Below are 111,198 nucleotides of genomic sequence, written 5' to 3'. Positions count from 1 at the left end.
CGCCGGATCGACCTCGACGATGCTCTGCCCGTCCTCGCTGCGGCCGTTCGTGGTGATCACCGGGATCGTCGCGAAGGTCAGGTCGCCGGACGCGATGCCCTTGACCTGCTGGGCGAATTCGAGCACGTCGAGGCTGTCGTCGAGGACGAACGACCGGTGCACCGCGTCCATCAGGCTGTTCAGCGTGCCCGGATTGGCGAGCGTGCCCGCGGACAGCACCTTGCGCAGCGCCGAGGACAGGAACGCCTGCTGCCGCTTGATCCGGTCGAGGTCGCCGTTCGGCAGGTTCTTGCGCTGGCGCACGAAGGACAGCGCCTCGCCGCCGCTCACCGTCTGCACGCCGCGGCGGAAGTTCGCGCCGGAGTCCTTGTCCGAGGTCGCGTGGTTGAGGCACACCGGCACGCCGCCGACGGCCTCGGTGATCAGGTAAAACCCGAGCAGGTTGATCTCGGCGTAGTGGTCGATGCGCGCTTGGGTGAGGTCCTGCACGGTCTGGACCAGCGCGCGCCGCCCGGCAGCGTCCGAATCGCGGGCGATCTTCGCCTGGTCGCGCTCGCCCTGCGCGCGTTCCTCCTGTTCGGCGTGCGCCTTGGCGACGCCGTACGCGGAGTTGATCTTCGCCTTGCCGCGGCCGGGCACGTCGACCCAGCTGTCGCGCGGGATCGACACCGCGGACGCCTTGCCGCCGTTCTTCGGGATCCGCAGCAGGATGACTGTGTCGGTATTGATGCCGGCCTTGTCCTCGGTGCGCAACGACTTCAGCATGCTCGGCGGCAGCGGGTTGCCCTGCTGGTCGGTGCGCGCGTCGCTGCCGACGAGCAGGATGTCCGTGCCGCCGTCGTCGGCGGGCGGGGCCGGGGGCTCGCCCGCGCGCGGGGTGAGGACGTCGGCGGTCGCGACGTTGTCCTGCAGTTTGTCCTTGGTGACGTACGCGTAGCCCGTGCCGCTCAGCGCGAGCAGGGAGACCAGGCCGATCGCGACGCGGCGGGTGATCCGGGTGGCCCGGCCCGAGCGGCGCTGCGGTTCCGGCGGCGGGGCCGGGTTCGACGGCTGGGGGAGTTCGACGCGCGGATGCGGCGAGGGTTTCCACTCGGAAGCGGCAGCGGCGCCCTCGGCGACCGGCTCGGTTTCGTCCGCGGCGGTGTCCTCGGCTGCCTCTTCGGCGGGGGGCTCAGACTCTTCGGCAGCGGGCTCAGCGGACGCGGATTCCTCGGCAGCAGGCTCGACGGCCGCGTGCTTCGGCTCCGGCGTTCCGGCGGATCCGCGGTCCGAGGCGTCGGAAACCGCCGGACTGTCGGCGGAATCCGCCGTCCGGTCCGGTTTGTCCTGGTTTTCGCTCACCCCGGCTACCTCCCCGTTCACCAGCGTACGGCCTGCGGCGCACCGGCACGCTGGGTGCTCGACTCTAGTTGACGCAGGGAACATCGCCCGCCGTGATGAGCGGCGCGGGTGAGGTCGACGGGCTGGACGGAGGGGCTCCGGACGGCGAGGACGCGGGCGGTGCCGCAGGAGGAGCCGAGGACGTCGTGGCCGGCGCGCCGGCGGTGTCGCGCGCGTCCTTGCCGAGGATCACCCGGACGTGCCCGGCGGCGACGTCGGCGTCCGGCTCGGCCTGAGCGTTGCTGCCGAGAGCTTGGCGGACCAGGTCGGCGGCGGCCTCGTCCGACGGGTGGTAGCGCAGCACCGTCGTCGCACGGGTGGACAGCTTCGTGCTGGTGCCGAGCTGGAAACCCTTGCCCTGCAACAGAGTCTGCACCTGATCGGCGGCGCCCGAGCCGGAGCCGTCGAACAGCTCGACGGTGGTCTGCGCGGCCCCGGGCAACGGCGCGTTGCTGGGGATCGGGGTGCTGCCGTCGGAGGTCAGCCGGTCGATCTCGGCGCGGACCTTCACCGGGTCGACGCGCAGCACGTCAGCGCCGCCCATGACCGCGTTGCCCTCGGTGGGAATGGTGTGGAATTCGACGTTTCCGCCGGTCAGCCCGCGCATCTGGTCGACGAACTCGGACAGGTCCCAGCCGGCGGACAGCACCACGGACTTCTTCACCGCCTCGATGAGCTGCGCGATCCGCACCGGGTTCGCGAGCACCTCGGACGAGAGCACCTTGCTCGCGAGCCCGGACAGGAACGCCTGCTGGCGCGCGATCCGGTCGAGGTCGCCGTTCTGCAGGCCGTAGCGCTGGCGGACGAACGCGAGCGCCTGGACGCCCTCGATGGTCTGCTTGCCCGCGGGCAGGTCGACGCCCGACTTCTTTTCCTTCACCGGGTTCTTGAGGCACACCTGCACGCCGCCGATGGCCTTCGTGACCTCGTAGAAGCTGGCCAGGTTCACCTCGGCGTAGCGGTCGATCATGCCCGGTTTGCCGATGAACTTCTCGAGCGTCGCGACGAGGTTCTTGCGTCCGGCGAGCTTGGCTTTCTCGTCGACGTCCTTGAGGTCGGCGTTGCCCTTGGCCTGCAGCGTCTTGGCGGTGTCGTTGTAGGCGTAGACGTAGGCGCTGTTCAGCTTGTGCTTGCCGAAGCCGCCGGTGATCTCGACGTAGGAGTCGCGCGGGAAGGAGATGGCGATCGCGTGCTCCCCGTTCTGCGGGATGTGCACGAGGATCATCGTGTCGGTCTGCTTTTCGCCGTCGGACTCGCCCGCGTGCAGCATGTCGAGCACCTCGCGGGGCAGCGGATTGCCCTGCGCGTCGGTGCGGCTGTCCTGACCGACCAGGAGGATGTCGATCGCGCCGTCGAGCGGTTTCGCGTGCGGCTGCTGTTCGCCGAAGATCGCCGTGGTGGAGAAGCCGGACCGCGGGTCGCCGATGAACTGCCAGCCGTACCAGGTCACCGCCAGCACGACCACGGACACGACGGACAGCAGGATCTTCCCGCTTCGCCGCAGCACGACAAGCACGCCGCGACCGCGGTGCGCCGGCAGCGGCGTCCCCGGCCATTCGGCCACTGTTCCTCCCCAGGATGCCCCGCGCTTTTCGCGCTTTGCCGAACTCTACCGAGTCTCAGGTGAGCCACCCGTAGGCTGGTGGCGAGAGTGCCCGGTCGGGCGGAAGGGGTGGATGAGGATGCGGGTCCTGGTCACGGGCGGTGCTGGGTTCATCGGTTCGCATTACGTGCGGCAGGTGCTGTCGGGGGCGTATCCGACACTGTCCGACGCCGAGGTGGTGGTGCTCGACAAGCTCACCTACGCGGGCAGCGAGGCGAACCTCGCCCCGGTCGCCGACAGCCCGCGGCTGCGCTTCGTGCGCGGCGACATCTGCGACACCGCGCAGGTCGCCGAGCTGATGAGCGGCGTCGACCTGGTCGTGCACTTCGCCGCGGAGTCCCATGTGGACCGCTCGATCCTCGGCTCGGCGGACTTCGTGCTCACCAACGTGCTCGGCACGCAGACCTTGTTGCAGGCGGCGCTGGAGGCACAGGTCGGGAAGTTCGTGCACGTCTCGACGGACGAGGTGTACGGGTCCATCCAGGACGGTTCGTGGTCGGAAGACCACGTACTGGAGCCGAATTCGCCGTACTCCGCCTCGAAGGCCTCGTCGGATCTGATCGCCCGCTCGTACTTCCGGACGCACGGTTTGCCGGTGTGCGTCACGCGGTGCTCGAACAACTACGGCCCGTACCAGTTCCCGGAAAAGGTCATCCCGCTGTTCGCGACGAACCTGCTGGACGGCAAGAAGGTCCCGCTGTACGGCGACGGCCTGAACGTCCGCGACTGGCTGCACGTGGACGACCACTGTCACGGAATCCAGCTGGTCGCCGACGGCGGCCGTCCCGGCGAGATCTACAACATCGGCGGCGGCACCGAACTGACCAACCGGGACCTGACCGAACGCCTGCTCGCCGCGGTCGGCGTCGGCTGGGAAATGGTCGAACCGGTGGCCGACCGCAAGGGCCACGACCGGCGGTACTCGGTCGACATCGCGAAGATCAGCGGCGAACTCGGTTACGCTCCGCGGGTGTCGTTCGAGGACGGTTTGGCGGAGACGGTGCGCTGGTATGCCGACAACCGCGCGTGGTGGGAGCCGCTGAAGGCCCGCGCCGCGCTCGGCACGTCCTGAAACCCTTTTCGCAGTAGGAGGTACGCCGGTGCGGCTGGCAGTGCTCGTGCCCGGCGGTTCTGGCCAGCTAGGCCGGGACCTGGTGAATTCCGCGGGCCCGGAAACGGAGGTGCTGGCGCCTTCGTCGGCGGAGCTGGACATCACGGCAACCGGCAAGGTGATCGCCGCCGTGGGAGAACTGGCAGAGCGCGCTTCGGCGGCAGGTGCGGTGCCGGTCGTGATCAACGCCGCGGCTTACACGGCAGTTGACGCAGCGGAGTCGGATGAGGCTAGAGCGTTCGCGGTGAACGTCGACGGACCACGGGTACTGGCAGCGGCTTGCACTTCACGGCGAGTGCCGTTGATTCACATCTCTACGGATTATGTATTTCCTGGGGATGGAGATCGGCCGTACGAGGTCGATGATGCTTTGGGGCCTAAGAATGCCTATGGGCGGACTAAGGCCGCAGGGGAGGACGCGGTACTCGGGTCAGGAGCGTCGGCCTGGGTAGTGCGGACGAGCTGGGTTTATGGGAAGACCGGAGCCAACTTCGTAGAGACAATCCGGCGGCTGGAATCGGAACGTGACCAGTTGTCGGTGGTAGCTGACCAGGTAGGCGCACCGACCTGGTCAGCTGATCTTGCCCAAGGCCTCTGGGAACTGGCAGGAGCGATCGCCGAGGGACGCGGACCTGAAGGAAAGGTCCTGCACTGCACCGGCGGCGGAGAAACGTCGTGGTACGGATTCGCCAGGGCGATCTTCGAAGAAATCGGAGCGAACCCCGAGCGAGTCAAGCCGTGCACCACCGAAGAATTCCCCCGCCCAGCACCCCGCCCCGCTTATTCTTTGCTCTCCAACGCGTCTTGGCGAGACGCAGGACTTACCCCACTGAGGGATTGGCGCGCGGCTTTAAACAGCTACATCCACGCCTAAAGAGGAGAAAGGCCCAGCCCCCACCCTGCGCCCCGATACGAAGCTGCCCTGCGGTTCGGGGGTGCTTGTCAAGGCATCTTTCCCGCCTTGACAAGCACCCCCGAACCGTCAGCACAATTGGGCTTCGGGGCCTTTCTCCGGGCGATTTCTTTTCCGGCTTCGCTGGTTCTTTTCCCCGGCTTCGCCGGCTCTTCCCCGGCTTCGCCGGGCCTTTCGGCTTGTGGCCCCCCACCCCGATCCTTTAATTGTCACTACGGTCTGAGGTGCTTGTCAAGGCTGGAAAGAGTACCTTGACAAGCACCTCAGACCGCGTGCTTGGCGGGGATCGGGGATGCGGGGGTCTGGGTGGTGCCCCTGTTATGCGTTGATGCTGCGGTTTTAAACCGTTTACGCTTCGGTTGCCTGACGATATGCGTTTAGCGTGCGTAGTGCGGTGTTGTGCCAGGTGAAGCTTGCCGCGTGGGTTCTGCGGGCGGTGGAGGTGGCTAGGCCGTGGGGGTCTGTTACGGCTTGGCGCAAGGCTTCTGCGAGGCCGTCTACGTCGTCGTACGGGACTAGGGTTGCGCAGTCTCCTGCTACCTCGCGTAGAGCCGGGATGTCGGTGCAGACGACGGGGACATCTGAAGCCATTGCTTCCAGGACCGGCAAGCCGAAGCCTTCATCCCTCGACGGGAGAACCAATGCTGCGGCGCCAGCCACGACCGTGCGGAGGTCCACATCGGACAGATAGCCGGTCTGTCCTGACCTCGGCAACCTGGGGAATGGGCCGGGGCCAGCGAAAACCAGCGGTGGCAGGTCTGGGGCGGCGGCGTGGGCGGCGGCTAGCCAGTCGAGACCCTTGCGTGGTCCGGCGGCGCCGGCGAACAGCAAATACTTCTCTGGCAACCGCAGCTTCGCTCGCACTCCGTCATCCGGCGGGCGGGCGGTGAACCAGGCTGGGTTCACGCCTAGCGGGGTGGCGATGATCTTCGATCGATCGACATCGAGTTTCTCCGCGACGGAATCCGCGACGGCCTCGGTGGGGGTGCAGATGACATTCGCTCGGTGGGCGCCGCGTCGGACCAATTCTGGGAGGGTTCGGTCGGAGTGGGCGAGTTCCTGGGGGGCGTCGATGAAAGCCAGGTCGTGGATGGTCAGTACCGCGGCGGCACGGAGGCGGCCGGGGAGGACGAAGTTCGTGCCGTGGACTACATCGGTTGGTCCGGCGAAAAGTTCGACGGGGGGTAGCTGGGTGCGCAGCCAGGTGGCTCGCAGCAGCCTTGCGGAGACTGGCATTCCGCGTGCCTGAACGCCGTGTGGCAAGACATGCCGCAGTTTCCGCCAGCCCCGCAGAGTGAACGCGACTGCACGAAGGTCCACTTCGGACATTGAAGCGAGTTCTTCGCTCAACGCGGCGGTGTACCGGCCAATGCCCGTCCGGGAACCGAGCAGAGGGGTGCCGTCTAGCAGGACGCGCAGCGGACGGTCAGCCACGGCGCAACCGCTCCCGTGCTACCTTCGTGACCCGTCCTGCTGCTCGCTTCGCCAGTTCGCCTGGGCCGCCAGCGGCGAGATATTCCCGCATCAGAGCCAAATCGCGCCGCACCATCGCGGTGCCGCGTACCGGGTCGCTGACGGTGAGGTCGGCGCCGCCGGGCAACCGGTCCGCGGCGGGGCGCGGGTTGCGGCAGAACTCCACCAGGGGTTTCAGCGCTTCCGGCCAGGCGTAGCGCTGCGCGACTACTCGGATCCGTTCGACGCACGCGTCGGCGAATTCCCGGTCGTACAACGACTTTTCCAGAGCGTCTGCCAACGCGCCCGCGTCTTCGGCGGGGACGACGACGCCGAGACCCTCCGCGCGGACGAGGTCGGCGAATGCGTCACCGTCGGTCGTCACGATCGGCAAACCGGCCCACAGGTAGTCGAGAACCCGGGTGCGGAAAGCGAAAGTCGTCTCGACGTGTTCGTAATGCGTGGTGACACCGCAATCGGCGTCGAGAAGCCAGTTCTGGCGGTCCGAATACGGGACCCATTGTTCGTTGAAGAAAACGTTCTTGTCCGTGAGGCCCAGCGAATCCGCCAACCGCACGGTCCGCGCGCCGATGTCCATTTCGGCGACCTCGGGGTTCGGGTGCTTCATGCCGAGGAACACCAGACGGGCGTCGTCGCGGCGGTGGCGGAGGAGGCCGAAGGCGCGGATCAGGGTCAGCGGGTCGAACCAGCTGTAGACGCCGCCTGCCCACAAAACGACCCGGTCGGATTCGCCGATGCCGAGAGCGGAACGCAGACCCGGGCCGGTGCGCGTCGGGGCTTGCGGGGAGAGCCCGAACGGGACGACGGCGAGCAGGGACTGGGTGGTCGGGTCGGCGTCGTAGAGGCGCGGGGACAGGCGGCCGAGCGCGGCGAGGTGGCCCAGCCAGAAGTGGCGCTGGCGTTCGGAGGCGCAGAGGAAGAAATCGGCGCGTTCGAGCTGGGCGTCGAGGACGCGGGTGACGCCGGCCAGGTCGAGCGCGCGCTGGTCGTCGGGAGCGTCCTTGCCCTGTTCCAGCAGCTCCAGGTGCATCGGGTCGTACACGTCGGCGACCACGATCTTGTGCTCGTGCTGCTTCTTCAGCGACGGCGCCAGCTCCAGCACGTGCCCCTGAAGGATCACGACGTCCGCCCATTCGATCGGGCCGTCGAGGTCGCGGTGCTTGCCCGAGCTGACCTGGAAGGCCGCCGGCGGGGGCGAGACCAGCGGGTTGGTGGTCATGAGGTGCACGTCGTGCTCGGCGGACAGCGTCGAGGCGATGTTCCACGCCCGGATCGCCGGGCCGGCCATGCGCTCGGTGATCGAATCGCCGGTCAGCACGAGGATCTTGCGGCGCTGGCCGAACACGTCCTTGATGCCGAACGCTTCGACGAGGATTTCGTGTGCGCGAAGGTAATCCGGCAGCGGGTACGCGGGCTCAAGTGCCTTGCGCAGCAACGGAAGCAGGTCCGCGTCGGTACGCACGCGCGCGGCCTGCTCGACTGCGCGGGACTCCGCCAGCGACGGCATCATCTCCACGAATCGGTCCACTGCCAGTACTCCGGCGAGCGTGGTGCGTGGGACCGCGACCTCCGAGGTGTCGACGGGGCCGACGCCCTTTTCCAGATCAAGCTGGTCCGGGTTGATGCCGCCGCGTGCGGTCGCCCGGCGGACGGCCAGCGCGAGGGCCGCGGGAAGAGCGCGAGCCAGGGATTCGTCGGAGAGGTTCTTGTACAGCGCGGCCAGTGCGTTGCGTTCCAGCAGGAACGTCTCGCGGCCGGTGTCGGGCGCGTCGACGGCTGCCATGGTGCCGTGGTGGCGGTGGTAGGTGAGCGATTCCGGCACGTAGCGGACGCGCCAGCCGCGCAGGTTGAGCCGCCAGCCGAGGTCGACATCCTCGTAGAACATGAAGAAGCGCTCGTCGAAACCGCCGAGTTCGGCGAACACCGATGCGCGCACGAACAGCGCCGAGCCGGTGCCGAAGAGGACGTCCTTGGCGACGTCGTGCTCGGCCTCGGGCACGTCCGCGATCGGGCTGCCTGCGTGGCGCTTGTAGCCCATGCCGAACCAAGTCAGACCCGCGTCCACGAAGTCGGTGCCGGTGCCGTCCCAGTCGAGGACCTTGCTCGCCACCGCGGCGACGGTCGGCTGCGCGCGCAGTTCGGCGACGGCCGCGGAGACCCACGCCGGAGCGGGGCGGGCGTCGTTGTTGAGGAAGCCGAGGACGGTGCCGTTCGCGTGCTTCGCGCCCAGATTGCAGCCGCCGGCGAACCCGGTGTTGACCGGCGATTCGATGAGCCGCACGTCGGGCACCTCGGCGCGGATGCGGGCCGCGTCGTCGCCGCCGGAAGCGTTGTCGACGCAGATCAGCTCGACATTCGCGTAATCCAGGTCGGTTCGCAGCGCCCGCAGGCAGGTGATGGTGTCGTCGGCGCCGCGGTAATTCACCACGATCACCGAGACGAGCGGTTGCGGGTCCCCCACTGCCAAGACGAGCTCCTCCGTCGAATTTCCGCCCAGCTTAAAGGCCAGCCCAGGCATCCCAGATCGCGCCTCGGCCCAGCGCCGAGATCCGGCTGACGCGACCGCGTTCCCGCAGCGTGCGGGGGAGCCGGAAGACGATCTCCGCCAGTACCCGCAGCCGCAGCGCGGGGTCGAAGTTCGCCGCGTCCGGACGGCGCCGGCGCAGCGGAAGCAGCGCGGTGATCGCGGCGAAGCGGGCCAATTCCCGGATCGCGACTTTCGTAGGGGCGCAGCGCAGCAGCATGAGCAGGCGGTTGCGTTCGTTCCAGCGGTGAAATTGCGGTGAACCGGGCTTCGTGCTGGCTCCGTGCAGGTGCTGGACCCGCGCTTTCGGCGCAGCGACGACGTGCCATCCGGCCAGCCGCAGCCGCCACGCGGTGTCGGTGTCCTCGTAGTAACAGAAGAAGCTCGCCGGGACGCCGCCGACCGCACGCACGGCGTCGGTGCGCAGCAGCGCGGCGCCGCCGCAGAAGCCGAAGACCTCGTCGCTGGGCTCGGTGAGGTCGGCACCGTGGCCGTCGGCGGTGAGCCGGACGCCGGTCGACTGGGTGCTGCCGTCGGTCAGTTCGAGCCGGGACGTGACGGCGGCGGCGAGCGGCTGGCTGTCGAGGGTGTCTTCGAGGTTGGCGAGCCAGTCCGGTTCAGGGGCGGCGTCGTCGTTGAGCCAGGCGACGCGAGGGGTGCCGATGCGGTCGAGCGCGTGGGCCATCGCACCGGCGTAACCGGTGTTGCGACGCAGCCGGAGGACCTCCGGACGGCTCGGGTGCTCGGCCAGAATCGTTGCGGTGCCGTCGGTTGAGGCGTTGTCCACCACGAGTGTCCGATGTGGACGGTCCTGGGCGGCGAGCGCGTCGAGGCACGCGGCGAGGTGGGCTTCCCCACGCCAGGTCACCACGACGACGGTGGTGCCGGATTCCGCGCTGGTCACCTGGGAGAGAATAGCGGCGTGCCCGAACTGGTCGTGATCGCCGAGCAACTGCTCGCCCCCGTTCCGGGTGGCACCGGCCGGTACACCGCCGAACTGCTGCCCGCGCTCGCCCGCACCGCGCCGCCCGGCTGGACCGTGTCCAGCGTGGTCGCGCGGCACGCGGACGTCTCCGCGGCGCAGGTCGAGGGGGTCGAGGGACCGCGCGTGCTGCCGCTGCCGCCGAGGGCGCTGGTCGCGCTGTGGCAACTGGGCCTGCGCTGGTGGCCGGGCGGTGACGCGGTGCACGCGCCGACCCCGTTCGCGCCGCCCCGTGCCCCGGCTGGGCGAACGCTGACCGTCACCGTGCATGACACGGTGCCGTGGACGCATCCGGAGACCCTGACCGCACGCGGCGTCAGCTGGCACCGGTCGATGATCGCGCGGGCGGCGCGGCGGTCGTCCGGGCTGATCGTGCCGACCCGGGCGGTCGCCGACGAGCTGGCGGTGCTGCTGGACGTGGACGTCCCGGTGCGGGTCGTGCCGCACGGGGTGACCGTGCCGGAGGGGTCCGCTCAGCTCGATCTGCCGTCGCGGTACGTGCTGGCGGTCGGGACGATCGAACCGCGCAAGGGCATGGACGTGCTGGTCGACGCGGTGGCGCAACTCGACGGCACGGACGAGGTCGGCGACGTCGGCCTGGTGCTCGCCGGCCAGCCCGGCTGGGGCGGCATCGACCCGGTGCGACTGGCGGCCGACCGCGGCCTGAAATCGGTGCGGGTCCTGGGGAAGGTGACCGACGCCCAGTTGGCGACCGCGATGCGCGGCGCGAGCGTGCTGGCGATGCCGAGCCTCGCCGAAGGCTTCGGACTGCCGCTGCTGGAAGCGATGGCGATCGGGGTCCCGGTGGTGCACACGGACGTCCCGGCCCTGGTAGAGGTCTCCGGCGGCGCGGGACTGGTGGTGCCGCGCGGGGACGTGGACGCGCTGGCTTGGGCGCTGAAAGAGGTGCTGCTGTCGCCGGACAAGGCGGCGGAGCTTTCGAAACTGGGGCGCGAGCGGGCCCGGACGTTCACTTGGCGAGCGGCTGCTGAGGCAGTGTGGGCGGCTCATCGGCGGGTTAGCTGACGGCTGCTTTGTAGCGGGGTGGCGAGTGCGGCTGCGGCGGGCTGGCTGCGGTCGGCCGTGAGTGGGCTTTGGCGGCTGCGTCGGGGGCGGGCTGGCTGACGGCTGGCGGGCTTGCGGCGGGTCGGCAATTGGGCTTTGGCGACTGCGGCGGCGGGCGGCTGGTTTGTAGCGGGGGCGGCGACTGCGGTTGCGTCGGCGGGCGGGCTGCTGTCGGGCTGCTGTGGGGGCTTTGGTGGGCGGGTTGCGGTTGGGGCTTTGGCGGCTGCACCGGCGGCCGGTTCGGGTTGCGGCTGGGCAATGGCGGCTATAGCGGCGGCTTGGCGGGTTGGGCATCGGCGGCCGGGCGGGTGGGGCGGGTCGGCGGTTGGGCTCAGGGTTGCGGTCGGGCATTGGCGGTTTGGCGGGCCGGGCAGATCGGGCAGGCTGCGGTCGGGTTCGGGTAGCGGCTGGGCATCGGCGGCCGGACTGACCGCGCGCTCGTTAGCGGAGTCGGCTGTCGGGATTTGGCGGCTGCACCGGCGGCCAGGGCTGGCCTCTGGCGGCCGGGCTCAGGGGTTCGGGAGGCGGTCGGCGCTCGCGAAGGTTCCGGTGCTGGTCGAACCGGGGCGGCCGGGCTGGCAGTGCCGCGGCTGCCGAGGGGCGGCGAAGCGGCGGGGCTGTCGAAGCTCGGCAGGGAGCAGGCGCAGGTGTTCGCGGGGCGCTGCGGTGTCGGCAGTCGTCAGGCTGCCACCGGCCTAACACGGTCGAGTGAACCCGGACGGGTGAGTGCAGGTGGGCGAGGGTGGTGGCGCCTGGAGTCGGCGGCAGTTTGCCGGTTCCTGACCTGTGCAGTGGGTGATCGCCGTACGCTGCACTCGTGACCGGTGATCCCCGTGTGCTGATCGACGCGACCGCGGTGCCCGCGGATCGGGGTGGGGTCGGCCGATACGTGGACTCGCTCGTTGGTGCGCTCGATCAGGACGGGGCCCGGCTGACGGTGGTCTGCCAGCCTCGTGACCTGCCGCTTTACAGTCAGCTCGCGCCTGGTTCCCGGATCGTCGCCGCGTCGCCCGCGACCTCCACGCGCACTGCCCGGCTGACCTGGGAGCAAGCCACCTTGCCCCGGCTCGTGCGGCGGCTCGCTGCCGACGTCGTGCACTCTCCGCACTACACGATGCCGCTCGCCAGCGGGGCCGCTTCGGTAGTCACGCTGCATGACGCGACGTTCTTCACCGACGCGGTCCTGCACTCGTCGGTCAAGGCCCGGTTCTTCCGTGCGTGGACCGCCACCGCGCTGCGGCGGGCGACACTCTGCGTAGTTCCCAGTCACGCGACAGCGGTAGAGCTGGCGCGAGTGAGCCCGGTGCGGCACGCGGAGTTGGAGATCATCCATCACGGCGTCGACAGCGAACGCTTCCACCCGCCGTCCCCGGAGGAGATCGCGGCGGCGCGGAAGGCGGTCGGGCTCGGTGCGACGCCGTACATCGCGTTCCTCGGGGCGCTCGAACCGCGGAAAAACGTGCCCGCGCTGATCCGCGGTTACGCCCGCGCGGTCGCCGGGCAGCGGGACGCGCCGGCGCTCGTGCTCGCCGGGCAGCCTGGCTGGGACACCCAGGTGGAGCGCGCGCTGGACGCGGTGCCGCACCGGCTTCGGGTGATTCGCGCGGGGTATCTGCCGTTCGGGACGCTCGCCGGATTCCTCGGCGGTGCGGAGCTCGTGGCGTACCCGAGCCTCGGCGAAGGATTCGGGCTTCCGGTGCTCGAAGCGATGGCCTGCGGTGCCGCGGTGCTGACCACGCGCCGCCTCTCCCTGCCGGAAGTCGGCGGCGACGCGGTCGCGTACTGCGGTGTCGGTGCGGGCGATGTCGCCGCGGCGTTGACGGAATTGCTGGCCGATCCGTCGCGTCGCTCAGTACTCGCTTCCGCGGCGCAGCGGCGCGCCAAGGAATTCTCGTGGACGACAACGGCGGATCGGCACCGCGAGGCTTACGGAAAAGCCTGGCATCAGCATTTGCGCAATCGTTAACGGAGACCGTAAAGGGCTTCCGCGTTGGCGTGCGCGATCTTTTCCCGGTCTTCCTCGTCGGGTAAATTCTGCAGGAATTCCGCGACAGCTGTGGATTGGACCCGGTGGAATGGATAATCGCCGGAAAGCAAGATCCGATCGGTGCCGGTGTATTCGAGAGCATTGCGCAGCATTCGCGGGACGAGCATTCCGCTGGTCGCCAGGTGAATGTTGGTGCGGAAATACTCGGAGACGCGACGTTCGAGATGCGTGGCCGTGTGCGACAGGCTGTCGATGCGGTCCAGTGCGAACAGGACCACCTCGCCCCAGTGGCCGAGGACGACTTGGAGATCCGGGTGGCGGTCGAAGGTTCCGCGCAGGATCAGCCGGATGACGGCGAGCCCGGCCTCGTAGTGCCAGCCGAGGCCGTACGTGGCCAGTCCGAGGTCGAGTTCCGGGCCGAAACCGCTGTAGGAAGCCTGGCGGACGGACTCCACCGGGATCTGCGGGTGGACGAAAACCGGCCTGCCGAGCGCGGCGGCCGCGCCGAGCAGTTCGTCGTACGCGGGATCGTCGAGCGGGCGGTCGCCGCTGCGGCCGTACGACATGATCCCGACGTGCGCCGGATCCTTCGCGGTCCGCTGCAGTTCGGCGAGTGCTGCGTCCGGATCGGACATCGGCAGCGTCGTCATGGCGCGGAAGCGGTCGGGATGCTTCGCGACGGCCTCGCTGACCAGGTCGTTCGCCTCGCGGCTCAGCTCGATGCCCTGCGGGGCCGGGCATCCGTGCGTTCCCGGCGGCGCGATCGAGAGGAGCTGGACGTCGATGCCCGCCTCGTCCATCCACGCGACGCGCTGGTCGCCGATGTCGAGCAGGCGCTCGGCGAGATCGCCGCGGTCGTTGTGCGCGATGCTCGGGTCGCCGGATTCGGTGCGCAGCATCCGGTCGATGCCGGAGGTGGTCCAGTGCTCCTCGATGGCGACGGTTTTCATCGGCCCCCTCTTTACGGCTGGTGGTTTCGAGGTTACCAGTTTCAGTTAACGGCACCGGGGCGTTTGCGGACGTGGTGGGCGATGGCGACCGCGACTCCGCTCGCGACGAAGAATGCCGTGACCGCCGGATTCATCGATTTAGACAAACTCGGCGCGCTTTCCGGACTTAACGCCCAAAGTGCGAGCACTCCGAGATAGACCGCGGCCAATCCGGCGGACCACCAGCGCAGCGCGCGCGGCTGGGAATTGCGCAGGCTGGAGACGAGAAGCGCGATCAACGGAATGCCGGAGAGCAACGCGAACTGCCCGAGGACGAGAGCAGGGACGGACCAGGCGGTGATCAGGACAGGCAGCGAGGCACGGGACGCGGGCATGACGATTCTCCTTCGCGGGTACGGGTTCAGCGGTGACAGTGAGCTTCGGCGGCGGTCTTCAGATCGGCCAGCCAGAGGTCCAGCCCCGGGGCCAGGTACTTGATCGCGGTGGCCGGGTCGGCCTCGATCTGCTGGCCGGTCCAGCTTTCTTCGGTGCGGACGAGGACTCCGCCGCGCACCGGGACGAAGTTCCAGACGTGCGTGCCCTTGTCGATCCGCAGGCCCTGGCCGATCGCCGGGCCGGACCAGCGGATGCACTGGCCGGGTTTGACCTGGTGGACGGTCGACGTGATGACCAGTGTGGTGGCCGGGGTCGACGGCGTGGGCGGAGCGGGCGTGGTCCAGCGGAACCGTGAACCAGGGTGCAGGCGGCCGGGGTCGAGGCGCTTCATGCTCGTGACCGGCTTTTGCCAGCGCGGCCAGCTTTCGACGCTGGTGTGCAGCCGCCACACGGTGCTCAGCGGGGCGTTGATGAAGGTCTCCGCGCGGTGGTGGAGCTGGGCGGTCGGGTCGATGCCTTTTCCTTGGCAAGTCAGGGAACTCGGGTGCGGGGTGGCGGCTTCGGCGGGCGCGGCGCCGAGCAGTCCGGCGGCGATCGGAAGAGCCAGCAGTGCGACGCGCAGGCGCGGCTTGAGGTTCGACATGGTGAACTCCGTTAGTGATAGTTAATAGACTTAACTTCAGTTAAGACCGTACAAGTTCGTGACCGTGAACGTCAATAGCGGGAGTGAAGGGGCTTAACTACACTGAGCGGAGAGGAACGAAGGGGAACAGCCGATGGCCGAACAGGCACCACGGGAGCGCTACCGCGAACAGGTGCGCGAGGAGATCAAGCAGCACGCGCGGCAGCAGATAGCCGAGGCAGGGCTGCCCGCGCTGTCGCTGACCGCGATCGCCAAGCAGATGGGCATGACCGTGCCCGCGTTGTACCGGTACTACCGCGGCCGGGACGAGTTGATCACCGCGCTGATCCGGGACGCGTTCCGGAGCCTCGCCGACACCGTCCGCGCGGCGGCGGATTCCGGGGCGGACCTGCTGGCACTGGCGCACGTCATCCGGGACTGGGCCAAGGCCGATCCGCAGCGCTACTTCCTCATCTACGGCACGCCGGTGCCCGGCTACCACGCGCCGCCGGACACGACGGCGATCTCCAACGAGGTCATGGAAGTCCTGATCGAGGCGAACGCGGCACTGGGCGGACCGGAGTCGGCGACGACGTTCCACGTGCACCTCGAAACCCATCGCGAGTGGGTGGACAGCGACACCGCCGGCACCGGCGCGGTGCGGCGCGCGCTGTCCTTCTGGACCCGGCTGCACGGGGTCCTGTCGCTCGAACTGGCCGGCCACTTCACCGGGATGAAATTCGACCCGGGCCTGCTGATCGACGACGAACTGGCGGAGCTGAAAGGCGGTCCGGGGAATCACTGCGGGTGACCGGGTCGGTGGGCTGACGTAGCCGTCCGTGAGCAGTGGACAATGGCGCCGTGACTGAGCAGCGCACGTATGGTGACCGCGTCGGCGTCGTGACCGTGACCTACTTCCCCGGCGAAACGCTCGAGAAGTTCCTCGACACGCTCGACAAGGCGACGGACCGCGAGGTGCACGTCGTGGTCGCCGACAACGCGTCCACCGACGGCGCTCCGGAGAAGGCCGCCGAGCGCGAGAACGTGACGCTCGTCAGCATCGGCGAGAACGTCGGCTACGGAACGGCCGCCAACCGCGGCGTCGCGGCGCTCGACGACAGCTACGGCTGGGTCGTCGTGGTCAACCCGGACCTCGAATGGGAGCCGGGCTCGCTCGACGCACTGATCGAGGTCGCCGGGCGCTGGCCGCGCGGGGCCGCGTTCGGGCCGCTGATCCACGACCTCGACGGGACCGTCTACCCGTCCGCGCGGCTGCTGCCGTCGTTCGGGCGCGGGATCGGGCACGCGGTGTTCGGCAAGGTCTGGCCGGGCAACCCGTGGACTCGCGAATACCGCCAGGAGAACGCCGCGCCGGTCGAGCGCACGTCCGGCTGGCTGTCCGGCTCCTGCCAGCTCTTCCGGCGCGAGGCGTTCGACTCCGTCGGCGGCTTCGACACCCGCTACTTCATGTACTTCGAGGACGTCGACCTCGGCGACCGGCTCGCGAAGGCGGGCTGGCAGAACGTCTACGCGCCGTCGTCGAGCGTGATGCACATCGGCGGCCATTCGACCGCGCGCGCGTCGGCGAAGATGCTGCGCGCCCACCACGCGAGCGCCTACCGCTACCTCGCCGACCGGCACCAGGGGCTGCTGTGGAAGGCGGTGCTGGCCGCGGTGAAGCTCGGGCTGGCGCTGCGGGTGAAGCTGGAGACCCGCAAGGGCTGACGGTCCGCAAAGGACGCCCGGGCAACCGGCGTGCCCCCGGGATCGTCCAGATGCTCAGCCACCGCAACACTTTGCGGTCGTAAAGATCGCTCGCGGGAGACGCGACCTCCCGCGCGGGAAGTCTCCCCGGGCAACCCGGGCCGGGGAGACCCCGCGAGGATCACAGCCCGTCGAGCCGCCGGGACAGGTTGGACCGCCCGCTGTTCTGCTTGATCGTGGGGACCAGGCCGGTCATTTCCTCCTCGGCCGGATCCTTCAGCGGGCTCGCCACCGGCTTCGCCTGCGGGCGCGGGACCAGCGGCGTCGTGGTCTGCGGAGCGGCCGGGCTCGGCACCGTCGGCTGCGGAGCGGTGCTCTGCGCGCCGGGGATTTCCAGCGGCCGCGTCGGCGTCGGCTGGGCCAGCGGATGCGGCGACGGCTGGGTGCGCGTGCCCGCTGCCAGCGGATGGTCGTTCTCTTCGATCAGCGACGCGGGCAGCTGCGTCGTCGTGTCGGGATCCAGCCCGGAGACCACCGCGGCGGAGATCTGCTGAGTGCTGGAGGAATCCATCGGAGACGTCATGTTGTCCGGCGTCACCACGAAGGCGCCGCGGGATCGTGCGCGTGCGAGCAATGCGTCCGCGCGATCGCGGGGGTCCATTCCCCTCGGCCTCCCGACTGACCCGGGGCCTCTAGGGAAAGGCCCGCCTGTTTCCTGTCTAGGGTAGGCCCTCGGGGCCCGCGCCGCCCACGTTTCCCGCGGCTTGTCGCTCAGCGGTGCGTGATACAAAGGAGATTTCTGTGACGTCCGAGGTCGAGGTCGACGCCGTCGTACTGGTCGGCGGCCAGGGCACGCGGCTGCGCCCGCTCACGCTGTCCGCGCCGAAGCCGATGCTGCCGACGGCGGGCACGCCCTATCTGAGCCACCTGTTCTCCCGCATCCGCGCGGCCGGGATCCGGCATGTGGTGCTCGGCACGTCGTACCGGGCCGAGGTGTTCGAGGAGTACTTCGGCGACGGGTCCGCGCACGGGCTGGAGATCGAGTACGTGGTGGAGGAGGAGCCGCTCGACACCGGGGGTGCCATCCGCAACGTCTACGACCGGCTGCGCGCCGACCACGCGATCGTCTTCAACGGCGACATCCTCTCCGGTGCCGACCTGCACGCCCAGCTGCGCACCCACCTCGACTCCGGCGCGGACGTGACCCTGCACCTCCAGCGCGTCCCGGACCCGAGCCGCTTCGGTTCGGTGCCGACCGACTCCGACGGCCGGGTCACCGCCTTCCTGGAGAAGACGCCGAATCCGCCGACCGACCAGATCAACGCCGGCTGCTACGTCTTCCGCCGTCCGGTGATCGAGACCATCCCGGCCGGGCGGCGGGTGTCGGTCGAACGCGAGACGTTCCCCGGGCTCCTCGAAAATGGCGCGCATCTGCACGGATTTGTTGATTCTTCGTACTGGCTCGACGTCGGCACTCCCGAGGCGTTCGTCCGCGGCAGCGCCGATCTGGTCCGCGGCGTCGCGCCGACTTCCGCGCTGGCCGGGCCGACCGGCGATTTTCTGGCGCTGGACGGGGCTTCTGTCTTTACCGGAGCGAAGCTCACCGACGGCACGACGGTCGGTGCGCGGGCTGTCGTCGGGAAGGGCGCGACGGTGTCCGGTTCGGTCGTGTTCGACGACGCGGTGATCGGCCCGGACGCGATTGTCGAGAATTCGGTGCTGGGCCGCGGAGCGCAGGTCGGCGAGGGCGCGGTGCTGCGCGGTGTGGTGCTCGGCGACGGCGCGTCGGTGGGGGCTCGCTGCGAACTGCTCGACGGCGTGCGGATCTGGCCCGGCGTTTCGGTGCCGGACGGCGGCATCCGGTTTTCGAGCGACGCGTGATGGAGTGGCGTCCGGGGTTTCCGGTGGATCTGGCGCAGGTGCTGGGTCCGCTGAGCCGTGGGCGCGGGTCGCTGAACTTCCGGCGCGACCGCGGCGTCTGGTGGCTGGCCGCGAACACGCCCGGCGGCAAGGGAACGCTCGCGCTGCTGCACCGGCCGGACGGCGTCGTCGAGGCCGAGGCTTGGGGCGAGGGCGCGGATTTCCTGCTCGCCGGCGTGCCCGCGCTGCTCGGCGCGGACGATGACGACACCGGATTCGTCGCGCACCACGACGTGATCGCCGCCGCCCGCCGCGACACGCCTGGGCTGCGACTCGGCTCGACCGGACGGGTGTGGGACGCGCTGGTGCTGGCGATCCTCGAGCAGAAGGTGAGCGGCAAGGAAGCGATCCGGTCGTGGGCGGAGCTGTGCCGGTGGTTCGGCACGCGCGCCCCCGGCCCCGGCCCGGACTTCCTGCGGGTGCCGCCGGACCCGGTCGCCATTCGGTCCATTGTGGACTGGAACTGGCACAAGATCGGGGTGGATGTGAAGCGCCGCTCGGCCTTGATCGAGGCGGCCCGGGTCGCTCCGCGGCTCGAAGAAGCGGTGCAGCTGCGCGGGGTTGAGGGACGTGCGTGGCTGCGGAAGGTGCGGGGCATCGGCGTGTGGACGGCGGCGGAGATCGCCCAGCGCGCGTGGGGTGACCCGGACGCGGTCAGCTTCGGCGACTACAACATCCCGGCCGTGGTCGGGCACACGCTGCTCGGGCGGGAGATCGACGACGAGGAGATGGCGCAGGTGCTCGCGCCGTACGCACCGCAGCGGCAGCGGGCGATCCGGTATCTGGGAGCGGCAGGGGCTCGGCGGCCGCGGTTCGGGCCGCGGATTGAGCTGCGGGATTACCGCGCGATGTGAGAGCCTGACCGGCGTGCCGCGGTCTACTGACCGGGGCCTTGCGGCGGGTACGGATACTGCGGGTTCTGCGGCGGGACACCGGGCTGCGGCGGATACTGCGGGCCGGGCTGCGGGTAGCCGGGGTAGTTCTGGACGGGGTAGCCCTGCTGCGGTCCCGGCGGGGGATAGCCCTGGCCGGGCGGCGGATAGCCCTGCTGCGGCGGGAAGTAGCCCGGCGGCGGGCCTTGCTTCTTTTTGGCCGAAGCGCGCACGATCGCGAATACCACGCCTGCTATCAGCAGCAGGATGATGAGATGCCACGGTTGTACAGCCATGAAGACCCTCCCCTGGTCAAGGCTTTGCCGCAGGACGAAGCGGGTCAGCCCTGCGGATTCTGCGGCGGATATTGCTGCGGCGGGTACTGCTGCGGAGGACCAGGCTGCGGCGGGTACTGGCCCTGCGGCTGCTGACCATACGGAGCACCGGGCCCCTGCTGTCCCGGGTACTGCCCCGGACCGGCCTGCGGCGGCCGCTTAGGCCGTCCCACCGCGAATTTCAAGACCAGGATGAGGATCAGCAGCAGGATCAGCACGACCGGCAGGACGAATTTCAGCATGAGGTTCCCATCGGGTCGGGCAAGGACAAAACCAGATGCTAATTCCTCGCCGTGATCAGCGCAGGGCCGCCGCCGCGATTGCCACGCCTTGTTCGGCCGACAAGCCCAACCCCCGGATCACCTCGGCGTACGTGGCCGCCGCGGCTTGGGCTCGGGACAGCGTCTCGTCGCCGGTCGCGCCGACGAAAGTGCCTGCTCTGCCTCGGGTTTCCAGCAGACCGGCTTCCTCGAGTTCCCGGTACGCACGCGCGACGGTGTTCGGCGCGATGCCCAGTTCCGCGGCCAACCCGCGCACCGTCGGGAGTTTGGTGCCGACCGCCAGGGTGCCGTCGTTGATCTGGTTCGCCAGCGAGGTCCGGACCTGTTCGAACGGCGGGACAGCCGAGGCCGGGTCGTAGCTGATGCTCATCGTTGCCGCCGTTTCCGTCGGATGCTGACCACAATGCCCAGCGCCAGCAGCGCGAACGCTACCGCGAAGCCGATCAGCACCGCCCATCCGCTGATGGCCGCGCCGGTGTCGCCCGGGTGCAGGTGCGGTCGCGCCAGGTCCATGCGTCCAGGTTAACGGGCGGCGGCGATCAATTCGGCCAGATCTTCCGAACCCGCGGGCAGCGCGTCGACCGGCCACCAGCGCAGGTCGTCGGATTCCTCGCTGCGCACGGGTTCCGCGCCGGGCGGGGCGTGCACGACGTACCGGACGTCGAAATGCCGGGTCGGGACGCCAAGCGAGCAGGTGATCGGGTGGACGTCCAGGTGCACCGGCGTTTCCCCGATCACCAGGCCGCTCATGCCGGATTCCTCGGTCGCCTCGCGCAGCGCGGCTTCGGCCAGCGACGCGTCGGACGGTTCGCAATGCCCGCCGAGTTGCAGCCAGCGGCCGACGCGCGGGTGCAGGGTCAGCAGGACCTGCGTGCTGGTCGAGTCGAGGACCACCGCGGACGCGGTCAGGTGCCCAGCTTCGCAGGAGCGCTGGCAAGTGTCCGAACGCGACGCCAGGAAACCGAGAAACGCTTGCCGCAGCGACTCTTGTGCCGGTTCGGAGGGCTTCCATTCGGTCAGCGCGGCGACCGCGGATTCGTGCAGGGTCATCGTTCGATCAGCCAATCGCCGGTGGAAAGCGGTCCGCGCGGGGGAGCGGGTTCGGCCGGGTGCCCGATGGCGACCGCGCCGAGCGGGTGCCACTGGTCGGTCAGGTCCAAAGTGGACCGGACCAGGTCGGCGGCGAAAATGGTCGAGCCGATCCAGCACGAGCCGAGGTCTTCGGCGGCCAGCGCGACCAGCAGGCCCTGCACGGCGGCGCCGGCGGCGACGGTGAACATGGTGCGCTCGTGGCGGTTTCGCCGGTCGTCGCGGTAAGTGTGCGCGCCTTCGGGCAGCAGGAACGGGATGACCAGTTCCGGTGCACGATAAAGAATGTCGCCGCGGGAAAGGCGTTTCGCGATCTGCTCGGGCGTGAAGCCGTCGCTGGTCAGGTCGGCTTCCCAGGACGCACGCATCGCGTCGAGGAGTTTGCGGCGCAGGCCTTCGTCGCGCAGCCAGATGAACCGCACGGGGTGAGTGTGGTGCGGCGCGGGCGCGGTGAGCGCGGACGCGACCGCGCGACGCATGGCTTCGGGGTCGACCGGCTCGTCGCTGAAGTGCCGGACGGAACGCCGGTGCGGTACCGCTTCCCGGCGGCCCTGCGCGATGGATTCGTTGGTGCCCAAGCGAAAGAGGTCGGTTTCGCCCGGGCGGATCAGGTCCCGCGCGGTGGATCCGTCGTCGTGGATCTGCAGGCCGCGCACGACCGCGACCGGCAACCCGCCGAGCTTGCCCTTCACCAGGTCCGCCGCGGCGGCGATCTCGTCCGCGATCGCGATTTCCGTAACGGCCAGCTCGTTTCCCTGCGAATCGACCTGTCCGGCGTACCCGTGCAGCACGCGCAGACCGGACGCGCCGATCGCGGCGTCGGTCTGGCCGACTCGCCAGGCCCGGCCCATCGTGTCGGTGACGACCACGGCCACCTCGACGCCCAGCCGCTCGCGCAAACCGTTGCGCAGAGCCAACGCGGACGCGTCCGGGTCCGCGGGCAGCAACGCCACCTCGTCGCCGCGCACGTTCGACGCGTCGATCCCGGACGCCGCCTGCACGATGCCCAGGTTGTTCTCGGTGATCAGCGTGCGCGCGATCCGGGCGACCACCCGCACCGATTCTTCCTCGATCAGCTTCCGCCGGGCCGCGTCGCGCGCCTCGGGGTCGCTCGGCACGCGCACCAAGCGGCCCTCGATCTTCGAGAACGCCTTGCTGGTCACCACGACCACGTCGCCGGACCGCAGCCACGGCGCGGCGGACACGATCGCGCCGGTCAGGTCGTCGCCGGGACGGAACTCCGGCAGCCCGGGAACCGGCAGGATCTCGATCTTCTGGGAAGCGTGGTCAAGCTGTGTTGCATCAGACACTGGAGACTCCAGCCACGTCGAGCGCCGCGCGGACCATGTCCGCCGTCGCGTCCACATCGGACATCAGCAGCGGCACCGCGCGCACGTCCACGCCGGGCACCGTGACCTCGTGATCCTCCGGCGCGACGAGCCAGCCGTCGAGCACGCCGCCTTCCGAACGCGCTCCGTAGTGGCGGCCGACCGCCTCCGCGGAGGTCTCCACGCCGATCGCGGTGAGGCACGCGTCGGCCATGCCGCGCAACGCTTTCCCGCCGATGATCGGCGACACCCCGACGACCTTGGCGCGAGTTTTCCGCAGTGCGTCGCGCACGCCGGGCACCCCGAGCGTCGTGCCGACCGACACGACCGGGTTCGACGGCGCGAACAGCACGACGTCCGCCTCGGCCAGCGCTTCGAGCACCCCCGGACCGGGCTTCGCCTCGTCATTGCCGACCGCCACGATCGAATGTGCGGGCACGCCGGCCCGGTAACGCACCCACCACTCCTGGAAGTGCACGGCCTTCTGCTGCTCCGGCTGGTCCGGATCGTCGATCACGACGTGCGTTTCGACCCGGTCGTCCGACATCGGCAGCAGGCGCACGCCGGGCTGCCAGCGATCGCACAGCGCCTCGGTGACCTGGGACAGCGGATAGCCCGCGCGCAGCATCCGCGACCGGATGAGGTGGGTCGCGATGTCCTTGTCGCCGAGCCCGAACCAGGTCGGCTCCGCGCCGTAGGCGGCGAGTTCCTCCTTCACCGTCCAGGTCTCGCCCGCGTGGCCCCAGCCGCGTTCGGTGTCGATGCCGCCGCCGAGGGTGTACATGCAGGTGTCGAGATCCGGGCAGATGCGCAGGCCGTGCATCCACACGTCGTCGCCGGTGTTCACCAGCGCGGTGATCTCGTGCGGGGACTCGCCCGCGCCGATCGCGGGAAGTCCGAGTGCGGTTTTGACCCCGAGCAGGAAGCGGGCGCCGCCCACCCCGCCTACCAGTACGACGATCTTCACGACTGGCGATCCTCGCACGTCCGCGGCGCCGGGCCCCAGTACCGGTACCTGTGGTGCTCCGAACAGCCCAGCGCGGAATACAACGCGAGCGCGCCGGCGTTGCCCACCGCCACTTGCAGGACCCACTTGTCGGCGCCGTGCGCGCGGCCCCAGTCGGCGAGCGCGTGCAGCACCGTGGTGGCCAGACCGCGGCGGCGAAACTCCGGAGCGACCGCGAGACGGGCGACGTGGAGCCAGTCGTCGACGACGGCCCCGCGCACCGCCCCGGCGGTGACCCCGTCGGCCAGCACGACGCCGTAACCGACCTTTCCGGTGGTCACGACGTGCCGCTGGGCGGAACCCGGCTCGGTGGTGTTCTCGGCCAATTCCCACCATTCCGGCGTCGCCTGGTCGAGGACCTCAGCGTCGGGCGAAGGACCGGACGGCAGCGGACCGGTGAGCACCGACACCCGGTACCCGGCGGCGTGCTCGACCTGCTCGCGCCAGCCCGCGGCGGCCACCGCGCGCTCCAGTTCGCTGTCTTCCAGCACCTGAACCGCGGGCGGAATGCCGCGAGCGTGGGCGAAGTCACATACGGCCGCGAGCGCGTCCGGGACCGGGCAGCCGGGGTCGCCGACCGCGAGTGTGCTGTTCGCGCGCCCGGTGAAGCCGTCCGCCCAGCGCAGAGTCCATTCTCCGAGCGGCTCCTCGACCACCGCCTGCCACGCTTTCGCACACACGATTTCGAGCTTTTCCCGGGAGTTCACGGTTAGATTGTGACGGAGAGAGCTGTCCCGTTCCGCAGGAGAACCCCATGAGTTACGCGCGCAAGGACGACCGGCACAACGATGAGCTTGTCGACGAGATCGCCGACGGGTTCAAGCGGACTCTCGAGGAGAAACGCGAGGACGGCAAGCCCGCCGGACCCGCGTTCACCATTACCGGCGATGCCCGGAACGCGCCGAAACCGCGCCGCCGGGACCGCTGAGCGGCTCGGATCCGCCCCCTTTCCAGGGGTGGGATAAGGGTCGCCTAACCACCACCGGGGGCCAGGGAAGCGCGTAATGTCCGCACCGACCGGCCCAGCAGGAGAAGCCAGGAGTACGCAGTGACCTACGTGATCGCCGAGCCCTGCGTCGACGTGCTCGACAAGGCGTGTATCGACGAGTGCCCCGTGGACTGCATCTACGAGGGCGAGCGGATGTTGTACATCCACCCGGACGAGTGCGTCGACTGCGGCGCCTGCGAGCCGGTCTGCCCGGTCGAGGCCATTTACTACGAGGACGACGTCCCGGACAACTGGTCCGACTACACCAAGGCGAACGTCGACTTCTTCAACGAGCTGGGCTCGCCCGGCGGCGCCTCCAAGGTCGGCAAGACCGCGCACGACCCGGGGTTCATCAAGGCTCTGCCCCCGCAGGGCGAATGACCCGGCTGCCCGACTTCCCCTGGGATTCGCTCGCCGAGGTCAAGGCCCGCGCGCAGGCGCATCCCGGGGGCATCGTCGACCTGTCCGTCGGCACGCCCGTCGACCCGGTGCCGGACTCGATCCGCGCCGCGCTCGCGTCGGTGTCGGAGATCCCCGGCTATCCGGCGACGCACGGCACGCCTGAGCTGCGGGAAACGGCCGTCGCGGCGCTGGAGCGGCGGTACGGGATCACCGGCGTCGAACCGGACGCGGTGCTGCCGACGATCGGTTCGAAAGAGGCCGTGGCCTGGCTGCCGCGGCTGCTCGGCTTCGGGCCGGGCGACGTGGTGGTCATCCCGGAGCTGGCGTATCCGACGTACGAGGTCGGTGCGCTGCTCGCGGGCGCCGAGGTGGTGCGCGCGGACGGGCTGACCCAGCTCGGCCCGCGCCGCCCGGCGATGATCTGGCTGAACTCGCCGTCGAACCCGACCGGCCGCGTGCTCGGCGTCGACCACCTGCGCAAGGTGGTCGAATGGGCGCGCGAACGCGGCACCGTCGTGGTGTCCGACGAGTGCTACCTCTCGCTCGGCTGGGAGGCGGAACCGCTGTCGGTGCTGCATCCGTCCGTCCACGGTGGACAGACGGACGGCCTGCTCGCGGTGCACTCGCTGTCCAAGTCGGCGAACCTCGCGAGCTATCGCGCCGGATTCGTGACGGGCGACCCGAAGCTGGTGAAGACCCTGCTGGAGGTGCGCAAGCACGCCGGCATGATCGTGCCGCGCCCGGTGCAGCAGGCGATGGTGGCCGCGCTTTCCGACGACGAAGCCCTTGCCGGGCAACGCGAACGCTATCGCGCCCGGCGGGTCGTGCTGCGGAAGGCGTTGCAGGACAACGGCTTCGAGATCACTTATTCCGAGGCCGGGCTGTATCTCTGGGCCACGCGCGGGGAATCCGCGCAGGCCACGGTGGAATGGCTCGCCGAGCGCGGCATCCTGGTCGCGCCGGGCACCTTCTACGGGCCCGCGGGCAAGGAACACGTGCGGGTCGCGCTGACGTCAACGGACGAGCGCATCGAGGCGGCCGCGGAACGGCTGGCGCAGGGTTGAGAGCACGGGGTCAGGCGACTGACCCCGTGAAATACCCGGTCGCCGCGACCGCCAGCGCGAGGAAGACCGCCGGGAACGCGATGTTGTGGAACACCTTCGCGCGGATGTGCGCTCCGACCGCGCCGACGAAGAACAGCGTCAGCCCGATCGCCGCAGCCAGCCCTAGGCGGGGCCAGCCGAGCAGGCCGGCCACCAGCCCGGCGACGCCCGCGCCTTCCAGGATCGCCAGGTAGGGGATCCATCGCGGGCCGACGCCGACCTCGGTCGAGTTCTGCACCACGAACCGCGCTCGGACGGCTTTGGCCACGACCTCGAAGGCGTTGATCGCGACGCAGACGAAGGTGGCGACGAGAAGTCCGGTTTGCATGGCTGCTCCTTTCCGGTCCCACTTCCCTGACGGGGCGGGGGCCGGAAAGGTGACCGGCTGTCAGTAGTCGCGGCCGGTGAAGCCGCGGTAGACGAACCGGGTGAGCGCCTCGATCGCTTCCTCGTCGGAGGGCTGGTTCCACCCTGCTGGCGGCGGCGTGACCAGCCACATCTGCGCGAAGTTGTCGATCAGCTGGTACATCATCGCGATGGTGAGCTGAGTGTTCGCCGGGAGCCGCAAGCCGGCCGCGGTGACGTGCTCGAGGTGGCTCTCGACGTCCGAGGCCTGGGTGGCGCCGAAGTTCGCGTACGCGGCGGCGAAGTCCTCGTTCACCATCGCCGCCTGGCGCAGCGCGAGCATCGTGGGCGCGTTGGCGCGGTAGAAGTCCCAGTACTGCCGCACGTGCCAGCGGACCGCGGCGGGATCGCTGAAATCGGACAGATGGTCCTCGGCCATGGCCTGCTGGTCGCTGTCCTCGGCCAGGTCGGCCAGCAGCGCGATCAGCAGTTCTTCCTTGCCCGCGAAGTGGTTGTAGAACGACCCCGCGGCGCGGCCGGCTTCCCGGGTGATGTCGGTGATCTTCGTGTTCAGGTAGCCCTTGGCCGCGAACACGCGCTTGGCCGCGTCCTTGAGCGCCGTTTCCGTTTCGGCGGCTTTGTCCCGGCGGCTCGTCGCTGTCATCCGGCACCTCCCTTGACGCGAACGCTATCAGCGGGCATGCTGAATCTAAATTCAGTGAATCATAATTCAGTCAGACGGGAGAAGGACATGACGGTGCTGGTGGCGGGGGCGGGCCCGACCGGGCTCACGCTGGCGATCGAGCTGGCGCGGCGCGGGGTCGGCGTGCGGGTGGTGGACAAGGCGGAGCAGTACTTCGTCGGCTCGCGCGGCGACGGGCTGCAGCCGCGCACGATGGAGGTCTTCGAGGATCTGGGCGTGCTGGACGCGGTGCTCGCCGCGGGTGCGCCGCCGCACGAGATGCGCGTGTACCTCGACGGGGAGTTCACGATGGTGCGGCGAATGGCCGAGCCGGTCGAGCCGACGCCCGCGGTGCCGTATCCGACCGCCTGGTTCCTCGGCCAGTCGCAGACCGAGGGGATCCTCCGGGACCGGCTGGCCGAGTTCGGCGTGCGGGTGGAGCTGAACACCGCGTTGACCGGCTTCACTCAGGACGAGGAGGGCGTCACCGCGGAGCTGTCGACGGGGGAGACGGTGCGCGCGGACTACCTGGTCGGCGCGGACGGCGGGAAGAGCTTCGTGCGCAAGACGCTGGGGATCGCGTTCGAGGGGACCACTGACGAGTCGATCCGGATGCTGCTGGGCGACGTCTCCGCGGAGGGGCTCGACCACGGCTCGGCGTACTGGTTCGCGAAGGCGGACGAGCCGATGTCCGGCGTCGCGTTCACGCCGCTCCCGGGGACGCCGTATTTCCAGTTCGCCTCCCCGCTCGGCGACGGCGACGCGGGCACCTCGCTGAGCGAGTTGCAGGAGCACCTGGACGCGGTGTCCGGCGGCGGGATCCGGCTGCTGGAGCTGGCGTGGTCAACCGTGTGGCGGCCGAACATCCGGCTGGCGGCGGCATTCCGGCAGGGCCGGGTGTTCCTCGCCGGGGACGCCGCGCACGTACACCCGCCGACCGGCGGGCAGGGCTTGAACACCGGGGTGCAGGACGCGTACAACCTGGCCTGGAAGCTCGCCGACGGATCGCCCGCGCTGCTGGACAGCTACGAGGCGGAACGACGCGCGGTCGCGGCGCGCGTTCTGGGGGTGAGCACTGCGTTGCTGGAGAAGTACAAGGAGGGTGCCGAGGACGCGCACGAACGCGGGCCGGAGACACAGCAACTCGACCTGACCTACCGGGGCGGCCCGCTGTCGCCGGTTGGAGTGGGAGCGTTGCGGCCGGGAGACCGGGCCCCGGACGCGCCGCTCGTGGCCGCGAACGGCAAGAGCGTGCGGCTGTTCGAGCTGTTCCAGGGTCCACATGCGACAGAACTGGTCTTCGGCGACGGACCGCTCGGGACGGAGCATCCCGCGTACCGGATCCTGCCGCAGGGGGCGACGGGGGAATTCGTGGACGCGGGCGGGCATGCGTACGCGGCGTACGAGGGGGCGCCCGGGAAGCGGGTGCTGGTGCGGCCGGACGGGTACGTGTGGTCGGTTAGCTGACTGCGTGTTCGGCTGCTTCGATGCGGTGCCAGATGTCGAGCCAGGTGGCGCGGGCGTGGGCGCGTTTGGCGAGTTCGTGTTCGACGATTCGTCCGGCGACGAAGCCGATTTCGGCGTCCGCGTTGGGTAGTACCCCGCGTACCTTCTCCGCGGCGAAGCGGATGGTGGGGTAGCCGGATGGGTATGTGTGGTCGGTTAGCTGACTGCACGCTCGGCGGCCTCGATGCGTTTCGCCAGTCCTGCTCGATAACCCGGCTCGCGGAAGCGGTTGCTGTCGGGATACGCGTGGTCGGTTAGCTGACCGCGTGTTCGGCTGCTTCGATGCGGTGCCAGATGTCGAGCCAGGTGGCGCGGGCGTGGGCGCGTTTGGCGAGTTCGTGTTCGACGATTCGTCCGGCGACGAAGCCGATTTCTGCGTCTGCGTTGGGCAGTACTCCGCGCACCTTCTCCGCGGCGAACACCGCGTCCTGGTGATCGCCCAGCACGGTCTGGAATTTGCGCGTCGCCTTGATCAGTTCGGACAGTTTCGCGGCCTGCTTCTTCTTCGCCGCCGATCGGGCCAATTCGGCGGTATAGCGAAGTTTCTTGCCGTGGATGCGCAGTGCGTGCAGGTCGTCGTCCGGGGGATTCGGGGGCAGGGCGGCGACTGCACGGGCGAGTTTCCGGTACGGCTTCCGTACGTCCGCGGCCAAACTGGGCTTCTCGGCGGGGGTTTCGTCGATCTCGTGCTCGGCGGTGCGGGACAGCTGGGCGATGCCCTGCAGCAGGGTCGCGTACCGGGGGCTCGACAGCGCCCGGTTCAAGCGGCGGCGGGCTGTGGTGCGTTCGGAGACGAAGCGGGACACCAGCCGTCGTCCGGCGGGTTGGTCTCGGACGTCGAAGTCGGCGATCACCTCGCGCAGGTGGCCGATCAGGACGTCGTAGTCGCGGACCTCGCCGAGGACCTGGCCCAGCCAGCCGAGGTCGGCGCGTACCGGCTCCGCGGTGGGGCCGACCAGCGCGCTCGAGGACTTCAGCACGCTTCGCATCCGTCGTTGCGCGACGCGCATCTGGTGCAGTTCTTCCGGATCGGTCCCAGCCCGGGTGCCCGGTTCGCGGGACAGCAGTTCGCGCAGTTCGTGGTCGAGTTTGGCGCGGACGTGCGCGGCGGCCGGCGCCTCGGGGCCCGCCTTCGCCGGTTCGGCGGGGAGCCCGAGAGCGGCCGGCGTCGTCGGTTCCGGAGTACGGCGGCGGCTGGTCGCGTCGGAAGTCACCTAGTTAATGGTAGGTGAACAGCGATCCGATCGGAGTCCGCCAAAACAGCGAGAGGGTGCGCTCCCGCAGCGGGAAGCGCACCCTCTTCGAAGAGCTGGATCAGTTGGCGTGCAGTGCTTCGTTCAGCTGGATGCCGACGCCGCCGCGCGGCACGACCTCGACCGCGCCGGTCGCGGAGTTGCGGCGGAACACCGCGCCCGAGATGCCGGACAGCTCGCGTGCCTTGACCGTCTTGCCGTCGACCTCGACCTTGGTGCCCGCGGTGATGTACAGGCCTGCCTCGATCACCGAGTCGTCGCCGAGGGAGATGCCCGCGCCGCCGTTCGCGCCGATCAGGCAGCGTTCGCCGATCGAGATCACCTCGGTGCCGCCGCCGGACAGCGTGCCCATGATGGACGCGCCGCCGCCGACGTCGCTGCCGTCGCCGACCACCACGCCCGCCGAGATGCGGCCTTCGACCATCGACGCGCCGAGCGTGCCCGCGTTGTAGTTCACGAAGCCCTCGTGCATCACGGTGGTGCCGGACGCCAGGTGCGCACCGAGCCGCACGCGGTCCGCGTCGGCGATGCGGACGCCGGTCGGGAGCACGTAGTCGACCATCCGCGGGAACTTGTCCACGCCGTACACGGAGACCGCACCGCGCGACCGCAGCCGCAGCCGGGTCTGCTCGAAGCCCTCGACCGGGCACGGGCCGTGGCTCGTCCACACGACGTTGGCCAGCAGGCCGAAGATGCCGTCGAGGCTCTGCACGCGCGGCTGGACCAGCCGGTGCGAAAGCAGGTGCAGGCGCAGGTAGACGTCGTGGGCGTCGGCGGGCGCGGTGGCAAGGCTGCCGATCGTGACGCGCACCGCGACGACCTCGACACCGCGGTCGGTGTCCGGGCCGAGCAGCGCGGCCGCGGACTCGCCGAGCAGCTCGGTGGTCTGCTCCGCGGTCAGCCGCTCGGTGCCGCTCGTGCCTGCGTCGACCAGCTTGGGGTGCGGGTACCAGGTGTCCAGCACGGTTCCGTCGGACGTGACGGTGGCCAGCCCGACGCCGACGGCGCCGGTCGTTTCGGGGTCAGGGGTCTGCTCGCTCACGCTGGTCACGGTAGCCGAAGCGGACCGGATCAACCTGTGGTGGCCAGCTGGTTCACCTTTTGCTTGACCTCGGTCAGCGCGGTCGAGATGGACACGAGCGCCTGCGTGCACGCCCCGCCGGGGGTCGGCACGGTGGTGCAGCCCGCCTGGCGGAACGCGCCGACCGCCTGGTCGAGCGCGGTCGCGTCGCGGTCGAGCGGCTGGTTGACCGTCTTGCCCGCTTTCGCCAGCTTGTGCACCGAACCGGCGGTGTTGCCGACCTCGGTGACGTATTTCTCACAGCCCTTGGGCAGCTGGGTCTGCGGACCGGTGAAGCAAGCGTCGGCCGACAGCGCCTCGAGCTTGGTCGGCAGTGCGTCCGGACCCGGATCGCCGGCTCCGGGGCGGGCCTTGGGCCCGGCCTCGTTGCTGCAGCCGGTGAGGACGAGGGCGAGGACGCCGAGAGCGACCAGGGAGCTTCGCGTGCGCACGTCCTCACGGTAGCCCCCGCGCCTGCTGGGTACGGTGCCGGTATGACCTCCCTTGACCTGCGCGCCGACCCGGCCGACCTCACCGCTGCCCTTGTGGATGTGTTCAGCGTCTCCGGGGAGGAGGGCAAGCTCGCGGACCTCGTGCAGGCGGCGCTGGCCGAGCAGGCTCCGCATTTGGAGGTCGTGCGCAATGGGGACGCGGTGCTGGCGCGGACTCGGTTGGGGCGTCCTTCGCGGGTGATTCTCGCGGGGCATTTGGACACTGTTCCGGAGAATTCCAACTTGCCTTCTCGTCGCACTGGGGTCGGGGACGATTCCGTGTTGCATGGGCTGGGGTCGGTGGACATGAAGGGCGGGGATGCGGTCTTCTTGCACCTCGCCGCTACTTTGCCGGAGCCTCGGCATGATGTGACGTTTGTGTTTTACGACAATGAAGAGGTCGAGGCTGTTCGGAACGGGCTTGGGCGGATTGAGCGGGAGTTGCCTGAGTGGCTTGCCGGGGACCTCGCGATTGTCGGGGAGCCGTCCAATGGGGTGATTGAAGCCGGATGCCAGGGGACGTTGCGGGTTGAGGTGCGGACTTCCGGGGCTCGGGCGCACACTGCTCGGGCTTGGATGGGGTCGAATGCGATTCACGCGTTGGCGGAGCCGTTGCAGCGGTTGGCTTCTTATTCGCCTCGGGTGGTGGAGATTGACGGGCTGACTTATCGGGAAGGGTTGCAGGCTACTGCTATTTCTGGCGGGGTGGCTGGGAATGTGGTGCCGGATGCTGCTGTTTTGACGGTTAATCATCGGTTCGCGCCTGATCGGGGGGCGGAGGAGGCCGAGGCGCATGTGCGGGGGGTTTTTGATGGGTTTGATGTGACGTTGGTGGATATGTCGCCTGGGGCGTTGCCTGGGTTGTCCGCGCCGGCGGCAGCTGAACTGGTGGCTGCGGCTGGGGGGTCGGCTGCGGCCAAGTTGGGGTGGACGGATGTGGCTCGGTTTGCTGCGTTGGGGATGCCTGCGGTGAATTTCGGGCCTGGGGATCCTACGTTGGCGCATACGCAGCAGGAGTGGGTTCGGGTTGGGGAGATTCGGGGGGTTGCTGAGGTGTTGAGGCGGTTTTTGAGTTGATTCTGTCTCGGCTCGGGCCTCGTCGCCTGGCGGCGACATTGGCGCGTGCTTGCGTGGGGCACCCCGAAGCTTGATTGTGCTGACGGTTCGGGGGTGCTTGTCAAGGCGGGAAAGATGCCTTGACAAGCACCCCCGAACCGCAGGGAGGCTTCGTATCGGGGTGCGGGGGAGGGGCTGGGTGCCTCGCCCGTTGGGTGCATCGGCTGCGGTCGGGGGCTCGATGCGGTCGGGTGCGTCGGCTGCGGTTTGTCGGTGGTGGGGGTTAGCGCCCCAATGTGGCATTGGGTGCGTTGGATGCACCCAATGTGGCGTTCGTTGCGTCCCATGCACCCAATGCCACATTGGGGCAGCATCCCGGCGGCGGTGGTTGGCGGGGCGGTCCGTGAAGGGCTCCTTGAGGGAATCTGGGTCCGTGAAGGGGCCCCTCACGTCCGGAGCATGGTCGTGAGGGGAACCCTGCGGGAATCAGCGTCTGTGAGGGTTCCCCTCACGACAGGAAGGGCCGCCGGGGAGAACCGGCGGCCGGTCGGGTTTGTGGGCTGAGGCCGGGGCGGCGAATTGCGCAGCACCCCGGCCCACAGCAGCTTTTTTACCGGCCTTGCAGCGATTTCACGTTGTCGCCGAAGGTCCAGCCTTTTGAGCCGTCCCAGTTGATTGACCAGTCCATCAATCCCTTGAGCCCGGGGACGCTCTGGTACGCCTGCGAGACCAGGCCCGGATCCATGTAGCCGCCGCCTGCGCCTGGTTGGGCTGGGAGGCCTGGGACTTGTTTGTCCAGCGGGACGCGGATTGTGGTGCCTTGTACGGTGAGGCCCTTGTCCAGGCATTGCGTCTGCACGGTGAATCCCTGCACGGTCCCGGCTTCGTAGCTGTCGCCGGAGCAGCCGTACATGGAGCCGTTGTAGTACTGCATGTTCAGCCACCACAGTTGGCCGTTGTCGGCGTACTTCTTGATGATGGGGAGGTATGCGCCCCAGATCGAGCCGTAGGTTACCGAGCCGCCCGTTACGTATGCTGTTTCCGGGGCCATCGTCAGGCCGAAGCCGGCGGGCATTTGGGACAGTACGCCGTCGATGATGCGTTCCAGGTTTGCTTGCGAGGCGGACAGCGAATTGATGTCGCCGCTGCTCGACAAGCCGGTCTCGATGTCGATGTCGATTCCGTCGAAATTGTACTTCTTCAGGATCGGCACGATGGTGCTGACGAACTTGTCGGCGACCGAGCTGGACGACAGGTCAATACCCGCTGCTGCGCCGCCGATAGACATCAGGATGGTGGCTCCGGCGTCCTTGGCCGCGCACATCTCGGCGGGCGTGGAGACCTTCACCGTCGAGTCCATGCCGTCTTCCCACTGCACGGTGCCGTCGGAAAGGATCACCGGGAAGGCGGCGTTGATGACGTTGTACCCGTGTGCGGCCATGCTGGGGTCGTTGATCGGCACCCAGCCCATGCCGGGGTGGACGCCGTTCGAGGCTCCGTCCCAGTTTTCCCAATAGCCTTGCAGCACCGAACCGGAGGGTCTCGGTTTTACCGCGCACGTGTCCGACTGCGGCGCGGCGGCCGCTGAGGCGGGGGCGATTCCCGCTAGCGGCAGTGCGAGCAGGGCCGCCACGGCGGTCCCGAACCAGCGCGATTTCCGTCCGTTCATCACGGCTCCCGTCCCCGGTAACGGTGGTGTCGCAACGGTAAGCGGCGCACCGGGGGATTCCTACCCCCGAACGTATGGTCTAGACAAATTCCAGCAGGGGTGGTCTGGACAAGTGGGTGAACACAGACCAGCCGGGCACGAGGCGCCGTGCCCGGCTGGTCCAGAAGGCCGAGAAACTAGAGTGCGGTTACTGCGTCAGCAGGCCCCGTTGTCGGTCCAGACGGCCCAGGAACTGGGTGCGCCCGGCTCAGCGCCGACGGAGTACCACGTCGAGGTCCACTTGTGGTTGTTGTACGAGACCACGTCGCCCGGACCGTAGAACGTGTTCGAGTCCCACGCCGCGATGCCGCCGCAGCCCGGCGGGGTGCCGCTGCCCACGGTCAGGGTGAAGTCCGAGGTGTGCGTGGCGTTCGCGCCGGTCGCGGTGATCGTGACCTTGCTGGTGCCCTTCGGCGTGCTGGCCGTCGTCGCGATGGTGACGGTCGCGGTGGCGCCGGACTGGATGGTCGCCGGGTCGAAGGTCGCGGTCGCGCCCGAGGGCAGGCCGCTCGCGGTCAGCTTGACCGACTGCGCGTTGCCGTTGGTGATCTTGGTGGTCACCGTGGACGTCGCCGACTCACCGGGCTGGACAGTCGCGGTCGCCGGGGACAGCGCGACCGAGAAGTCGTTGCCCGCCGGCGGGTTGCCGGTGCAGGTGGCCTCGCCCGAGACCGCGCCGACCGAAACCGCGTCCCACGCCGCCTTGGTGGCGTTGAACTCGGTGCAGCTGCCCGGGAACAGGTCGACCGCGGCCTGAAGGGTGGCCTTGCGGGCCGCCTTGTGGTTCCAGGACGAGGTCTTGTGCAGCAGGCCGTTGTAGAAGATCTTGCCCGCCTTCTGGATGCCGACGCCGGTGACGCTGCTGTTGTTGCAGGTCGGGCTCGACGGCTGGCCGTCCGAGGGAGAGCTGCCCTCGGCGAGCAGGTAGAACCAGTGGTTCTGCGGGCCCGCGGCGGCGTGCACCTCGGTGTTCGGGATCGAGGACGAGTAGCAGTTCGGGTCGCCGATCTGGCCCGGGTTGTACATGTAGCGGATCGGGCCCTGGCCGACCAGGTTGACGCCCTCGCCGACGGTGAAGTCCGGCTTGTCGACCGGGTTGTTCGCGTAGAACTCGGTCAGCGCGCCGAAAATGTCGCCGGTGGACTCGTTGAGCCCGCCGTTCTCGTTGCCCGAACCCGCGCCGCCCGGCGTGTTCTGGAAGATGCCGTGCCCGAACTCGTGGCCGACCACGTCCATCGACGTCGCCTGGCGCTGGTTGTCCTGCGAGTGGCCGAAGTGCGTGGACGAACCGTCCCAGTACGCGTTGACGTCGTTCAGCCCGACCGAGGCGGGGAACCCGCGGCCGTTGCCGTCGATGCCGCTGCGGCCCAGCCAGTCCTTCAGCATGTTCCACTCGGTCTGCACGCTGTAAAGCGTGTCGACGCAACCGGTTTCGAGGTCGGTGCCCTGCCCGTTGCCCCAGTTGTTGCTGGACTTCGTGAACACCGAGCCGTTTTCGCGGCCGCAGCTGATGCCCGACCGGTTCGGGTCGCGCATCGAGTACGAGCTGCCCGACCCGGTGGTGTCGATGCTGACCTGGCCGACGTAGTAGCTGTTGCCGTTGCCCGCCGCGGCGGGGGCCGCGGCGTTCGCGCCGGACTTCGCCGGGCTTTCGGCCTTCACGTCGTCGCGCTGGTCGAGGACCTTGCCGGTGGCGGCGTCGACGAAGACGTGCAGGTTGCTCGGCGCCTTCGCGGTGCGGCCCTTGACGACGACCTCGTAGGCGAGTTTCGGCTGTGCGCCGCCGAGAACGACCAGATCAGGCTTGCTCACCGTGCTCACGGTCGGCAACTGGGCGCGGGCGACCGAGGCCGCGCGCGCCGCGTCGACAGTGGGCTTGGTGCCCACGGTGATGGCCGCGCCCTCGGCGGAGTCGGTGCCGCGCACGCGGCCCGTTCCGTCGGCGACGATCACCGCATCCCCGCCGACGACCCGGAGGCCGTCGTAGGTGCGCTCGTAGGAGTTGTAATACAGCCCGGCGTCGCCCAGGGTGGTGCTGACGCGGTGCAGGCTTTCGGCCGAGCTCTTGCGGAGCCCGACCGCGCCTGCGGCGGCGGCCCGGTCGGCGGCCGCGATCGCGGTGGCCTGCGGGTCTGCGGTGGGGTGGGCGGGGGCCGCGGATGCCGGGGTCACCGGCAGCGCGAGCAGGGAAAGGGCGAGACCGGCGACACTTGCGATGCCGGTGGCGAGCCCTCTTCTGGACGTCATCGACAGTCCTTTCGGGGTACACGATGGGGAAAAGCGCAACGCGTTGAGCTGGGCTGATCAGGCCGCGGACACCGTGAGTAAAAAAGCGCTCACGGGGGCGGTCAATGCGCTGAACGGACCAGCGGGACCTCGGGGGCGATCGGGACTATTCCCCGCAAGTAGCCCCGTAGCAGGGAAAACGGCGGTTTGGGACGGGCCGGACGACTTTCGTAGGTAGTTCCTGACAACCGGCCGTTGGTAGGAGGACCGGAACCCGCTGGTGGTCCGCTTTCCCGCGTTCAGCCGCGGGCAACCGAGCCGTCACGCTCCGGTGCCGCCTCGGGCGCCCGCCGCGGCCGATCGGCCCGTAGGCTTGGCTGGTGAGCGAACAGTCTGAATTTCCCGACGGCCAGTACCCCGAACGTCCGGTGGAGCGGCACAAGGGCCCGGTGGTGCTCCGGCGCGATCGGCGCGACCAGGGCAGCACCACCGATCAGCGGCTGCTCGACTCGCGGGGGCCGAGCGACTGGGTGCACACCGACCCGTGGCGCGTGCTGCGGATCCAGGCCGAGTTCGTCGAGGGATTCGGCGCGCTGGCCGAGGTTCCGCGCGCGGTGACCGTGTTCGGTTCGGCGCGCACCAAACGCGACCACCCGGAGTACGAACTGGGCCGCAAGATCGGGGCCGCGCTCGCCGACGCCGGGTTCGCGGTGATGACCGGCGGCGGTCCGGGCGCGATGGAAGCGGTGAACCGCGGCGCGAACGAGGCGGGCGGGTTCTCCGTCGGGCTCGGCATCGAGCTGCCGTTCGAGCAGGGTCTGAACCCGTGGGTCGACCTCGGCGTGAACTTCCGCTACTTCTTCGCGCGCAAGACCATGTTCGTCAAGTACTCGCAGGCGTTCATCTGCCTTCCCGGCGGATTCGGGACGCTCGACGAACTGTTCGAGGCGCTCACGCTGGTCCAGACCAAGAAGGTCACGAAGTTCCCGGTGGTGCTGTTCGGCACCGACTACTGGGGCGGGCTGTACGACTGGATCGCGAAATCCGTGCTCGACGGCGGGAAAATCGGCGAGAAGGACCTCGATCTGCTGCACTTGACCGACGACATCGACGACGCGGTGCGCGTCGTGCAGGAGTCTTATCAGGCTTGGGAGGACACGCACTGATGCGGATCTGTGTGTTCTGCGGTTCGGCGCAGGGTTTTTCGCCGGAGTATGCCGAAGCGGCGGCCGGCGTCGGGAAACTGTTGGCGCAGCGGGGAATCGGCCTCGTCTACGGCGGCGCGAGCGTCGGCACCATGGGCGTGGTGGCGAACGCCGCGCTCGCCGCGGGCGGCGAAGTGATCGGCGTGATCCCGGAAGTGCTGTCGAACGTGGAAATCGCGCACGGCGGTCTCACCGAATTACACGTGGTCGCCGACATGCACCAGCGCAAAGCGAAAATGGCCGCGCTGTCGGACGCGTTCGTCGCGCTGCCCGGCGGGGTCGGCACCCTCGAGGAATTGTTCGAGGTGTGGACGTGGGCGCAGCTCGGCATTCACCGCAAGCCGATCGGGCTGCTCGACGTGGCCGGGTATTACTCGCCGCTGGTGGCGTTCGCCGATCAGATGCTGGAGAAGGGATTCCTGCGGCCGGAAACGCGGGAGCTGATCAGCGTCGCGTCCGACGCGGACAAGCTGGTCGACATCATGAGCCGCTCGGTCGGATAAGGCGCCTACGACGCTTTTTCGTCCGGTCGCTTGTGATAGGTGTCGACGTATTCCTGTCCGGACAGTTCCAGGATCGCGTACATGATCTCGTCGGTGACCGAGCGGCGGATCGCCGAGGACGAGTCCTGGCCCTCGTAGCGCGCGAAGTCCAGCGGTTCGCCGAAGCGGACCTTGATCTTGGCGAGCCGCGGGATTTTCGCGCCGTTCGGCTGGATGCCCTCGGTGCCGAACAACGCGACCGGGACCACCTTCGCCCCGGTGGACAGCGCGAGCGCGGCGACGCCGGTGTGCCCGCGGTGCAGCCGTCCGTCGAGCGAGCGGGTGCCCTCGGGGTAGATCGCGAAGACGCCGCCGTCGGTGAGCACCTTCCGGCCCGCTTCGAGCGCGGCGAGCCCGGCCTGTGCGTTGCCGCGTTCGACCGGGACGTACCCGAGCGCGTCGAGCGATTTCGCGATGAACCGGCCCTTGACGCCCTTGCCCGTGAAGTACTCGGCCTTGCCGAGGAACCGGACCTGCCGCGGGGTGGTGAACGTGATCACACCCGTGTCCAGCGCCGCCCGGTGGTTGGAGGCGAGCAGCACCGGACCGTCCTCGGGGATGTTCTCGACCCCCTCGACCTGGGGCCGGTAAAGCGCGCGGACCAGCGGTCCGAGCACGAAACGGACGAGCAGCGACAGCAAGGGTTCTCCCTCCGGAGGATCGGGCACCGGCTCCAGCATGGCACGATCGCCTCCATGAGCTGGTTTCACCGTCGCACCTGGCAGGAGCCCGGGTGGAGCGCCGCGGACATCCTCGCCGCCAAACGCGGCCGGACCGTGTCGGTCGTGCTGCCGGCGCTGAACGAGGAGGAAACGGTCGCCGCGGTGGTCGCCTCGGTGCGCCCGCTGCTCGGCGGAGTGGTCGACGAGCTGGTGGTCGTCGACTCCGGTTCCACCGACGCGACCGTCGAGGTCGCCGCGGCCGCCGGGGCTCGCGTGGTGCGCCGCGAGGACGTCGTGCCGGAGCTGCCGCCGCGTCCGGGCAAGGGCGAGGTCCTGTGGCGCTCCCTCGCCGCGACGACCGGCGACGTCGTGGTCTTCCTCGACTCCGACCTGGTCGACCCGGACCCGGCGTTCGTGCCGTCGCTGCTCGGCCCGCTGCTCACCGAGGACGGCGTGCACCTGGTCAAGGGCTTCTACCGCCGCCCGCTGCGGCTGGAGAGCACCGGCGGCGGCCGGGTCACCGAGCTGCTGGCGCGCCCGGTGCTGTCCGCGCTGCGCCCGGCCCTCGGCGAGCTGGTGCAGCCGCTGGGCGGCGAGTACGCGGGCACGCGCGAGTTCCTGGAGTCGGTGCCGTTCGCCGGGGGATACGGCGTCGAGATCGGCCTGCTGCTCGACGCCGAGGAGCGCTACGGGCTCGACGGGTTGGCGCAGGTCAACCTCGGCGTGCGCAAACACCGCAACCGGTCGCTGCTGCAACTCGGCGTGATGGCCCGGCAGATCCTCGGCACCGCGCTGGCCCGCTGCGGGATGCCGGGCGCGGAGGCGGCGCGGTTCACGCAGTTCGTGCAGGTGTCGGGGGAGTGGGTGCCCGACGTGACGGAGGTGCCGGTGGCGGATCGGCCGCCGATGCGGGAGGTGCTGGCCGCCCGGCGGGAATGACCCTCTGTCTACAGTGGACAGATCGCGACTTCATCGAGATGTCATCGTCGCGCGCTACGTTCCGGAGCCGATCCGATTCGAGCAGCGGGGGCGATGGACGTGGCCAAAGACCGACTGGATCCTTCGAGCGCGCGCCGGCTGGAGCTGCGCGATCTGGTTCTTCGGCAGCCGGACCGGAACACCGTGCGGGTCTACGCGGACGACGGCAGCAGGGACGGGTTCCTGGTCGGCTGGGCCGAACTGGCTCCGCATCCTTTTCACCGGCGGCCCGCGTGGCAGACGGTTTACCGGAGCGTGCCCGGCGACGACTCCAGTTACTGGCGCGGCGGAATTGCCCGCCAGGCCGGGTACACGGCGTTGGATTACGGGGGAAGCGACGAGATCCGGCTGGCGATCGACGAGATCCTCTCGCTCGCCCGGTGGGGCGACGTCCTGGCCGCCCGCGCCGGCCGGACCGGGACTTACACCGCCACGATGCACCCGGTGCAGGCCGAGTGGCTGGCCGGTCTCGCCGAGCCGAAGGGGATCACTCATCTCGGCGACGGCCGAGTCCGGTTCACCGCTGTCGTCGTCGCGCTGTTCCGCGGATCGCCGGAATCGCAGCCGTACGTCGACGCCAACGACCTGTTCCACCTCGATCCGATGGACTCGCCGATCCAGCTCATCCGGGAACAGTGAGCGCTGGCCGACCGTCCTCCACCATGAGGATCTGGTCGAACCCGGCGACGTGCTCCGGCCGGTGCGTCACCAGCACGACGGTTCCCTTCGCCTGAGCGAGAATCCTCGCCAGGACCTCGTCGCCGTGTGCTGGGTCGAGGCCTTCCACCGGTTCGTCGAGGACCAGGACCGGCGGTGCGGCGAGTACCGCGCGGGCGAGGATCAGCCGTTGCCGTTGACCGCCGGAGAGGGCGTCGCCGTCTTGGCCGGTGTCCCGGTCCAGCGGGAGGTCGAAGCCAGCGGTTTCGCAGGCGGCGCGCAGGTCGTCGTCGGTGGCTTCCGGGTTCGCGAGCAGCAGGTTCTCGCGGACGGTCGTGGCGAAGACGTGTGCGTCGGCGAGGGCTCCGGAGATCACCGCGGGGTGCGGTCCGGTCACGGGGCGGCCGTCGACGGTGATCGAACCGGACGTGGGGGAGACGAAGCCGAGCAGGACGTGCAGCAGAGTCGTTTTTCCGGCGCCCGAGGGGCCGAGGATGCCCAACCGGGTGCCGGGCGGCAGGTCGAGGTCGATGCCTTCCAGCGCGGCGCGGCGGCCGGGATACTGGACGCCGACGTTGGTCAGCCGGAAATGCCCTGGTCCGGGGATCGGTTCGGGGGTTCGGGCCGGCGCGGCGAGGACGGCGCGCACCCGGCTCAGCGAGGCGCGGATTTCGGGGATTCGCTCGGCGGCGGGAAGCAGCGGAAGGACCAGTTCGAACAGGGCCATCGTGGTCAGGGTGAGGGCGGCGGTGACCGGGATGCTCGCGGGGCTGAGCAGCGCGACCGCGACGGTGGTCGCGAATTGCACGGCCACTCCGGCGGCAGTGGTCAGGGCAAGGCGGCGGCCGGTGCGGCGGGATTCTGCGGCCAGCTTGTCGATGACCGTGGTGGCGCGGGTTTTTTCTCGTTGTTCCCAGCCGTAGGCGATGAGTTCGTGGCGGCCGAGGACGAGTTCCACGGTGCGTTCGGCGAGTTCCTGCGGCGGCTCGGGGGCTTTGCTTCGGGGGATTAACAGAAGTCCTGTTGCGAGCAGTCCGATGAGGACAATTCCGGAAAGCGGAAGGCTTACCGGCCCGGCGAAAACCACGACCGCTAGACCGACAGTGCTCGCGACCACGGCCGGTAGCGCTAGCCGGAGGATGGCGTCTTGCACGGCGTCCACATCGGACACCAGGCGAGTGACCAAGTCCGCGCCGGAGTGTTCGGCGACGCGACGGGGGAGTAGGGCCTGGTACACCCGGGTCCGGAGGGAGCCGAGGTAGCGGAGGACAACGTCGTGTCCGGCAAGGCGTTCGGCGTAACGGAGTCCGCCGCGCGCCAAGGCGAAGACGCGCACGGCGACAATCGCGAGGGTGAGCGCGGCGAGCGGAGGTTGCTCGGCGGCACGCATGAGCAGCCAGGCCGCGGTGCCGGTCAGGCCGAGTCCGGCGAGTTCGGCACCGACGGCGAGCAGGGTCGCGCGGACGAGTTTCATACCGTCACCCCATGCTTGAGTTCGACCGTCCGCGACGCGAGTGCTGCCAGCGCGGGTCGGTGTGCGACCAGGACTGCGGTGCGGCCGGGCAGCAGTTCCTTGGCACCGGCCAGCACGGTCGCTTCCGTACCGGTGTCGAGGCGAGCGGTGGGTTCGTCCAGCAGGACGAGTCCGGCTTCGGTGCGGGACAGAGCTCGGGCCAGTCCGACGCGTTGGCGTTGCCCGGCGGACAGTCCCGCGCCCAGTTCGCCGATCTGCGTCGCGTAGCCGTAGGGGAGGTCGGTGACGATGTCGTCAACGCGGCGTCCGCCGGTGTTTTCCTTGAGGGTGCCGCGAAAGAGCGTCGGACGTTGCGGTAGCCACGCAGTGTCGCGCAGCCAGGACGAGTGGTCGAGGGTGCGCAGGTCGACGCCGTCGACGAGCACTCGCCCGGCGGTCGGCTCGACGAAACCCAGCAGAACGGCGAGCAGAGTGGATTTGCCGGAACCGCTCGGCCCGACCAAGGCGAGGTGTTCGCCGGGTTGAATAGTTAAGTCTACTTCGGACAGTGCGCAAGTTTCGCCGTAATGCACGGATACGTGGTCGAATACCACTTCCGGCGGACCGAGGCGACGTGTCCGCGTGCCGGACCGGCGGATTGTCGTTGGTGCGCTGAGGATTTCTTTCCATGCGGTGAGTCCTTCCGCGGCGGCGTGGAACTTCGCTCCGGCGGCGCGCAGCGGCAGGTACGCCTCCGGGGCGAGGACCAGGACCAGCATCGCGGTGTGCGCGGTCATCGAGCCGGACAGCAGGCGGAACCCGATGGGTACCGCGACGAGCGCGATCGACAGGGTGGCGACGAGTTCCAGCACCAGCGCGGACAGGAAGGCGACTTTCAACGTCCGGATGGTGGCGTCGGCGTGTGCGTTGGCCATTTCGCGCACGCTCCGGGTCTGGGCTTGCGCGCGGCCGAAGAGTTTGAGCGTCGGCAAGCCTCGGACGACGTCGAGGAAGTGTCCGCCCAGTCGCGTTAGGAGTGTCCACTGTGTACGCGCTCTAGTGTGCGCGCCAATCAACGCGCCGAAGAGCGGGATCAACGGGACGGTGGCGGTGACGATCAAGGCGGAGGTCAGGTCGGCAGTGAAAAGCCTTGCCAGTACTGCGATCGGGACCATGGCCGACAGCACCATCGCTGGCAAGTAGCCCGCGAGGTAGGTGGCGGTGGCATCGACGCCTTTGGTGATGCGGGTGGCGGTCACGCCGGGGTCGCCGGTCGCGTCTAGCAACCGACGACGCAGACCAGCCTGGGCCGATGCCGCGAAGTGGCTGGTGAGCAGGCCCTGCGCGACAACGAGCAGAAGCCTCGCCCCGACGGCGACGCACAGGGCGACCGAAACGCCGCCGCCGGTGAGCAGGGTCGCAAGCCCGTCCGCCTGGACGAGCACGGTGACAGCAGTGCCGACGCCCAGCACGGCGAGCGCTGTCAGGTAACCGCGAAGACCAGGCATGGTGAGGCTCCTTTTAATAGTGCAGCAACGACTTCTCGTCGACCGGACGTCGGTGCGCCCGCCAGGTCAGCCACTGCACGACGACCAGCACGAGGAGCGTGGGCGCGGCGAACCATCCGAGCACCGCGGCCATGTCCGGCGTGGTGGCGGCCTGGTCGACGGTCAACTGGTAGCCCGCGCCAGAGGACAGGACGACCGGGAACCGCAGCACCCCGACCAGCAGCGCGGGGCACGCGCTCAGCAGCATCACGGCTGGGAGCGCCAACCGTGGCCGCTGGAGTCCGAAAAGGACGGTCAGATAGGCGGCGAAGGCGACCGCTACTACCGCCAGTGCGGCCCAAGAACCACCGGAGAAAGCTCCCCAAACCGTCGCTGTCACCAGGAAAACGCCCACCGGAAGCAGGAACGACCGAGTCAGCCGACGAACCCGTCCGGCAATTTCCGCCGGGCCACGTACTGCGAGGAAAACCAAGCCCTGCAAGCAGAACAGGGCGACAAACCCGAGTCCCCACAAGACCGCGTACGGGTTGAACAACGCCAGAACGTCGTCGACCGGGCGGCCCTGCGCATCGAGCGGAAGCCCGCGCACGAGGTTGCCGAGGAACAATCCCCACGAGACCGCGGTGACCAGCGCACCCGCGGTAATGGCGAACGTCCACCCGCGCCGGTTGCCCTCCGGATGCCGGCTCCGCAACTGCACCGCCGCGGTGAACGTGACCAAGCCCAGCAGCAACAGCACAATCAGCACGTAAGCCCCGGCGAACACCCGCCCTTCCAGATGCGGGAACGCGCCGAACAGCACGCCGACCGCCGCGACCAGCCACACCTCGTTCGCCAGGAAAAACGGGCCGACCGCGCCGAGCACGCGCCGCTGTCCAGCCTCGTCGCGGGAGAGCGCGGGCAGCAGCATCCCGACGCCGTAGTCGTAGCCTGCCAGCGCGAAGTAGCCGCCCAGCATCAAACCGAGCACACCCCACCAGATCGTCACCACGGGGTCACACTCCACTCAGGACAGGAAGTTCGGTTTCCGCCGCGGCGACCGCCGGACCGCGTTTGGCGATCCGCGCGAGAAGCACCCAGTCGGCGATGGCCAGCACGGCGAACAACAGCGTGAAAGCGATGAAGGAGAACAGGATCTGCCCGCCGCTGACGTCGGCGACGGCGTCCGCGGTGCGCAGCTTGCCCCACACCAGCCACGGCTGACGGCCGATCTCGCGGACCAGCCAGCCCATGATCGCCGCGATGAACGGCACGGCGATCCCCGGCACCATCAGGATGAGCACCGGCCGCGCCCGCAGCAGCCGGTCGCGGAACAACAGCAGCGTGCCGACCAGCGCCGCGAAGAACGCGAAGAAGCCGATATTGATCATCATCCCGAGCGGCAGCCCGACGGCGACCGAACCCTTGAACTTGTCCGGCTGATACCCGGCGACCTCGGCGAACTGCGCGAACCCGGCCTGGACCACCAGCACGCTGCCGATCAGCGACGTCACCACCCCGATCCGCAGCGACCGGCGGAAGAAGTCGATCTCGCTGGTGCGCTTGAGGAAGTGGTACGCACTGACGCCGGTCACGAAGAAGCCGCCGGTCAGCAGCGCGGCCCCGAGGACGTGCGGCAGCGACGCGACGAGCGCCGGGTTGGCGAACAACGCGCCGAAGTCGTCCAGTCGCAGCACGCCGTTCTCCATCCGCGAACCGACCGGGTTCTGCAGGAACGAGTTGGCGACCATGATGAAGAGCGCGGAGGCGTACGCGGTGAGCGTGACCAGCCACAACACCGCAAGGTGCACCCACTTGTTCATCCGGCCGCGGCCGAAGATCCACACGCCGAGGAACGTCGATTCCAGGAAGAACGCCACCAGCGTCTCGATCGCGAGCGGCGCGCCGAAAACGTCCCCGGCGAACGCGGACAGCCCGGTCCAGGTCATCCCGAACTGGAATTCCATCACGATTCCGGTGACGATTCCGAGTGCGTAGTTGACCACGTACAGGCGCCCCCAGAACGCGGTCATCCGGTGCAGCTGCTCCCCGCCGCGGAGCGTCGCGCGGGTCTGCATGATCGCCACCATGGTCACCAAACCCAGAGTGAGCAGCACAAACAGGAAGTGAAACGAGGTCGTGGTCGCGAACTGGAGTCGCGCTATCGGCAGTGGGTCCATGCCGACGCAGCCTATACGTAGCGCGGCTACATGTAGCGGGAAAACCCATGAGATCGGGGTGATCTCAGGGTTTTTCCCGGACGGTTCGGGAAGGCGCGGAGATTAGCCTGCCAGGGTCAAGATGAGTAGACTGCCGACCTATGAAAGCGGACACGTTGCGCGGACACCTCGACGCGTTGCTGCTCGCCGTCCTCGACGGCCGCAAGCTGCACGGATACGCGATCATCGAGGCTTTGGCGCTGCGCAGCGACGGAGCGCTCGACCTGCCCACCGGCACGGTGTACCCGGCGTTGCGCCGGCTCGAGCGCGCCGGCTGGCTTGCCAGCGAGTGGGACGTGGTGTCCGGCCGCAAGCGGCGCACCTACCGGCTCACTCGCGCCGGGCAGCAGGCGCTGGCCGCGGAACGGGTGCAGTGGCGGGAGTTCACCACGGTGATCGGTGGAGTGCTGGAACCATGACCACGACAAGCCAGACCGCGGCAAGCCCCATCGAGGCCTACCTGGCCGAACTGGACCGCGCGCTGATCGGCCGCCGCGGCACGAAGGCGGACCTGCTCGCCGAAGCCCGCGACGGTCTGCGCGACGCGGCCGAGGCGTACCGCGAGGGCGGCTGGAGCGAGGTCGAAGCGCAACGCCGCGCGGTAGCGGATTTCGGTCAGGTCCGCGAGATCGCCGGTGACTACCAAGCGGAACTGAGCATGCACAACGGCGTACGGACGCTGTGGCTGCTCGTGCTCGGCGTGCCCGCGATGCAGACGTCGTGGGAGGTGGCGCGCATCTTCACCTACGGCTCCTGGTCGCGGCTGACCACGCCGAACCCCGGCTGGTATCCGTACGTCACGCAGTTCACCCACGCCGCGATCTACGCCGTGCCGGTGCTGGGCCTGCTCGCGCTGCTGGGCACCCGGTTCCTCAGCCGCCGGTTCGACGGCGTCCGCACGGCCCGGGTCAGCCGGACGCTCGGCGCGATCGCGGTGGGCCTCAACCTGTTCTCCGTGCTGCTGCTGATCGGAGCGACCGGGGTAGTCGACGCGGCGCGGCTGTTCCTGAGCGGTCCGTGCGGCGTGCTGATGGTCGCCTGGGTGGTCCTGTCGTTCCGACTTGTCGTGCTAGCGCGACGTTCCTGGCGGCGGTGTGCCACGATCGTCGCGTGACGACCGCGCTGATCTACCTCGTAGTCATGCTGCTGGTGGCCGCCGTGGTGTTCCTCCTGGCCGCTGTGGTGTTCGGCCGGGGCGAGGAACTGGCGCCGCTGCCGCCGGGCAGCTCGCCCACTCGTCTGCCCGCCGAGGACATTACCGGCGAGGACGTCCGCCAGGTACGCTTCCAGCTGGTGTTCCGCGGGTACAAGATGTCCGAAGTGGACTGGGTGCTGCGCAGGACCGGCGTGGAACTGGACGAACTGCGCGAACGGGTCGCCCGGCTCGAGGCCGCGCAACAGCCCCGCGAAGCAGCGCACCGGAGGCCGACGGGTGAGTGACCTGGTGCTGTCGGTAGACGTCGCGGCACCGGCTGGCACGACCTGGCTCGCACTCACCGACTGGGCCCGCCAGGGCGAGTGGATGCTCGGCACGCAGGTACGGGTCGTCGAGGGCAACGGCCGCAGCGTCGGCTCGAAACTCGCGGCCTTCACCGGCTTCGGAGGCATCGGCTTCACCGACACGATGGAGATCACGACCTGGGAACCGCCCCTGCGCTGCACGGTGCGCCACCTGGGCAGCCTGGTGCAGGGAACCGGCGTGTTCCAGGTGCTGTCGAAGGGCGCCGGCCACTGCACCTTCGTGTGGGCCGAACACCTCAAACTGCCCTTCGGCCTGCTAGGCCGCGCAGGCTGGCCCCTGGCGCGCCCCGCGTTCGCACTGGGAGTACGCCATTCACTGCGGCAGTTCGCGAGGTTCGCGGAAAATTATTCAATGGGGGAACAATGACGGAACTACTGGGCGAAGACGGCATCGCCCGCTGCAGCTGGGGCAACTCAGCCCCCGATTACGCGACGTACCACGACGAGGAGTGGGGCGTCCCGCTCCACGGCGAGGCTGAGCTGTACGAACGCCTGTGCCTGGAATCGTTTCAGTCCGGACTGTCCTGGATCACCATCCTCCGCAAACGCGAGAACTTCCGGAAGGCTTTCCGAGGCTTCGCACCGGAGAAGGTCGCCCGCTTCGGCGAGAAGGACGTCAACCGCCTGATGCAAGACGCGGGAATCGTCCGCAACCGCGCGAAGATCGAAGCAGCCGTGAAGAACGCCCGCGCCGTCGCAGACCTGGACATCCCACTGGACAAGCTGCTGTGGTCCTTCGCCCCAGCGAAACACCGCCGCCCCCGCACCATGGCCGACGTCCCGGCGATCACCGACGAGTCGAAGGCAATGGCAAAGGATCTGAAGAAGCGCGGCTTCGCCTTCCTGGGCCCGACCACCTGCTACGCGCTGATGCAAGCCACCGGCATGGTCGACGACCACGTAAAAGGCTGCTTCCGCGCCACCTGAAGTACGTGAGGGGAACCCTCACGTACACAGATTCCCCCAGGGTGGCCCTCACGCCCGGCCGCTCGTTCGGTGAGGGGCCCCTTCACGGACCTGGATTCCCTCAAGGAGCCCTTCACGGACCGCCCGGCCGCTGCCCGCCCCGCCCGCCACCCGCGATACGCCCCCAATGTGGCATTGGGTGCGTCAGATGCACCCAATGTGGCGTTCGGTGCATCCAACGCACCCAATGCCACATTGGGGCGCTAGCCCCCACCACCAACCAAACCTCCGCCGGTGCACCCAACAATCAGTGCACCCAGCCCCCCGCAGCCGGTGCACCCAACGCGTTGAGGCACCAAGCCCATCCCGCAGCCGATGCACCCAACGAGCGAGGCACCCAGCCCTCCCCCGCACCCCGATACGAAGCTCTCCTGCGGTTCGGGGGTGCTTGTCAAGGCATCTTTCCCGCCTCGACAAGCACCCCCGAACCGTCAGCACAATCAAGCTTCGGGGTGCCCCACGCAACCCTCTTTTATGCGGCGCAGCCGCTCCTCTTTAACCCTTCACTTCCCCTGAAAATTAGGCCGCCGCTTCCCCACAAACGCCTCCACAGCCTCCGCGTGATCCGCAGTACCCCCCAACTCCGTCTGCGCAGCGTCCTCAGCAGCCAACGCCTCCTCCAACGAAGACTCAGCCGCCACCCCCAACACACCCTTGATCTTCGCGTAAGCCACCGTCGGCCCAGCCGCGAGCTTCGCCGCCACCTTCTGCGCCCGAGCGGCCAGCTCCTCGTCCGGCACAACCTCCCCGACGAGCCCGATCCGCAACGCCTCCGCCGAGTCCACCGTCCGCGCCATCAACATCAACTCGGCAGCCCGCCCATACCCGATCAACCGCTGCAACGTCCACGACGCGCCCGAGTCCGGCCCGAGCCCGACATTCGCGAACGCCATCAAGAACGACGACGACTCCGCCGCGATCCGCAGGTCGCTGGCATACGCGAAAGCCGCGCCAGCACCGGCCGCGGTGCCGTTCACCGCCGCGATGACCGGCTTCGGCATCCCGGTGATCGCCTTGACGATCGGGTTGTAGTGGTCGCTCACCGTGTGCAGCGGGGCCGGGTCGTTCGCCTGCAGCAGGCCGACGTGCTCCTTGAGGTCCTGTCCGGCGCAGAACGCCTTCCCGGTGCCGGTGAGCACCACCGCGCGGACGTCCGGGTCCTCGGCGGCCGCGCGCAGCTCGGCGATCAGGCGCTCCTTGAGCTCGACGGTCAGCGAGTTGTACGCCTCCGGCCGGTTCAGCCGCAGGGTGCGCACGCCGTCGGCGTCGGCGGTCAACAGGACGTCGGATGTGGTCACGAAATGCTCCTCTGAAGCGGCGGCTCGGGTTCTCGGGACTGAGTCTCGCACCCTCGGCGGGCGGCATACCAGCACCGATGCGGCGGCAAATGATCGGTCCGCGTTCGCGCCCGGGCGCTGATGAGGGACAATGGGGGACGAGACCCGGCTGGCATGGGAGTGCGCGACCCGGGCGCGCCGGTTGAGACGGAGGGAGCACGCTATGGCGGCCATGAAGCCCCGGACCGGAGATGGTCCCCTCGAAGTGACCAAGGAGGGGCGGGGCCTCGTCATGCGGGTGCCACTGGAGGGTGGCGGCCGGCTGGTCGTCGAGCTCTCCGCGGAGGAAGCGAAGGACCTCGGCGCCGCATTGCAGGAGGTCACTGGCTGACCTGCGCTCTCCCCGCTCTGTCCACTGTGCACCCCGGTCTCCTTCTGGAGGCCGGGGTCGGTTCGTCTGCGCCCTAAGGTTGCTCGCTGTGCGTAACTCGCTACCACCCGTCCCCACGAAGCTGCCCGAAATCGAGGTCGTCGCCGCGACGCGCCGCGGAGTCCCGCGAGCAGTGCTGATCGCGCCGGCCGAGGCGGAGGAAGGCACAGCGTACGGGTCGAGCGGACGCGCCGCCGAAGTACGCGAAGTGCCCGAAGACGGCGACGCTCCGCGCTGGGTCGCCGGTATCGGCGAAGGCGCGCCGAAGGACTTTCGACAGACCGGTGCCGCGTTGGCGCGCGTGTTCCGCGAAGCGGCCGGGGACCGTCCGATCCGGACAGTCCAGGTCGTACTGCCCGAAGACGCGACAGCCGAGCACGCTGCCGAATTGGCGATCGGACTGTCTCTGGGCGGATACCGGTTCGTGGTCACTACGACAGAGCCGAAGCCGCCGGTGCCCGTCGTACGCCTCGTTGTCGCGCACGAGCGCGCCGTGCCCGCGTACGCAGACGCCGTAGCGCGCGTACGTGTTCTCGCGGCGGCTGCTGCCTTTACCCGCGACCTGGCGAACACGCCGTCGAACATCAAGAACCCGGCGTGGCTGGCGAACACCGCGGCGAAGGTGCTGGGCGGCACGGTCGACGTGACCGTGCGGGACGAGAAGTGGCTCGCCGACAAGGGGTTCGGCGGAGTCCTGGCGGTCGGCGGCGGTTCGGCTTCGCCGCCGCGGCTCATCGAGATGACGCACCGCCCGCGCGGCGCGACGAAGCACCTGCTGTTCGTGGGCAAGGGGATCACCTTCGACACCGGCGGCATTTCGCTGAAGCCCGCCGACGGCATGCACCTGATGCGCACCGACATGGCGGGCGGCGCGGCCGTGATCGCCGCGATGCGCGCGATCGGGGAGCTGAAGCTGCCGGTGCGCGTCACCGCGCTGGTGCCCGCGGCGGAAAACCACGTCTCCGGCGGCTCGTACCGGCCCGGCGACATCGTGCGGCACTACGGCGGCCGGACCACCGAGATCGGCAACACCGACGCCGAGGGCCGGATGGTGATGGCCGACGCGCTCGCCTACGGAATCTCCCAGTTCAAGCCGGACCTGATCGTCGACGCGGCCACGCTGACCGGCGCGATGAAGGTGTCGCTCGGCCTGCGCACCGGCGGCGTCTTCGCGACGGACGACGACCTCGCCGCCCGCGTGATCGAGGCGGGCGCCCGCGCCGGGGAGGCGTGGTGGCGGATGCCGCTGGTCGAGGACTACGCGACCGGCATCGAGGGCGAACTCGGCGACGTCCGGCAGGCCCCCGGCGGCCCGGGCGGGATCATGGCGGCGCTGTTCCTGCGCGAGTTCACCGCGGGGCTGCCGTGGGCGCACCTGGACATCGCGGGCCCGGCGCGCGCGGACAAGACGTACGACGACGTGGTGCCCGGCGCGTCCGGGTTCGCGGCGCGGACGTTGGTGGAGTTCGCGGCTTCCTACGAGGGCTAGCCGGTCGCTGCCGCGGCGGAAGTCGCCGCGGCAGTGCGGGCTAGTTCTTCCCCGCCAGCTCTTCCTCGCGGCGGGTCAGCACGATCGGGTCCCCGTCGGTGATCGCGACCGTGTGCTCGGAATGCGAGGTGCGCGAGCCGTCCGCGGAACGGATGGTCCAGCCGTCCGGGTCGTAGACGATCTTGTCCGTCGTGCGCGCCAGCCACGGTTCCAGCGCGAGCGTCAGGCCGGGCCGGAGTTTCATGCCGCGGCCTGCCCGGCCGCGGTTGGACACGTGCGGGTCGCCGTGCATGGTGCGGCCGATGCCGTGCCCGCCGAACTCGGTGTTGACCGGGTAGCCGTAGCCGGTCGCGACCGCCTCGATCGCGGCCGAGATGTCGCCGAGCCGGTTGCCCGGACGGGACGCCTCGATGGCGGCTTCCAGCGCTTCCTCGGTGGCCCGGATGATCCGCTGGTCCTCCTCGGCGGGCGTGCCGACGATGATCGTGCGCGCCGAGTCGGCCGCCCAGCCGTCGATGGTGACCGCGATGTCCGCGGTGAGCACGTCGCCGTCGCGAAGCGTGTAGTCGTGCGGAAGGCCGTGCAGGACGGCGTCGTTGACCGACAGGCAGATGACGTTGCGGAACGGGCCCTCGCCGAACGACGGCGCGTAGTCCCAGTAGCACGAGACCGCCCCGCGCCGCTTGATCATGCCGCGCACGTGGTGCTCGATGTCCATCAGGTTGACGCCGACGTCGGCGAGCTTGCCGACCTCGGTCAGCACCTCGGCGATGAACCGCCCGGTCACGTGCATGCGGTCGATCTCCGCAGGCGTCTTCAGCTCGATCACGACTACCTCGCGTCCTCAAGTTCCGGTATTTCTATACCGGAAACGCTAGCACGGTACCGGGATACAAATACCACCCCGGCGGCTAATCCGTCCCGCCGAGCACGTGGTCGCGGAACGCTTGGACGGCGGGCGAAAGCGGTTCCCCGGCGCGCCAGGCCAGCCCGATCGTCCGGTGGACCGACGGGTGCAGCGGCACCTCCGCGACCCCGGCCGGGGAGCCCGGCTCGAAGCGTGGCAGCAGCGCGACACCCAGCCCGGCCCCGACGAGGCCGCGGACAGTGTCGGATTCCTGCCCCTCGAAGGCGACCTTCGGCGTGAAGCCGGCGGCGGCGCAGAGGTCGTCGGTGATCCGGCGCAGTCCGTAGCCGGGTTCCAGCAGCACGAACGGCTCGTCGGCCAGCTCCGCGACGCGCACGTTGCGCCGTCCGGCCAACCGGTGTCCGGCAGGGACCGACAGATGGATCGGCTGCCGGTCGAGCACGACGGTCTCCAGCCGTTCGTCCTCGACGACCGGGGCGAGCAGGGCGAGATCGAGTTCGCCGGACACGAGCCGGTCGACCATGTCCTGCAACGAACCCTGCACGAGGGAGAACCGGGCGGTCGGGGCCTGTTCGCGATACCTGCGCAGCAATTCCGGCACCAGCGACCGGCCGAGCAGGTGCAGAAATCCGAGCACGACGCGGCCGCTCGCCGGCTCGATCTCCTCGCGGGCGAGGCGGACCCCGGCGTCGACCACGGGCAGGGCGCGTTCCGCCGCGTCGGCCAGCAGTTCGGCGGCGCGGGTGAGCCGGACGCCGCGGCCGTCGGGCACGGTCAGCGGTGCGCCGAGGGTCTGTCCGAGCGCGGCCAGTCGCCTGCTGACTGTGGGTTGCGGCACTCCGAGGAGCTCGGCCGTGCGAGTGACGTTTCCGGTGCTTCGCAGCGTGGCCAGCAGACACAGGTGCGGGACGAGCTGCGCGGTGAGGCTCTCATTCGGCACGGTATGAATGATGGCAGATCTGCGTATTAGACGTATTGATTAGCGAAGCTTACTTTCGAGGTCATGCTGTCCTCCGCCCGCCGGGCCAAGGTCGCGGTCGCCGCCGCGGGCTTCACGTCGTTCGCCCTGCTCTACGCCCCGCAGGCGGTCCTGCCGCAGCTCGCCGGGCAGTACCACCTCGATCCCGGCGGCGCGGCGCTCGCGGTGAGCGTGGCGACCGGCGCGCTGGCGATCTCCGTGCTGCCCATCGCCGCGTTGTCCGAGGCGATCGGGCGGCGGCCGGTGATCATCGCGTCCGTCGTGCTCTCCTCGGTGCTCGGGCTTCTGCTTCCGCTGATGCCGAACTACCCGCTGCTGCTGGTGCTGCGCGCGGTGCAGGGCGTCGCGATCGCCGGATTTCCCGGCGTGGCCACGGCTTACCTCGTGGAACGGCTCGGGAAGACCGGCGTCGCGGCCGCGGTCGGCGCGATGATCGCGGGCAACACCATCGGCGGCATGACCGGACGGCTGGCCACCGGGTTCACCGCCGGTCCGTTCGGCTGGCGCGGCGCGCTGTACGTGGTGGCTGGGCTTTCGCTGGTCTGCGCGGTCGTGACCGTGGTGACGCTGCCGCCTTCTCCGGTCCGGACGGGGGAGCGGCAGGGCCTTCGGGACATCGGAGTGGGCCTGCTTTCCGCCGTGCGCCGGCCGGTGTTGCTCGCGCAGTACGCCGTCGCGCTGCTGGCCATGGGCGCGTTCGTCGCGCTGTACAACGCGGCCGGGTTCCGGCTGACCGGCGAGCCGCTGAACCTGTCGCCGGCGATCGCGTCGCTGGTGTTCGTGTCGTACGCGCTGGGCTCGGTTTCCTCAGCCACGGCCAATCGATTGTCCGCGCGGATCGGCCGTCGGCAGGCGCTGGTCGGCGTGCTGCTGCTGACCGCCGTCGGGGCGCTGCTGACGATTCCTGACTCGCTGCCGTTGATCGTCATCGGCTTCCTCGTGTTGACGACGGCGTTCTTCGCCGCGCATTCGATCGCGAACAGCTGGGCCGCGGCCGAGGCTCCGGAGAACGCGCGCGGGCAGGTCGGCGGGCTGTACATGCTGATGTATTACCTGGGCAGCAGCGTCGGTGGCGGGGTCGGCAGCGTCGTCTACGGAGCGGACGGGTGGAGCTGGTTGATCGTGGCCGTCGTGGTGTGGCTCGGGCTGGCTGTCGCGGCGGTGCAGGTGGGCACGCGGGTGCGGAGCGAGAAGCGGGTGCTGGTGGGCAGCTGACCGCTCACGAGCACGCGGTGGCCACCAGCAGCCCGCCGCCGACCGGCAGCAGCGCCGGGATCAGCCGGTCGTCCTCGCGGACCGCTCGCGCGACCTCGCGCAACGCCATCGTCTCCGGATCGCGCCGCGCCGGGTCGGTGAGCCTGCCGCCCGCCAGGACCTGATGGAACACGATCACCCCGCCGCGGCGCAGCAAGGCCACGCCCTGCTCGTAGTAGCCCGGGTACTCGATCCGCGCGGCGTCGACGAACACCAGGTCGTAGCCGCCCGGCGTGAGCCGCGGCAGCACGTCCAGCGCGCGGCCGACGATGAGCCGCATCCGGCCCGGCGGATAGCCCGCCTCGAGGAAGGTCTTGCGCGCCGCCCGCTGGTACTCCGGCTCGACGTCGATCGAGGTCAGCACGCCGTCGGCGGCCATCCCGCGCAGCAGGTACAGCCCGCTCACGCCGGAGCCGGTGCCGACCTCCACGACCGCCCGCGCGGCGACCGTCGCGGCCAGAAACCGCAGCGTCGTGCCTGCTCCGGGGGCCAGCGGGGCGCACCCGAGGTCGACCGCGCGCAGCCGTGCCGCGGCCAGCACGTCGTCGTCGGGCAGGTACCCGTCGACCTGCTCGGCGCCGACCGCCCCGGTCTCGGCCGCCGCCTCTGTCCCCGAACTCACGCGCGAAGGTTAGCGCTGGTTGTCGATAAATCAGCGAAGGCTCCCTGGTAAGCGCCTTCCGGCCCGGGGGAAAGCCCGCGATCGCCCTGGAAAGGACCTCGCCGGCCAACTTCTCAGGCTGCTCTCAGATCGGTCTCATGAGTTCCATAAGGAAGGCCGACAGACTGAGTCTCAACCACACGGGAACACTGTGTGCCCGGCCCGCGTTGGCAGAGGTGAAGAGGAGTTGACCCAGATGGAGGTGCCTGCTCCCCTGATGCAGAACGCCGAACTGCCGGAAGCCGCCCCGGTGACCGTGGACGCAGCCGAGGCGGCTTGGACGCCGCCCTCGTGGGACGAGGTCGTGCGCGAACACGCCGACCGCGTGTACCGGCTCGCCTACCGCCTCACCGGCAACACGCACGACGCCGAGGACCTGACCCAGGAGACGTTCATCCGCGTCTTCCGGTCGCTCGCGTCGTACAAGCCCGGCACCTTCGAGGGCTGGCTGCACCGGATCACCACGAACCTGTTCCTCGACATGGCGCGCCGCCGCTCGCGCGTGCGCATGGAGGGCCTGCCCGAGGACACCGACCGGATCGTCGGCGACGACCCGAGCCCCGAGCAGCACTACAGCGACACCCACCTCGACCCCGACCTGCAGGAGGCGCTCGACGAGCTGCCCCCGGAGTTCCGGGCCGCGGTCGTGCTGTGCGACGTGGAAGGACTGTCGTACGAGGAGATCGGCGCGACGCTGGGCGTCAAGCTCGGCACCGTGCGCAGCCGCATCCACCGCGGCCGCTCGGCGCTGCGCGCGTCGCTGGAGCGCCGTCGCGCGGCCCGGGAGGAATCTGCGAAGGTGCCCGTATGACCGGCTGGCGTTTCGCCGAATCCCACCTCATGCCCGACGCGGTAGTCGCACTGGTCGACGGCGAGCTGACGCCGGTCGCCCACGACCGCGCGCTCGCGCACCTCGCGCGCTGCCCGGACTGCGCGGCCGAGGTGACGTCGCAGCGGCAGGCCGTCGCGGCGGTGAAGGACGCGGGTGCGCCGTCGATGTCGGCGGGCTTCCTGGCCAGTCTCCGGTCCATTCCGGAGCACACTGACCTGCCGGGCACGCCGGACAACCTCGCGGTCACCTCGGACGGTCAGCTGGTGGCGATCCAGCGGCCGGACCGGGTGGCTGGACTGCGCGACGCTGGGGTGCTCGGGGGTGCTGCGCCGTTGGGAACAACCGCGCCGCTCGGGCAGTCGGCGAACGTGCTCGGCGGCGGTCGGTTCGCTTTCAGCCGGAAGCGGGCGGCGCAAGGAGCCGGAGTCGTGGTGTCCGGGCTCGTGCTGAGCGCGCTCGCGCTCGTCGGGACCGCGGCGGATAGCGGGGAAGGGTCCGGCGGGAGTGGGCCGGTTCGGACGCCTAACGCTAATTTGCTGCCAGCGAATATGAATGTGCCTCGGGCTGGTGGGTCTTCTTCCTCTCCTGCGCCTTCTCCTTCGCCGGAGCCAGAGCCGGAGGAGGCTGGGGTGGTTCGGGCGGGGGCTGCTGTCGCGGCTCGGTAGATCGCGGGCGGCTCGTCGCCTGGCGGCGACATTGCGCCCCTTCGTTGCGTGGGGCACCCCGAAGCTGATTGTGATGACGGACGGCGGGTGCTTGTCAAGGCGGGAAAGATGCCTTGACAAGCACCCGCCGTCCGCATTTGGGCTTCGTATCGGGGTGCGGGGGTGGTGTGGGTGCCTCGATGCGTTGGGTGCACTGGCTGCGGTTTTGGGCGCGCGGGGTGGGGGCGTGGTTGCGGTGGATTCGGCGGGCGGCGGTTGGGGGCGGGGTTAGCGCCCCAATGTGGCATTGGGTGCGTGGGACGCACCCAATGTGGCGTTCGGTGCGTGGGACGCACCCAATGTGGCATTGGGGCGGCATCCGGGTGGCGTGGGCGGGGCGGGGGTGGTCCGTGAAGGGCTCCTTGAGGGAATCCAGGTCCGTGAAGGGGCCCCTCACCGACGGGCGGCATCCGGGTGGCGGGCGGGGAGCGCGGGAGTGCAGGCAACAGGCATTTCACTGCGGCCTGGGCACACTCATCCCTAGGCTTGGGTATCGTCGACTCCCAGCCAGACTGAACCGCATCCCGGGGAATGATGACCGACCAGCCGAACGCTAATTCTGATCAGTCCGGTGCCGTCGGAACGGACCGGTTGGGGCCTCGGCCGCTTGAGCGGCCCGCGGTCGACCAGCAGCAGGCGGCTGTCTTCGGGCGGCCGCACGGGGTCGAGGGGGCGTTCGACAAGCTTTACACCCCTGCGCCCAACGGGAACGGGCAGAAGCTCAATCTCGCGCCGCCTACGCCGGAGTCGCTGGCGGAGGCCTTCAGCCGTCCCGCGGGGGCCGAGGGAGTGCGGCTGCAGCGGCCGCTCGAGGCTTCCGGGGAGAGCGGTACTTCCGAAGATCCGTTGTGGACGGACGCCAGCGATCCGTGGCGGGATCCAGCGGCCGGGGCGGTGTTGGCTGGGCCTGCGGTCGCTCCGGAGGAGGACGAGGCCGAGAAGCCGAAGCTGCCCAAGGGCGCACAGTTGAGCTTGCCCGAGGTGTTGTTCGGGCGGCGGGTGCAGCCGAAGGCGTTGGCTTTGCTCGGGGTCGTCGCGCTGGTGATCGGCGCGGTGGGCGGGCTGGTCGGCTGGTGGGTCGCGGACACGGGGTCCGCGTTGACCGGCAGCGCCACGATTTCCGAGGCGGAGGCGGCCAAGGAGCGGCCGCCGGGGTCGCTCGCGGACATCGCGCGGCGGGTGTCGCCCGCGGTGGTTTCGCTGGAGGTCGTCAAGCCTGGCGCGGACAGCGGCGAGCAGGGCTCCGGCGTGGTGATCGATCCGCAGGGGTACGTGCTGACCAACGAGCACGTGGTCGCGACGGCGGTCGGCGACGCGGCTACGAAGATCACCGCGGTGTTCAACGACGGGACGCGCACCGAGGCCAAGATCGTGGGGGCAGACCAGAAGACCGACCTCGCCGTGGTGAAGGTCAACGTGACCAACCCGGTCGTGATGCAGGTCGGGAAGTCGTCGGATCTGCAGGTCGGGGACGCGGTGATCGCGGTCGGCTCGCCGCTCGCGCTGCAGAACTCGATCACCGCGGGCATCGTCAGCGCGCTCGACCGGCCGGTCACCGCGGGCGGCGACAACGGGGCGGCTCCGGTCACCTACTCGGCCATCCAGACCGATGCGGCGATCAACCACGGCAACTCCGGCGGTGCGCTCGTCGACTCGACCGGGGCGCTGGTCGGGATCAACTCCGCGATCCGCTCGTCCAGCTCCGACGGCGGCAGCATCGGCATCGGGTTCGCCATTCCCAGCGACTACGCGATCAAGATCGCCAAGGCGCTGATCAAGGACGGCAAGGTCAAGCACGCCGACATCGGGATCAACGCGGCCTCGACGGTCGCCGGCTCGACCACGATGGGCGCGCAGGTGCGCAACGTCGCCCCGGGCGGACCGGCGGCGTCCGCGGGGATCAAGGAAGGCGACGTGATCACCAAGGTCGGCGACCACGTCGTGCGCGACTCCGCCGAGCTGACCGTCGCGGTGCGCAGCCACGATCCGGGCCAGGTCGTTCCGGTGCAACTGGCCCGCGACGGTGCGCTGCTGGTGGTGGACGTCACTCTTGGATCGGACTGACACCCGTTCTTAAGCTCCCGTGCGACGTTCGGGCCTGCCAGGACGAGAACAGGCCCGGGTAGTCTTGGGCGGGGCAGCACCGAGCGGAGGTTTCACGGGTGTTCGACAGTGTCGGCTGGGGCGAGATCCTCGTGATCATCATCGCGGGGCTTTTCATCCTCGGACCCGAACGGCTGCCCGAAGCGGCGGCCTGGATGGCGAGGAGCGTCCGCAAGGCCCGCGACTTCGCGACCGGTGCGCGCGAGCAGCTGCGCGAGGAAATGGGTCCCGAGTTCGACCAGCTGCGCAAACCCCTGGAAGACCTGCGCGGCCTGCGCAACCTCGACCCGAAGCGGGTTGTGACGCAGCATTTGTTCGACGGGGATTCGGATCCGCTGGGGTTGAACGGGTTCAAGAACGAGCTGAACGGGTCGAACGGGAACGGCTCCAACGGCACTCCGACGATCAAGCCGCAGACCGCGTTGCCGCAGCCGGAGCCGTTGAAGCCGGGTGAGCGTCCGCCGGTGGATCCGGACGCGACCTGATTCCTCGTACGACCAGCCGGGCGACGCGCTGATCAGGCTGGGTAGCCTCAGGGCATCAGCTCAACCGACCCTGGAGGTTCCCGATATGTCACGCCGTGCGGCTGCGCTGGCCGGAACGATCGCTGCGGCCGCCTTCGCCGTCGCCGGGTGCAGTGCCGACGACGAGCCCAGCACCAAGGCGCCCGCCACCTACACTTCGGTGCCCGCCCCGGCGATGCCGTCTTCTTCGGCCCCGTCGAACGCTCCGTCGAGCGCTCCCGGGAACGGCAGTGCCACCGGTGAGCAGCCGAACGTCAAGCGCGGCGCGCAGACCGGCGAGGCGGGCGTCGACGTGCTGGTCACCGTCGCCTACCAGGGCGGGAAGGTCACGCCGCCGGCTGAGGTCGTCGACGTCAAGGTCGGCAACAAGGTGAAGATCCTCGTGTCGTCCGACCAGCCGCAGAACATCGACGTCCAGGACCTGCCGGACAAGTCGGGCGACGTGTCCGCGAAGAAGCCCGAGGACATCGACTGGACCGTGAGCAAGCCGGGCGACACCAAGGTGACGCTCCGCGAGTCCGGCGCCCTCCTGGTGACGATCCACGCGTCCTAAAGAGCACAAAAAAGAGGCGTGCACCTGATCCAGGTGCACGCCTCTTTGCTGAGCAGGATCAGCGTCCGGCGGGGCTGACGTTCAGCATCATCCCGGCCAGCCCGCGCGCCCGGACCGACAGCTGCTTCGCCGCGTCCTTCAGCACCAGCGCCGCCGGCGCCTCCGGATCGGACAGCACGATCGGCGTGCCCTCGTCGCCCTGTTCGCGCAGCCGCGGGTCCAGCGGGACCTGGCCCAGCAGCGGCACCGTGGAGCCCACCGACTTCGACAGCGAATCCGCCACCGTCTGGCCGCCGCCCGCGCCGAAGACCTCGATGCGTTCGCCGGTCGGGGTTTCCAGCCACGACATGTTCTCGATCACGCCCGCGACGCGCTGCCGCGTCTGCATCGCGATCGCGCCCGCGCGCTCGGCCACCTCGGCGGCGGCCTGCTGCGGCGTGGTCACCACGAGGATCTCCGCGTTCGGGATCAGCTGCGCCACCGAAATCGCGATGTCGCCGGTGCCCGGCGGCAGGTCCAGCAGCAGGATGTCCAGGTCGCCCCAGAACACGTCGGCCAGGAACTGCTGCAGCGCGCGGTGCAGCATCGGGCCGCGCCACACGACCGGGGTGTTGCCCGGGGTGAACATGCCGATCGAGATGACCTTCACGCCGTGCGCCTGCGGCGGCATGATCATCGTGTCGACCTTCGTCGGCTTCTCGCGCGCGCCCAGCATGCGCGGCACCGAGTGGCCGTAGATGTCCGCGTCCACCACGCCGACCGACAGGCCGCGCTCGGCCATCGCCACGGCGAGGTTCACCGTCACCGACGATTTGCCGACGCCGCCCTTGCCGGACGCCACGCAGTACACCCGCGTCATCGAACCCGGCTGCGCGAACGGGATCACCGGCTCCGCCGCGTCGCCGCGCAGCGATTTGCGCAGCTCAGTGCGCTGCTCGTCGCTCATCACGTCCAGCTCGACCTTGACGTCGGCGACGCCGGCGAGCTTCGAGACGGCCTTCTTCGTGTCCTCGGTCAGCGTCGCCTTCAGCGGACAGCCCGCGACCGTGAGGTAAATCCCGACGGTGACCAGCCCGTCGTCACCGACCGCCACGTCCTTGACCATGCCGAGGTCGGTGATCGGTTTTTTGATTTCCGGGTCGTACACGTCCTTCAGCGCGGTGCGGACGTCGTCGACGCTGGGGAGCTGCTGTGTACCAGTCACGCTTCCATCGTACGTACTGCCCAGTTCAGCTTTGCTTGGCCTTGCGCGGCTTGGAGTCCACGTCGAGATCGTCGCGCAGCCGGTCGAGCTCGCTGCGCAGGTAGTCGCGGGTCGCGACCTCGCCGACCGCCAGCCGCAGCGCCGCCAGTTCGCGGGCGAGGTACTCGGTGTCCGCCTTGGTCTGCGCGGCGCGCGTGCGGTCCTCTTCCAGCGACACCCGGTCCCGGTCGTCCTGGCGGTTCTGCGCGAGCAGGATCAGCGGCGCGGCGTACGCGGCCTGCGTCGAGAACGCCAGGTTGAGCAGGATGAACGGGTACGGGTCCCACCGCAGCGACACCGCGACCAGGTTCAGCACGATCCAGACGACCACGATCAGCGTCTGCCAGAACAGGTACTTCCCGGTGCCGAGGAACCGCGCGATCCGCTCGGTGAACCGGCCGAAGGTGTCCGGGTCGATGTTCAGCCGCAGGCGGGCCTGGCTGCGCGGCTGGTCGAGCCTGCGGCCGGTCCTGAGTTCAGGCACGTTCGGCCTCCTCCAGATCGGCGCCGTCGGCGCCATCGGTGACGTCGTGCAGCCCGGTTTCGCGCCAGTCGTCGGGCAGCAGATGGTCGAGCACGTCGTCGACGGTGACGGCGCCGAGCAGGTGGTCCTCGGCGTCGACGACCGGGCCGCAGGCCAGGTTGTACGCCGCGAAATACCGGGTGACCTCGGACAGCGTCGCTTGCGGGCGCAACGCGGTGAGGTCGGTGTCCACCGCGCTGGCCACCAGTTCGGCGGGCGGTTCGCGCAGCAGCCGCTGGAAGTGCACGACGCCGACGAACCGGCCGGTCGGCGTCTCGGTCGGCGGACGGCACACGAACACCATGCTGGCGAGCGCGGCGGGGAGTTCGGCGTTGCGGATGTGCGCCAGCGCCTCGGCGATCGTCGCGTCCGGCGTCAGCACCACCGGTTCCGGCGTCATCAGACCGCCCGCGGTGTCCGACGAATACGCCAGCAGCCGTTTGACCGGCGCGGATTCCTCCGGCTCCATCAGTTCCAGCAGCCTGCTCTGCTCGGCGGGCGCGAGTTCGGCGAGCAGGTCGGCGGCGTCGTCCGGGTTCATCGCCTCGAGGATGTCCGCGGCGCGTTCCTCGGCGAGGTAGGACAGCAGTTCCTTCTGGTCGTCCTCGGGAAGCTCCTCGATGACGTCCGCGAGCCGTTCGTCGTCCATCGCGTCGGCGACCTCGTGCCTGCGCTTCATCGGCAGGTCGCGCAGGGTCGCGGCCACGTCGACCGCGCGCATCGTGTCGAACAGCATCAGCAGCTGGCCCGCGCCTTGCGGCTGTCCGGCGAGGTCGGTGAGCCCGAGCCCGGCGACCTCGTTCCACGGCAGCACCTGCATCGCGGTGCGCCGCCTGCTCAGGGACAGCCGGGTCGACCGTTCGCGGACGGCGAGTTTCGCCAGCACCCAGTCCCGGGTGCGGGTCGGCTCCATCGCCGCGTCGACCACGGTCACCCGGGTGTCCGCGCCGGTGAGCGTCGCGTGCGCGTCGAGGAGCTGGCCGCACACCAGCACCTCGTTGGGCCGCTGGTGGAAATGCCGCATGTTGACCGAACCCGTGGCCAGCGTCACGGCGTTCGGTTCGATCGAGGTGACCCGCAGCATGGGCACGAACACCCGCCGCCGGGTCGCCAGCTCCACGACCATGCCGAGGATCCGCGGCGGCTGCTGGTCCAGCCGCAGCCCGGCGACCACGTCGCGGACCTTGCCGATCGACTCCCCGTCGGGCCCGAACACCGGCAGACCCGCGAGCTGTGCTGCGTAAACCCGGTTTGTGCCTGCCATGGCGCCGACACTATCGGCTGGCGCCCGAGCGCGCTCGTGCCGCGACTCGGCGAATTCTCAGCCTGCCATGGCCCACCGGGTGAGCGTGGGCAGCGCGTCGGCGGACGGGCCGTCGTCGTCCTCGGGCAATCCGCCGAAATCGACCAGATCCTGGGCGTGCCACAGCCGGTTCTGCACCGCCCGGACGAGCGTCCACGCCTTGGCGCGGTCGCGGTCCAGCCCGCTCGCGGCGAGCTTCGAGTCCAGTGTGGATTCACTGAACCGGTTCCACAGCAACGAAAGCACGCCGTACTCGAGGTCGCCGGCGAGCGGTTTCGGATCGATCACCAGCCACGGCTTGCGAATGCCGGACAGCACGTTCTCGTAGTGCAGATCCTCGTTCACCAGTGCGTTTCCGGCTTCCGGACCGAGGTTGCGGCACACCTCGAGCGCCGCGTCCAGCTCTCGGCGGGGGAGCGGTTCGGCCAGCTCCCGCCACGATTTGGGCAGTTCTTCGAGCAGTTCCTCCGCGACCGCGGACAACGTGCGGGTGAGCTCGGCGGGCGCGGGCACGGCGAGCCGCCGGGCGAGTTCGCTCATGATCTCGACGGCGGGCAGCAGCGGTTCGTCCTCCAGCGTCCGGCTGTCGTCGAGGCGTTCCAGCAGCATCACGCCGTCCTCGGGCGCGGATTCGAGCAGCAGCACCGATCCTCGACCGGCCCATGTGGACAGTGCGAGCGGCTCGTCGCGCGATTCTTCCTCCACCCAGCCGAGTTTCAGCACGACGCGGGAACCGTCCGCGCGCCGGGCGGGCTGGACGACGCCGACGTAGCCGTGCCGGGCGGTGTCCTCGAACTCCAAGCCCCACTTCCGGGCGTACCGCCGCGCGAGCGCGGGCAGCGAGGCGAGCCACGGGACGGCTTCCGGACCGAGCACCTTGGGGGCGCGTTCAGCGAAGACGGGCGGGATCTCCAAAACGGTCACAACGCCCATCCTGGTCGGGCGCGCAAACCGTTTCCGGGGCTGTTTCGCGCGCGTACAGTGAACGGATAGGGGTTTGGCGAACCCGGGAGCTGCCATGATCGTCGAGATTGTCAGCGCGGTGGTCGTCGCGGGCGGGGTGTGGCTCGCCTCCGCGGTGCGCGTGGTCAAACAGTACGAACGCGGGCTGGTGTTCCGGTTCGGCCGGGTGCGGCCGGAGGTCCGGGATCCCGGGCTGGCCCTGCTGCTGCCGATAGCCGACCGCATGCAGAAGGTGAACATGCAGGTCGTGACGCTGCCGGTGCCCGCGCAGGACGGGATCACCCGCGACAACGTCACCGTGCGGGTGGACGCGGTCGTGTACTTCAAGGTGATCGACCCGGTGCTGGCCGCGGTCCACGTGCAGGACTACCGGTCGGCGATCGGCCAGGTCGCGCAGACGTCGCTGCGGTCCATCATCGGCAAGAGCGACCTGGACGACCTGCTGTCGAATCGCGAACGGCTCAACGAGGGCCTCGAGCTGATGATCGACAGCCCGGCGCTCGACTGGGGCATCCACATCGACCGGGTCGAGATCAAGGACGTCGCGCTGCCGGAGTCGATGAAACGCTCGATGTCGCGCCAGGCGGAGGCCGAACGCGAACGCCGCGCCCGGGTGATCTCCGCGGACGGCGAGCTGCAGGCGTCGCACAAGCTCGCCCAGGCCGCCGCGACGATGGCGGACACCCCGGCGGCGCTGCAGCTGCGGCTGCTGGAGACCGTGGTGCAGGTGTCGGCGGAGAAGAACTCGACGCTGGTGCTGCCGTTCCCGGTGGAGTTGCTGCGGTTCCTGGACGCGCGGACCGACCCCGCGGCGCCGGCCGCGAAACCGCCGGAGCCGCGAGCACCGTCGGCGTCGGAAGCGGCCAGCAACGGACAGGTCGCGCCGCCCGCGAGCGAGGCGAGCGACGTGCCGGATCAGCGGTCGAGGTAGCCGTTCATGCCGAGGACCAGCAGCGTCACGAAGAAACTGCCCCACAGCGCGGCCATGACGTAGCCGACCACGACGGCCGACAACGCCATGGTGCGGCCGCCTGCCTCGTTGCGGTTGGCCTTGGCCAGCGCGACGTGCCCCATCACGATGCCGGGGATCGCGAGAACGCAGGTCACCAGGCCGAGCACGGAACACACCAGCGCGCCGGTCGCGAGCCCGCTGTCGCTGGTGTTCGGGTACGGCCGGTAGGCACCGCCGTACGGAGGCGGAGCCGGGAAGCCCTGGTACGCGGGCGGCGGCGCGAACGGATCCGGTTGCGCCGCAACGGGGTACGGCGTCGCGGGCGGTTCCGCGGCGGCAGCCGGCTGCTCACCGGGCAGCACCGCGACCGGTCCGGGATCGGGTGCGGTCCAGCCCGGCGGCGGGACGGGCGAGTCGGTCTCCGCGGTGGACGACACGGCGTCCGCCGGAGCCTCGTACGGCGTGGGATCGGCGGTGGCCGGTGGCTCGTAGGGAGCGGGGTCCGCGGTCGGCGGCGGCTCGTACGGCACCGGATCGCGGTCGGACGGGGTGGTCATCGGGGCTCCCTCACGGTGCCGGGTTCGGAGGACGACGCTACCGGGTTTCGCGGCGGCATCAGCCGAAAACGCCGGACTGGACCAGCGCGCGCACGACCAGCGGGACGGCGATGCCCCAGACGATCAGCGCCGCGTAGCCGATCACGAACCCGGCGACCGCCAGCGCGCCGCCGGTGCCGCGGCCGCGCCGGGCCCGGTAGAACGCGACGTGGCCCATCACAATCCCCGCGATGGCCATCGGCCCGCACACCACGAACCCGGCGATCGAGCAGATCAGGGACCCGATCGCGAGCCCAGCGCCGGGCGCCGGACCCCGCGGCGGATAGGGCTGGTGCTCGTACGACGGGTGCTCGTAGCTGTCGCGGCCAGCAGGCTCGTCGCTGCCCTCGCTCATCGGGATCCTTCGCGGTTTCGGGTGGATCAGCACCTTATCCGCACCTTAACGGGGGAAACCGGGGCCGGGCGTGAGCACCCTCATAGCCGCTCGGGCGCGAACCAGTCATACTCCCCGGTAACCCAGCGCCGGGAGCCGGCGTCGCCGCCGAAGGGAGCCCAGTGATGGCCCGTCTTGCCCGGACCGCCGGCCTGACCGATGTGCAGCAGGAGATTCTGTCCACGGTGCGCTCGTTCGTGGACAAGGAGATCATCCCGCACGCGCAGGCGCTGGAGCACGCGGACGAGTATCCGGCGGAGATCGTCGAGGGCATGAAGGAGATGGGCCTGTTCGGGCTCACCATCCCGGAGGAGTACGGCGGCCTGGGCGAGTCGCTGCTGACCTACGCGCTGGTGGTCGAGGAGATCGCGCGCGGCTGGATGAGCGTGTCCGGGGTGATCAACACGCACTTCATCGTGGCGCACATGATCAAGCAGCACGGGACGCCGGAGCAGAAGCAGCATTTCCTGCCCCGGATGGCGACCGGCGAGGTCCGCGGCAGCTTCTCGATGTCCGAGCCGGACCTCGGGTCGGACGTGGCGGCGATCAAGACCCGCGCTAAGCGCGACGGCGACGACTACGTGATCGACGGCGCGAAGATGTGGCTGACCAACGGCGGCTCCTCCAACCTGATCGCGCTGTTGGTGAAGACCGATGAGGGCGCGGAGAAGGCGCACCAGAACCTGACGACGTTCCTGGTCGAGAAGCCCTCCGGGTTCGGCGAGGTGCTTCCCGGGCTGACGATCCCGGGCAAGATCGACAAAATGGGCTACAAGGGCGTCGACACCACCGAAGCGGTGTTCGACGGCTTCAGGATCGGCGCGGACAAGGTGCTGGGGAAAGCTCCGGGCAAGGGCTTCTCGTACATGATGGACGGCGTCGAGGTCGGCCGGGTGAACGTGGCGGCGCGGGCCTGCGGGATCGCGATCCGGTCGTTCGAGCTGGCGATCGCGTATGCACAGCAGCGGTCGACGTTCGGCAAGCCGATCGCGCAGCACCAGGCGATCGCGTTCAAGCTCGCCGAGATGGCGACGAAGGTCGAGGCCGCGCATCTGATGATGGTGAACGCGGCCCGGTTGAAGGATTCCGGCGCCCGCAACGACGTCGAGGCCGGGATGGCGAAACTGATCGCCAGCGAGTACTGCGCCGAGGTCACCCAGGAAGCGTTCCGGATCCACGGCGGGTACGGCTACTCGAAGGAATACGAGATCGAGCGCCTGATGCGCGAGGCCCCGTTCCTGCTGATCGGCGAGGGCACCAGCGAAATCCAGAAAACCATCATCAGCCGCGGCCTCCTGCGGGATTACAAAGCCTGACCCGCGCTTCGCCGGAGTTCGCGCGCTTCGCCGGTTCTTGACAAGATGGAACCCTCGGACCGGACGAGCGCAGGTGATGATGGTGAGCAGTCCCTTTGGTGGCGGCCAGAGCCCGGCCGGGCTGCCGCGGCTCCCGACGCCGCCCACCGGCTGGCCGATCGGGTCGTACTCGACCTACGGCGAAGCGCAGCAGGCGGTCGATTTCCTGGCCGAAAGCGAGTTCGCGGTCACCGACGTGACGATCGTCGGCGTCGACCTGATGCTGGTAGAACGCGTCATCGGACGGCTGTCGTGGGGCCGCGTGCTCGCCGCGGGCGCGATGTCCGGCGCGTGGTTCGGCCTGTTCGCCGGGCTGCTGCTGGGGATGTTCGTCAACCAGGGCGGATTCACGCTGCAACTGCTGACCGGGCTGGTGCTGGGCGTGCTGTCGGGGCTGGCGTTCTCCGCGATCGGTTACCGCACCTCGCGCGGGCGGCGGGATTTCTCGTCGGCGAGTCAGCTTGTGGCTGGCCGGTATGACGTGCTGTGTCAGCCGCGCAGTGCGGAGCAGGGTCGGGAGTTGCTGGCGAAGCTGGCGTTGCGTCCGCCGCCTGCGACCGCCTGAACTCGCGAGACCCGCCCAGCGCCTTCCCCCGCCCGCCACCGCATAACTACCCACGGGACTTTTTCACCCGTCCTTCCGATGGTTCGCGCGCACCTGGCTGAATCGTTACCGACCCTGCTTGCGGCAGGTGATCGCCGGGCATAGGTTGACCGACACCGGTTGGCCGGTCGTGTCCTCCAGCGCGGCCTGCCGGCAACTGGCACGTCGGGGTGCTGGCTCGGGTCCGCCTCGTCGCGGCGTGCTGTCTGGGGGCGGCGCCGGACGGTGCCGTGTGCACATGGCGAGGAGGCTTGAATGGGGAAGAAACGGCCCAGCGGAAAGAAACGAGGACCTGCCCGCGCGGCGGCGCTGCTCGCCGCGGGCTTGGCGGGCAGCGGCCTGATAGCGGGCTGCGGAACGGCTTCCGGGACGACGATCAACGTCTACTACTCCCCGGAGGACCACTTCCAGACGGTCGTCGACAACTGCAACAAGACCGCCGCCGGGCGGTACCGGATCGTCTACAACAAGCTGCAGCGCGGCTCGGACGACCAGCGGATCCAGATGGCGCGCCGGCTCGCCGCGGGCGACACGTCGATGGACGTGCTCGGCCTCGACGTCACCTGGGTTTCGGAGTTCGCCGAGGCGCGCTGGGTCGACGAGTGGACCGGGCAGAACAAGGCGGCCGCGTCCGAGGGCGTGCTCAAGGGGCCGCTGGAAACCGCGACGTATCAAGGAAAGCTCTACGCCGCGCCGAAGAACACCAACGTGCAGTTGCTCTGGTACGACGACCGCCTCACCCCGACCCCGCCGAAGACGTGGGACGAGATGATGCAGATGTCGCAGCGGCTCAAGAGCGAGCACAAACCGTATTCGGTCGTGTTCACCGGCGCGCAGTACGAGGGCCTGGTCGTCATCTACAACACGCTGGTCGAATCGCTCGGCGGGCACATCCTGTCCGACGACGGGAAATCCGTCGTGATGGACGAGGGCGCGGTGCAGGCGCTTGAGCTGCTCAAGAAGGTCACGTCGTCGGGCATCACCGACCCGTCGCTGACGAACCAGAAGGAGGACGACGTCCGGCGGACCTTCCAGGGCGGCGGCGCCGCGTTCGAGCTCAACTGGCCGTTCGTTTACGCCTCCTACGCCGAGGAAAAGCCGCAGGACCTGTCGCACTTCAAGTGGGCGGTGTATCCGCAGGCGAAGGCGGGCATTCCGTCCAAGAGCACGATCGGCGGGTTCGATCTCGCGGTGAGCGCCTTCTCGCAGCACAAGCCCGAGGCGTACGAAGCGGCGTTGTGCCTGCGCAGCAAGGAAAACCAGAAGGTCTCCGCGATCAACGACGGCGTGCCGCCGACGATCGAGTCGGTGTACCACGACGACACCCCGCTGGATCCTTCGAAGCCCGCGTCGGCGGACAACCCGAACATGGCCGAGAAGTACCCGATGCGCGACTCCATTCTGTCGGCGCTGAAAACCGCCGCGGTACGGCCGCTCACGCCGGTCTACCAGAACCTGTCCACGGTGATGTCGAAAATCCTTTCCCCGCCCTCGGCGATCGATCCGCAGACGACCGCGCAGAAACTGCGGGAACAGCTCGATGACGCGCTCCAGTCGAAGGGAGTGATCCCGTGACCGTCCAGGATCCCGCCGCCGCCACCAAGGAAGCGGCGCACCGAAAGGGAAAGCCCGAGCTCTCCGAGGGCAAGAAGGCGGAACGGCGGCTCGGGCTGTGGTTGTGCGCGCCCGCGTTCCTCGTGATGATCGCGGTGACCGGATACCCGATCGTCTATTCGGTCTGGCTTTCGCTGCAGCGTTACGACCTGCGGTTCCCGGCGAAGCACGAGTTCATCGGCTTCGACAATTACGCCGCGGTGCTCACGAATTCCTACTGGTGGACCGCGTTCGGCACCACGATGTTCCTCACCGTCGTGTCGGTGGCGATCGAGTTCGTGCTCGGCATGGGCCTCGCGCTGATCATGCACCGCACGCTCGTCGGCCGCGGACTGGTGCGCACCGTCGCGTTGATCCCGTACGGCATCGTCACCGTGGTGGCCGCGTTCTCGTGGTATTTCGCGTGGACGCCCAAAACCGGCTACCTGGCGAACGCGCTGGGCGAGGGCGTCGCACCGCTCACCGACCAGTGGCCGTCGCTGTTCATCATCATTCTCGCCGAGGTGTGGAAGACGACGCCGTTCATGGCGCTGCTGCTGATGGCCGGGCTGGCGCTGGTGCCGGACGACCTGCTGAAGGCCGCGGCGATGGACGGCGCGACCGCGTGGCAGCGGTTCACCAAGGTGATGCTGCCGGTGATGAAACCGGCGATTCTCGTCGCGCTGCTGTTCCGCACGCTCGACGCGTTCCGCATTTTCGACAACATTTACGTGCTCACCGGCGGCGCGCAGGACACCGGATCGGTGTCCATGCAGACCTACGACAACCTGGTCAAGGGGCTCAACCTCGGGATCGGCTCCACGATGGCGGTGCTGATCTTCATCACGGTGGCGATCATCGCGTTCCTCTTCATCAAGGTGTTCGGCACCGCCGCGCCCGGCACGGACGACGGGGGGAAGCGCTGATGGCTATCGGAGGTGCGGCCACCACCGGCCGCAAGGTCGGCTGGGGCCTGCTGGACATCCTGGTGCTGGTGTTCGCGATCGTCCCGGTGCTGTGGGTGCTTTCGCTGTCGTTCAAGACGAAGGCGACGCTCACCGACGGCAATTTCATTCCGGTGGAATGGACGCTCAAGAACTACGCGGACATCTTCCAGACCACGGAGTTCCTGCACGCGCTGGTGAACTCGATCGGCATCGCGGTGATCTCCACGGTCATCGCGGTGGTGCTGGGCACGATGGCCGCGTACGCGATCGCCCGGCTGGATTTCCCCGGGAAACAGGTGCTGGTGGGGCTTTCCCTGCTGATCGCGATGTTCCCGCAGGTATCGCTCGTCACCCCGCTGTTCAACATCGAGCGCGGGCTCGGCCTTTTCGACACCTGGCCGGGGCTGATCCTGCCCTACATCACGTTCGCGCTGCCGCTGTCGATCTACACGCTGTCCGCGTTCTTCCGGGAAATCCCGTGGGAACTGGAAAAGGCGGCGAAAATGGACGGCGCGACGCCGGCGCAGGCGTTCCGGAAGGTGATCGCGCCGCTGGCCGCGCCGGGCGTGTTCACCACGGCGATCCTGGTGTTCATCCTCTGCTGGAACGACTTCCTGTTCGCCATCTCGCTGACGTCCACCGAGTCGTCGCGCACGGTGCCCGCGGCGTTGTCGTTCTTCACCGGGTCCTCGCAGTTCGAGGACCCGACCGGCCAGGTGTGTGCGGCCGCGGTCGTCATCACGGTGCCGATCATCCTGTTCGTGTTGTTCTTCCAGCGTCGCATCGTGGCGGGGCTGACGTCCGGTGCGGTGAAGGGCTGACCCATGGCTGAAATCGTTCTCGACAAGGTTTCCAAGCGCTACCCCGACGGCGCGCTCGCGGTGTCCGAAGTGGACATCACGATCGCCGACGGCGAGTTCATCATCCTCGTCGGCCCGTCCGGCTGCGGGAAGTCGACCACGCTCAACATGGTCGCCGGACTGGAGGACATCTCCTCGGGCGAACTGCGCATCGACGGCAAGCGGGTCAACGAGAAGGCCCCGAAGGACCGGGACATCGCGATGGTGTTCCAGTCGTACGCGCTGTACCCGCACATGAGCGTGCGGGAGAACATGGCGTTCCCGCTGCGGCTGGCCAAAGTGGACGACAAGATCGTCCGGTCCAAAGTGGAGGAAGCGGCGCAGATCCTCGACCTGACCCAGCATCTCGACCGCAAACCGGCCAACCTGTCCGGCGGGCAGCGGCAGCGGGTGGCGATGGGCCGGGCGATCGTCCGCAACCCCAAGGCGTTCCTGATGGACGAGCCGCTGTCCAACCTGGACGCCAAACTGCGCGGCCAGATGCGGACGTCGGTGTCGAAGATCCAGAAGCAGCTCGGCACGACCACGCTGTACGTCACGCACGACCAGACCGAGGCGATGACCCTCGGCGACCGCGTCGTGGTGCTGCGGGCCGGGTACGTGCAGCAGATCGGTTCGCCGCAGTTCCTCTACGACAACCCGGCGAACCTGTTCGTGGCCGGGTTCATCGGCTCCCCGTCGATGAACTTCGTTCCCGCGACGCTGGAAAACGGCGAGCTGCGCAGTTCGCTGGGCACGACCCCGCTGACCGACCGGATCCGCCGGATGGCCGAGGCGGCGAACGCCCCGCGCGAGGTGATCATGGGCATCCGCCCGGAACACTTCGAGGACGCCGCCCTGGTCGAATCGGGCCGGGCGGGCGCGACGTTCACCGCGCACGTGGACGTCCTGGAGTCGATGGGCTCGGAGAAGTTCGCGCACTTCACCGTGGACGGCGAAGCCGCGACCTCGGCCGAACTGGCGGAACTGGCCGCGGACAGCGGTTCGGCCGACGTCCCCGGCGCGGAATCGCTGATCGTGGCCCGTCTGTCGGCCGAATCGGCGGCCGCGGAGAACCAGGACCTGCAGATGTGGTTCGACGCGGACAAGGTGAAGCTCTTCGACCCGTCCGACGGCCGGAACGTCACCTACTCCGACTGAGCCGCCGGTCCGTGAAGGACTCCTTGAGGGAATCAGATTCCGTCAAGGAGCCCTTCACGGGATCCGCGAAAAGATCGTCGCAGCAGCGGTGCGGGCGGCGGGGCAAGCAGCTTCCCCGCCTGCGCCGCTGGTGTCGACCACGCTCACCGTCGCCTGCTCCGCGCGTCCCGGAGTGGCCGGGGAGGGCTGCACCGTCCGGACGCGGCAGAACGCTCCGTCGGCCGCCACCCGTGCGGTCCGGTTGCCGAGCGTTTCCGACGGTCCTGCCGGAGCCTGCCGCACCACCGCGAACTCCAGGCTCACCTTGTCGAGGATGCAGGAATGCCCGGCGAACCCGGCCGTCGCGTCGGCGCCCTGCGCGCCGGACGCGCTGAGGATCGCGCAGGAATCCACCCGTCCCCACGACCGGTCCGGCAACTGCGGATGCCGTACCCGGTTGCCGGTCACCGCGTCCAGCACCCCGCCGACCACGTCGTCCGCCGCGGTACACCGATCCTCCGCACTGCCGCTGTCGTCCTTGTCCGTGATCGAGACGGCAAGCCGAACCCCGTCGGCGAACGTGACCGCCCGCCCGCACGTCCGCGGGGGCACGAACCCGGCCTGCTGCACCGAAACCCCGTCCGGCACCTGACCCGGATACGCGTACGCCTGCACATTGGGATCGCGATCAGCGGCAAGCGGCCCGATGGTGACCGTCCGGGGCCGCCCGGCCTGCACGAAGTCCGCCTGGCAAGCGGTGAACGAGGAATCTGGCGTGTCGGCAGTGCTGTTCTTGAGCCGTTTCGGGTCGAGCAGGCTGCAGTAATCGAGCGTGGCGAAGTCCCCGAGCGCCGAGATCGCGGTCAAGGGCACCGGCGTGGACTGCGTCGGCGCCGTCGTCGGGGCAGACTCCGCGGCACATCCGGCCGTCGCGGCGAGCAGCACCGAACAGCCGACTGCGAGGACTCCGAGTGGGTTACGCACGGGGTGCAGTATCACCGTGAGTGGCGAAAAATCCAGCCCTCGCCGGGAAATCCCACACTTCGCTGCGTCATCACCGCTGGTCGGGCGGTTTCGGACGGGTGGCGGGATACGGCGGTGCCTGAACAATCCGCCGACCTTGATCAGCCGACCCACGTCAAGGTGGTGTTCGAACTCCCTTCCGAGGGCGACGACTGGCCGCCGGTGAGCAGGGAAGGGCTGTGGGCGGTCCCGCTCGGACCGGATCACGTCCGCCTGGCCAGCATTCCGTGGTTCGCCCGGGGCGCCGCCGAAGGCGACGTCTTCCGCGTCGAGCGGGACGAGGAGGGGGTGCTCCGGCCGGTCGAACGGGTGGAATGGTCCGGGAACTGCACCATTCGGATGATCGTCTGGGCGGACGGCCCGTTCGGCGGCGACCTCGGCCGGGCGATCGACCATTTCGCCCCGTTCGGCTTCGAGGGCGAACAGTTCAGCCAATTCGGCATGGTCGGGTTCACGGTCCCGCCGGGAGCGAACCTCGCCGAGGCGAAGCGTGCGCTGCAGGAGGGCCGGGCGGACGGTTCGTGGGCCTACGAGGAGGGCTGCGTCAGCGACGCATGGCTCGCGGCCGGATCCTGACCTGCGAGTTCCCGCCCCGACCCCGACTTCTCCCCACCGCCGCGCCCCAACCCCTTAGGGGTCCAGATCGTCCCCCGGAGCGATGTGCCCGGACGCCGGACGTGGTGACATAGAGGTACGAACCCAAACGGGAGGGGAAGACGATGACCGCACCTGTCACTCGCCGGTTGAGCCGGCCGCGGGAGGGGCGCATGATCGGCGGCGTCTGCGCCGGGCTCGCCCGCCGCTTCGGGACCACGCCGGGCAAGGTCCGGGTGCTCGCGCTGCTGTCGTGCCTGCTGCCGGGGCCGCAGTTCGTCGCGTACCTGATCCTCTGGGCCATCATCCCCAACGACTGAGCAGACCATCGAGCTCGATCGGCCCCCTGCCGCCGCCAGACGGGAGGGGGCCCTTCTCATTTCCGCTCGGCGGAAAACCGCTCCCAGGCCGATTGCCGTGTCACTCCGAGCGCCTCGCCGATCCGCGCCCACGCCACGCCGCGGTTCCGCAGCAGGTCCACCTGTTCCTGGATCCGCGCGTCCGTCTGCGCGCTGACCTTCGCCATCCGCGGGATGCTCTCCAGGATCTCCTCGTCCGTCTTCCGCTCCCACAGCGTCACCTCGGGCGTTCCCGGCTCGTGTTTCCCGGCCAGGATCTGTTCGCACAATCCGACGCAGCCGTCGCAGATGTAGACGCCGGAGCCGGCGATCAGCTTGGCCACCTCGTCGGCCGGTTTGAGGCAGAACGAGCAGTACGAAGTCATCAGCAACCTCCTGGTGTCAGGATCATCCTGACACGTCAGGGGTGGCCTGACAAGTCACCGCTGGGAGCGCAGCGTCTCGATGACCTCCTCGTCCCAGCGATGCGTCCGGATCAGCCGGTACCGCTCGCACGCGACCCACAGGTATGCCTCGGCCTCGGTGCGGTCGCCGATCAGATCCGCTTGCCGCAGCATCGCCACCACCGGCGTGAATTCCTCGTCGAACCAGCGTTGCGCGACGGTCGCGCGGTCGGTGAACCGGCCTTCGTCCTGCATGAGCCGGAAACCCCACGCTTCGACGTGCTCGCCGAGTTGCGCGTAGTTCCACGGATCCGTCATCAGCACCGACGCGCGGGCGTGTCCGGACAGCGGGACTCGTTCCAGGAACAGCCGCCGGTAGTCCTTCACGATCAGGTCGCCGCGATACCGGATGCCGCTCGGGTCCAGTTTGGTGCGCACGACCGTCACCGAAGCTTCTATTGTGGACAGTCCTTGCGCCAGCGCGACCGAAACCCGGTGATGGCCGTCGATGATGAAGTGCAGCTCGCCGATCCGGTACACCTCGATCGGCGGGATCGCTTCGCCGCGCCGGGCGGCCAGTGCGAGCCGTTCCCAGCGTTGCCGGACGCGGGCGGACGTCGGGCGGAAGCGGCGGTCGAAATCGCGGCTCCGGTCGACGGTGCCGACGATCGAGTCCAAAGTGATCACTCGCGTCCCGATCCGCGTCTCGCTGACGTAACCGAGCGCCTGCACCACTTCGTGGAACGGCAGCATGATGTTGACGTCGTCGGGTTCGCGGCGCAGCCACGTGGAAAGCCGCGACAGCACCTGCCTGCGGCGGGCGCGCAGGAAGTCGTTTTCGGCGTCGGCACGCGGGAAACCGGTCGGTCGGGTCATCGCGGGAACTCCATCACCTGATAGCCCACCACATTGCGGATCCGGGTACGGCCTGCCACGCGATCGGGCACCGGTTCGCCGTGCGGGTGGATGTGTCCGTGCAGCAGCCACTGCGGCCGCAGGGTGTCGATCGTTCGGTGCAGACAGGTGAAACCTTGGTGCGGCGGGTCTTCGCGGTCGCCGAGATGCCGCGGCGGCGAATGCGTCAGCAGGATGTCGATTCCGTTGCCGTCGCGCCATTTCCGCCAGCGGAACCGGCGCTCCAGCCGCCGGGCCCGGCGCGCCTGCTGCCGCTGCGTCCATTGATTCGGGCCGTCGCGGTAGCGGATCGAACCGCCGAGCCCGGCGATGCGGAGCCCGGCGACGTCGACGATCCGGCCGTCGGCGTTGATCCCGCCTGCCGGGCCCGGCCATTCGGTCGGGAAACCGTCCTTCATGGACAGTCCGCCGTAGCGGGTGAAGCCGCTCAGGTCCGGATCGTGATTGCCGGGGACGAACACGCACGGCACGTCGAGCATGCCGGCGAGGAACTCGAGATACGCGAACGGCAGATCGCCGGCGGCGACGACGAGGTCGACCCGCAGCGAGCGGACCGCGGAGGTCCACAGCCGCTCGTCGGCCTCGTCGGCCACCACCAGCGCTTTCGGCATGCGCCAAGGTTACGGCGCACGCGGCGTCACTTCATGCCGTGCGCGAACCCGGGGTTGAGCGCGATCATCGCGACGATGCCGACGATCCAGACGAGGCAGAGGGCGAGAGCCCAGAACTTGAGGTTGGACAGCAACCGGGACATGACGAGACAAACCTCCTGCGACCGGGGGAAGAAAAGGGGACCGCGAGGGCGGCTACAGCCAGCCGTTCTTCCGGAATATTCGGTACAGCAGCAGACAGATCGCGAGAATGATCGTGACCACGATCGGATAGCCGAACTGCCAGTGCAGTTCGGGCATGTAGTCGAAGTTCATGCCGTAGATGCCCGCGACCATCGTGGGCACCGTGATGATCGCCGCCCACGCGGTGATCTTGCGCATGTCGGTGTTCTGCTGCAGCGAGATCTTCGCGACGGTCGCGTCGACCAGGGTGCTGAGCAGTTCGTCGAACGCCGCCACGCGTTCGGACACGGTGGCGAGGTGGTCGGCGACGTCGCGGAAATACGAGCGGACCTCGTCGGGCACCAGCCGCGTGTAGCCCTCGGCGAGCCGCGACACCGGCGTGGCGAGCGGGACCACCGCGCGCCGCAGTTCGAGCACTTCCCGCTTCATCAGGTAGATCTGCTCGGCGCTCACCGACGAACGCGGCGCGAACACCTGCGCCTCGATCTCGTCGATGTCCGCCTCGATCCGGCTGGTGACCTCCAGGTAGTGGTCGACCACGTGGTCGGCGATGGCGTGCACGACCGCCGCCGCGCCGAGGGCGAGCCGCTCCGGGTCGTCGTCGAGGTCGCGGCGCAGCCGGGCGAGCCCGGAGTGGTTCCCGTGCCGGACGGTGATCACGAAATCGCGGCCGAGGAACACCATCAGCTCGCCGGTTTCCACGATCTCGTTCGCCGTGGTCGGCGACTGGTGCTCGACGTAGCGGACTGTCTTGAGCACCAGGAACAGCGTGTCGTCGTAGCGCTCCAGCTTCGGCCGCTGATGCGCCTCCAGCGCGTCCTCGACCGCCAGTTCGTGCAGGCCGAAGGTGTCCGCGATGCCCTGGATCTGGTCGGAATCGGGCTCGTGCAAGCCGATCCAGACGAAACCCGCGTGGCGCTTGCGCACCTCGCGGATCGCCTCGGCGTGCGTCCAGCGCCCGGGCAGCCGCTTGCCGTCGACATACACCGCGCAATCGACGACATAGGCCGACAGCGGCACCGGGATCGGCCGGTCGAGATTGGCCTTGGCCCGGTTGTTGCCGCGGCCGCGAAGGCCGCCTAGCGAGGGAATGGCAGGCATGGGTTCTCCTGGGCAGGCGTCGTGAAGCACGAAGACGACGGCCAGGCGGACTGCGGGGGTCCGTCCGGCGGCACCGTGAGTTCCCGGACGCGGGCTACCAGGAAGGGAGAAGGCCGGCCGGCGAGGCGGGAACGCACGTACTACTAGGGAGCGGACTATCACCACTGCTCATGAGCGGTTCCTCACCTCCTTTCGGCCGGGACACGCCAGGGCGTGCGAAGTGGCAGGGGTCGCGTTGACGCGCGATCACCGATGGTCGAGGGTACTCCTCACCACGGATACGTGTCGCACCTGGTTCGGCAGGTGTTACCCGGACAGGAGGCGCAAGCGTGCAATTCGGCCGGTATTACGAGGAGTTCGAGGTCGGCGCGGTCTACAAGCACTGGCCCGGCAAGACCGTCACCGAATACGACGACCATCTGTTCTGCCTGATCACGATGAACCACCACCCGCTGCACCTGGACGCGCACTACGCGGGCGAGACGACCGATTTCGGCAAGAACGTCGTGGTCGGCAACTACATCTACTCGCTGCTGCTCGGCATGTCGGTGCCCGACGTGTCCGGGAAGGCCATCGCGAACCTCGAGGTCGAATCGCTCAAGCACGTCAAGCCGACGTTCCACGGCGACACGATCTACGGCGAGACCGAGGTGCTCGACAAGACCCCGTCGAAGTCCAAGGACGACCGGGGAGTGGTGTACGTCGAGACGCGAGGGTACAAACAGGACGGCACCATCGTGTGCATTTTCCGGCGCAAAGTGATGGTGCCGAAGCGGTCCTACGGCGACACCCGCGGCGGGGAGCAGCCCGGCCGTCCGACGCCGCACGAGTGATCGATCCGCCGAAGGGGAGCACGGGTGGCCATCGCCCTGGAGAAGATCAAGCAGACGCTGCGCAAGTTCGCCGAGGTGGAGGCGCGCGGGGTTTCGCCGCTGTATGACCACCTCGCCACGCACGCGGCCGAGGACGACGACGTCGCCGCGCTGCTGACCGACGCTCGCGGCGGCGAAGCGCGCGGGACCTTGCTGTTCGCCGCCGCGCACCGGCTGGTGCAGGCGGATCCGATCCATCCGCTGTCGCGGTACTACCCGTCAGTCGGCGGTTTCGACGGCGTCGACGGCGAGACGTGGCCGTTGTTCCGCTCGTTCCTCCTGGAACGCGCGGACCAGGCCCGCGAGATCATCTCGACCCGCTACACGCAGACGAACGAGGTGCGCCGCGCCGCGCTGCTGTACCCGGCGGTCACGGCGGCGGCGAAGGAAGCGGGCGGCAAGATCGCGCTGCTCGAGGTCGGCTGCAGCGCGGGGTTGCTGCTGGGGCTCGACCGGTTCGGCTACCGCTACCAGTGCGACGGCGGCGAACAGCTCGCGGCGGGTCCGGCGAAGGCCGCTGTCGGGCTGCACTGCGCGATCGACGTCGCGCCTGGTGCGAAGCTGCCCAAGCTGCCGAAGAAGGTCGCTGTGGCGGCCCGAGCGGGCCTGGACCGGGCACCGGTGGACCTCTCGGACGAGGACGAACTGGCGTGGCTGGAGGCGTGCGTCTGGGCCGACCAGGTCGACCGGATCCGGCTGCTGCGCACGGCTGCCGCGGAACAGCGGAAGCACGCGCCGGAGCTGATCGCCGGGGACGCGGTGGACGACCTGGCCTCGGCGGCGTCGCGCCTGCCCGAGGAACTGCCGCTGGTGGTGCTGACGAGTCACGCGCTGGCGTATCTCGGGGACCGGCGGGCGGACTTCGTGGCCGAGCTGGCGCGATTGTCGTCGGAACGGCCGGTGTGGTGGGTGAGCCAGGAGTTCTACCGGGCCGGGCTGGAGACCGTCATGCCCGGCCGGGACGACCTGTCCTCGGACAGCTCGGCCACCGGCGAGCCCGCGATGGCGGTGCTGGGGCTGACGAGCTGGGTCGGCGGGGAACCCGAGGCCCGCGCGCTGGCCAGGACGGCGCCGCACGGGCAGCGGATGACCTGGCTGCCGTGAGCTGATTCGTGCGCGGCGACCGCGGCTGGAACCGTGATCGCCGCGCACGACGTCGCTCGGTGCCGCTCGGCATCGCTCGGGCGCCGTGAGTAACGTGTGTCACATTCACCCCATCAGTCACACTGTCCCGCACGCGCCCGCGCCGCCGGACTGATGCGTGTCCGGCGATATCGAATACGCGTTCCGCGCATTTTCCGTGCTCATCGCGGATGCTTGAACGATGGGGAAACTTTCCGACAACTCCGCAATGCGTTCGCAATCGCGGACGCCGCCGGAGGCAATACGGAAATAACCGCTCCGGATTACGCGGCGGGCCACTCATTCCAGTCACGCAGCGTTATGAGCAACTGGTCCACCAGGTGGCCCGCTTCGTCCAGATTGACCAGTTCGGCCGAGTTGACCCACCGCGCGTCGGTGGCGTCGTCGCCGGCGGTGAGGATTCCGCCGGTCCACGTGCATTCGTAGTCGTGGATGTCGTAGTTGCCGCGGACGACCGAGCCGGCCAGTGTGTGCGGTCTCACGTCGAGCCCGGTCTCCTCGCGGAGCTCCCGGACCACGGCTTCGTGGTCCGTTTCGCCCGGTTCCACCCGGCCGCCGGGCAGCGACCACTGGCCTTTGCCCGGATCGTTCGCGCGCCGGATGAGCAGGAGTCTGCCCTGGTCGTCGAACACAATTCCGCCCACGCAGCGCTCGAGGCCGTCCATGCCACGAAGGTAGCCGAACCCGGCCGCGCCCCCTAGCGTTCGGGAACCTGTACACGGAGAGTAGCCGTACGGTACACTTCGAGCGCCTGGCTGACCCATGCGCGGGACTTTCCTCCCGCGTGAGTGGTCAGTGCGGTACAACGTAGAAAGTCAGTTTTCCGGGTGTCATGGAAGAGACGGGATTGATCGCTGTGAACGCGAAGAAGCTTGCGGGACTCGTGGGTATCGCGTTGGTGCTGTTCTTCGTGATCGCTCAGCCGGGCCATGCTGCTGGTCTTGTCAGCAACATTGTGGACTTCCTCCGCAGCTCGGCCGAATCGGTGATCACGTTCGTCAGCAACATCTTCCACTGACGACAGGGGATACCCTCGAACCATGTTCGCGCCACGCGACCCTGACGAGTACCTTCTCGACACCGAGCGGCGGGTCATCCGGATCCGCCGCCACTGGGCGGTGCTCCTCTGGGACACGTTCGAGGCAGCCGCGCTGCTGATCGTGTGCGTGCTGGTGTCGTATCTGCTGCCGCCCTCGCTGTGGGTGGTGCAGAACATCCTCTGGTACGTCGCGCTGGCGGTGGTGCTGCGGTTCGCCTACGTGATCATCGAGTGGTGGGTCGAACGGCTGGTCGTCACCGACAAACGGTTCGTGATGACCACCGGCGTCTTCACCACCAAGGTGCTGATGATGCCGATCAGCAAGGTCACCGACCTCACCTACCAGCGTTCGGCCTGGGGCCGGATGCTGGGCTACGGCACGATGGTCGTCGAATCGGCGGGCCAGATCCAGGCGCTGAACCGGATCGACTACCTGCCGCGGCCCGAGGAGTTCTACGACACGATCTCCGAGCTCGTGTTCGGCGACAAGCAGAAGCAGGCCGAACGGTTCTCGATGATCAAGGCGCAGCGCGCGGCGCGGGGCAAGAAGCCGGTCGGCTGACCTCCGGGCGCGTCGGCCCTGGTCCCGGTGCCGAGGTGACGCAGCGCATCGTCGAGAATGGGTCCGATGCGCATCGACCTGCACGCCCACTCCACGGCCTCCGACGGTACCGACAGCCCTGCCGAGCTCGTCGGCGCTGCCGCGCGTGCCGGTCTCGACGTCGTCGCGATCACCGACCACGACACCACCGCGGGCTGGGAACCGGCCGCCGAGGCCCTGCCCGCCGGCCTGACGCTGGTGCCGGGCGCGGAACTGTCGACGGTCTCGATCGACCCGGACACCGGCTACGAAATCAGCGTGCACCTGCTCGCGTACCTCTTCGACCCGGCCGCGCCCGCGATCGTCGCGGAACAGACGCGGCTGCGGATCGAACGGCGCACCCGGTTGCGGCGGATGGCCGAGCGGATGGCCGCCGACGGCCTCCCGGTCGACGCCGACGAAATCCTGGGCCTGCTGCCGGCGGACTCGCCCGCGGGGCGGCCGCACCTCGCGCAGGCGCTCGTCCGCGCCGGGCTGGTCAGCTCCGTCGACGAGGCGTTCAGCGACTATCTGCACAGCCGTCGCGGCTATTACGTCGCGCGCCGCGACACCCCGGTCGAGGACGCGATCGACATGGTGACCGCGGCAGGCGGGGTTACCGTGATCGCGCACCCCTTCGCCTTCAGCCGCGGCGCGACGATCAGCGAGGACACCCTGCGTGACCTGGCGGCGCGCGGGCTGACCGGCGTCGAGGTCAACCATCCCAACCACGATCCGGCCACCCGGGTGCGCACCCGGGAACTGGCCGACGAGCTGGGCCTGGTCCGCACCGGGTCCAGCGATTACCACGGCACGAACAAGACCATCGGGCTCGGCCAGGAGACGACCGAACCGGACCAGCTGGAGGAATTGGTGGGGCGGGCGACCGGCTTCCAAGTGGTGAAAGGCTGAGATGGCCGTCTCGGATTTCTTCGACGCGAAGCTCTTCATGAGCGCGACGATCACCCTCGTCGTGATCATGGACCCGCCGGGCACCGTGCCGGTGTTCCTGAGCCTGGTCGGCCGCAAGCCGATGGCGACGCGGGTGAAAGCGGCCCGGCAGGCGGTGCTGGTGTCGCTGCTGGTCATCTCGCTGTTCGCGGTGGCAGGGCAGGCGATCCTGGCGTATCTGGGCATCGGCATCCCGGCACTGCAGGGCGCGGGCGGTTTGCTGCTGTTGCTGATCGCGCTGCAATTGCTCACCAGCAACGCGGGCAGCAACGAGCCCGAGGCGGCCGAGGACGTCAACGTCGCCCTCGTCCCGCTCGGCACGCCCCTGCTGGCCGGTCCGGGCGCGATCGCGGCGACCATCGTGTTCGTCCGGCAGGCCGACGGGCACCTCGGCGCGTACATCGCGCTGGCGCTCGCGATCGTAACCGTGCATTTCGTGCTGTACACGTGCATGCGGTTCTCCGGCGTGGTCATCCGGCTGATCAAGGAAAGCGGCATCACGCTGCTGGCGAAGATCGCCGGCCTGCTGCTCGCCGCGATCGCCGTCGAGCTGGTCGCGAACTCCGTGCAGGGCTTCATCGCGGGCGGCTAGCCCACGCCGGAAAGTGTCGGTGGTGGTGCGTAGCGTGGGCGTCGATGGAAGGGGGCGGCGTGAAAGAACAGATGGGGTTCGACTTCGGCGTCGAGCAACCGCAACGGCTTACCAAGGTCTCGCCCGCACGGCTGAGCACCTTTGACGATTGCCCGCGCCGGTACCGGCTGGCTTATCTCGACCGGCCGACACCGCAGCGCACCGGGCCGTGGGCGCACAGCACGCTGGGCGCGGTGGTGCACAACGCGTTGCGGGCGCTTTTCGACCTGCCAGTGGCGAAACGGACGCCGCAGCGCGGGATCGCGCTGGTGGCCGAGCACTGGAAAGACGCCGGTTTCGCCGACGACGACCAGGCCGCGCGCTACCGTGCGCGCGCGAAGGGCTGGGTCGCGGAGTACGTGGAGGACAACGACGTCAGCGACGACCCGGTCGGCCTTGAACGCTGGGTGTCCGCCCCGGTCAGCACCACCGGCGGCCGCCCGACGATGATCATCGAAGGCCGAGCCGACCGGATCGACCAGCGCGGCGGCGAACTGGTGATCGTGGACTACAAAACCGGCCGCCGAGCCCCGGACGAACACGAGGCCCGCGCGTCGCAAGCGCTGGCGATGTACGCCGTGGCGGCCACCCGCACGTTGCGCATGCCGTGCACGAAGGTCGAGCTGCACCATTTGCCGTCCGGCACGATCGCCGCGGCGGAACACACGCCGGAAACCTTGAAGCGGCACCTGGAACGCGCCGAGGAGACCGCGGGGGATTTGCGGTTGGCAGCAGATACCCTTGACACAGGCGGCGACGGAGACACGTTGTTCCCCGCCCGCCCCGACCGCCGCTGCGCATGGTGCGACTTCCGCCCGAGCTGCGTGGCGGGACAGCAGACCGCCCCTGCCGCGCAACCGTGGGATTTGCTTGCGCCGTAGGGGGTTTCCCGAGACGTGGATTGGACCCGAGGATCGTGGCGTCACCGGACATCGAAAAACCGTCCCGCGGCGGGGCTGGTGCTGCGCATGGTCGCGACGCTGGCCGGGGCCGTGGAGTCGCGGGCGACGGGTCGGTTCACGGCGTAGCAAGGAAGGATTCTGCTGCTGTGTCGACGAATCTTGCCGCGGGATCTGGCGGGGTTCGTGACGGTCGTCGTGTCAAGGACGCCAGCTCGCATGCGGTCAGCACGGCGGGGAACGGCCGCGCGGACACGCGCGGTGCCGCGATGTCGCATGGTGGAAGCGATAGTGCGGCATGGGGCAGCGGTGTTGTGGCGGAGGACGCTGCTCTGACTGGTTCTGAGGCGAAGCGCGCTGCGATGGCGTCGCGGAGTTCAGCGGCGGAGGACAGCGCCGGGTTCGAGGTTATCCATGACTCGACCGCCGCCGATGGTCTTGTGCCTGGCGAGGATGCGGTTATCCATGATTCGGCGCTGTCAGACCGCGCGACCAGGGAAGACGAAGCGCCAGTCAAGGCGGCACCCGAGCGCCATGAGTCGTCACGCAAGCCGCGTGGGCGGTGGTGGCGAGGGTTCACCGGGTCGGTCGCCGCGGGGCTGGCGGTCCTGGCCCTCGGCGTGCTCGTGGTCGGCGTGTTGTGCCTCGTCAACGGAGCACCCGGGCCAGGTCCGCTCAAGCTGGTCGGGCATCCCGTCGCCGCGGTGATTGCGCTTGTGCTGCAACGGATTGCCGACCGTCGCGTCGGGAAAGTGGCGGTCGGGGCGGGGGCCGGGGTGCTGGTCGTCGCGGGAGTTGCGTTCAGTCTGTTGTGGTGGTTCTGAGCGAAGTCAGCGCAGGGCGGCGACGGTCGGGCCGCGTTGTTCCAGCAGTACCGGGCCTAGTGCGGTGAGGCGGACTGGGCCTGTGTAGGCACCGCGGTCGATGCCGACTGTGCGCAGCGTTGCGCCGTTCATTTCGTTCAGCACGGCCAGGCCGCCGCGGATGGGCACGACCAACTGGGTCGCGAAGGTGATTCCCGGGCCGAGCGTGCCGTCCAAGGTCCAGCGCGGGGACAGGTCGTCTCGGGACAGGGCAACGGTTTTGGAGCCGGTGTACCAGTAGATCCCCGCAGCGGTGCGGGTCGTCGCCTCGGTGCCGCCGACTGGGTCGTTTGCGGTGTCCGCATCGGGGAGATCCATGGGGTAGGCGGCTTTTTGCGAACCGTCCGCGCCGTACACGACGTACAGCTTCTGGTCGGGTAGCAGCACTCCGGTGAGGTCGCCCGACATCGCGATGACCCGGGCCCGCTTGCCGGCCAGCAGGGCGGTGTAGGTGACCTTCGGTTCGTCTTCGTGCTCGGCGGTCGCCTTGTAGACGGTCAGGCGGTCCGTGCGATCGCCGGGGCAGCGTTCGATCACGCCGATTTTGTCGGCGCCCGCTGCTACCGTGCCGTAAGTGCAGTTGGGGCGGGGTTGTTTGTTCGCGTTTTGCAGGAAGGGGACTTTGCCGTACTCCATGCTCTTCACGAGATCGTCGCGCCACGTGTCGAGGAGATGTTTGCCGGTCGTCGTGACGTGGCTGCCGTCGTTGATCAGGCGGGTGCCCAGCTCGGCGTCGCCGTTGCGCTGAGCGGTGATGCGGCCGGTGGCGGGGTCGAGCTGCGTGACCTCGCTGCAGCCCATGGACTTGTGGTACACCGCGTTCACCCGGCCCCATGCGGTGTCCACAGTGCACAGTTGCAGATTTTTGCGGGTGTAGTGCCAGCGGATCTGCCCGGTGAGCGGATCGCGGCCGGCGACCTCGCTGCCGTCCGCGGTCACGACGGAGTCGGACTGTCCGATCGGGATCGGCGTCGCGGAACTCGGGGCCTGCCACAGCTGTGTCATCGACCCAGGCACGGAAGTCGGCGGCGCGGGGAGGGCATGCGGCGGATCCGCGAGCGCGCGGCTGGTGTGCAGATTGTCGCTGTTCACGGCGACGATCGCGGTGACTACCGCGACCACGACCACGATCGCCCCCGCGATCACCCGGTCCCGCCCCCGATTCCACGGCGAGCGACGGGCTTTCCCCGGCGGCGCAACGGAATCCGCGGCGGCAGGCTGGCGGGGGAGAAGGTTTTCGGAACCGTAGGACTCGGCGGAGGTGCTGCTGACCCCGGCGGGTTCGTCGGTGACGCGCGCGATCGGGCCGGTTTGCTCCTCGGGGGTGACCGGGGGGATCGCGGCGTGGGCACCTGCGGGGGAAGCCTTTTCGTGCGCAGGCTCGATCGGCTGGCCGGTTTGTGGGCCTGGCGCGGCGGGGGTGTCTCCGGCCGCGCGGGAGGCCGCAGAGGGCCGGTGGGGTTCGGCGGGAGCTTCGTCGGCGGCGTGCGCGGCGGAGTCTCCGGGCTGCGAGCCAGAAACGGCTGATGCTGCGGGAGTGTTTCCGGCAGCGCTGGAGACTGCAGAGGACCTGCGGGGTTCAGCGGGAGCTTCCTCGGAGGAGTCTCCGGCCTGCGAACCAGGAGCGGCTGATGCCGCGGAAGCGTTCCCGGCGGTGCTGGAGAGCCATTGGGGTTCGGCGGGAGCTTCGTTGGCGGCGTGTGCGGCGGTGTCTCCGGGCTGTGTGCCGGGAGCGGCCGGTGCTGCGGGAGTGTTTCCGGCGGTGCTGGAGGGCCGGTGGGGTTCGGCGGGAGCTTCGTCGGCATCACGCGCGAAGTCTCCAGGCTGCGAGCCAGGAGCAGTCGACGCGGAAGCGCGTCCAGCAGCACCCGAAGCCGCCCCGGTAGAGCCCGCAAACGGCTCCTCTGCTGCAGCGGAAGCACCGTCGGCAGCGGAAGCGGCCGAGTCCCCGGAAGGCGACCCCGAAGCGTCCCCACCAGAACCAGAGCCCGCAACAGCGGAATCCCCAGACAACGAAACGCCCCGCTCAGCGGAAGGCGCCCCGCCCGCCCCAGCAGGGCTCTCGTCCGGGACGTGCTCCCCGGCCGGATTATCCGGCCGGGGGCGTTCGTCGGGATTCGCGGGAGTGCCCGCTACGTTCGATCCGGGTTCGGGGGGCGTTTCGTCGGTGCCGTTCCCGTGGTCGTTCACGTAACTGACTCCCGGTGTGTCGCTCAGTCTGCCGACGCAGGTGTATCAGATGCGGACGGACGACGGCGACGGCGGCGGCGTGCCGGGCGGTCTCCGGTTTCTCCGGAGTCGGACGTCGTCGCGGGGGTGGCGTTGCCCGCGGAGGTCGCCGGGCCGGTCGCGTCTGCTCCCGAGCGGGTGCGGCGGCGGGTCCGGGGGCGGTCTTCCTGCTGGTCCGAGGCAGTCGACGCGGCGTCGGCGGCTTCGATGGCCGCGGCGGAGCGGGCGCCGCCTCGGGTTCGTTTGCGCGGGGCGCGGTTGCGCTTGCGCGGGGCTTCCTCTTCCGCGGCGGGCGAGGAAGGACCATTACCACCGCGACGGCCTCGGCGTTTGCCGCCCAGGTCCTCTTCCTTCTCGGCGGACAGGCCGGCTCGCGTGCGCTTCGACAGCGGCAGGCGGCCCTTCGTGCCCTCCGGAATGCCCAGGTCGCTGTACAGGTGCGGCGACGACGAGTACGTCTCCACCGGCTCTGCCAGGTCGAGGTTCAGCGTGTCCGAGATCAGCTTCCAGCGCGGTTCCTCGTCCCAGTCGACGAGCGTGACCGCGACGCCGGTGCGGCCCGCGCGGCCGGTGCGGCCGATGCGGTGCACGTAGGTCTTCTCGTCCTCCGGGCACTGGTAGTTGATCACGTGCGTGACGTCGTCGATGTCGATGCCGCGCGCCGCGACGTCCGTGGCGACCAGGACGTCGACCTTGCCCGAGCGGAACGCGCGCAGTGCCTGCTCGCGGGCGCCCTGGCCGAGGTCGCCGTGCACCGCGGCCGCGGCGAAACCGCGTTCCACCAGGTCGTCGGCGATCTTCTGCGCGGTGCGCTTGGTGCGGCTGAAGATCATCGTGAGCCCGCGGCCCTCGGCCTGCAGCGCCCGCGCGATCAGCTCCGTCTTGTCCATCGAGTGCGCCCGGTAGACGAACTGCGAGGTGCGCTCGTGGATCGCGCCCGCGTCGTTCTCCTCGGCCCGGATGTGCGTGGGCTGGTTCAGGAACGTCCGCGCGAGCGTGATGATCGGGCCCGGCATCGTGGCGGAGAACAGCATCGTCTGCCGCTCGTCCGGCACCATCCGGAGGATCCGCTCGATGTCCGGCAGGAAGCCGAGGTCCAGCATCTCGTCGGCCTCGTCCAGGACGAGCCCGCGGATCTTGCCCAGCACCAGGTGCTGCTGCTCGGCGAGGTCGAGAAGCCGTCCCGGCGTGCCGATGACGACGTCGACGCCCTTGCGCAGCGCCTCGATCTGCGGCTCGTACGGCCGCCCGCCGTAGATCGCCAGCGTGCGGATGCCGAGGTGCTTCCCGGCGCCCTTCAGGTCGTTCGCGACCTGGATGCACAGCTCGCGCGTCGGCACCACGACCAGCACCTGCGGGGTGCCGTCACCGGGCACCTGCACGCGGTGCAGCAGCGGGACGCCGAAGCCCAGCGTCTTGCCCATGCCGGTGCGGGCCTGGCCGATGAGGTCGTCGCCGGCCATGGCGAGCGGCAGGGTGAGCGCCTGGATGGCGAACGTGTGCACGATGCCCGCTTCCGCGAGCGCTTTGACGATTTCCGGCTTCACACCGAAGGACTCGAACGTCGGCGCCTCTTCGGTCACCGGTGCACCGGCCTGCAGCGGGTGCGACGTGTCCAGCGCGGCCGGTCCGTTTTCGCTGTGCTCGAGAGCGACAGCGGCGGTGGCCTGCGCGGTTTCGGTCTGTTCGGTTGTGGACTGTTCTGCGGTCAGGGTGATCGCCTCTCTCGTGACCAGCGCGCACAGGCCGGTTGTCACTCGACACTCGACCGGGGGCCTGACTCACGCCGCGGCCTCGTCTGCGGAGGCCTGTGGCGCCGGAGCCGCCCTCCCGGGAATGCCGCTAGGAGGCGTGCACGCACACTTGCGGCGAACCCCGGCCGCCCTGGTGGCACCGGCCGTTCGCCTGGTTCCCGCCGCTGTCGGGGCCCTCGAAAAAGGGCGGTCCGGCGCGGCGAAGCTCTGTTTATCCGACCCCACTGTACCTGGTCAGGTGTTTTCCGGGGAATACCGGGAGCGGGCGGCGCGGCGTGGGATCGGTCTCTTCGCGGCGCGGGCCTGCGGTTCGGCGATACCCTCGTCGCCGTGACCGACCCCGCCGAAGCCGCGCCCGCAACTTCCCCGCCCGCGATCAGCGAAGGCGTCGTCGACCTGCTCGGCGTGATCGCCTACCTCGAACTGTCCGCGTTCGACCGGATGGCCGAGGACGCCCGCAGCGCGCCGACGCTGGCCGGCCGCGCCGCGCTCGCCTCGATGGCGGCCGCCGAGATCGGGCACCTCGACCTGCTGACGAAGCATCTCGCGGCGAACGGCGTCGCGGTCGAGGACGCGATGGCCCCGTTCGTGTCGCAAGTGGACGCCTGGCACGGCTCCACCCGGCCGAAGTCGTGGCTGGAGTCGCTGGTCAAGGCGTATGTCGGGGACGGGCTCGCGGCCGATCTCTACCGCGAGATCGCGAACTGGCTCGATCCGGAGACCAAGGACCTGGTGCTGACCGTGCTCGCCGACACCGGGCACTCCGCGTTCGCCGAGCGCGAAGTCGCCGCCGGGATCAAGGCTGATCCGAAGGCCCGCGACAAGCTCGCGCTGTGGGGCCGCCGGCTGCTCGGCGAGGCGCTCACCCAGGCCCAGTACGTGGTGGCCGAGCGCGATGGCCTGGCCGAACTGATCGTCGCCGGGTCCGGCGATCTCGCGGGAATCGGCGCGCTGTTCCGCCGGTTGCAGCAAGGGCACACCAAGCGCATGCAGGCGCTGGGGCTGGGCTGAGCGAGTGGTCGCGAATCACCTGCTGGTCGCGCGCCACCGCGGCGGCCCGCTTCGGTTAGCCTTGCCGGGCGTAGTCACAACGAGTTTCCAGCGGAGGTCCCACGTGGAGGTCAAGATCGGCATCAAGGACACGCCGCGCGAGCTGGTGGTGTCCAGTGGCCAGACTCCCGAAGAGGTGGAGAAGCTGGTCGCCGAGGCGCTGACGGCCGGTGACGGGCTCTTCCGCCTCAACGACGAGAAGGGCCGCAAGTACCTGGTCCCGTCCGACCGCATCGCGTACGTCGAGATCGCCCCGTCCGACGTCCGCAAGGTCGGGTTCGGCGTCGGCGACTGATTCAGCCGTACACGCGAAAGGCCGCTCCGGAGCACAGCTTCCGGAGCGGCCTTTTTCGTGGTCAGGCTGTTGCTTCTTCGACCTCGGCCAGCGTTTTCGGGACTGAGAACGGGGGCGTGGACGTGCCGGTGAGCCGGTAGCGGCCCCACGGATCCGGATCGGACAGCTCGCCCTCGGCCGTGTGCTCGCCGACCCGCACCTCGCAGGCCTTCTTGCGCCCGCCGACCGCCTCGGCCAGCTTCGGGTTCGCGGCGACGCGGCCGTACCAGTGGTAGTACCCGTCGATCGGCTGGAAATAGCCGCGCAGATCGAGGTCCGCGGCGATTTCCGTGCCGTCGACGACCAGCGTCGCCGAGCCCGTGTAGCCGTCTTCGTCGCTCATCCGGGGTCCTCTCGTCAGCCGGCCTCGTCGCCGGCGGCGGTGTCGTTCTCGGTGCGTCCGAGCTGGACGACCTTGTTCTCCTCGAGCGGCAGGTTCGGGTCGATCACCACGCCTTGCTGGCGGGTGAGCCCGTCGATCGCCGCCCAGATGATCTGGGTGAGGTACTCGACCACCGAATCGCGGCCCATCGAACGCCGGTCCAGCCACCATTCGCCGGTGCTCTGGACCATGCCGACGATCCCGTGCGCCCACGGTTCGGCCGCGCCGGAGTCCATGTTGAACATCCGCATGTAGTCGCCCAGGAGCGCGGTCAGCGCGGTCGCGATGACCTCCTTGTCCTCCGCGACGACGTCCGAATCGGTGGTTTTGCCCGGCAGTCCGCCGTGTGCCAGCAAGCGGTACAGGTTCGGGTGCTCTTCGATGACGCCGAAGAACGCGTCGAGCGCCATCCGGATCCGCGGCACCGGCGCGAGTTCCGCGTTGATCGCCGGGATCAGCCGTTCGAAAAGGATCTCCGTGCCGCGCTGGCCGAGTGCGACGTACAGGTCGGCCTTGTCCTCGAAATGCCGGTACAGCACGGGTTTCGTGACGCCCGCTTCCGCGGCGACGTCCTCCATGCCGAGGTCTGGACCGTGCGCGTCGAGCGCGCGCAGGGCCGCTTCGACGAACTCCGCGCGACGGGCGATGCGGTGCTTGCGCCAGCGATCGCGGCGCGCGTCCCCGGTGCTCGTTTCGGTGTCGGCCGCCTGCTTGCCGGACTGCTTGCTGGAGCGCTTGACACGTTCGATCACGGCGGTCATGCTACCAGAGGTAACTGTTACCACGGGTTACATGTTCTGGAGCACAGAGCCCGGGGGAACAGGCGGGACGCGGCTTCTCGATTCAACGGCGAGTCAGGCGCTGGAAGGGGCTGATGATGACGCGGACGCTCAAGGTGACCGACCGGGAGGCGACGGCACAGCGGTTGCTGAAGTCGGCGGCGAACAAGTTCTACGACCCGGACGTCGACATCGACTGGGACGCGCCGCTGGTCGAGGGCAAGAGGTACATCCTGCCGGAGCGCTCGTCGCTTTACGGCACCCCGCTGTGGGACCGGCTGAGCCCGGAACAGCGGATCGAGCTGGGCAAGCACGAGATGGCCAGCATCGCGACCACCGGGCTGTGGTTCGAGATCCTCCTGATGCAGATGCTGCTCAAGGAGGTCTACGCACAGGACCCGACGACGGCGCACGCGCAGTTCGCGCTCACCGAGATCGCCGACGAGTGCAGGCACTCCACGATGTTCGCCCGGATGTCCGCGCGGATCGGCTGCCCGACCTACGGCCCGGTGCCGGTGCTGCGGCAGTTCGCGAAACTGATGCCGACCATCTCCTACGGCCCGGCGCGCTACGGCGCGATCCTGGTGGCCGAGGAGGTGCTCGACCGGCTGCAGCGCGAGCAGATGAACGACGACCAGATCCAGCCGCTGGTCCGGATGGTCAACCGGATCCACGTGCTGGAGGAGGCGCGGCACGTCACCTTCGCCCGCGAGGAAGTCACCCGCGGGATGGCGAAACTCGGCCGCGCGGAGGTCGCCTACCAGCAGTTCAGCATCGCGCTGATTTCGTACTTCGTGACGCGGGCGTTCATCAACCCGAACGTCTACAAGGCGGTCGGGATCCGGCCGCGCGAGGGCGTCGAGACGGCGCTGAACAACCCGCACTGGCGCGCGACGATCGCGTGGGCGGGGGAGAAGATCATGCCGTTCCTGCAGGAGTCCGGTCTGGTCGGGTTGCCAGGGAAACCGTTCTGGCGCAAGTCTTTCCTGTTGCCGGAGGGCAAATGACTACCGCCGACGTACTTTTTCCCGCGGAGGCGAAATGACTACCGTAGAACGGCTGCGCAATCCGGCTCGTGAGCACCGGTTCGTGACCAGCGACGGCTGTGCGCTGCACGTCGAACTGAGCGGTCCGGCCGACGCCGCGGTGACGCTCGTGCTGGTGCACGGCTGGACGCAGGACCACCGCACGTGGGACGGCGTCATGGACCACCTCGGCCCCGGCGTCCGGACGCTGCGCTACGACCTGCGCGGGCACGGCGGTTCCGCGCCCGCGACCAAGGAAACCGGCACGATTCCGCGGCTGGCCGACGATCTGGCCGAACTGATCGCCGCGCGCGTGCCGTCGGGTCCGCTGGTGCTCGCCGGGCATTCGATGGGCGGCATGACCATGATGGCGCTGGCCGAACGGCATCCGGAACTGGTCCGGGACCGGGTGGTCGGCGCGGCGTTCGTGGCGACGTCCTCGGGGCAGATGGACCGGATCACGTTGGGGCTGCCCGGAATGGCGGGCCAGTTCTCCGCGCGGTTCGAGCGCAGGCTGGCGAAAGCGTTGTCGCACCGCAAGGGCGAGCGGCTGCCGTTGAGCCCGGCGATGGTGCGTTCGGGCGCGCGGTTCCTCGTGTTCGGGGAGCATCCGCGCCGCGCGGACCTGCGGCTGGTCGCGGATCAGCTGTTGTGCGCGCATCCGGCGAGCCTCGGCGCGTTCCAGGACGCGATTTCGACGCACGACCGCCGCGTCGCGCTGGCGACCCTGCGCGGTACGCCGTCTGTGGTGCTGGCGGGGGAGAAGGACCGGCTTTGCCCGCTGCCGCACGCGAAAGTGATCGCGGACGAGCTGCCGGACGCGGAGTTTGTCCGTTTCCCCGGTGCTGGGCACATGTTGCCGCAGGAGCGAGCGGGCGAGGTCGCGAAACGCATCGGGGCGCTGCTGCGGGTTTCGTGACCCTTCGCGTTCGCGGTCGTACCTGTCTGTCGGCTGTTCCCGGCCGCCCGGCGCTGTCACGCTGGGTGGCTGGGATGTCGCCGACAGACAGGACGGGTGCATGGGGCAGCCGCTGAGCGCGCACGTCAACCGCAGCCTGATGGCGATTTCCCGGCGGGCGGAGAGCGTGGACCGGCACACGCTGGCCAAGACCTTCGTGGTGGCCGGGTCGTTTTCGGCGATGCTGCATTCGGCTGACCACCAGATCTTCTACGGCCGCCGCGGCACCGGGAAAACGCACGCCTTGCTGTACCTGGCCGATCTGGTCGAGGAAACGCACGATGTCGCGGTGTACCTGGATCTCCGCACGATCGGGTCCACCAGCGGGCTGTATGCGAATCAGCAGTTGCCGCTGTCGCTTCGAGGCACGCAGCTGCTGGTCGACACGCTGGAAGCAGTGCACGAACAGCTGCTGACCACGGCGATCGAGACGCAGGTGTCCGATCAAGGAGGCTTGCTGCAGGGCCTCGACGAGCTGACCGAGGCGGCGACGACGGTCGAGGTCGTCGGCAATGTCGAGCGGGAGACGACCGTCGGCGGTTCAGTCGAGCAGGCGACCAGCGCCGGGGCTTCCGCGTCCTGGGGACCGGGCGGTCCGCGCGGTCGGGTGACGATGTCGGACAGCAGCCGGCAATCGGTGACGGCTTCGGATCGCTTGCGGCGCACCGGAACCGAGCATCATCAGGTCATTTTCGGGCCGCTCAGCCGGGCGCTGGCCCGGGTCACGGCCGCGTTGGCGCCGGCCCGGCTGTGGCTGCTGCTGGACGAGTGGAGCTCGATTCCCCTTGAGCTGCAACCGTTGCTGGCGGATCTGCTGCGTCGCAGCGTACTGCCGACGCGCGGGACGACGGTCAAGATCGCGGCGATCGAACGCCGGTCCCGGTTCCGCGAACCGGGCCGCGACGGCGATTACGTCGGCATCGAGGTCGGCGCGGACGCGGCCTCCGCGGTCAGCTTCGACGACGTGCTGCTGTTCGACCACGGCCGGACCCAGTCGAGACAGTTTTTCGCCGAACTCTTCCTTAATCACGTACGACCGCGGATGCCGATGACCGACGACCCGGCGGAATTTGTGGCCACGGCGTTCAGCCGCACCGCGTTTCCCGAACTCGTGCGCGCGGCCGAGGGCGTGCCCCGCGACGCGATCAACATCGCCGCGCTGGCCGCGCAGCACGCGAATACCGCGACGATCGGGATCAGGCACGTCCGGCAGGCCGCGCAAGATTGGTACCTGCGCGACAAATACGCCGCCATCGCCGGGAACGAACCGGCCTTGACGACGCTTCGCTGGCTGGTGGACGAGGTGGTCGGCCGTCGTCGCTCGCGTACTTTCCTGCTCGAGCACGCCAGCGGCGCACACGACGAGACCATGCGCGATCTGCACGATGCCCGGCTCGTTCACCTGGTGCGGCGCGGGATCGTCAACCGCAAGCGGCCGGGAACGCTCTACGACGGGTTCGCCATCGACTACGGCTGTTACGTCGCCTTGTTGTCGGACAGCGAACAACCGTCGCGGCGAAGCAAATCCGACGCCTGGCTGACCGATCCGCACGGCGCGCTGCCGGACCATCTCGAACAGCTGCTGGTCGAACTGCCCGGAGCGGCGAGATCGGTGCCCCGCCAGCGAAAACCGCGCGAATGAGCTAGCGGAGCCGTTCGAGCGCGGCGACGGTGGCCGGGACGTCTTCCCAGATCGGCGAGTGCCCGGTCTCGACGGTGACGAGTTCGCTGTCCGGCAGGTGGTCGACGAGGTGCTGGGCGTCCGCGAGCGTGCGGGCGCGGTCGCGGATTCCGTGCAGCACCGTGACCGGGCAGCGGATCGCCGCGAGCCGCGGCGTGAGGTCCAGATCCCGTTGGCTCGTCAGGACTTCCAGCGCGGCTTCGGCCGGGACGCGGGCGGCGTAGTCGAGCAGTTGAGCGCGCAGATCCGGCGGCAACGGCGCGGCGAAGGACCGGTCGAGGACGGCCGCGTGCAGGTCGGGACCCCATTCGGTGGCGATCGTGGCGAGGATCCGGTCGACGTCGCCGTGGCCGCGCATGTGCGCGCCGGTGTTCGCGAGCAGCAGCGCGGAAACCAGGTCCGGCCGGGTGGCCGCGACCGTCGCCGCGACGCAGCCGCCCGTGGAGTGCCCGATCAGGGTGACCGGGCCGCCGTGCTGGTCGATCCGGTCGGCGACGCGCGCCGCGATGTCCTCGATCCGCCACGGACCCGGTGCGGTCATCCAGTCGACCGCGTCCAGTCCGCCGGGCAGCGCGGCGGCCAGCGGTGCGTAGATCAGCGGGCTGCACAACGTGCCCGGCACCGCGACCACGCGCACGGGCGTCAGTTGTCCTTGAGCGGGAAACCGCCGCCGATGCCGCGCCAGGCGAGGTTCGCGGTGAGCGCCACCGCGTCCTCGCGGCTCATCGACTGGTTGTGCTGCAGCCAGTAGCGCGCGCTGACCTGGCTCATCCCGACCAGGCCGACCGCCAGCAGACGGGCCTTCTCCTCGTCCAGCCCGGCGTCGGAGGTGATCGTCTCGGTGATGGCCTCGACGCTCGCCGAGGTCGCGCGGTCCACCGCCTCCTGCACGGCGGGCTCGCCGCGGAGATCGGATTCGAAGACCATGCGGAACGCGCCGGCGTCGTTGTTCACGAAGTCGAAGAACGCCCCGACCGTGGCCGGGACGCGCTGGCGGTTGTCCGTGGTGGAGTTCAGCGCGCCCTGCACGCGGCCGACGAGGTCGTCGACGTGGCTTTCCAGCAGCGCGATGTACAGGTCGAGCTTGCCGGGGAAGTGCTGGTAGAGGACCGGTTTGCTGACCCCGGCCTCCTCGGCGATCTCGTCCATCGCCGCCGCGTGGTAGCCGTGCTCGGCGAAGACGCGCTGCGCGGCCGTCAGCAACTGGGCCCGGCGCTCCGTCCGGGGCAACCGGACGCCTCGTTGCAGTCGCGCCATCTCCGTCATTCTTCCTCCGTCCGCAGCCTTCGCCGGGCGGGTTCACCACCGCGTGAAGTGAATCTGACATTACCCGTGGGTACGCCCGAAATGCCAAGGGTCAGGCATCCTGGACCGGTGACCACCACGACCTCCCGCCCCGCCGCCGCGGCGGCGGTCCGCCCGCCGGTGACCCAGGTGCCATTGTCGACTACGCCCCTTCCGCCGCTCGACGGGGCGCTGCCTGCCTGGCCGGGAACGGTCGAGGACGGCCTCCACATCCGGCACACGCCCGGTCCGGACGGCACGCCCGCGGTGTACGTGCACGGGCTCGGCGGGTCGTCCACGAACTGGACCGACCTCGCCGCGCTGCTCGCCCCGACTGCCGCCGGACAGGCCGTTGACCTGCCCGGATTCGGTTATTCGGAGCCCGCGGAAGGATTCGCCTACAGCCTCGACGACCACGCCGACGTCATCGCGAGCAGGCTGGAACGGCTCGGCGGGCCGGTGCACCTGCTCGGCAACTCGATGGGCGGCGCGATCTCGCTGCTGGTCGCGGCGCGGCGGCCGGAGCTGGTGAGAACTCTCACCCTGATTTCCCCGGCGATGCCGGACCGCCGCCCGGACCCGCGCAGGCTGTCCGATCCGCTGATGGCGCTGGCCTACCTCCCGGTGGTCGGGGCGCGGGTGCGCCGCCGGATGGCCGGGATGACCGCCCGCGAACGCGCCGCGCAGGTGATCAAGCTGTGCTTCCACGATCCGTCCCGCTTCCCGGACGCCCGGCTGGACGAACTGGTCGAGGAGCACGCCGCGCGCGCCGGGTTCCCGTGGGCGCTGGCCGCGATGGAGCGCAGCACGTTCGGCATCTTCCGGCGCTGGACCGCGCTCGGCGCCGCGTCGCTGTGGTCGGTCGCCAAACAGGTCCAGGCCCCGACGCTGGTCGTCTGGGGACTCCACGACCGGGTGATCTCGGTCAAGCGCGCGCTGCGGACCGCGCAGACGATTCCGCACGCCCGGATGCTGGTCCTCCCGCGCACCGGACACGTTGCGCAGATGGAACGTCCGGAGGTGGTGGCCAAGGCCGTGCTGGGTCTGTGGGAGGGCGCGGACAAGGGCTCCTGGTAGCCCGGACGGGGGACCGCGGATCGCCGGGGAGCCCGCCAGTCGCTGCCGGGAACGTCGCCGTCGTGTGGCACCCTGGGTCGGTGGACCGGCTGAAGCAGGACGCGCGAGCGAAGGACCGGCGGGGCCCGACCGCCGGGTCGGCCCGGCGTTCAGCGTCCTCGGGGTCGGCGGGCTCCGGCGATGCGGAGGCCGACTCTCCGCGCGTCGGCCAGTACCGGCCCGCGCGCAAGCCCGCCCAGCGCGTGGGCGACGACCGGTACCGGCCGGGCGGACGCCGCACCAGCGCCGAGCCGCTCGCCGCCTCCTGGAAACCCAAGGACGGCGGCTCCGAGAAGCGCCCGGCGCCGAAGAAGAAGCAGTCGCCGTTCGCGCGGTTCGTGAAGACCTACGGCTGGCGCGTGTACGCGCTGCCGATCCTGGCCGTGATCACCGTGCTGGTCGCGGTCAACACCGCCTCCGGCCCGTCCGACGCCGGGGTCGCGGGCAGCAGCGGCGAGGTCGCGTCCGGCGACACGTCCTCCGGCGCGATCGACGGCAGCGGCGGCATCCCGGAGAACCCCGCGCAGCCGGTGAACCTCAACGTGCCCACCGCCGACCTGCCCGCAGGCGGACCGTTCACGCAGACCGGCAAAGGCACCTGGCACGTCGTGCCGGGGTCCAGCGACGTCGTGGGCAAGGGCGGGAAGCTCTACACCTACACCGTCGAGGTCGAGGACGGCATCGATCCGTCGAGCTACGCGGGCGACGACAGCTTCGGCACCGCGGTGCAGGGCATTCTGTCCGACCCGCGCAGCTGGACCTGGAACGGCGAGATCCGGTTGCAGCGGGTGGACGCGAGCTATCCGAACCCGAGTTTCCGGGTGAGCCTCACCACGCCGGACACCACGCACCGGCCGGACGCGTGCGGGTTCCAGATCAAATTCGAGGCCTCGTGCTACCGGCGCAGCATGGGCCGGGTGCTGATCAACCTGTCCCGCTGGGTGCGCGGCGCGAAGGTCTACATGTCCGACATGACCGGGTACCGGCAGTACGCGATCAACCACGAGGTCGGGCACGCGCTGGGCAACAATCACGTGGGCTGCCCCGGAAACGACCAGCCGGCTCCGGTGATGATGCAGCAGTCGTTCGGCGTCGCCGACGACTACGTCGCGATGCTCAACAACATCCCCGGCGGCGACAAGGGCAAGGTCGCGGCGGACCATCGCGTGTGCAAGCCGAACGCGTGGCCGAACCCGACCCCGCCGGGCCAGTAACAACGTCCCACGATCTGAGAGCAGGGAAGTCTCCCTTGCGGGCGGGCGTTGAACATACTGGGATCGACTACGCGACCCGCGCGAGTATGGAGGACCCGATGTCAGACACGGCACTGCCGCCGCTCGTCGAGCCGGCAGCCGAGCTCACCAAGGAAGAGGTGGCCCGGTACAGCCGTCACCTGATCATCCCGGACGTCGGGGTGGTCGGGCAGAAGCGGTTGAAGAACGCGAAGGTCCTGGTCATCGGTGCGGGCGGCCTCGGAAGCCCGGCGCTGCTGTACCTGGCGGCGGCCGGCGTGGGCACGCTCGGCATCATCGACTTCGACGTCGTCGACGAATCCAACCTGCAGCGCCAGGTGATCCACGGCCAGTCCGACCTCGGCAAGCTCAAGGCCGCGTCGGCGCAGGAATCGATCGCCGAGATCAACCCGCTGGTGAAGGTGCACCTGCACACCGAGCGCCTGGAATCGGCGAACGCGCTGGAGATCTTCAACCAGTACGACCTGATCCTCGACGGCACGGACAACTTCGCCACGCGCTACCTGGTCAACGACGCGGCGGTGCTGGCGGGCAAGCCGTATGTGTGGGGCTCGATCTTCCGGTTCGAAGGCCAGGTGAGCGTCTTCTGGGAGGACGCCCCGAACGGCAAGGGCCTCAACTACCGGGACCTCTACCCCGAGCCGCCGCCCCCCGGCATGGTCCCGTCCTGCTCCGAAGGCGGCGTACTGGGCGTGCTGTGCGCGTCGATCGGCTCGATCATGGTGACCGAGGCGATCAAGCTCATCACCGGCATCGGAGAGCCGCTCCTCGGGCGGTTGATCTCCTATGACGCGCTGGAGATGAAGTACCGCGAGGTCAAGATCCGCAAGGACCCGGAGACCCCGAAGATCACCGAACTGATCGACTACGAAGCCTTCTGCGGCGTCGTGTCGGACGAAGCCGCCTCGGCCGCCTCGGGCAGCACGCTGACCCCCGCGGAACTGAAGGCCAAGTTCGACGCGGGCGAGGACTTCGCCCTGATCGACGTCCGCGAACCGCACGAGTACGAGATCGTCAACATCAAGGGCGCCACGCTGATCCCGAAGGACCGCATCCTGTCCGGCGAGGCATTGGCGGAGTTGCCGCAGGACAAGCCCATCGTCCTGCACTGCAAGTCCGGCGCCCGCTCGGCCGAGGCACTGGCCGCGCTGCACGCAGCAGGCTTCAAGGACGCCACCCACCTAGGCGGCGGAGTCCTGGCCTGGGCACGGCAGATCGACCCGAGCCTGCCGACTTACTGAGCACCGTTTGGCCGTGAAGGGCTCCTTGAGGGACTTAGATTCCCTGAAGGAGCCCTTCACGGCTTTTTGGCGTACGTGAGGGCCACCCTGAGGAACTCTGATTCCGTGAGGGTTCCCCTCACGACCAGCCGACGGTCCGTGAGGGACCCCTTCACGGACCTGGATTCCCTCAAGGAGCCCTTCACAGCCCGCCCGCTCGCCCCGTGCCCGCTCGGGATGCCGCCCCAATGTGGCATTGGTTGCGTCAGACGCACCGAACGCCACATTGGGTGCGTCAGATGCACCCAATGCCACATTGGGGATTTTTCATCCTGTTGGTGCTGGTCAGGCGGGGTTGACGGTGGCGGGAGTGGTTGTGCGGCAACGGGCCTGCCGGTTGCCTGCCCGTGGCCGGAACGTGGCGGAGCCCCCGGATGTTGATCAAGTCGTGACTCAAGAAAGAACGTCCGGGGGCTCCGGTCCCACTGTCTCACAGCAGGTTCTGGCCTCGTATCGCAGCGTGTTGCCGGTGTCGCCGCCCACGATCGCGATGCTGGCCGGGTTGATCGGCCGCCGCCGCCGGGCGATCGGGTCGCGGTGGCGCAAGGCGTCCCCGGCCGAGCAGGCGGTGCTGGTGCTGGCGATGCTGCGCCACGACCAGCGGCTGCTGGACCTGTCCCGCGCCAACGCGGTGTCGGCCGCCACGATCCGCCGCTGGCTGCTGGAAGCCATCGACCTGCTCGCGGCCCGGGCGCCGCGGCTGGACCGGGTGCTGCGGCGGCTGGCCGCCCGCGGCGCGGCGGTGGTGCTGGCCGACGGGACCCTGATCCGCACCCGCCGCCGCACCGGCACAGACAATCGCCGCAATTACAGCGGCAAGCACAAACACCACGGCCTCAACGTCCAAGGCCTCACCGACGAACACGGACGGCTGCTGTGGGTCTCGGCCGTGCTGCCGGGCAGGACCGCCGACATCACCGCCGCCCGCCGCCACCGGCTGCGCGACCGCATCCACGCCCGCGGCCTGACCCCCGCCGCGGACAAGGGCTACCAGGGCTGGCGCAAAGACGTCCGCGACACCCGCCGCTGCGACCAGTGCGACGGGCCGTGCGAACAGGTCGTGCTCACCCCCTACAAAGCCGAAACGAACCGGCCGCTCACCCACGCCCAGAAAACCGCCAACTCCGTGTTCAACGCCATGCGCTGCGCGGTCGAGGGCGGCTTCGCCGCCCTCAAAACCTGGCGCGTCCTCGACAAACTCCGCATCGCACCACGCCACGCCACCACCCTCGTCCGCGCCCTGCTCGTCCTCACCCAGCACGAACAACACACCCGCGACACCGCCCAGCCCACCCCGGCCTGACAACTACCACACCCCGCCAACCCACCATGACCAGCACAAACCAGGATGAAAAATCCCCATTGGGGCGCAAGCCCCCACCTCAAGCAAACCGCCACCGATGCACCCGACTGTCGGTGCACCCACACCACCCCCGCACCCCGATACGAAGCTCTCCTGCGGTCTGGGGTGGCTTGTCAAGGCATCTTTCCCGCCTTGACAAGCCACCCCAGACCGTCAGCACAATCAAGCTTCGGGGTGCCCCACCGCACTCCCCAAGGCAATGTCGCCGCCAGGCGACGAGCCGACAGCGGACCAGCGAGTCTCCCCAGGAAACGCCCCCACCCCGGGGTAACCTCCCCCTTTGTGCGGTCAACCCTCGAACGCCCCTCCGAACGCGTCTGCAACGCGTTCGGCAGCGACGCCGACGCCATCACCCTCCTCCCGGACTCCGAAACCTGGCACGCCGGCGACGTGGTCTTCAAACGCGTCACCGACCGCTCCCAAGCCCTCTGGACCGCCCGAGCCCTGGACTTCGCCGAGGACCCCGGCCTCCGCATCGCCAAACCGGTCCGCTCACGAGACGGCCGCTGGATCGTCGGGGACTGGTCAGCCTGGCGCTACCTCCCCGGCACCGCCGAACACCGCTGTGACGAAGCGGTTCTCGCCGCGGTACGCCTCCACCGGACAACCGCAGACCTCCCCAGGCCGGACTTCCTCTCCGCCCGCGACGACATCGACGCGGTTGCCGACCGGATCGCCTGGGAAGAACTAGACCGCCCTCTGTCGGAGGAAAAAGGCGGCCGCTGGTTCGAAATCCTCGCCCCGGCCCGCCGTCCGATCAAGCTTCCGCACCAGGTCGCGCACGGCGAACTCCTGGCGGGCCTGCTCTTCGACGGTGACGAAGCTCCCGGCGTGGTCGATTTCGTCCCGTACTACCGCCCAGGCGAATGGGGTGCCGCGATCGCCGCGGTCGACTCGCTGGTCTGGGGCGGCGCGACCGGAGCTCTCCTGGAGCGCTGGGCCCACCTCCCCGAATGGCCCCAGCTCCTGCTGCGCGCCATCCTCTTCCGCCTCGCCTCGCACGCACTCGACCCCAGGTCCACCAACGCCGCGTTGGACGGCCTGCGCGCGGCGGCCCGCGAGGTCAGCGCGATCCTCTGACTCACTGCGCGCCTCCGCCATGACGGCGGGCAATGTCAACTGCCCGAAACATTCCGGCACGTCGAGGTAACACAGCGTCCTTACCGTCGGGTCATCGCCGACCCGAGGAGCGCCTGTGCCGCACGTCGACACACATTGCCCGTACTGCGCCCTGCAGTGCGGGATGCGCCTGGATGAGACCCGGGTCACCCCAAGGAACTTTCCGGTCAACGCGGGCGGCCTGTGCCAGAAAGGCTGGACCGCCGGCGCTCTGCTGGAATCCGGCGCACGCCTGACCTCGCCGCTGCTCCGCCGAGACGGCGAACTCCAACCGGTTTCCTGGGACGAGGCACTGGATTTCGTCGCGGACCGACTGCTTGCCTCGCGCCGGGAACACGGTGCGGATTCGGTCGCCGTGTTCGGCGGCGGCGGGCTTACGAACGAAAAGGCTTACCTGCTCGGGAAATTCGCCCGGATCGCGCTCGGAACGTCGCAAATCGACTACAACGGCCGATTCTGCATGTCCTCCGCCGCCGCGGCCGGGATGCGCGCGTTCGGTGTGGACCGCGGGCTCCCGTTCCCGGTAACCGATCTCGCGAACGCGGACGTCGTTCTGCTCGCCGGGGCGAACCCGGCCGAGACGATGCCGCCGTTCATGCAGCATCTGGAGAGCGCGGAACTGATCGTCATCGACCCGCGCCGCACGCCGACCGCCGAGCGTGCTGCCCTGCACCTCGCCCCGGCGCCAGGAACGGATCTTGCGCTGGCGTTGGGAATTCTCCACGCGGTCGTCGCCGAAGGACACCTGGACAAGTCCTATGTGGATCTTCGGACGTCCGGGTTCGACGAAATGTGGCGCATCGCCGCGACCTGGTGGCCGGAGCGGGTCGAGCGGGTCACCGGGGTCTCGGCCGCGGACCAGCGGCAGGCCGCGGAAATGCTCGCGCGGGCTGGCAACGCGTATGTGCTTACTGGGCGCGGGACCGAACAGCACGCGTCCGGAACCGCGACGGTCGGCGGGTGGATCAATCTCGCCCTCGCACTGGGCTTGCCCGGGCGTGCTGGATCTGGCTTCGGGTGTCTGACCGGACAAGGCAACGGCCAGGGCGGGCGCGAGCACGGGCAGAAAGCGGATCAACTGCCGGGCTATCGCAAGATCGACGACCCGGCGGCGCGTGCGCATGTTGCCCAGGTTTGGGGCGTACCAGCGGAAAGCTTGCCGGGACCGGGGCGTTCCGCGGTCGAGTTGCTCGACGCGCTGGGCGATTCAATCAAGGCCCTGCTGGTGTTCGGAAGCAATCCGGTGGTGTCGGCTCCGCGCTCGTCCCGGGTGCAGGAACGGTTGGCCGGACTGGATCTTCTCGTGGTGGCGGACTTCGTCCTCTCGGAAACCGCGGAGCTGGCCGACGTGGTGTTCCCGGTCCCGCAGTGGGCCGAAGAGGAGGGCACGTTGACCAACCTCGAGGGCCGAGTCCTCTTGCGGCAAAGGTCGATTGAGCCGCCGGACGGAGTACGAAGCGATCTGTCGCTGTTGCGGGATCTCGCGGTCCGAATTGGACAGCCTGCGGAAAGGTTTCCCGACGAGGCGGTGGAAGTCTTCGAGGAGCTGCGAGCCGCGTCGAAGGGCGGAGCCGCGGACTACTCCGGGGTGACTTACCAACGGCTGCGCTCCGGAGACGCATTGCACTGGCCGGTGCTGGACGAGACGCACTCGGGCACGCGGCGAATGTTCCTCGACGGATTCGCGCACCCAGACGGCCGGGCACGGTTCGCCGAGGTTGACCACAGTGGACCCGCGGAACTGCCGGACGAGATTTTTCCGTTGCAGGCAACGACCGGACGGGTGTTGCAGCACTACCAATCCGGTGCGCAGACTCGCCGGATCGCGGAGTTGACGGCGGTTGTGCCGGAGGCGTTCGTCGAGGTGCATCCGGATACCGCAGCGCGGTCCGGGTTGGCCGACGGCGACCACGCGGTGGTGCGGTCGCGGCGCGGGGAGACCGTCGCGCTGGTGCGGTGTGTGCCGTCGATGCGGGCGGACCTCGTCTTCCTGCCGTTCCATTTTCCCGGTGCGGCGCGGGCGAATCTGGTGACCAATCCGGCGCTGGACCCGGTGAGCCGGATGCCGGAGTTCAAGGTGTGCGCGGTGTCGTTGGCGAAGGCGGAAGCATGAGCGCGCGGAACGTCGTCGTCATCGGTTACGGGATGGCCGGGGCCCGGCTCGCGGACGAGATCCGGCGGCGCGATCCGGAAGGCGACCGGGTACGGCTGACCGTGCTCGGCGAGGAGGCGCATCCGGCCTACAACCGGGTGCTGCTGTCCACTGTGGTCGCTGGCGGGATGAGCCCGGACACGGTGCGGCTGCACGATTCCGAGTGGGCCGCGCAGACGCGAGTCGATTTGCGGCTCGGAACGCGGGTGACGCGGATCGACCCGATGCGCCGGGTCGTCTGCACTGAAGACAAGGATTTCCCTTACGACGCAGTCGTCCTCGCGACCGGAGCCGCGCCCTGGCTGCCGCCGGTCGAAGGGCTCGAACTCGGACCGGAGGTCGTGGCGTTCCGCACGCTGGACGACTGCGCGCGCATCGTGGACGCCGCACGGCCAGGCGCGCCGGTCGCGGTGCTCGGCGGCGGGTTGCTTGGCTTGGAAGCCGCACGAGGGCTGGCCGGACGCGGAGCGAACGTCACGGTGGTGCATCCGCAGCCGCATGTGCTGGAACGGCAGCTGGATTCCGGCGCTGGCCGGGTGCTGGCGCGGCGGTTGGCGGAGCTGGGCGTCACGTTCCGCTTCGAGGTGACGGCTGCTCGGCACCTGCCCGGAGACGGTCTCAAACTCGATGACGGCAGCTTCGTTCCCGCTGACCTGGTGGTCGTCGCGGCGGGAGTGCGCCCGGAGACGTCGCTCGCCGAAGCCGCCGGGCTCGCGGTGGACCGCGGAATCCTGGTGGACGATCTGCTCCGGACCAGCGACGGCCGGATCCACGCACTGGGCGACTGCGCTCGCCACCCGGGTGCACCGCCGGGATTGGTGCAGCCCGCGTGGGAACAGGCCGCGGTGCTCGCGGACCTGCTCACCGGCTCGGACGCCACGGCACGCTATCGCGGCACCCGCACGGTGACCCGGCTCAAGGCCCGCGACATCGATCTCGCGGCGCTCGGCGAAACGCAGGTGACCAGCGAGGACGCCGCGGCCGAGGTCGTGACCTTCGACGATCCGTCCGGCGGCAGGTACGGCAAGCTCGTCGTCCGCGGCGACCGCGTGACCGGTGCGATCCTGCTCGGCCTGCCGGACGCGGCGGCGACCGTGACGCAACTGCACGACCGGGGCACGCCGGTCCCCGAAGACCGGCTCGCGGTGCTGCTCGGCCGTGCGCTGCCCGCGGGTGCGCCAACGGCGGCGAGCCCGGCGGATCTTCCTTCGTCCACAGTGATCTGCCGCTGCAACGCGGTGACCAAAGGCCGGCTGATCGAAGCCTGGCGGGGTGGCGCCACCGACGCTGCCGCACTCGCCCGCACCACCCGCGCCACCACGGGATGCGGCAGCTGCCGCGACACGGTCGGCGCGGTCGCGGACTGGCTGGCCGCGCAATGACCGCCCCCCGTAACGAGGAGGACGCCATGACCCGCCGTTGGATCGAGCACTGGGATCCCGAGGACGACGAGTTCTGGGAATCGACCGGCAAGCGCGTCGCCCGGCGCAATCTGTGGTTTTCCGTGTTCTCCGAGCACATCGGCTTCTCGATCTGGACACTGTGGTCGGTCGTGGTGCTGTTCATGGGCCCGGCCTACGGGTTCAGCGCGGCGGACAAATTCCTGCTCGTCTCCACCCCGACGGTGGTCGGCGCGATCATGCGGATCCCGTACACCTTCGCGGTGGCGCGCTTCGGCGGTCGCAATTGGACAGTCATCAGCGCGGTGCTGCTGCTCATTCCGACGGTGCTGACCGCCATCGTCCTGCACCCCGGTACCTCGCTGGGCACCTTCGTGCTGATGGCCGCGCTCGGCGGCGTCGGCGGCGGCAACTTCGCCTCGTCGATGACGAACATCAACACCTTCTATCCCGAACGGCACAAAGGCTGGGCACTCGGGTTGAACGCCGGTGGCGGAAACCTCGGTGTCGCGGTGATTCAGCTCGTCGGACTTCTCGTCATTGGCACCGCCGGTGCGACTGTGCCGCGGCTGGTGCTCTACATCTACCTTCCCCTGATCGTCATCGCCGCCACCTGCGCCGCGTTGTTCATGGACAACTTGGCCAGCGTTCGCGGGGACACCAAAGCCATGCGCGAGGTAGTCCGTTATGGACACACCTGGGTCATGTCGCTGCTGTACGTCGGCACGTTCGGTTCCTTCATCGGGTACAGCTTCGCCTTCGGTTTGGTGCTGCAGAACCAGTTCGGCCGGACACCGTTGCAAGCGGCCGCGGTGACGTTCCTCGGTCCGCTGCTGGGTTCGCTGTCCCGGCCGATCGGCGGGTGGCTGTCGGACCGCATCGGCGGCGGCCGCGTCACCTTCGCGACGTTCGGCGCGATGGCGTTGGCGACCGTGGTGCTGGTGCTGGCTTCCTCGGCGGACTCGCTGGCGACATTTACCGCCGCGTTCATCGTTTTGTTCGTTCTCACCGGAATCGGCAACGGATCGACGTACAAGATGATCCCGGCGATCTTCCAGGTCAAGGCGCGAGCAGCGATTCAGGCTGGTGCGGACGAGGCGACGGAATTGCGCAACGCGCGTCGGCTGTCCGGTGCGTTGATCGGTTTGGCCGGTGCGATCGGTGCGCTGGGCGGGTTGTTCATCAACCTCGCGTTCCGGCAGTCGTTCGCTGACGCGCACAGCGGCGTTCCGGCGTTCGTCGGTTTCTTGGTCTTCTACGCGGTGTGCGTGGGTGTGACGTGGTTCGGCTACCTGCGCAAGCCGGCGGTGCGCGCGCAGGTGGCGTTGGCAGGAGCGGAGGTCTGAAATGCCTACAGTGGTGGTTGCCGGGCACGGCATGGTCGCGCACCGGTTCGTGGAGGCACTTCGTGCGGCCGACAAGGCGGGCGAGTGGCGGGTCGTCGTCTTCGGCGAGGAGAACCGTCCCGCTTACGACCGGGTCGCGCTTACCTCCTATGTGGACAGTTGGGATCCGGCGGCGTTGGCGTTGCCGGGCTCCGACTACGCGGACGATGACACGGTCGACCTTCGGCTTGGCGAAGTCGTCGTATCGGTGGATCGCGAAGCCAAGACGGTGACGACGGCTTCCGGACAGGTCGAGTCGTACGACTCGCTGGTGCTGGCTACCGGCTCGCGTCCGTTCGTGCCGCCGGTGCCGGGCCGGGATCTGCCGGGCGTGTTCGTGTACCGGACGATCGAAGACCTCGACGCGATTCGGGCCGCTGCAGAACGGCAGGGTCGTGGCCGCCGGGCGGCGATGGTGATCGGTGGCGGTCTCCTCGGTCTGGAGGCGGCCAAGGCATTGCGGGACATGGGGTTGTCGCCGCACGTGGTGGAGATGGCACCGCGGCTGATGCCGTTGCAGGTCGACGATGGCGGCGGCGGCCTGTTGCGGCGGCTCATCACGAACCTTGACGTGACTGTCCACACCGGAACTTCGACGGATGCGATCGAGGCGGACGGTACGCGGTTGCTGGCTCGGTTGGGCAACGGCACGGAGCTGGACGTCGACCTGGTGGTCTTCTCCGCCGGGGTCCGTCCTCGGGACGACTTGGCCCGCGAGTCCGGTTTGGACGTTGGCGAGCGCGGCGGCGTGCTGGTCGACGCGACGTGCCGGACCAGCGATTCGGCGGTGTACGCGATCGGCGAGTGCGCGGCGGTCGAAGGCCGGGTGTACGGCATCGTCGCGCCGGGGTACGCGATGGCGGAGGTGGTCGCGGCGCAGCTCACTGGCACGACGGCGAGCTTCCCCGAACCGGACACCGCGACGAAGCTGAAGCTGATGGGCGTGGACGTCGCCAGCTTCGGCGACGCGCACGCCGCCACCGAAGGAGCACTGGAAGTCGCGGTGAACGACGCCGTGGCCGGGACGTACAAGAAGCTGGTGGTGACCGACGACGGCCGGACGCTGCTCGGCGGGGTCCTGGTCGGCGACGCAGCGGAGTACAACACGCTGCGGGCGTTGGTCGGGCGTCCGCTGCCCGCCGACCCGGGCGCGTTGCTCGCCCCGGCCGGAGGCGGTGCGGCGGTCGGCGTGGACGCGTTGCCGGACGAGGCGCAGGTCTGTTCGTGCAACGGGGTTTCCAAGGGCGCGCTGACCCGGGCGATCACTGAGGACGGTTGTGATTCGGTCGGGAAGCTGAAGGCGTGCACCCGCGCGGGAACGTCGTGCGGCTCGTGTGTGCCGATGCTGGCGAAGCTGCTGAACGCGTGCGGCGTCGAGCAGTCGAAGGCGTTGTGCGAACACTTCACGCAGTCTCGTGCGGAGCTGTTCGAGATCATCCGTGCGACGCAAATGACGACGTTCAGCGAGGTAGTGAGCCGGTACGGCACCGGGACGGGGTGCGCGGTGTGCAAGCCCGCGGTCGCGTCGATCCTGGCGACGCTGGGCAACGGGCACATTCTCGGCGGCGAACAGGCGGCGCTGCAGGACACGAACGACCGGTTCCTGGCGAACATGCAGCGCAACGGCAGCTATTCGGTGGTGCCGCGGATCCCCGGCGGCGAGATCACGCCGGAGAAACTGATGGTGATCGCCCAGGTCGCGCAGGATTTCGGGCTGTACACGAAGATCACCGGCGGACAGCGGATCGACCTGTTCGGGGCCACCGTGGACCAGCTGCCGGACATCTGGCGGCGACTGGTCGACGCGGGCTTCGAGTCCGGGCACGCGTACGGAAAGTCGTTGCGGACGGTCAAATCCTGTGTCGGATCGACCTGGTGCCGCTACGGGGTGCAGGACAGCGTGGGGCTGGCGATCGATCTGGAGCTGCGGTATCGCGGATTGCGGTCGCCGCACAAGATCAAGGCCGGAGTATCGGGTTGTGCGCGCGAATGCGCCGAGGCGCGCGGCAAGGACTTCGGCGTGATCGCCACCGAACACGGATGGAATCTTTACGTCGGCGGCAACGGCGGAGCGACGCCACGACACGCGGAACTGCTGGTGTCTGATGTGGACACCGAAACGCTGGTGCGCACGATTGACCGGTTCCTGATGTTCTATGTGCGCACGGCGGATCGGTTGCAGCGCACGGCACCGTGGATCGAGGAGCTCGACGGCGGGCTCGACCACCTGCGTGCGGTGATCGTGGACGACAGCCTCGGCATCTGCGAGGACCTGGACGCGGCGATGGCGAAACACATCGAGGGTTACACCGACGAATGGCGAGGAGTGTTGGAGGATCCGGACAAGCTGGCGCGGTTCAGTTCGTTCGTGAACGCGCCGGGGACGCCGGACCCGTCGATCTCGTTCCGTGCGGAGCGGGAGCAGAAGATCCCGGTGCTGCTGGGAGTTCCGGAGGTGCGGCGATGACCATGACTTCATCCTGGACCGCGGTGTGCGCGGCGGCGGAGATTCCGGAGTTCTCCGGAGCGGCGGCGCTGATCGACGGCCACCAGGTCGCGGTGTTCCATGCCGGCGACGGCTGGTACGCACTGTCCAATTGGGACCCGTGCAGCGGCGCGGCGGTGCTGTCGCGCGGGATCGTCGGCGACGCCGGGGGAGAGCCGGTGGTCGCGTCGCCGGTCTACAAGGAACGGTTCTCGCTTCGCAGCGGCGCGTGTCTCGACGCGGAAGGCGTTTCGGTGCCGGTGTATCCGGTTCGCGTACGGGACGGGGTGATCGAGGTGGGCTCGCCGTGACGGACGTCCGGCCGTTGGCCGGGTTCACGGTGGGAATCACGGCAGCGCGCCGAGCTGAAGAGCTGGGCGCGCTGCTCGTGCGCCAGGGTGCGGCCGTCCGGTACGGACCGGCGATCCGGATCGTGCCGCTGGCCGACGACACCGAACTGCACGCGGCGACGATGCGGTTGCTGGAGTCCTCAGTGGACATCGTGGTGGCGACGACCGGGATCGGCTTCCGCGGCTGGATCGAGGCCGCGGAAGGCTGGGGTCTCGGCGAAAAGGTGCTGGAGCATCTATCGAGCGCCTCGTTGCTCACTCGCGGTCCGAAGGCGGCCGGAGCGGTGCGGACGGCCGGGTTGGCGGAGGACTACTCGCCCGCGTCGGAGAGCAGTGCGGAGCTGTTGCAGTACCTCACGCAGTCCGGAGTGGACGGACGACGGATCGCGCTGCAGTTGCACGGCGAGCCATTGCCGTACTTCGCGGAGACTCTTCGGCAGGCGGGGGCCGAGGTGATCGAGATCCCGGTGTACCGCTGGGTGGCTCCGGCCGATCCGGGACCGTTGGACCGGCTGTTGGACGCGGTCCTGGAAGGCACGATCGACGCGTTGCCGTTCACGAGTGCGCCCGCTGCCGCGTCCACTGTCGCGATGGCGCGGCGGACCGGTCGGCTTGCCGCGTTGATCGAGGTGTTGAGCACCCGCGTGGTCGTGGCGTGCGTGGGCCCGATCGCGGCCGCGCCGCTCGCTTCGCTCGGCATTCCGACCGTCCAACCGAGACGGTCGCGGATCGGAGCGCTGGCGAGAACGGTCGCGGACGCCTTGGTCACCGCCTCGCCGACGCTGTATGCCGCCGGACATGTGTTGCAGATCCGCGGGACTGGCGCGCTGGTGGACGGCGAATGGCGCGAGATCGCTCCGGCCCCGATGGCGCTTCTGCGTGCGCTCGCGCGACAGCCCGGCCGGGTGGTCGCGCGCCGGGAGTTGTCCGCTGAGCTTCCGTCCGGCGGCGAGGCGCACGCGGTGGAGACGGCGATCGGCCGGTTGCGGACGTCTCTCGGCGGTGCCGGTGTGGTGCAGACGGTGGTCAAGCGGGGGTATCGGCTGGCAGTGAATCCCGGCGACACCCCAGCGTCGATCGGCTAGCCTCGGCACGGTGCGGATGGTCCCGATTCCGCCGGGAACGGTGACGCTCACCGACCGGCGGACAGAACGCAGTTGGACAGTCGACGTGCCCGCTTTCGAGCTTGGCGCGTTCCCGGTCACCCGGGCGCAATACGACGGCGGCGATGGTCTCCCCGCTGTCGAGGTGTCCTGGCTGGACGCGGTGCGGTTCTGCAACACACTGTCCGAACGGGACGGACTGGCACCGGCGTATCGCCTTGACGGCGGAGAAGTGGCGTGGGATCGGTCCGCGTCCGGCTACCGGCTGCCTACTGAAGCCGAATGGGAACACGCGTGCCGCGCGGGAACTGAGGGACCGAGGTACGGCGACCTGGACGAGATCGCTTGGTACGAAGGCAACTCCGGCGGTCGGCTGCATCTGCCTGGCGAGAAACGTCCGAACGCGTGGGGTG

The 111,198-nt window shown here is 69.2% G+C and carries 115 protein-coding genes (2 of these 115 cut by a window edge); 64 read left to right on the top strand and 51 right to left on the bottom strand.

The window, feature by feature from the left end:
* Both FKO37_RS45050 and FKO37_RS45045 read right to left on the bottom strand, forming a co-directional pair.
* Nucleotides 1-993, bottom strand: the 5' portion of a protein-coding gene (locus tag FKO37_RS45050; protein ID WP_037816404.1) for an LCP family protein. The gene continues 132 nt to the left of window position 1, outside the view; 993 of the gene's 1,125 nt are visible here — the first part of the coding sequence; its start codon is at nt 991-993; its stop codon lies off the left edge, out of view.
* A 412-nt stretch (nt 994-1,405) separates the two neighbouring features.
* On the bottom strand, nt 1,406-2,944 hold the full coding sequence (locus FKO37_RS45045; RefSeq protein ID WP_238608542.1) for an LCP family protein: 1,539 nt from the start codon (nt 2,942-2,944) through the stop codon (nt 1,406-1,408).
* Nucleotides 2,945-3,062: 118 nt separating this feature from the next.
* On the opposite strand from FKO37_RS45045, the gene rfbB reads away from it, so the two are divergent.
* Together rfbB and rfbD are read left to right on the top strand one after the other, a co-directional pair.
* Entirely contained in the window at nt 3,063-4,055 is a 993-nt protein-coding gene (rfbB, locus tag FKO37_RS45040) for a dTDP-glucose 4,6-dehydratase (RefSeq protein ID WP_238608663.1), read from the top strand.
* Between the two features lie 28 nt (nt 4,056-4,083).
* Entirely contained in the window at nt 4,084-4,968 is an 885-nt protein-coding gene (gene rfbD, locus FKO37_RS45035; protein ID WP_238608541.1) for a dTDP-4-dehydrorhamnose reductase, read from the top strand.
* A gap of 387 nt (nt 4,969-5,355) precedes the next feature.
* Here the strand turns inward: rfbD and FKO37_RS45030 are convergent, their stop codons facing one another.
* The 3 genes from FKO37_RS45030 to FKO37_RS45020 are packed head-to-tail and all read right to left on the bottom strand — an operon-like array spanning nt 5,356 to nt 9,908.
* Nucleotides 5,356-6,441, bottom strand: a complete 1,086-nt coding sequence (locus FKO37_RS45030) for a glycosyltransferase family 1 protein (RefSeq protein ID WP_134668790.1) — start codon at nt 6,439-6,441, stop codon at nt 5,356-5,358.
* Nucleotides 6,434-8,947 carry a glycosyltransferase gene (locus tag FKO37_RS45025; RefSeq protein WP_238608540.1) on the bottom strand — a complete coding sequence of 838 codons (2,514 nt, stop codon included), beginning with the start codon at nt 8,945-8,947 and terminating at the stop codon, nt 6,434-6,436. Before FKO37_RS45025 ends, FKO37_RS45030 begins: the two co-directional genes overlap by 8 nt.
* Nucleotides 8,948-8,978: 31 nt before the next feature.
* Nucleotides 8,979-9,908, bottom strand: coding sequence for a glycosyltransferase family 2 protein (locus FKO37_RS45020; RefSeq protein WP_134733787.1), 930 nt, complete (start codon nt 9,906-9,908; stop codon nt 8,979-8,981).
* Between the two features lie 18 nt (nt 9,909-9,926).
* On the opposite strand from FKO37_RS45020, the gene FKO37_RS45015 reads away from it, so the two are divergent.
* Entirely contained in the window at nt 9,927-11,012 is a 1,086-nt protein-coding gene (locus FKO37_RS45015; protein WP_238608539.1) for a glycosyltransferase family 1 protein, read from the top strand.
* A gap of 874 nt (nt 11,013-11,886) precedes the next feature.
* The gene (locus FKO37_RS45010) at nt 11,887-13,017 is read left to right on the top strand and encodes a glycosyltransferase family 1 protein (RefSeq protein ID WP_043831933.1); all 1,131 of its coding nucleotides are present in this window, start codon (nt 11,887-11,889) and stop codon (nt 13,015-13,017) included.
* Here FKO37_RS45010 and FKO37_RS45005 read toward each other — a convergent pair.
* Genes FKO37_RS45005 through FKO37_RS44995 form a run of 3 tightly spaced genes read right to left on the bottom strand, consistent with a single transcriptional unit; the run spans nt 13,014 to nt 15,006 of the window.
* Nucleotides 13,014-13,988 carry an amidohydrolase family protein gene (locus tag FKO37_RS45005; RefSeq protein ID WP_238608538.1) on the bottom strand — a complete coding sequence of 325 codons (975 nt, stop codon included), beginning with the start codon at nt 13,986-13,988 and terminating at the stop codon, nt 13,014-13,016. The two genes, FKO37_RS45010 and FKO37_RS45005, sit on opposite strands and share 4 nt — an antisense overlap.
* Before the next feature lie 41 nt (nt 13,989-14,029).
* Entirely contained in the window at nt 14,030-14,362 is a 333-nt protein-coding gene (locus FKO37_RS45000) for a hypothetical protein (RefSeq protein ID WP_238608537.1), read from the bottom strand.
* Nucleotides 14,363-14,388: 26 nt separating this feature from the next.
* Complete coding sequence (locus FKO37_RS44995) at nt 14,389-15,006, bottom strand: SRPBCC family protein (RefSeq protein WP_238608536.1); 618 nt, start codon at nt 15,004-15,006, stop codon at nt 14,389-14,391.
* Between the two features lie 133 nt (nt 15,007-15,139).
* Here FKO37_RS44995 and FKO37_RS44990 point away from each other — a divergent pair, with 133 nt between their 5' ends.
* Nucleotides 15,140-15,796 carry a TetR/AcrR family transcriptional regulator gene (locus tag FKO37_RS44990; protein ID WP_238608535.1) on the top strand — a complete coding sequence of 219 codons (657 nt, stop codon included), beginning with the start codon at nt 15,140-15,142 and terminating at the stop codon, nt 15,794-15,796.
* A 50-nt stretch (nt 15,797-15,846) separates the two neighbouring features.
* Nucleotides 15,847-16,710: a glycosyltransferase family 2 protein gene (locus tag FKO37_RS44985; protein ID WP_238608534.1), complete on the top strand. Its 864-nt coding sequence runs from the start codon at nt 15,847-15,849 to the stop codon at nt 16,708-16,710.
* A 160-nt stretch (nt 16,711-16,870) separates the two neighbouring features.
* On the opposite strand, the gene FKO37_RS44980 is transcribed toward FKO37_RS44985, so the two are convergent.
* Complete coding sequence (locus tag FKO37_RS44980) at nt 16,871-17,350, bottom strand: hypothetical protein (protein ID WP_238608533.1); 480 nt, start codon at nt 17,348-17,350, stop codon at nt 16,871-16,873.
* A 140-nt stretch (nt 17,351-17,490) separates the two neighbouring features.
* On the opposite strand from FKO37_RS44980, the gene FKO37_RS44975 reads away from it, so the two are divergent.
* Nucleotides 17,491-18,570, top strand: coding sequence for a sugar phosphate nucleotidyltransferase (locus tag FKO37_RS44975; protein ID WP_134668804.1), 1,080 nt, complete (start codon nt 17,491-17,493; stop codon nt 18,568-18,570).
* Complete coding sequence (locus FKO37_RS44970) at nt 18,570-19,463, top strand: DNA-3-methyladenine glycosylase (RefSeq protein ID WP_134733782.1); 894 nt, start codon at nt 18,570-18,572, stop codon at nt 19,461-19,463. The genes FKO37_RS44975 and FKO37_RS44970 overlap by 1 nt, the downstream gene beginning before the upstream one ends.
* 23 nt (nt 19,464-19,486) lie before the next feature.
* Here the strand turns inward: FKO37_RS44970 and FKO37_RS44965 are convergent, their stop codons facing one another.
* From FKO37_RS44965 to FKO37_RS44930, 8 genes are read right to left on the bottom strand one after another with little or no spacing between them, the layout of a single operon-like run.
* A complete protein-coding gene (locus FKO37_RS44965; protein WP_238608532.1) occupies nt 19,487-19,777 on the bottom strand; it encodes a hypothetical protein in 291 nt (96 codons plus the stop codon).
* A gap of 44 nt (nt 19,778-19,821) precedes the next feature.
* Nucleotides 19,822-20,058, bottom strand: coding sequence for a hypothetical protein (locus FKO37_RS44960; protein ID WP_238608531.1), 237 nt, complete (start codon nt 20,056-20,058; stop codon nt 19,822-19,824).
* Nucleotides 20,059-20,113: 55 nt separating this feature from the next.
* Complete coding sequence (locus FKO37_RS44955; RefSeq protein WP_037815963.1) at nt 20,114-20,467, bottom strand: GntR family transcriptional regulator; 354 nt, start codon at nt 20,465-20,467, stop codon at nt 20,114-20,116.
* A complete protein-coding gene (locus tag FKO37_RS44950) occupies nt 20,464-20,610 on the bottom strand; it encodes an LPXTG cell wall anchor domain-containing protein (RefSeq protein WP_238608530.1) in 147 nt (48 codons plus the stop codon). Before FKO37_RS44950 ends, FKO37_RS44955 begins: the two co-directional genes overlap by 4 nt.
* 9 nt (nt 20,611-20,619) lie before the next feature.
* Nucleotides 20,620-21,147 (bottom strand): NUDIX hydrolase, encoded by a 528-nt coding sequence (locus FKO37_RS44945; RefSeq protein ID WP_238608529.1) that lies wholly within the window; start codon nt 21,145-21,147, stop codon nt 20,620-20,622.
* Nucleotides 21,144-22,553: a coenzyme F420-0:L-glutamate ligase gene (locus FKO37_RS44940; protein WP_235146710.1), complete on the bottom strand. Its 1,410-nt coding sequence runs from the start codon at nt 22,551-22,553 to the stop codon at nt 21,144-21,146. Before FKO37_RS44940 ends, FKO37_RS44945 begins: the two co-directional genes overlap by 4 nt.
* A complete protein-coding gene (cofD, locus tag FKO37_RS44935; protein ID WP_043831954.1) occupies nt 22,489-23,481 on the bottom strand; it encodes a 2-phospho-L-lactate transferase in 993 nt (330 codons plus the stop codon). Before cofD ends, FKO37_RS44940 begins: the two co-directional genes overlap by 65 nt.
* Entirely contained in the window at nt 23,478-24,227 is a 750-nt protein-coding gene (locus tag FKO37_RS44930) for an N-acetyltransferase (RefSeq protein WP_037815958.1), read from the bottom strand. The genes cofD and FKO37_RS44930 overlap by 4 nt, the downstream gene beginning before the upstream one ends.
* Before the next feature lie 47 nt (nt 24,228-24,274).
* On the opposite strand from FKO37_RS44930, the gene FKO37_RS44925 reads away from it, so the two are divergent.
* The 3 genes from FKO37_RS44925 to dapC all read left to right on the top strand — a co-directional run bounded on the left by FKO37_RS44925 (nt 24,275) and on the right by dapC (nt 25,974).
* A complete protein-coding gene (locus FKO37_RS44925; protein WP_093575832.1) occupies nt 24,275-24,448 on the top strand; it encodes a hypothetical protein in 174 nt (57 codons plus the stop codon).
* Nucleotides 24,449-24,568: 120 nt separating this feature from the next.
* Nucleotides 24,569-24,889 carry a ferredoxin gene (gene fdxA, locus FKO37_RS44920; RefSeq protein ID WP_009072848.1) on the top strand — a complete coding sequence of 107 codons (321 nt, stop codon included), beginning with the start codon at nt 24,569-24,571 and terminating at the stop codon, nt 24,887-24,889.
* Nucleotides 24,886-25,974 carry a succinyldiaminopimelate transaminase gene (gene dapC / locus FKO37_RS44915; RefSeq protein ID WP_238608528.1) on the top strand — a complete coding sequence of 363 codons (1,089 nt, stop codon included), beginning with the start codon at nt 24,886-24,888 and terminating at the stop codon, nt 25,972-25,974. The genes fdxA and dapC overlap by 4 nt, the downstream gene beginning before the upstream one ends.
* A gap of 10 nt (nt 25,975-25,984) precedes the next feature.
* Here the strand turns inward: dapC and FKO37_RS44910 are convergent, their stop codons facing one another.
* Together FKO37_RS44910 and FKO37_RS44905 are read right to left on the bottom strand one after the other, a co-directional pair.
* Nucleotides 25,985-26,341, bottom strand: coding sequence for a DoxX family protein (locus tag FKO37_RS44910; RefSeq protein ID WP_134668822.1), 357 nt, complete (start codon nt 26,339-26,341; stop codon nt 25,985-25,987).
* Between the two features lie 60 nt (nt 26,342-26,401).
* A complete protein-coding gene (locus FKO37_RS44905; RefSeq protein WP_037815954.1) occupies nt 26,402-27,022 on the bottom strand; it encodes a TetR/AcrR family transcriptional regulator in 621 nt (206 codons plus the stop codon).
* Nucleotides 27,023-27,109: 87 nt separating this feature from the next.
* On the opposite strand from FKO37_RS44905, the gene FKO37_RS44900 reads away from it, so the two are divergent.
* Nucleotides 27,110-28,507 carry an FAD-dependent monooxygenase gene (locus FKO37_RS44900; protein WP_238608527.1) on the top strand — a complete coding sequence of 466 codons (1,398 nt, stop codon included), beginning with the start codon at nt 27,110-27,112 and terminating at the stop codon, nt 28,505-28,507.
* Between the two features lie 293 nt (nt 28,508-28,800).
* Here the strand turns inward: FKO37_RS44900 and FKO37_RS44895 are convergent, their stop codons facing one another.
* From FKO37_RS44895 to FKO37_RS44885, 3 genes are all read right to left on the bottom strand, one after another.
* The gene (locus FKO37_RS44895) at nt 28,801-29,760 is read right to left on the bottom strand and encodes a CHAD domain-containing protein (protein WP_238608526.1); all 960 of its coding nucleotides are present in this window, start codon (nt 29,758-29,760) and stop codon (nt 28,801-28,803) included.
* Nucleotides 29,761-29,860: 100 nt separating this feature from the next.
* Nucleotides 29,861-30,841, bottom strand: a complete 981-nt coding sequence (dapD, locus tag FKO37_RS44890; RefSeq protein ID WP_037816400.1) for a 2,3,4,5-tetrahydropyridine-2,6-dicarboxylate N-succinyltransferase — start codon at nt 30,839-30,841, stop codon at nt 29,861-29,863.
* 29 nt (nt 30,842-30,870) lie between these two features.
* Entirely contained in the window at nt 30,871-31,311 is a 441-nt protein-coding gene (locus tag FKO37_RS44885; protein WP_037816399.1) for a hypothetical protein, read from the bottom strand.
* A 42-nt stretch (nt 31,312-31,353) separates the two neighbouring features.
* Here FKO37_RS44885 and dapE point away from each other — a divergent pair, with 42 nt between their 5' ends.
* On the top strand, nt 31,354-32,427 hold the full coding sequence (gene dapE, locus FKO37_RS44880; RefSeq protein ID WP_238608525.1) for a succinyl-diaminopimelate desuccinylase: 1,074 nt from the start codon (nt 31,354-31,356) through the stop codon (nt 32,425-32,427).
* 589 nt (nt 32,428-33,016) lie between these two features.
* On the opposite strand, the gene FKO37_RS44875 is transcribed toward dapE, so the two are convergent.
* Entirely contained in the window at nt 33,017-34,075 is a 1,059-nt protein-coding gene (locus tag FKO37_RS44875; protein WP_238608524.1) for a chitinase, read from the bottom strand.
* Nucleotides 34,076-34,270: 195 nt separating this feature from the next.
* The gene (locus FKO37_RS44870) at nt 34,271-36,361 is read right to left on the bottom strand and encodes a M4 family metallopeptidase (protein ID WP_238608523.1); all 2,091 of its coding nucleotides are present in this window, start codon (nt 36,359-36,361) and stop codon (nt 34,271-34,273) included.
* A gap of 359 nt (nt 36,362-36,720) precedes the next feature.
* Here FKO37_RS44870 and FKO37_RS44865 point away from each other — a divergent pair, with 359 nt between their 5' ends.
* Both FKO37_RS44865 and FKO37_RS44860 read left to right on the top strand, forming a co-directional pair.
* A complete protein-coding gene (locus tag FKO37_RS44865; protein ID WP_037815948.1) occupies nt 36,721-37,506 on the top strand; it encodes a TIGR00730 family Rossman fold protein in 786 nt (261 codons plus the stop codon).
* Nucleotides 37,506-38,048 carry a TIGR00730 family Rossman fold protein gene (locus tag FKO37_RS44860; protein WP_200864309.1) on the top strand — a complete coding sequence of 181 codons (543 nt, stop codon included), beginning with the start codon at nt 37,506-37,508 and terminating at the stop codon, nt 38,046-38,048. Before FKO37_RS44865 ends, FKO37_RS44860 begins: the two co-directional genes overlap by 1 nt.
* A 5-nt stretch (nt 38,049-38,053) precedes the next feature.
* Here the strand turns inward: FKO37_RS44860 and FKO37_RS44855 are convergent, their stop codons facing one another.
* On the bottom strand, nt 38,054-38,728 hold the full coding sequence (locus FKO37_RS44855; protein ID WP_134668882.1) for a 1-acyl-sn-glycerol-3-phosphate acyltransferase: 675 nt from the start codon (nt 38,726-38,728) through the stop codon (nt 38,054-38,056).
* A 54-nt stretch (nt 38,729-38,782) separates the two neighbouring features.
* On the opposite strand from FKO37_RS44855, the gene FKO37_RS44850 reads away from it, so the two are divergent.
* Both FKO37_RS44850 and FKO37_RS44845 read left to right on the top strand, forming a co-directional pair.
* Nucleotides 38,783-39,688 carry a glucosyl-3-phosphoglycerate synthase gene (locus FKO37_RS44850; RefSeq protein ID WP_238608522.1) on the top strand — a complete coding sequence of 302 codons (906 nt, stop codon included), beginning with the start codon at nt 38,783-38,785 and terminating at the stop codon, nt 39,686-39,688.
* Between the two features lie 93 nt (nt 39,689-39,781).
* Nucleotides 39,782-40,366 carry a hypothetical protein gene (locus FKO37_RS44845; protein ID WP_238608521.1) on the top strand — a complete coding sequence of 195 codons (585 nt, stop codon included), beginning with the start codon at nt 39,782-39,784 and terminating at the stop codon, nt 40,364-40,366.
* Here FKO37_RS44845 and cydC read toward each other — a convergent pair.
* Genes cydC through FKO37_RS44825 form a run of 4 tightly spaced genes read right to left on the bottom strand, consistent with a single transcriptional unit; the run spans nt 40,350 to nt 45,504 of the window.
* Entirely contained in the window at nt 40,350-41,858 is a 1,509-nt protein-coding gene (gene cydC, locus FKO37_RS44840; protein WP_238608520.1) for a thiol reductant ABC exporter subunit CydC, read from the bottom strand. The genes FKO37_RS44845 and cydC overlap by 17 nt on opposite strands.
* Nucleotides 41,855-43,345, bottom strand: coding sequence for a thiol reductant ABC exporter subunit CydD (cydD, locus tag FKO37_RS44835; protein WP_238608519.1), 1,491 nt, complete (start codon nt 43,343-43,345; stop codon nt 41,855-41,857). The genes cydC and cydD overlap by 4 nt, the downstream gene beginning before the upstream one ends.
* Nucleotides 43,346-43,358: 13 nt before the next feature.
* Nucleotides 43,359-44,336, bottom strand: a complete 978-nt coding sequence (cydB, locus tag FKO37_RS44830; RefSeq protein WP_238608518.1) for a cytochrome d ubiquinol oxidase subunit II — start codon at nt 44,334-44,336, stop codon at nt 43,359-43,361.
* A gap of 4 nt (nt 44,337-44,340) precedes the next feature.
* The gene (locus FKO37_RS44825; protein ID WP_037815938.1) at nt 44,341-45,504 is read right to left on the bottom strand and encodes a cytochrome ubiquinol oxidase subunit I; all 1,164 of its coding nucleotides are present in this window, start codon (nt 45,502-45,504) and stop codon (nt 44,341-44,343) included.
* A 140-nt stretch (nt 45,505-45,644) separates the two neighbouring features.
* Between FKO37_RS44825 and FKO37_RS44820 the strand changes: the two genes are divergently transcribed.
* Genes FKO37_RS44820 through FKO37_RS44800 form a run of 5 tightly spaced genes read left to right on the top strand, consistent with a single transcriptional unit; the run spans nt 45,645 to nt 47,991 of the window.
* A complete protein-coding gene (locus FKO37_RS44820) occupies nt 45,645-45,962 on the top strand; it encodes a helix-turn-helix transcriptional regulator (protein WP_037815937.1) in 318 nt (105 codons plus the stop codon).
* Nucleotides 45,959-46,657, top strand: coding sequence for a permease prefix domain 1-containing protein (locus FKO37_RS44815; protein WP_238608517.1), 699 nt, complete (start codon nt 45,959-45,961; stop codon nt 46,655-46,657). Before FKO37_RS44820 ends, FKO37_RS44815 begins: the two co-directional genes overlap by 4 nt.
* Nucleotides 46,654-46,983: a DivIVA domain-containing protein gene (locus tag FKO37_RS44810; RefSeq protein WP_037815935.1), complete on the top strand. Its 330-nt coding sequence runs from the start codon at nt 46,654-46,656 to the stop codon at nt 46,981-46,983. The genes FKO37_RS44815 and FKO37_RS44810 overlap by 4 nt, the downstream gene beginning before the upstream one ends.
* The gene (locus FKO37_RS44805) at nt 46,976-47,431 is read left to right on the top strand and encodes an SRPBCC family protein (protein ID WP_037815932.1); all 456 of its coding nucleotides are present in this window, start codon (nt 46,976-46,978) and stop codon (nt 47,429-47,431) included. Before FKO37_RS44810 ends, FKO37_RS44805 begins: the two co-directional genes overlap by 8 nt.
* A complete protein-coding gene (locus FKO37_RS44800) occupies nt 47,428-47,991 on the top strand; it encodes a DNA-3-methyladenine glycosylase I (protein ID WP_037815929.1) in 564 nt (187 codons plus the stop codon). Before FKO37_RS44805 ends, FKO37_RS44800 begins: the two co-directional genes overlap by 4 nt.
* A gap of 542 nt (nt 47,992-48,533) precedes the next feature.
* Here FKO37_RS44800 and FKO37_RS44795 read toward each other — a convergent pair.
* A complete protein-coding gene (locus FKO37_RS44795; protein WP_037815927.1) occupies nt 48,534-49,328 on the bottom strand; it encodes an enoyl-CoA hydratase-related protein in 795 nt (264 codons plus the stop codon).
* A 202-nt stretch (nt 49,329-49,530) separates the two neighbouring features.
* Here FKO37_RS44795 and FKO37_RS44790 point away from each other — a divergent pair, with 202 nt between their 5' ends.
* A complete protein-coding gene (locus tag FKO37_RS44790; RefSeq protein ID WP_005155393.1) occupies nt 49,531-49,698 on the top strand; it encodes a DUF3117 domain-containing protein in 168 nt (55 codons plus the stop codon).
* An 88-nt stretch (nt 49,699-49,786) separates the two neighbouring features.
* On the top strand, nt 49,787-51,226 hold the full coding sequence (locus FKO37_RS44785) for a M17 family metallopeptidase (RefSeq protein ID WP_238608516.1): 1,440 nt from the start codon (nt 49,787-49,789) through the stop codon (nt 51,224-51,226).
* A 40-nt stretch (nt 51,227-51,266) separates the two neighbouring features.
* On the opposite strand, the gene map is transcribed toward FKO37_RS44785, so the two are convergent.
* Both map and FKO37_RS44775 read right to left on the bottom strand, forming a co-directional pair.
* The gene (map, locus tag FKO37_RS44780) at nt 51,267-52,055 is read right to left on the bottom strand and encodes a type I methionyl aminopeptidase (protein WP_134668851.1); all 789 of its coding nucleotides are present in this window, start codon (nt 52,053-52,055) and stop codon (nt 51,267-51,269) included.
* Between the two features lie 82 nt (nt 52,056-52,137).
* Nucleotides 52,138-53,034 carry a LysR family transcriptional regulator gene (locus FKO37_RS44775; RefSeq protein ID WP_238608515.1) on the bottom strand — a complete coding sequence of 299 codons (897 nt, stop codon included), beginning with the start codon at nt 53,032-53,034 and terminating at the stop codon, nt 52,138-52,140.
* A gap of 63 nt (nt 53,035-53,097) precedes the next feature.
* Between FKO37_RS44775 and FKO37_RS44770 the strand changes: the two genes are divergently transcribed.
* Entirely contained in the window at nt 53,098-54,288 is a 1,191-nt protein-coding gene (locus tag FKO37_RS44770; protein ID WP_238608514.1) for an MFS transporter, read from the top strand.
* Between the two features lie 4 nt (nt 54,289-54,292).
* Here FKO37_RS44770 and FKO37_RS44765 read toward each other — a convergent pair whose 3' ends face one another.
* Entirely contained in the window at nt 54,293-54,949 is a 657-nt protein-coding gene (locus FKO37_RS44765) for an O-methyltransferase (protein ID WP_037815919.1), read from the bottom strand.
* 235 nt (nt 54,950-55,184) lie between these two features.
* Here FKO37_RS44765 and sigE point away from each other — a divergent pair, with 235 nt between their 5' ends.
* The 5 genes from sigE (at nt 55,185) to FKO37_RS44740 (ending at nt 59,704) form a co-directional block, all read left to right on the top strand.
* Nucleotides 55,185-55,799 (top strand): RNA polymerase sigma factor SigE, encoded by a 615-nt coding sequence (sigE, locus tag FKO37_RS44760; RefSeq protein ID WP_037815916.1) that lies wholly within the window; start codon nt 55,185-55,187, stop codon nt 55,797-55,799.
* The gene (locus FKO37_RS44755; RefSeq protein ID WP_238608513.1) at nt 55,796-56,485 is read left to right on the top strand and encodes an anti-sigma factor; all 690 of its coding nucleotides are present in this window, start codon (nt 55,796-55,798) and stop codon (nt 56,483-56,485) included. The genes sigE and FKO37_RS44755 overlap by 4 nt, the downstream gene beginning before the upstream one ends.
* A gap of 573 nt (nt 56,486-57,058) precedes the next feature.
* Nucleotides 57,059-58,588: a S1C family serine protease gene (locus FKO37_RS44750; protein WP_134668858.1), complete on the top strand. Its 1,530-nt coding sequence runs from the start codon at nt 57,059-57,061 to the stop codon at nt 58,586-58,588.
* Nucleotides 58,589-58,686: 98 nt separating this feature from the next.
* A complete protein-coding gene (tatB, locus tag FKO37_RS44745) occupies nt 58,687-59,112 on the top strand; it encodes a Sec-independent protein translocase protein TatB (protein ID WP_238608512.1) in 426 nt (141 codons plus the stop codon).
* An 85-nt stretch (nt 59,113-59,197) separates the two neighbouring features.
* Entirely contained in the window at nt 59,198-59,704 is a 507-nt protein-coding gene (locus FKO37_RS44740; protein ID WP_037815913.1) for a hypothetical protein, read from the top strand.
* Between the two features lie 58 nt (nt 59,705-59,762).
* Here FKO37_RS44740 and FKO37_RS44735 read toward each other — a convergent pair whose 3' ends face one another.
* From FKO37_RS44735 to FKO37_RS44720, 4 genes are read right to left on the bottom strand one after another with little or no spacing between them, the layout of a single operon-like run.
* Complete coding sequence (locus tag FKO37_RS44735; protein ID WP_037815911.1) at nt 59,763-60,908, bottom strand: Mrp/NBP35 family ATP-binding protein; 1,146 nt, start codon at nt 60,906-60,908, stop codon at nt 59,763-59,765.
* Between the two features lie 25 nt (nt 60,909-60,933).
* Entirely contained in the window at nt 60,934-61,431 is a 498-nt protein-coding gene (locus FKO37_RS44730; protein WP_037815909.1) for a DUF1003 domain-containing protein, read from the bottom strand.
* The gene (locus tag FKO37_RS44725) at nt 61,424-62,734 is read right to left on the bottom strand and encodes a magnesium transporter MgtE N-terminal domain-containing protein (protein ID WP_238608511.1); all 1,311 of its coding nucleotides are present in this window, start codon (nt 62,732-62,734) and stop codon (nt 61,424-61,426) included. Before FKO37_RS44725 ends, FKO37_RS44730 begins: the two co-directional genes overlap by 8 nt.
* Nucleotides 62,735-62,791: 57 nt before the next feature.
* A complete protein-coding gene (locus FKO37_RS44720) occupies nt 62,792-63,697 on the bottom strand; it encodes an aminoglycoside phosphotransferase family protein (protein WP_238608510.1) in 906 nt (301 codons plus the stop codon).
* Between the two features lie 94 nt (nt 63,698-63,791).
* Here FKO37_RS44720 and FKO37_RS44715 point away from each other — a divergent pair, with 94 nt between their 5' ends.
* The gene (locus FKO37_RS44715) at nt 63,792-64,667 is read left to right on the top strand and encodes a slipin family protein (protein ID WP_134668866.1); all 876 of its coding nucleotides are present in this window, start codon (nt 63,792-63,794) and stop codon (nt 64,665-64,667) included.
* Here the strand turns inward: FKO37_RS44715 and FKO37_RS44710 are convergent.
* Together FKO37_RS44710 and FKO37_RS44705 are read right to left on the bottom strand one after the other, a co-directional pair.
* On the bottom strand, nt 64,652-65,245 hold the full coding sequence (locus FKO37_RS44710) for a DUF4190 domain-containing protein (protein ID WP_238608509.1): 594 nt from the start codon (nt 65,243-65,245) through the stop codon (nt 64,652-64,654). The two genes, FKO37_RS44715 and FKO37_RS44710, sit on opposite strands and share 16 nt — an antisense overlap.
* A gap of 58 nt (nt 65,246-65,303) precedes the next feature.
* Nucleotides 65,304-65,639 carry a DUF4190 domain-containing protein gene (locus tag FKO37_RS44705; protein WP_043832010.1) on the bottom strand — a complete coding sequence of 112 codons (336 nt, stop codon included), beginning with the start codon at nt 65,637-65,639 and terminating at the stop codon, nt 65,304-65,306.
* Between the two features lie 164 nt (nt 65,640-65,803).
* On the opposite strand from FKO37_RS44705, the gene FKO37_RS44700 reads away from it, so the two are divergent.
* The 6 genes from FKO37_RS44700 to FKO37_RS44675 all read left to right on the top strand — a co-directional run bounded on the left by FKO37_RS44700 (nt 65,804) and on the right by FKO37_RS44675 (nt 72,177).
* On the top strand, nt 65,804-66,994 hold the full coding sequence (locus FKO37_RS44700) for an acyl-CoA dehydrogenase family protein (RefSeq protein ID WP_238608508.1): 1,191 nt from the start codon (nt 65,804-65,806) through the stop codon (nt 66,992-66,994).
* A 76-nt stretch (nt 66,995-67,070) separates the two neighbouring features.
* Nucleotides 67,071-67,598: a general stress protein gene (locus FKO37_RS44695; RefSeq protein ID WP_037815899.1), complete on the top strand. Its 528-nt coding sequence runs from the start codon at nt 67,071-67,073 to the stop codon at nt 67,596-67,598.
* A 294-nt stretch (nt 67,599-67,892) separates the two neighbouring features.
* On the top strand, nt 67,893-69,212 hold the full coding sequence (locus tag FKO37_RS44690; protein WP_238608507.1) for an ABC transporter substrate-binding protein: 1,320 nt from the start codon (nt 67,893-67,895) through the stop codon (nt 69,210-69,212).
* Nucleotides 69,209-70,156, top strand: coding sequence for a carbohydrate ABC transporter permease (locus FKO37_RS44685; protein WP_037815896.1), 948 nt, complete (start codon nt 69,209-69,211; stop codon nt 70,154-70,156). The genes FKO37_RS44690 and FKO37_RS44685 overlap by 4 nt, the downstream gene beginning before the upstream one ends.
* Complete coding sequence (locus tag FKO37_RS44680; protein ID WP_037815895.1) at nt 70,156-70,998, top strand: carbohydrate ABC transporter permease; 843 nt, start codon at nt 70,156-70,158, stop codon at nt 70,996-70,998. Before FKO37_RS44685 ends, FKO37_RS44680 begins: the two co-directional genes overlap by 1 nt.
* A gap of 3 nt (nt 70,999-71,001) precedes the next feature.
* Nucleotides 71,002-72,177 carry an ABC transporter ATP-binding protein gene (locus FKO37_RS44675; protein ID WP_037815894.1) on the top strand — a complete coding sequence of 392 codons (1,176 nt, stop codon included), beginning with the start codon at nt 71,002-71,004 and terminating at the stop codon, nt 72,175-72,177.
* Between the two features lie 54 nt (nt 72,178-72,231).
* Here FKO37_RS44675 and FKO37_RS44670 read toward each other — a convergent pair whose 3' ends face one another.
* Nucleotides 72,232-73,140, bottom strand: coding sequence for a hypothetical protein (locus FKO37_RS44670; protein WP_238608506.1), 909 nt, complete (start codon nt 73,138-73,140; stop codon nt 72,232-72,234).
* Between the two features lie 114 nt (nt 73,141-73,254).
* On the opposite strand from FKO37_RS44670, the gene FKO37_RS44665 reads away from it, so the two are divergent.
* Entirely contained in the window at nt 73,255-73,755 is a 501-nt protein-coding gene (locus tag FKO37_RS44665) for a DUF4265 domain-containing protein (RefSeq protein WP_238608505.1), read from the top strand.
* A gap of 143 nt (nt 73,756-73,898) precedes the next feature.
* Nucleotides 73,899-74,093 (top strand): PspC domain-containing protein, encoded by a 195-nt coding sequence (locus FKO37_RS44660; RefSeq protein WP_051172855.1) that lies wholly within the window; start codon nt 73,899-73,901, stop codon nt 74,091-74,093.
* A gap of 56 nt (nt 74,094-74,149) precedes the next feature.
* On the opposite strand, the gene FKO37_RS44655 is transcribed toward FKO37_RS44660, so the two are convergent.
* The 4 genes from FKO37_RS44655 to corA all read right to left on the bottom strand — a co-directional run bounded on the left by FKO37_RS44655 (nt 74,150) and on the right by corA (nt 77,325).
* A complete protein-coding gene (locus tag FKO37_RS44655) occupies nt 74,150-74,497 on the bottom strand; it encodes a ClpX C4-type zinc finger protein (RefSeq protein WP_037815884.1) in 348 nt (115 codons plus the stop codon).
* Between the two features lie 54 nt (nt 74,498-74,551).
* Nucleotides 74,552-75,391, bottom strand: coding sequence for a DUF4032 domain-containing protein (locus FKO37_RS44650; protein ID WP_238608504.1), 840 nt, complete (start codon nt 75,389-75,391; stop codon nt 74,552-74,554).
* The gene (locus tag FKO37_RS44645) at nt 75,388-76,041 is read right to left on the bottom strand and encodes a metallophosphoesterase (RefSeq protein WP_043836938.1); all 654 of its coding nucleotides are present in this window, start codon (nt 76,039-76,041) and stop codon (nt 75,388-75,390) included. Before FKO37_RS44645 ends, FKO37_RS44650 begins: the two co-directional genes overlap by 4 nt.
* Before the next feature lie 195 nt (nt 76,042-76,236).
* Nucleotides 76,237-77,325 (bottom strand): magnesium/cobalt transporter CorA, encoded by a 1,089-nt coding sequence (corA, locus tag FKO37_RS44640; RefSeq protein ID WP_037815877.1) that lies wholly within the window; start codon nt 77,323-77,325, stop codon nt 76,237-76,239.
* Between the two features lie 329 nt (nt 77,326-77,654).
* On the opposite strand from corA, the gene FKO37_RS44635 reads away from it, so the two are divergent.
* Both FKO37_RS44635 and FKO37_RS44630 read left to right on the top strand, forming a co-directional pair.
* The gene (locus FKO37_RS44635; protein ID WP_037815874.1) at nt 77,655-78,158 is read left to right on the top strand and encodes a MaoC family dehydratase; all 504 of its coding nucleotides are present in this window, start codon (nt 77,655-77,657) and stop codon (nt 78,156-78,158) included.
* A 30-nt stretch (nt 78,159-78,188) separates the two neighbouring features.
* Complete coding sequence (locus tag FKO37_RS44630) at nt 78,189-79,301, top strand: DUF2332 domain-containing protein (RefSeq protein ID WP_134668984.1); 1,113 nt, start codon at nt 78,189-78,191, stop codon at nt 79,299-79,301.
* A 302-nt stretch (nt 79,302-79,603) separates the two neighbouring features.
* Here the strand turns inward: FKO37_RS44630 and FKO37_RS44625 are convergent, their stop codons facing one another.
* Nucleotides 79,604-80,005, bottom strand: a complete 402-nt coding sequence (locus tag FKO37_RS44625) for an NUDIX hydrolase (protein WP_037815870.1) — start codon at nt 80,003-80,005, stop codon at nt 79,604-79,606.
* Nucleotides 80,006-80,172: 167 nt separating this feature from the next.
* Here FKO37_RS44625 and FKO37_RS44620 point away from each other — a divergent pair, with 167 nt between their 5' ends.
* The 6 genes from FKO37_RS44620 to FKO37_RS44595 all read left to right on the top strand — a co-directional run bounded on the left by FKO37_RS44620 (nt 80,173) and on the right by FKO37_RS44595 (nt 84,264).
* Complete coding sequence (locus FKO37_RS44620; protein ID WP_037815868.1) at nt 80,173-80,358, top strand: hypothetical protein; 186 nt, start codon at nt 80,173-80,175, stop codon at nt 80,356-80,358.
* Between the two features lie 22 nt (nt 80,359-80,380).
* Nucleotides 80,381-80,941 carry a PH domain-containing protein gene (locus FKO37_RS44615; RefSeq protein WP_037353298.1) on the top strand — a complete coding sequence of 187 codons (561 nt, stop codon included), beginning with the start codon at nt 80,381-80,383 and terminating at the stop codon, nt 80,939-80,941.
* A gap of 66 nt (nt 80,942-81,007) precedes the next feature.
* On the top strand, nt 81,008-81,871 hold the full coding sequence (locus FKO37_RS44610; protein ID WP_199817818.1) for a PHP domain-containing protein: 864 nt from the start codon (nt 81,008-81,010) through the stop codon (nt 81,869-81,871).
* Between the two features lies 1 nt (nt 81,872).
* Nucleotides 81,873-82,502, top strand: coding sequence for a MarC family protein (locus FKO37_RS44605; protein WP_009072963.1), 630 nt, complete (start codon nt 81,873-81,875; stop codon nt 82,500-82,502).
* A gap of 71 nt (nt 82,503-82,573) precedes the next feature.
* Nucleotides 82,574-83,422, top strand: a complete 849-nt coding sequence (locus FKO37_RS44600; RefSeq protein WP_238608662.1) for a PD-(D/E)XK nuclease family protein — start codon at nt 82,574-82,576, stop codon at nt 83,420-83,422.
* A gap of 332 nt (nt 83,423-83,754) precedes the next feature.
* On the top strand, nt 83,755-84,264 hold the full coding sequence (locus FKO37_RS44595; protein WP_238608503.1) for a hypothetical protein: 510 nt from the start codon (nt 83,755-83,757) through the stop codon (nt 84,262-84,264).
* A gap of 6 nt (nt 84,265-84,270) precedes the next feature.
* Here FKO37_RS44595 and FKO37_RS44590 read toward each other — a convergent pair whose 3' ends face one another.
* Both FKO37_RS44590 and FKO37_RS44585 read right to left on the bottom strand, forming a co-directional pair.
* Nucleotides 84,271-85,605 carry a hypothetical protein gene (locus FKO37_RS44590; RefSeq protein ID WP_374204488.1) on the bottom strand — a complete coding sequence of 445 codons (1,335 nt, stop codon included), beginning with the start codon at nt 85,603-85,605 and terminating at the stop codon, nt 84,271-84,273.
* Nucleotides 85,606-86,516: 911 nt separating this feature from the next.
* Nucleotides 86,517-88,115, bottom strand: coding sequence for a DEAD/DEAH box helicase (locus FKO37_RS44585; RefSeq protein ID WP_037816393.1), 1,599 nt, complete (start codon nt 88,113-88,115; stop codon nt 86,517-86,519).
* A gap of 501 nt (nt 88,116-88,616) precedes the next feature.
* On the opposite strand from FKO37_RS44585, the gene FKO37_RS44580 reads away from it, so the two are divergent.
* Complete coding sequence (locus FKO37_RS44580; RefSeq protein WP_199817816.1) at nt 88,617-89,297, top strand: ferritin-like fold-containing protein; 681 nt, start codon at nt 88,617-88,619, stop codon at nt 89,295-89,297.
* Between the two features lie 103 nt (nt 89,298-89,400).
* Entirely contained in the window at nt 89,401-89,631 is a 231-nt protein-coding gene (locus tag FKO37_RS44575) for a DUF3107 domain-containing protein (protein WP_009072973.1), read from the top strand.
* Nucleotides 89,632-89,692: 61 nt separating this feature from the next.
* Here FKO37_RS44575 and FKO37_RS44570 read toward each other — a convergent pair whose 3' ends face one another.
* Complete coding sequence (locus FKO37_RS44570) at nt 89,693-90,013, bottom strand: DUF4873 domain-containing protein (RefSeq protein WP_037815862.1); 321 nt, start codon at nt 90,011-90,013, stop codon at nt 89,693-89,695.
* Nucleotides 90,014-90,027: 14 nt separating this feature from the next.
* On the bottom strand, nt 90,028-90,813 hold the full coding sequence (locus FKO37_RS44565) for a TetR/AcrR family transcriptional regulator (RefSeq protein WP_037815860.1): 786 nt from the start codon (nt 90,811-90,813) through the stop codon (nt 90,028-90,030).
* Nucleotides 90,814-90,929: 116 nt separating this feature from the next.
* Between FKO37_RS44565 and FKO37_RS44560 the strand changes: the two genes are divergently transcribed.
* From FKO37_RS44560 to FKO37_RS44550, 3 genes are all read left to right on the top strand, one after another.
* Nucleotides 90,930-91,838 carry a diiron oxygenase gene (locus FKO37_RS44560; protein ID WP_037816391.1) on the top strand — a complete coding sequence of 303 codons (909 nt, stop codon included), beginning with the start codon at nt 90,930-90,932 and terminating at the stop codon, nt 91,836-91,838.
* Between the two features lie 34 nt (nt 91,839-91,872).
* A complete protein-coding gene (locus FKO37_RS44555; protein ID WP_037815858.1) occupies nt 91,873-92,775 on the top strand; it encodes an alpha/beta fold hydrolase in 903 nt (300 codons plus the stop codon).
* Nucleotides 92,776-92,875: 100 nt separating this feature from the next.
* Complete coding sequence (locus FKO37_RS44550) at nt 92,876-94,456, top strand: ATP-binding protein (RefSeq protein WP_238608501.1); 1,581 nt, start codon at nt 92,876-92,878, stop codon at nt 94,454-94,456.
* A 1-nt stretch (nt 94,457) separates the two neighbouring features.
* Here FKO37_RS44550 and FKO37_RS44545 read toward each other — a convergent pair whose 3' ends face one another.
* Nucleotides 94,458-95,132, bottom strand: a complete 675-nt coding sequence (locus FKO37_RS44545) for an alpha/beta fold hydrolase (RefSeq protein WP_238608500.1) — start codon at nt 95,130-95,132, stop codon at nt 94,458-94,460.
* Nucleotides 95,133-95,137: 5 nt separating this feature from the next.
* Nucleotides 95,138-95,761: a TetR/AcrR family transcriptional regulator gene (locus tag FKO37_RS44540; protein ID WP_009072985.1), complete on the bottom strand. Its 624-nt coding sequence runs from the start codon at nt 95,759-95,761 to the stop codon at nt 95,138-95,140.
* Nucleotides 95,762-95,842: 81 nt separating this feature from the next.
* Between FKO37_RS44540 and FKO37_RS44535 the strand changes: the two genes are divergently transcribed.
* From FKO37_RS44535 to FKO37_RS44480, 12 genes are all read left to right on the top strand, one after another.
* Nucleotides 95,843-96,856 carry an alpha/beta fold hydrolase gene (locus FKO37_RS44535; RefSeq protein ID WP_240016131.1) on the top strand — a complete coding sequence of 338 codons (1,014 nt, stop codon included), beginning with the start codon at nt 95,843-95,845 and terminating at the stop codon, nt 96,854-96,856.
* A gap of 80 nt (nt 96,857-96,936) precedes the next feature.
* Complete coding sequence (locus tag FKO37_RS44530; RefSeq protein ID WP_238608498.1) at nt 96,937-98,109, top strand: DUF3152 domain-containing protein; 1,173 nt, start codon at nt 96,937-96,939, stop codon at nt 98,107-98,109.
* A 98-nt stretch (nt 98,110-98,207) separates the two neighbouring features.
* Entirely contained in the window at nt 98,208-99,389 is a 1,182-nt protein-coding gene (moeZ, locus tag FKO37_RS44525; RefSeq protein ID WP_037816386.1) for an adenylyltransferase/sulfurtransferase MoeZ, read from the top strand.
* A 508-nt stretch (nt 99,390-99,897) separates the two neighbouring features.
* Nucleotides 99,898-100,731 (top strand): transposase family protein, encoded by an 834-nt coding sequence (locus tag FKO37_RS44520; protein WP_238603485.1) that lies wholly within the window; start codon nt 99,898-99,900, stop codon nt 100,729-100,731.
* A 342-nt stretch (nt 100,732-101,073) separates the two neighbouring features.
* Complete coding sequence (locus FKO37_RS44515; protein WP_134734123.1) at nt 101,074-101,871, top strand: TIGR02569 family protein; 798 nt, start codon at nt 101,074-101,076, stop codon at nt 101,869-101,871.
* A gap of 115 nt (nt 101,872-101,986) precedes the next feature.
* The gene (locus FKO37_RS44510; protein WP_238608497.1) at nt 101,987-104,023 is read left to right on the top strand and encodes a molybdopterin oxidoreductase family protein; all 2,037 of its coding nucleotides are present in this window, start codon (nt 101,987-101,989) and stop codon (nt 104,021-104,023) included.
* Nucleotides 104,020-105,444, top strand: a complete 1,425-nt coding sequence (locus FKO37_RS44505) for an FAD-dependent oxidoreductase (protein ID WP_238608496.1) — start codon at nt 104,020-104,022, stop codon at nt 105,442-105,444. The genes FKO37_RS44510 and FKO37_RS44505 overlap by 4 nt, the downstream gene beginning before the upstream one ends.
* A 26-nt stretch (nt 105,445-105,470) precedes the next feature.
* Entirely contained in the window at nt 105,471-106,808 is a 1,338-nt protein-coding gene (locus tag FKO37_RS44500) for a NarK/NasA family nitrate transporter (protein ID WP_238608495.1), read from the top strand.
* A gap of 1 nt (nt 106,809) precedes the next feature.
* Nucleotides 106,810-109,314: a nitrite reductase large subunit NirB gene (nirB, locus tag FKO37_RS44495; RefSeq protein WP_238608494.1), complete on the top strand. Its 2,505-nt coding sequence runs from the start codon at nt 106,810-106,812 to the stop codon at nt 109,312-109,314.
* Nucleotides 109,311-109,643: a nitrite reductase small subunit NirD gene (gene nirD, locus FKO37_RS44490; protein WP_370318216.1), complete on the top strand. Its 333-nt coding sequence runs from the start codon at nt 109,311-109,313 to the stop codon at nt 109,641-109,643. The genes nirB and nirD overlap by 4 nt, the downstream gene beginning before the upstream one ends.
* The gene (locus FKO37_RS44485) at nt 109,640-110,767 is read left to right on the top strand and encodes a uroporphyrinogen-III synthase (protein WP_134668926.1); all 1,128 of its coding nucleotides are present in this window, start codon (nt 109,640-109,642) and stop codon (nt 110,765-110,767) included. The genes nirD and FKO37_RS44485 overlap by 4 nt, the downstream gene beginning before the upstream one ends.
* A gap of 10 nt (nt 110,768-110,777) precedes the next feature.
* Nucleotides 110,778-111,198 carry the 5' portion of an SUMF1/EgtB/PvdO family nonheme iron enzyme gene (locus FKO37_RS44480; protein ID WP_238608493.1) on the top strand. 194 nt of this gene lie beyond the right edge of the window, so only the first 421 of its 615 coding nucleotides appear in the window; its start codon is at nt 110,778-110,780; its stop codon lies beyond the right edge, outside the window.

It is taken from the genome of Amycolatopsis sp. Poz14 (assembly GCF_006704225.1).
GTDB lineage: Bacteria > Actinomycetota > Actinomycetes > Mycobacteriales > Pseudonocardiaceae > Amycolatopsis > Amycolatopsis nivea.
This window is presented reverse-complemented; position numbering and strand designations above follow the sequence as displayed.

What these genes read in the sequence shown, in the direction of transcription:
- FKO37_RS44940 (WP_235146710.1), bottom strand. Translation starts at nt 22,553, where the DNA reads ATGTGGACGCGACGGCGGACATGGTCCGCGCGGCGCTCGACGTGGCTG.
- FKO37_RS44645 (WP_043836938.1), bottom strand. Translation starts at nt 76,041, where the DNA reads ATGCCGAAAGCGCTGGTGGTGGCCGACGAGGCCGACGAGCGGCTGTGG.
- FKO37_RS44600 (WP_238608662.1), top strand. Translation starts at nt 82,574, where the DNA reads ATGGGGTTCGACTTCGGCGTCGAGCAACCGCAACGGCTTACCAAGGTC.
- FKO37_RS44820 (WP_037815937.1), top strand. Translation starts at nt 45,645, where the DNA reads ATGAAAGCGGACACGTTGCGCGGACACCTCGACGCGTTGCTGCTCGCC.
- nirB (WP_238608494.1), top strand. Translation starts at nt 106,810, where the DNA reads ATGCCTACAGTGGTGGTTGCCGGGCACGGCATGGTCGCGCACCGGTTC.
- FKO37_RS44950 (WP_238608530.1), bottom strand. Translation starts at nt 20,610, where the DNA reads ATGGACCTGGCGCGACCGCACCTGCACCCGGGCGACACCGGCGCGGCC.
- FKO37_RS44500 (WP_238608495.1), top strand. Translation starts at nt 105,471, where the DNA reads ATGACCCGCCGTTGGATCGAGCACTGGGATCCCGAGGACGACGAGTTC.
- FKO37_RS44615 (WP_037353298.1), top strand. Translation starts at nt 80,381, where the DNA reads ATGTTCGCGCCACGCGACCCTGACGAGTACCTTCTCGACACCGAGCGG.
- sigE (WP_037815916.1), top strand. Translation starts at nt 55,185, where the DNA reads ATGGAGGTGCCTGCTCCCCTGATGCAGAACGCCGAACTGCCGGAAGCC.
- FKO37_RS44555 (WP_037815858.1), top strand. Translation starts at nt 91,873, where the DNA reads ATGACTACCGTAGAACGGCTGCGCAATCCGGCTCGTGAGCACCGGTTC.
- FKO37_RS44610 (WP_199817818.1), top strand. Translation starts at nt 81,008, where the DNA reads ATGCGCATCGACCTGCACGCCCACTCCACGGCCTCCGACGGTACCGAC.
- FKO37_RS44550 (WP_238608501.1), top strand. Translation starts at nt 92,876, where the DNA reads ATGGGGCAGCCGCTGAGCGCGCACGTCAACCGCAGCCTGATGGCGATT.
- FKO37_RS44790 (WP_005155393.1), top strand. Translation starts at nt 49,531, where the DNA reads ATGGCGGCCATGAAGCCCCGGACCGGAGATGGTCCCCTCGAAGTGACC.
- FKO37_RS44655 (WP_037815884.1), bottom strand. Translation starts at nt 74,497, where the DNA reads ATGACTTCGTACTGCTCGTTCTGCCTCAAACCGGCCGACGAGGTGGCC.
- FKO37_RS44995 (WP_238608536.1), bottom strand. Translation starts at nt 15,006, where the DNA reads ATGTCGAACCTCAAGCCGCGCCTGCGCGTCGCACTGCTGGCTCTTCCG.
- FKO37_RS44695 (WP_037815899.1), top strand. Translation starts at nt 67,071, where the DNA reads ATGATGGTGAGCAGTCCCTTTGGTGGCGGCCAGAGCCCGGCCGGGCTG.
- FKO37_RS44990 (WP_238608535.1), top strand. Translation starts at nt 15,140, where the DNA reads ATGGCCGAACAGGCACCACGGGAGCGCTACCGCGAACAGGTGCGCGAG.
- dapE (WP_238608525.1), top strand. Translation starts at nt 31,354, where the DNA reads ATGACCTCCCTTGACCTGCGCGCCGACCCGGCCGACCTCACCGCTGCC.
- FKO37_RS44860 (WP_200864309.1), top strand. Translation starts at nt 37,506, where the DNA reads ATGCGGATCTGTGTGTTCTGCGGTTCGGCGCAGGGTTTTTCGCCGGAG.
- dapC (WP_238608528.1), top strand. Translation starts at nt 24,886, where the DNA reads ATGACCCGGCTGCCCGACTTCCCCTGGGATTCGCTCGCCGAGGTCAAG.
- cydC (WP_238608520.1), bottom strand. Translation starts at nt 41,858, where the DNA reads ATGAAACTCGTCCGCGCGACCCTGCTCGCCGTCGGTGCCGAACTCGCC.
- FKO37_RS44715 (WP_134668866.1), top strand. Translation starts at nt 63,792, where the DNA reads ATGATCGTCGAGATTGTCAGCGCGGTGGTCGTCGCGGGCGGGGTGTGG.
- FKO37_RS44725 (WP_238608511.1), bottom strand. Translation starts at nt 62,734, where the DNA reads ATGGCAGGCACAAACCGGGTTTACGCAGCACAGCTCGCGGGTCTGCCG.
- nirD (WP_370318216.1), top strand. Translation starts at nt 109,311, where the DNA reads ATGACCATGACTTCATCCTGGACCGCGGTGTGCGCGGCGGCGGAGATT.
- FKO37_RS44750 (WP_134668858.1), top strand. Translation starts at nt 57,059, where the DNA reads ATGACCGACCAGCCGAACGCTAATTCTGATCAGTCCGGTGCCGTCGGA.
- FKO37_RS44965 (WP_238608532.1), bottom strand. Translation starts at nt 19,777, where the DNA reads ATGGCTGTACAACCGTGGCATCTCATCATCCTGCTGCTGATAGCAGGC.
- FKO37_RS44980 (WP_238608533.1), bottom strand. Translation starts at nt 17,350, where the DNA reads ATGGACCCCCGCGATCGCGCGGACGCATTGCTCGCACGCGCACGATCC.
- FKO37_RS44800 (WP_037815929.1), top strand. Translation starts at nt 47,428, where the DNA reads ATGACGGAACTACTGGGCGAAGACGGCATCGCCCGCTGCAGCTGGGGC.
- FKO37_RS44625 (WP_037815870.1), bottom strand. Translation starts at nt 80,005, where the DNA reads ATGGACGGCCTCGAGCGCTGCGTGGGCGGAATTGTGTTCGACGACCAG.
- corA (WP_037815877.1), bottom strand. Translation starts at nt 77,325, where the DNA reads ATGCCTGCCATTCCCTCGCTAGGCGGCCTTCGCGGCCGCGGCAACAAC.
- FKO37_RS44680 (WP_037815895.1), top strand. Translation starts at nt 70,156, where the DNA reads ATGGCTATCGGAGGTGCGGCCACCACCGGCCGCAAGGTCGGCTGGGGC.
- FKO37_RS44660 (WP_051172855.1), top strand. Translation starts at nt 73,899, where the DNA reads ATGACCGCACCTGTCACTCGCCGGTTGAGCCGGCCGCGGGAGGGGCGC.
- FKO37_RS44710 (WP_238608509.1), bottom strand. Translation starts at nt 65,245, where the DNA reads ATGACCACCCCGTCCGACCGCGATCCGGTGCCGTACGAGCCGCCGCCG.
- FKO37_RS44605 (WP_009072963.1), top strand. Translation starts at nt 81,873, where the DNA reads ATGGCCGTCTCGGATTTCTTCGACGCGAAGCTCTTCATGAGCGCGACG.
- FKO37_RS44970 (WP_134733782.1), top strand. Translation starts at nt 18,570, where the DNA reads ATGGAGTGGCGTCCGGGGTTTCCGGTGGATCTGGCGCAGGTGCTGGGT.
- FKO37_RS44900 (WP_238608527.1), top strand. Translation starts at nt 27,110, where the DNA reads ATGACGGTGCTGGTGGCGGGGGCGGGCCCGACCGGGCTCACGCTGGCG.
- FKO37_RS44955 (WP_037815963.1), bottom strand. Translation starts at nt 20,467, where the DNA reads ATGAGCATCAGCTACGACCCGGCCTCGGCTGTCCCGCCGTTCGAACAG.
- FKO37_RS44690 (WP_238608507.1), top strand. Translation starts at nt 67,893, where the DNA reads ATGGGGAAGAAACGGCCCAGCGGAAAGAAACGAGGACCTGCCCGCGCG.
- FKO37_RS45005 (WP_238608538.1), bottom strand. Translation starts at nt 13,988, where the DNA reads ATGAAAACCGTCGCCATCGAGGAGCACTGGACCACCTCCGGCATCGAC.
- FKO37_RS44845 (WP_238608521.1), top strand. Translation starts at nt 39,782, where the DNA reads ATGGACGTGGCCAAAGACCGACTGGATCCTTCGAGCGCGCGCCGGCTG.
- FKO37_RS44540 (WP_009072985.1), bottom strand. Translation starts at nt 95,761, where the DNA reads ATGACGGAGATGGCGCGACTGCAACGAGGCGTCCGGTTGCCCCGGACG.
- FKO37_RS44650 (WP_238608504.1), bottom strand. Translation starts at nt 75,391, where the DNA reads ATGACCCGACCGACCGGTTTCCCGCGTGCCGACGCCGAAAACGACTTC.
- FKO37_RS44905 (WP_037815954.1), bottom strand. Translation starts at nt 27,022, where the DNA reads ATGACAGCGACGAGCCGCCGGGACAAAGCCGCCGAAACGGAAACGGCG.
- FKO37_RS44910 (WP_134668822.1), bottom strand. Translation starts at nt 26,341, where the DNA reads ATGCAAACCGGACTTCTCGTCGCCACCTTCGTCTGCGTCGCGATCAAC.
- FKO37_RS44570 (WP_037815862.1), bottom strand. Translation starts at nt 90,013, where the DNA reads ATGAGCGACGAAGACGGCTACACGGGCTCGGCGACGCTGGTCGTCGAC.
- FKO37_RS44770 (WP_238608514.1), top strand. Translation starts at nt 53,098, where the DNA reads ATGCTGTCCTCCGCCCGCCGGGCCAAGGTCGCGGTCGCCGCCGCGGGC.
- FKO37_RS44560 (WP_037816391.1), top strand. Translation starts at nt 90,930, where the DNA reads ATGACGCGGACGCTCAAGGTGACCGACCGGGAGGCGACGGCACAGCGG.
- FKO37_RS44875 (WP_238608524.1), bottom strand. Translation starts at nt 34,075, where the DNA reads ATGAACGGACGGAAATCGCGCTGGTTCGGGACCGCCGTGGCGGCCCTG.
- FKO37_RS44945 (WP_238608529.1), bottom strand. Translation starts at nt 21,147, where the DNA reads ATGACCCTGCACGAATCCGCGGTCGCCGCGCTGACCGAATGGAAGCCC.
- FKO37_RS44675 (WP_037815894.1), top strand. Translation starts at nt 71,002, where the DNA reads ATGGCTGAAATCGTTCTCGACAAGGTTTCCAAGCGCTACCCCGACGGC.
- FKO37_RS44825 (WP_037815938.1), bottom strand. Translation starts at nt 45,504, where the DNA reads ATGGACCCACTGCCGATAGCGCGACTCCAGTTCGCGACCACGACCTCG.
- FKO37_RS44815 (WP_238608517.1), top strand. Translation starts at nt 45,959, where the DNA reads ATGACCACGACAAGCCAGACCGCGGCAAGCCCCATCGAGGCCTACCTG.
- FKO37_RS44925 (WP_093575832.1), top strand. Translation starts at nt 24,275, where the DNA reads ATGAGTTACGCGCGCAAGGACGACCGGCACAACGATGAGCTTGTCGAC.
- FKO37_RS44535 (WP_240016131.1), top strand. Translation starts at nt 95,843, where the DNA reads ATGCCAAGGGTCAGGCATCCTGGACCGGTGACCACCACGACCTCCCGC.
- FKO37_RS44505 (WP_238608496.1), top strand. Translation starts at nt 104,020, where the DNA reads ATGAGCGCGCGGAACGTCGTCGTCATCGGTTACGGGATGGCCGGGGCC.
- FKO37_RS44850 (WP_238608522.1), top strand. Translation starts at nt 38,783, where the DNA reads ATGAGCTGGTTTCACCGTCGCACCTGGCAGGAGCCCGGGTGGAGCGCC.
- FKO37_RS44620 (WP_037815868.1), top strand. Translation starts at nt 80,173, where the DNA reads ATGGAAGAGACGGGATTGATCGCTGTGAACGCGAAGAAGCTTGCGGGA.
- FKO37_RS44960 (WP_238608531.1), bottom strand. Translation starts at nt 20,058, where the DNA reads ATGCTGAAATTCGTCCTGCCGGTCGTGCTGATCCTGCTGCTGATCCTC.
- FKO37_RS44755 (WP_238608513.1), top strand. Translation starts at nt 55,796, where the DNA reads ATGACCGGCTGGCGTTTCGCCGAATCCCACCTCATGCCCGACGCGGTA.
- rfbB (WP_238608663.1), top strand. Translation starts at nt 3,063, where the DNA reads ATGCGGGTCCTGGTCACGGGCGGTGCTGGGTTCATCGGTTCGCATTAC.
- FKO37_RS44705 (WP_043832010.1), bottom strand. Translation starts at nt 65,639, where the DNA reads ATGAGCGAGGGCAGCGACGAGCCTGCTGGCCGCGACAGCTACGAGCAC.
- cydD (WP_238608519.1), bottom strand. Translation starts at nt 43,345, where the DNA reads ATGCCTGGTCTTCGCGGTTACCTGACAGCGCTCGCCGTGCTGGGCGTC.
- FKO37_RS44565 (WP_037815860.1), bottom strand. Translation starts at nt 90,813, where the DNA reads ATGACCGCCGTGATCGAACGTGTCAAGCGCTCCAGCAAGCAGTCCGGC.
- FKO37_RS45000 (WP_238608537.1), bottom strand. Translation starts at nt 14,362, where the DNA reads ATGCCCGCGTCCCGTGCCTCGCTGCCTGTCCTGATCACCGCCTGGTCC.
- FKO37_RS44870 (WP_238608523.1), bottom strand. Translation starts at nt 36,361, where the DNA reads ATGACGTCCAGAAGAGGGCTCGCCACCGGCATCGCAAGTGTCGCCGGT.
- moeZ (WP_037816386.1), top strand. Translation starts at nt 98,208, where the DNA reads ATGTCAGACACGGCACTGCCGCCGCTCGTCGAGCCGGCAGCCGAGCTC.
- FKO37_RS44700 (WP_238608508.1), top strand. Translation starts at nt 65,804, where the DNA reads ATGGCCCGTCTTGCCCGGACCGCCGGCCTGACCGATGTGCAGCAGGAG.
- FKO37_RS44740 (WP_037815913.1), top strand. Translation starts at nt 59,198, where the DNA reads ATGTCACGCCGTGCGGCTGCGCTGGCCGGAACGATCGCTGCGGCCGCC.